The 115,343-nt window shown below is 43.8% G+C and carries 103 protein-coding genes, 1 tRNA gene and 8 pseudogenes (2 of these 112 running past the window's edge); 49 read left to right on the top strand and 63 right to left on the bottom strand.

Annotated elements, in window-relative coordinates; translation table 11 throughout:
• The 7 genes from AAHH42_RS05595 to AAHH42_RS05565 form a co-directional block, all read right to left on the bottom strand.
• Positions 1–533, bottom strand: partial view of a hypothetical protein gene (locus tag AAHH42_RS05595; protein WP_342221836.1) — the 5' portion only. 2,239 nt of this gene lie to the left of the window's left edge; 533 of the gene's 2,772 nt are visible here — the first part of the coding sequence; the start codon lies at positions 531–533; the stop codon falls past the left edge of the window.
• 402 nt (positions 534–935) lie between these two features.
• Complete coding sequence (gene secF / locus AAHH42_RS05590; RefSeq protein ID WP_072550869.1) at positions 936–1,961, bottom strand: protein translocase subunit SecF; 1,026 nt, start codon at positions 1,959–1,961, stop codon at positions 936–938.
• 10 nt (positions 1,962–1,971) lie between these two features.
• The gene (secD, locus tag AAHH42_RS05585) at positions 1,972–3,831 is read right to left on the bottom strand and encodes a protein translocase subunit SecD (protein WP_342221835.1); all 1,860 of its coding nucleotides are present in this window, start codon (positions 3,829–3,831) and stop codon (positions 1,972–1,974) included.
• Positions 3,832–3,858: 27 nt separating this feature from the next.
• Positions 3,859–4,191, bottom strand: a complete 333-nt coding sequence (yajC, locus tag AAHH42_RS05580; protein ID WP_342221834.1) for a preprotein translocase subunit YajC — start codon at positions 4,189–4,191, stop codon at positions 3,859–3,861.
• A gap of 112 nt (positions 4,192–4,303) precedes the next feature.
• On the bottom strand, positions 4,304–5,425 hold the full coding sequence (gene tgt, locus AAHH42_RS05575) for a tRNA guanosine(34) transglycosylase Tgt (RefSeq protein WP_342221833.1): 1,122 nt from the start codon (positions 5,423–5,425) through the stop codon (positions 4,304–4,306).
• A 196-nt stretch (positions 5,426–5,621) separates the two neighbouring features.
• On the bottom strand, positions 5,622–6,776 hold the full coding sequence (gene queA / locus AAHH42_RS05570; RefSeq protein WP_342221832.1) for a tRNA preQ1(34) S-adenosylmethionine ribosyltransferase-isomerase QueA: 1,155 nt from the start codon (positions 6,774–6,776) through the stop codon (positions 5,622–5,624).
• Positions 6,777–6,906: 130 nt separating this feature from the next.
• Complete coding sequence (locus AAHH42_RS05565) at positions 6,907–7,305, bottom strand: hypothetical protein (protein ID WP_119963737.1); 399 nt, start codon at positions 7,303–7,305, stop codon at positions 6,907–6,909.
• Between the two features lie 107 nt (positions 7,306–7,412).
• Here AAHH42_RS05565 and AAHH42_RS05560 point away from each other — a divergent pair, with 107 nt between their 5' ends.
• The gene (locus AAHH42_RS05560) at positions 7,413–8,012 is read left to right on the top strand and encodes a peroxiredoxin C (RefSeq protein ID WP_072550875.1); all 600 of its coding nucleotides are present in this window, start codon (positions 7,413–7,415) and stop codon (positions 8,010–8,012) included.
• Positions 8,013–8,131: 119 nt separating this feature from the next.
• Here the strand turns inward: AAHH42_RS05560 and proY are convergent, their stop codons facing one another.
• Both proY and brnQ read right to left on the bottom strand, forming a co-directional pair.
• The gene (gene proY / locus AAHH42_RS05555; RefSeq protein ID WP_072550876.1) at positions 8,132–9,508 is read right to left on the bottom strand and encodes a proline-specific permease ProY; all 1,377 of its coding nucleotides are present in this window, start codon (positions 9,506–9,508) and stop codon (positions 8,132–8,134) included.
• A gap of 245 nt (positions 9,509–9,753) precedes the next feature.
• Positions 9,754–11,073: a branched-chain amino acid transport system II carrier protein gene (gene brnQ, locus AAHH42_RS05550; protein WP_072550877.1), complete on the bottom strand. Its 1,320-nt coding sequence runs from the start codon at positions 11,071–11,073 to the stop codon at positions 9,754–9,756.
• A 435-nt stretch (positions 11,074–11,508) separates the two neighbouring features.
• Here brnQ and dnaB point away from each other — a divergent pair, with 435 nt between their 5' ends.
• Positions 11,509–12,915: a replicative DNA helicase gene (dnaB, locus tag AAHH42_RS05545; RefSeq protein WP_072550878.1), complete on the top strand. Its 1,407-nt coding sequence runs from the start codon at positions 11,509–11,511 to the stop codon at positions 12,913–12,915.
• A gap of 12 nt (positions 12,916–12,927) precedes the next feature.
• On the opposite strand, the gene uvrA is transcribed toward dnaB, so the two are convergent.
• The gene (gene uvrA / locus AAHH42_RS05540; protein ID WP_342221831.1) at positions 12,928–15,759 is read right to left on the bottom strand and encodes an excinuclease ABC subunit UvrA; all 2,832 of its coding nucleotides are present in this window, start codon (positions 15,757–15,759) and stop codon (positions 12,928–12,930) included.
• Positions 15,760–15,981: 222 nt separating this feature from the next.
• Here uvrA and AAHH42_RS05535 point away from each other — a divergent pair, with 222 nt between their 5' ends.
• The 5 genes from AAHH42_RS05535 to AAHH42_RS14755 all read left to right on the top strand — a co-directional run bounded on the left by AAHH42_RS05535 (position 15,982) and on the right by AAHH42_RS14755 (position 19,378).
• Complete coding sequence (locus AAHH42_RS05535; RefSeq protein WP_072550880.1) at positions 15,982–16,578, top strand: single-stranded DNA-binding protein; 597 nt, start codon at positions 15,982–15,984, stop codon at positions 16,576–16,578.
• A gap of 562 nt (positions 16,579–17,140) precedes the next feature.
• On the top strand, positions 17,141–18,478 hold the full coding sequence (gene ltrA / locus AAHH42_RS05530; protein ID WP_342221829.1) for a group II intron reverse transcriptase/maturase: 1,338 nt from the start codon (positions 17,141–17,143) through the stop codon (positions 18,476–18,478).
• Between the two features lie 77 nt (positions 18,479–18,555).
• Positions 18,556–18,852, top strand: coding sequence for an AMP-binding enzyme (locus AAHH42_RS05525; protein WP_342221828.1), 297 nt, complete (start codon positions 18,556–18,558; stop codon positions 18,850–18,852).
• Entirely contained in the window at positions 18,839–19,129 is a 291-nt protein-coding gene (locus AAHH42_RS05520; protein ID WP_072551006.1) for a hypothetical protein, read from the top strand. Before AAHH42_RS05525 ends, AAHH42_RS05520 begins: the two co-directional genes overlap by 14 nt.
• A gap of 51 nt (positions 19,130–19,180) precedes the next feature.
• A complete protein-coding gene (locus tag AAHH42_RS14755) occupies positions 19,181–19,378 on the top strand; it encodes a hypothetical protein (RefSeq protein WP_425286324.1) in 198 nt (65 codons plus the stop codon).
• Positions 19,379–19,700: 322 nt separating this feature from the next.
• Here the strand turns inward: AAHH42_RS14755 and AAHH42_RS05515 are convergent, their stop codons facing one another.
• The 5 genes and pseudogenes from AAHH42_RS05515 to murI all read right to left on the bottom strand — a co-directional run bounded on the left by AAHH42_RS05515 (position 19,701) and on the right by murI (position 23,028).
• Positions 19,701–19,985 carry a phage holin family protein gene (locus AAHH42_RS05515; protein ID WP_072551005.1) on the bottom strand — a complete coding sequence of 95 codons (285 nt, stop codon included), beginning with the start codon at positions 19,983–19,985 and terminating at the stop codon, positions 19,701–19,703.
• On the bottom strand, positions 19,975–20,352 hold the full coding sequence (locus AAHH42_RS05510; RefSeq protein WP_072551004.1) for a putative holin: 378 nt from the start codon (positions 20,350–20,352) through the stop codon (positions 19,975–19,977). Before AAHH42_RS05510 ends, AAHH42_RS05515 begins: the two co-directional genes overlap by 11 nt.
• Before the next feature lie 110 nt (positions 20,353–20,462).
• A pseudogene (locus tag AAHH42_RS05505) lies at positions 20,463–21,466 on the bottom strand (IS630 family transposase).
• A gap of 466 nt (positions 21,467–21,932) precedes the next feature.
• Positions 21,933–22,008 (bottom strand) — tRNA-Asn (locus AAHH42_RS05500).
• A 153-nt stretch (positions 22,009–22,161) separates the two neighbouring features.
• Positions 22,162–23,028 carry a glutamate racemase gene (murI, locus tag AAHH42_RS05495; protein ID WP_072551088.1) on the bottom strand — a complete coding sequence of 289 codons (867 nt, stop codon included), beginning with the start codon at positions 23,026–23,028 and terminating at the stop codon, positions 22,162–22,164.
• A gap of 126 nt (positions 23,029–23,154) precedes the next feature.
• Between murI and trmA the strand changes: the two genes are divergently transcribed.
• Entirely contained in the window at positions 23,155–24,258 is a 1,104-nt protein-coding gene (gene trmA, locus AAHH42_RS05490) for a tRNA (uridine(54)-C5)-methyltransferase TrmA (protein WP_072551087.1), read from the top strand.
• 64 nt (positions 24,259–24,322) lie between these two features.
• On the opposite strand, the gene fabR is transcribed toward trmA, so the two are convergent.
• Entirely contained in the window at positions 24,323–24,937 is a 615-nt protein-coding gene (gene fabR / locus AAHH42_RS05485) for an HTH-type transcriptional repressor FabR (protein ID WP_072551090.1), read from the bottom strand.
• 337 nt (positions 24,938–25,274) lie between these two features.
• Here fabR and sthA point away from each other — a divergent pair, with 337 nt between their 5' ends.
• A complete protein-coding gene (sthA, locus tag AAHH42_RS05480) occupies positions 25,275–26,678 on the top strand; it encodes a Si-specific NAD(P)(+) transhydrogenase (RefSeq protein WP_342221827.1) in 1,404 nt (467 codons plus the stop codon).
• A 102-nt stretch (positions 26,679–26,780) separates the two neighbouring features.
• Here sthA and hofC read toward each other — a convergent pair.
• From hofC to ppdD, 3 genes and pseudogenes are all read right to left on the bottom strand, one after another.
• Positions 26,781–27,997 (bottom strand): annotated as a pseudogene (gene hofC / locus AAHH42_RS05475) (protein transport protein HofC).
• A complete protein-coding gene (gene gspE, locus AAHH42_RS05470; RefSeq protein WP_342222021.1) occupies positions 27,975–29,531 on the bottom strand; it encodes a type II secretion system protein GspE in 1,557 nt (518 codons plus the stop codon). Before gspE ends, hofC begins: the two are co-directional and overlap by 23 nt.
• A 35-nt stretch (positions 29,532–29,566) precedes the next feature.
• Positions 29,567–30,010 (bottom strand): prepilin peptidase-dependent pilin, encoded by a 444-nt coding sequence (gene ppdD / locus AAHH42_RS05465; protein WP_072551084.1) that lies wholly within the window; start codon positions 30,008–30,010, stop codon positions 29,567–29,569.
• 403 nt (positions 30,011–30,413) lie between these two features.
• Between ppdD and AAHH42_RS05460 the strand changes: the two genes are divergently transcribed.
• A protein-coding gene (locus tag AAHH42_RS05460) for an IS5 family transposase (protein ID WP_240313793.1) occupies positions 30,414–31,237 on the top strand; the annotation gives its coding sequence in 2 pieces (ribosomal slippage) (positions 30,414–30,801 and positions 30,801–31,237; 825 coding nt in all).
• A 25-nt stretch (positions 31,238–31,262) separates the two neighbouring features.
• Here the strand turns inward: AAHH42_RS05460 and AAHH42_RS14750 are convergent.
• Positions 31,263–31,431: pseudogene (locus tag AAHH42_RS14750) on the bottom strand (IS982 family transposase); the annotation flags it as partial.
• Between the two features lie 112 nt (positions 31,432–31,543).
• Between AAHH42_RS14750 and AAHH42_RS05455 the strand changes: the two are divergent.
• A complete protein-coding gene (locus AAHH42_RS05455) occupies positions 31,544–31,792 on the top strand; it encodes a hypothetical protein (RefSeq protein ID WP_342220947.1) in 249 nt (82 codons plus the stop codon).
• 15 nt (positions 31,793–31,807) lie between these two features.
• Positions 31,808–32,989, top strand: a complete 1,182-nt coding sequence (locus tag AAHH42_RS05450; protein ID WP_342221419.1) for an IS91 family transposase — start codon at positions 31,808–31,810, stop codon at positions 32,987–32,989.
• 183 nt (positions 32,990–33,172) lie between these two features.
• Here the strand turns inward: AAHH42_RS05450 and AAHH42_RS14745 are convergent.
• Positions 33,173–33,370, bottom strand: a pseudogene (locus AAHH42_RS14745) (transposase); the annotation flags it as partial.
• 110 nt (positions 33,371–33,480) lie between these two features.
• Here AAHH42_RS14745 and AAHH42_RS05445 point away from each other — a divergent pair.
• From AAHH42_RS05445 to AAHH42_RS05435, 3 genes and pseudogenes are all read left to right on the top strand, one after another.
• Positions 33,481–33,770 (top strand): annotated as a pseudogene (locus AAHH42_RS05445) (IS110 family transposase); the annotation flags it as partial.
• A 57-nt stretch (positions 33,771–33,827) separates the two neighbouring features.
• Positions 33,828–34,850 (top strand): IS630 family transposase, encoded by a 1,023-nt coding sequence (locus tag AAHH42_RS05440; protein WP_342222020.1) that lies wholly within the window; start codon positions 33,828–33,830, stop codon positions 34,848–34,850.
• A 16-nt stretch (positions 34,851–34,866) separates the two neighbouring features.
• Positions 34,867–34,998, top strand: a pseudogene (locus AAHH42_RS05435) (IS110 family transposase); the annotation flags it as partial.
• Between the two features lie 300 nt (positions 34,999–35,298).
• Here the strand turns inward: AAHH42_RS05435 and nadC are convergent.
• Both nadC and AAHH42_RS05425 read right to left on the bottom strand, forming a co-directional pair.
• Positions 35,299–36,225, bottom strand: a complete 927-nt coding sequence (gene nadC / locus AAHH42_RS05430; protein WP_072550753.1) for a carboxylating nicotinate-nucleotide diphosphorylase — start codon at positions 36,223–36,225, stop codon at positions 35,299–35,301.
• A gap of 40 nt (positions 36,226–36,265) precedes the next feature.
• Entirely contained in the window at positions 36,266–37,033 is a 768-nt protein-coding gene (locus AAHH42_RS05425; protein ID WP_072550752.1) for a DedA family protein, read from the bottom strand.
• 495 nt (positions 37,034–37,528) lie between these two features.
• Here AAHH42_RS05425 and ruvB point away from each other — a divergent pair, with 495 nt between their 5' ends.
• On the top strand, positions 37,529–38,533 hold the full coding sequence (ruvB, locus tag AAHH42_RS05420) for a Holliday junction branch migration DNA helicase RuvB (protein WP_072550751.1): 1,005 nt from the start codon (positions 37,529–37,531) through the stop codon (positions 38,531–38,533).
• A gap of 177 nt (positions 38,534–38,710) precedes the next feature.
• On the opposite strand, the gene AAHH42_RS05415 is transcribed toward ruvB, so the two are convergent.
• The 12 genes from AAHH42_RS05415 to kdsD form a co-directional block, all read right to left on the bottom strand.
• Complete coding sequence (locus tag AAHH42_RS05415; protein WP_342221826.1) at positions 38,711–39,103, bottom strand: RidA family protein; 393 nt, start codon at positions 39,101–39,103, stop codon at positions 38,711–38,713.
• Positions 39,104–39,147: 44 nt separating this feature from the next.
• Complete coding sequence (gene pyrB, locus AAHH42_RS05410; protein ID WP_342221825.1) at positions 39,148–40,077, bottom strand: aspartate carbamoyltransferase; 930 nt, start codon at positions 40,075–40,077, stop codon at positions 39,148–39,150.
• A gap of 72 nt (positions 40,078–40,149) precedes the next feature.
• Positions 40,150–40,434, bottom strand: a complete 285-nt coding sequence (npr, locus tag AAHH42_RS05405) for a PTS phosphocarrier protein NPr (RefSeq protein ID WP_072550748.1) — start codon at positions 40,432–40,434, stop codon at positions 40,150–40,152.
• Positions 40,434–41,330 (bottom strand): RNase adapter RapZ, encoded by an 897-nt coding sequence (gene rapZ, locus AAHH42_RS05400; protein WP_072550747.1) that lies wholly within the window; start codon positions 41,328–41,330, stop codon positions 40,434–40,436. The genes npr and rapZ overlap by 1 nt, the downstream gene beginning before the upstream one ends.
• Positions 41,331–41,348: 18 nt before the next feature.
• Positions 41,349–41,837, bottom strand: a complete 489-nt coding sequence (gene ptsN, locus AAHH42_RS05395) for a PTS IIA-like nitrogen regulatory protein PtsN (protein WP_072550755.1) — start codon at positions 41,835–41,837, stop codon at positions 41,349–41,351.
• Positions 41,838–41,970: 133 nt separating this feature from the next.
• Positions 41,971–42,267 (bottom strand): ribosome hibernation promoting factor, encoded by a 297-nt coding sequence (hpf, locus tag AAHH42_RS05390; protein WP_072550746.1) that lies wholly within the window; start codon positions 42,265–42,267, stop codon positions 41,971–41,973.
• A gap of 23 nt (positions 42,268–42,290) precedes the next feature.
• Positions 42,291–43,724 (bottom strand): RNA polymerase factor sigma-54, encoded by a 1,434-nt coding sequence (rpoN, locus tag AAHH42_RS05385; protein ID WP_342221823.1) that lies wholly within the window; start codon positions 43,722–43,724, stop codon positions 42,291–42,293.
• A gap of 89 nt (positions 43,725–43,813) precedes the next feature.
• Entirely contained in the window at positions 43,814–44,539 is a 726-nt protein-coding gene (lptB, locus tag AAHH42_RS05380; protein WP_072550744.1) for an LPS export ABC transporter ATP-binding protein, read from the bottom strand.
• Positions 44,540–44,545: 6 nt separating this feature from the next.
• Positions 44,546–45,106: a lipopolysaccharide ABC transporter substrate-binding protein LptA gene (gene lptA / locus AAHH42_RS05375; protein ID WP_072550743.1), complete on the bottom strand. Its 561-nt coding sequence runs from the start codon at positions 45,104–45,106 to the stop codon at positions 44,546–44,548.
• Positions 45,090–45,710 carry an LPS export ABC transporter periplasmic protein LptC gene (gene lptC / locus AAHH42_RS05370; RefSeq protein ID WP_072550742.1) on the bottom strand — a complete coding sequence of 207 codons (621 nt, stop codon included), beginning with the start codon at positions 45,708–45,710 and terminating at the stop codon, positions 45,090–45,092. Before lptC ends, lptA begins: the two co-directional genes overlap by 17 nt.
• Positions 45,711–45,721: 11 nt before the next feature.
• The gene (gene kdsC / locus AAHH42_RS05365) at positions 45,722–46,264 is read right to left on the bottom strand and encodes a 3-deoxy-manno-octulosonate-8-phosphatase KdsC (RefSeq protein WP_342221821.1); all 543 of its coding nucleotides are present in this window, start codon (positions 46,262–46,264) and stop codon (positions 45,722–45,724) included.
• A 100-nt stretch (positions 46,265–46,364) separates the two neighbouring features.
• Positions 46,365–47,351, bottom strand: coding sequence for an arabinose-5-phosphate isomerase KdsD (gene kdsD / locus AAHH42_RS05360; RefSeq protein ID WP_072550740.1), 987 nt, complete (start codon positions 47,349–47,351; stop codon positions 46,365–46,367).
• A 391-nt stretch (positions 47,352–47,742) separates the two neighbouring features.
• Between kdsD and AAHH42_RS05355 the strand changes: the two genes are divergently transcribed.
• Positions 47,743–48,162, top strand: a complete 420-nt coding sequence (locus AAHH42_RS05355; protein ID WP_162860066.1) for an ester cyclase — start codon at positions 47,743–47,745, stop codon at positions 48,160–48,162.
• Between the two features lie 103 nt (positions 48,163–48,265).
• On the opposite strand, the gene glyS is transcribed toward AAHH42_RS05355, so the two are convergent.
• Positions 48,266–50,347 carry a glycine--tRNA ligase subunit beta gene (glyS, locus tag AAHH42_RS05350; protein ID WP_072550738.1) on the bottom strand — a complete coding sequence of 694 codons (2,082 nt, stop codon included), beginning with the start codon at positions 50,345–50,347 and terminating at the stop codon, positions 48,266–48,268.
• Positions 50,347–51,270 (bottom strand): glycine--tRNA ligase subunit alpha, encoded by a 924-nt coding sequence (gene glyQ / locus AAHH42_RS05345; protein ID WP_342221820.1) that lies wholly within the window; start codon positions 51,268–51,270, stop codon positions 50,347–50,349. The genes glyS and glyQ overlap by 1 nt, the downstream gene beginning before the upstream one ends.
• Positions 51,271–51,729: 459 nt before the next feature.
• On the opposite strand from glyQ, the gene AAHH42_RS05340 reads away from it, so the two are divergent.
• Both AAHH42_RS05340 and AAHH42_RS05335 read left to right on the top strand, forming a co-directional pair.
• Complete coding sequence (locus AAHH42_RS05340; protein ID WP_342221819.1) at positions 51,730–58,863, top strand: hypothetical protein; 7,134 nt, start codon at positions 51,730–51,732, stop codon at positions 58,861–58,863.
• A 332-nt stretch (positions 58,864–59,195) separates the two neighbouring features.
• The gene (locus AAHH42_RS05335; RefSeq protein WP_342221818.1) at positions 59,196–60,971 is read left to right on the top strand and encodes a hypothetical protein; all 1,776 of its coding nucleotides are present in this window, start codon (positions 59,196–59,198) and stop codon (positions 60,969–60,971) included.
• On the opposite strand, the gene AAHH42_RS05330 is transcribed toward AAHH42_RS05335, so the two are convergent.
• Complete coding sequence (locus AAHH42_RS05330; protein WP_072550734.1) at positions 60,918–61,988, bottom strand: 3-deoxy-7-phosphoheptulonate synthase; 1,071 nt, start codon at positions 61,986–61,988, stop codon at positions 60,918–60,920. The genes AAHH42_RS05335 and AAHH42_RS05330 overlap by 54 nt on opposite strands.
• A gap of 505 nt (positions 61,989–62,493) precedes the next feature.
• The gene (locus tag AAHH42_RS05325; protein WP_119797768.1) at positions 62,494–63,030 is read right to left on the bottom strand and encodes a lipoprotein; all 537 of its coding nucleotides are present in this window, start codon (positions 63,028–63,030) and stop codon (positions 62,494–62,496) included.
• A 185-nt stretch (positions 63,031–63,215) separates the two neighbouring features.
• Between AAHH42_RS05325 and murJ the strand changes: the two genes are divergently transcribed.
• The gene (gene murJ / locus AAHH42_RS05320) at positions 63,216–64,754 is read left to right on the top strand and encodes a murein biosynthesis integral membrane protein MurJ (RefSeq protein ID WP_072550733.1); all 1,539 of its coding nucleotides are present in this window, start codon (positions 63,216–63,218) and stop codon (positions 64,752–64,754) included.
• 1 nt (position 64,755) lies between these two features.
• Here the strand turns inward: murJ and argS are convergent, their stop codons facing one another.
• The 3 genes from argS to AAHH42_RS05305 all read right to left on the bottom strand — a co-directional run bounded on the left by argS (position 64,756) and on the right by AAHH42_RS05305 (position 69,575).
• Positions 64,756–66,489 (bottom strand): arginine--tRNA ligase, encoded by a 1,734-nt coding sequence (gene argS, locus AAHH42_RS05315; protein ID WP_342221817.1) that lies wholly within the window; start codon positions 66,487–66,489, stop codon positions 64,756–64,758.
• Between the two features lie 107 nt (positions 66,490–66,596).
• Positions 66,597–68,324, bottom strand: a complete 1,728-nt coding sequence (locus AAHH42_RS05310) for a potassium/proton antiporter (RefSeq protein WP_342221816.1) — start codon at positions 68,322–68,324, stop codon at positions 66,597–66,599.
• Between the two features lie 327 nt (positions 68,325–68,651).
• Positions 68,652–69,575: a Kdo(2)-lipid IV(A) acyltransferase gene (locus AAHH42_RS05305; RefSeq protein ID WP_342221815.1), complete on the bottom strand. Its 924-nt coding sequence runs from the start codon at positions 69,573–69,575 to the stop codon at positions 68,652–68,654.
• Between the two features lie 109 nt (positions 69,576–69,684).
• On the opposite strand from AAHH42_RS05305, the gene AAHH42_RS05300 reads away from it, so the two are divergent.
• Positions 69,685–70,749, top strand: a complete 1,065-nt coding sequence (locus AAHH42_RS05300; protein ID WP_342221814.1) for a rhodanese-related sulfurtransferase — start codon at positions 69,685–69,687, stop codon at positions 70,747–70,749.
• Positions 70,750–70,773: 24 nt separating this feature from the next.
• Here the strand turns inward: AAHH42_RS05300 and bssS are convergent, their stop codons facing one another.
• The 3 genes from bssS to rne form a co-directional block, all read right to left on the bottom strand.
• Complete coding sequence (bssS, locus tag AAHH42_RS05295; RefSeq protein ID WP_072550859.1) at positions 70,774–71,040, bottom strand: biofilm formation regulator BssS; 267 nt, start codon at positions 71,038–71,040, stop codon at positions 70,774–70,776.
• Between the two features lie 119 nt (positions 71,041–71,159).
• Entirely contained in the window at positions 71,160–72,206 is a 1,047-nt protein-coding gene (gene pyrC / locus AAHH42_RS05290) for a dihydroorotase (protein ID WP_072550858.1), read from the bottom strand.
• A gap of 115 nt (positions 72,207–72,321) precedes the next feature.
• Complete coding sequence (rne, locus tag AAHH42_RS05285; RefSeq protein WP_342221813.1) at positions 72,322–75,243, bottom strand: ribonuclease E; 2,922 nt, start codon at positions 75,241–75,243, stop codon at positions 72,322–72,324.
• A 478-nt stretch (positions 75,244–75,721) separates the two neighbouring features.
• Here rne and rluC point away from each other — a divergent pair, with 478 nt between their 5' ends.
• From rluC to fabF, 8 genes and pseudogenes are all read left to right on the top strand, one after another.
• On the top strand, positions 75,722–76,684 hold the full coding sequence (gene rluC, locus AAHH42_RS05280; protein ID WP_072550856.1) for a 23S rRNA pseudouridine(955/2504/2580) synthase RluC: 963 nt from the start codon (positions 75,722–75,724) through the stop codon (positions 76,682–76,684).
• 34 nt (positions 76,685–76,718) lie between these two features.
• Entirely contained in the window at positions 76,719–77,243 is a 525-nt protein-coding gene (gene yceD, locus AAHH42_RS05275) for a 23S rRNA accumulation protein YceD (RefSeq protein ID WP_072550855.1), read from the top strand.
• Between the two features lie 12 nt (positions 77,244–77,255).
• A pseudogene (rpmF, locus tag AAHH42_RS05270) lies at positions 77,256–77,414 on the top strand (50S ribosomal protein L32); the annotation flags it as partial.
• A 307-nt stretch (positions 77,415–77,721) separates the two neighbouring features.
• The gene (locus AAHH42_RS05265; protein ID WP_342221812.1) at positions 77,722–78,684 is read left to right on the top strand and encodes a beta-ketoacyl-ACP synthase III; all 963 of its coding nucleotides are present in this window, start codon (positions 77,722–77,724) and stop codon (positions 78,682–78,684) included.
• Positions 78,685–78,702: 18 nt separating this feature from the next.
• Positions 78,703–79,632 carry an ACP S-malonyltransferase gene (gene fabD, locus AAHH42_RS05260; protein ID WP_072550853.1) on the top strand — a complete coding sequence of 310 codons (930 nt, stop codon included), beginning with the start codon at positions 78,703–78,705 and terminating at the stop codon, positions 79,630–79,632.
• Between the two features lie 14 nt (positions 79,633–79,646).
• A complete protein-coding gene (fabG, locus tag AAHH42_RS05255; RefSeq protein ID WP_342221811.1) occupies positions 79,647–80,390 on the top strand; it encodes a 3-oxoacyl-ACP reductase FabG in 744 nt (247 codons plus the stop codon).
• A gap of 155 nt (positions 80,391–80,545) precedes the next feature.
• On the top strand, positions 80,546–80,785 hold the full coding sequence (acpP, locus tag AAHH42_RS05250; protein ID WP_072550851.1) for an acyl carrier protein: 240 nt from the start codon (positions 80,546–80,548) through the stop codon (positions 80,783–80,785).
• A gap of 90 nt (positions 80,786–80,875) precedes the next feature.
• Positions 80,876–82,123 (top strand): beta-ketoacyl-ACP synthase II, encoded by a 1,248-nt coding sequence (gene fabF, locus AAHH42_RS05245; RefSeq protein WP_342221810.1) that lies wholly within the window; start codon positions 80,876–80,878, stop codon positions 82,121–82,123.
• Between the two features lie 84 nt (positions 82,124–82,207).
• On the opposite strand, the gene mnmE is transcribed toward fabF, so the two are convergent.
• From mnmE to rpmH, 5 genes are read right to left on the bottom strand one after another with little or no spacing between them, the layout of a single operon-like run.
• A complete protein-coding gene (gene mnmE / locus AAHH42_RS05240) occupies positions 82,208–83,578 on the bottom strand; it encodes a tRNA uridine-5-carboxymethylaminomethyl(34) synthesis GTPase MnmE (protein ID WP_342222019.1) in 1,371 nt (456 codons plus the stop codon).
• A 10-nt stretch (positions 83,579–83,588) separates the two neighbouring features.
• Positions 83,589–85,229: a membrane protein insertase YidC gene (gene yidC / locus AAHH42_RS05235; RefSeq protein WP_342221808.1), complete on the bottom strand. Its 1,641-nt coding sequence runs from the start codon at positions 85,227–85,229 to the stop codon at positions 83,589–83,591.
• A gap of 2 nt (positions 85,230–85,231) precedes the next feature.
• Positions 85,232–85,489 carry a membrane protein insertion efficiency factor YidD gene (gene yidD / locus AAHH42_RS05230; protein ID WP_072550848.1) on the bottom strand — a complete coding sequence of 86 codons (258 nt, stop codon included), beginning with the start codon at positions 85,487–85,489 and terminating at the stop codon, positions 85,232–85,234.
• Positions 85,468–85,812 (bottom strand): ribonuclease P protein component, encoded by a 345-nt coding sequence (gene rnpA, locus AAHH42_RS05225; protein WP_072550847.1) that lies wholly within the window; start codon positions 85,810–85,812, stop codon positions 85,468–85,470. The genes yidD and rnpA overlap by 22 nt, the downstream gene beginning before the upstream one ends.
• An 18-nt stretch (positions 85,813–85,830) precedes the next feature.
• Positions 85,831–85,971: a 50S ribosomal protein L34 gene (gene rpmH, locus AAHH42_RS05220; protein ID WP_004871828.1), complete on the bottom strand. Its 141-nt coding sequence runs from the start codon at positions 85,969–85,971 to the stop codon at positions 85,831–85,833.
• A 399-nt stretch (positions 85,972–86,370) separates the two neighbouring features.
• On the opposite strand from rpmH, the gene dnaA reads away from it, so the two are divergent.
• From dnaA to metJ, 6 genes and pseudogenes are all read left to right on the top strand, one after another.
• Positions 86,371–87,759 (top strand): chromosomal replication initiator protein DnaA, encoded by a 1,389-nt coding sequence (dnaA, locus tag AAHH42_RS05215; protein WP_072550846.1) that lies wholly within the window; start codon positions 86,371–86,373, stop codon positions 87,757–87,759.
• Positions 87,760–87,763: 4 nt separating this feature from the next.
• The gene (gene dnaN / locus AAHH42_RS05210) at positions 87,764–88,891 is read left to right on the top strand and encodes a DNA polymerase III subunit beta (protein WP_072550845.1); all 1,128 of its coding nucleotides are present in this window, start codon (positions 87,764–87,766) and stop codon (positions 88,889–88,891) included.
• Positions 88,892–88,933: 42 nt separating this feature from the next.
• On the top strand, positions 88,934–90,019 hold the full coding sequence (recF, locus tag AAHH42_RS05205) for a DNA replication/repair protein RecF (RefSeq protein WP_072550844.1): 1,086 nt from the start codon (positions 88,934–88,936) through the stop codon (positions 90,017–90,019).
• A 19-nt stretch (positions 90,020–90,038) separates the two neighbouring features.
• Complete coding sequence (gyrB, locus tag AAHH42_RS05200) at positions 90,039–92,453, top strand: DNA topoisomerase (ATP-hydrolyzing) subunit B (RefSeq protein WP_072550843.1); 2,415 nt, start codon at positions 90,039–90,041, stop codon at positions 92,451–92,453.
• A 317-nt stretch (positions 92,454–92,770) separates the two neighbouring features.
• Positions 92,771–94,022 (top strand): annotated as a pseudogene (locus AAHH42_RS05195) (dicarboxylate/amino acid:cation symporter).
• 310 nt (positions 94,023–94,332) lie between these two features.
• Positions 94,333–94,650 (top strand): met regulon transcriptional regulator MetJ, encoded by a 318-nt coding sequence (gene metJ, locus AAHH42_RS05190; RefSeq protein ID WP_072550842.1) that lies wholly within the window; start codon positions 94,333–94,335, stop codon positions 94,648–94,650.
• A 118-nt stretch (positions 94,651–94,768) separates the two neighbouring features.
• Here metJ and rpmE read toward each other — a convergent pair whose 3' ends face one another.
• On the bottom strand, positions 94,769–94,984 hold the full coding sequence (rpmE, locus tag AAHH42_RS05185) for a 50S ribosomal protein L31 (protein ID WP_072550841.1): 216 nt from the start codon (positions 94,982–94,984) through the stop codon (positions 94,769–94,771).
• Positions 94,985–95,179: 195 nt separating this feature from the next.
• On the opposite strand from rpmE, the gene priA reads away from it, so the two are divergent.
• Positions 95,180–97,378, top strand: coding sequence for a primosomal protein N' (priA, locus tag AAHH42_RS05180; protein WP_342221807.1), 2,199 nt, complete (start codon positions 95,180–95,182; stop codon positions 97,376–97,378).
• Between the two features lie 60 nt (positions 97,379–97,438).
• Here the strand turns inward: priA and AAHH42_RS05175 are convergent, their stop codons facing one another.
• Positions 97,439–97,960: an IS630 family transposase gene (locus AAHH42_RS05175; protein ID WP_254052014.1), complete on the bottom strand. Its 522-nt coding sequence runs from the start codon at positions 97,958–97,960 to the stop codon at positions 97,439–97,441.
• A complete protein-coding gene (locus tag AAHH42_RS05170; protein ID WP_342221806.1) occupies positions 97,896–98,261 on the bottom strand; it encodes an IS630 transposase-related protein in 366 nt (121 codons plus the stop codon). The genes AAHH42_RS05175 and AAHH42_RS05170 overlap by 65 nt, the downstream gene beginning before the upstream one ends.
• 214 nt (positions 98,262–98,475) lie before the next feature.
• Here AAHH42_RS05170 and coaA point away from each other — a divergent pair, with 214 nt between their 5' ends.
• The gene (gene coaA / locus AAHH42_RS05165; RefSeq protein ID WP_342221805.1) at positions 98,476–99,426 is read left to right on the top strand and encodes a type I pantothenate kinase; all 951 of its coding nucleotides are present in this window, start codon (positions 98,476–98,478) and stop codon (positions 99,424–99,426) included.
• 11 nt (positions 99,427–99,437) lie between these two features.
• Here coaA and amiC read toward each other — a convergent pair whose 3' ends face one another.
• Entirely contained in the window at positions 99,438–100,685 is a 1,248-nt protein-coding gene (amiC, locus tag AAHH42_RS05160) for an N-acetylmuramoyl-L-alanine amidase AmiC (RefSeq protein WP_342221804.1), read from the bottom strand.
• 19 nt (positions 100,686–100,704) lie between these two features.
• A complete protein-coding gene (locus AAHH42_RS05155) occupies positions 100,705–101,253 on the bottom strand; it encodes a chorismate mutase (RefSeq protein ID WP_072551140.1) in 549 nt (182 codons plus the stop codon).
• Between the two features lie 468 nt (positions 101,254–101,721).
• Between AAHH42_RS05155 and AAHH42_RS05150 the strand changes: the two genes are divergently transcribed.
• The 8 genes from AAHH42_RS05150 (at position 101,722) to AAHH42_RS05115 (ending at position 106,096) form a co-directional block, all read left to right on the top strand.
• Positions 101,722–102,105, top strand: coding sequence for an ArsC family reductase (locus AAHH42_RS05150; RefSeq protein WP_072551139.1), 384 nt, complete (start codon positions 101,722–101,724; stop codon positions 102,103–102,105).
• 1 nt (position 102,106) lies between these two features.
• A complete protein-coding gene (gene dapE, locus AAHH42_RS05145) occupies positions 102,107–103,240 on the top strand; it encodes a succinyl-diaminopimelate desuccinylase (RefSeq protein ID WP_342221803.1) in 1,134 nt (377 codons plus the stop codon).
• Between the two features lie 427 nt (positions 103,241–103,667).
• The gene (locus AAHH42_RS05140; RefSeq protein ID WP_342222018.1) at positions 103,668–103,838 is read left to right on the top strand and encodes a YpfN family protein; all 171 of its coding nucleotides are present in this window, start codon (positions 103,668–103,670) and stop codon (positions 103,836–103,838) included.
• A gap of 133 nt (positions 103,839–103,971) precedes the next feature.
• Positions 103,972–104,151 (top strand): IS630 transposase-related protein, encoded by a 180-nt coding sequence (locus tag AAHH42_RS05135; RefSeq protein ID WP_119797570.1) that lies wholly within the window; start codon positions 103,972–103,974, stop codon positions 104,149–104,151.
• Complete coding sequence (locus AAHH42_RS05130) at positions 104,142–104,336, top strand: IS630 transposase-related protein (RefSeq protein ID WP_119797472.1); 195 nt, start codon at positions 104,142–104,144, stop codon at positions 104,334–104,336. The genes AAHH42_RS05135 and AAHH42_RS05130 overlap by 10 nt, the downstream gene beginning before the upstream one ends.
• Positions 104,260–104,727, top strand: a complete 468-nt coding sequence (locus AAHH42_RS05125; RefSeq protein WP_342222017.1) for a transposase — start codon at positions 104,260–104,262, stop codon at positions 104,725–104,727. Before AAHH42_RS05130 ends, AAHH42_RS05125 begins: the two co-directional genes overlap by 77 nt.
• Positions 104,728–105,102 (top strand): IS4/Tn5 family transposase DNA-binding protein, encoded by a 375-nt coding sequence (locus AAHH42_RS05120; protein ID WP_342221802.1) that lies wholly within the window; start codon positions 104,728–104,730, stop codon positions 105,100–105,102.
• Positions 105,092–106,096, top strand: a complete 1,005-nt coding sequence (locus AAHH42_RS05115) for an IS4 family transposase (RefSeq protein WP_342221801.1) — start codon at positions 105,092–105,094, stop codon at positions 106,094–106,096. Before AAHH42_RS05120 ends, AAHH42_RS05115 begins: the two co-directional genes overlap by 11 nt.
• Before the next feature lie 10 nt (positions 106,097–106,106).
• Here AAHH42_RS05115 and AAHH42_RS05110 read toward each other — a convergent pair whose 3' ends face one another.
• The 8 genes from AAHH42_RS05110 to AAHH42_RS05075 form a co-directional block, all read right to left on the bottom strand.
• On the bottom strand, positions 106,107–106,697 hold the full coding sequence (locus AAHH42_RS05110; protein WP_342221800.1) for a transposase: 591 nt from the start codon (positions 106,695–106,697) through the stop codon (positions 106,107–106,109).
• Positions 106,612–106,806 (bottom strand): IS630 transposase-related protein, encoded by a 195-nt coding sequence (locus AAHH42_RS05105; protein WP_119797472.1) that lies wholly within the window; start codon positions 106,804–106,806, stop codon positions 106,612–106,614. Before AAHH42_RS05105 ends, AAHH42_RS05110 begins: the two co-directional genes overlap by 86 nt.
• 10 nt (positions 106,807–106,816) lie before the next feature.
• Positions 106,817–106,978: an IS630 transposase-related protein gene (locus AAHH42_RS05100; RefSeq protein WP_119797572.1), complete on the bottom strand. Its 162-nt coding sequence runs from the start codon at positions 106,976–106,978 to the stop codon at positions 106,817–106,819.
• A 571-nt stretch (positions 106,979–107,549) separates the two neighbouring features.
• On the bottom strand, positions 107,550–110,930 hold the full coding sequence (gene recC, locus AAHH42_RS05095) for an exodeoxyribonuclease V subunit gamma (RefSeq protein ID WP_119797571.1): 3,381 nt from the start codon (positions 110,928–110,930) through the stop codon (positions 107,550–107,552).
• A gap of 65 nt (positions 110,931–110,995) precedes the next feature.
• Complete coding sequence (locus tag AAHH42_RS05090) at positions 110,996–111,421, bottom strand: prepilin-type N-terminal cleavage/methylation domain-containing protein (protein WP_342221799.1); 426 nt, start codon at positions 111,419–111,421, stop codon at positions 110,996–110,998.
• On the bottom strand, positions 111,421–111,960 hold the full coding sequence (locus AAHH42_RS05085; protein WP_072551123.1) for a YgdB family protein: 540 nt from the start codon (positions 111,958–111,960) through the stop codon (positions 111,421–111,423). Before AAHH42_RS05085 ends, AAHH42_RS05090 begins: the two co-directional genes overlap by 1 nt.
• Positions 111,957–112,571, bottom strand: coding sequence for a prepilin peptidase-dependent protein (locus AAHH42_RS05080; RefSeq protein WP_072551124.1), 615 nt, complete (start codon positions 112,569–112,571; stop codon positions 111,957–111,959). Before AAHH42_RS05080 ends, AAHH42_RS05085 begins: the two co-directional genes overlap by 4 nt.
• 448 nt (positions 112,572–113,019) lie before the next feature.
• A complete protein-coding gene (locus AAHH42_RS05075; protein WP_342221798.1) occupies positions 113,020–113,514 on the bottom strand; it encodes a prepilin peptidase-dependent protein in 495 nt (164 codons plus the stop codon).
• Between the two features lie 197 nt (positions 113,515–113,711).
• On the opposite strand from AAHH42_RS05075, the gene AAHH42_RS05070 reads away from it, so the two are divergent.
• The 4 genes in view from AAHH42_RS05070 to AAHH42_RS05055 are tightly spaced (each overlapping or abutting the next) and all read left to right on the top strand, a layout consistent with a single transcriptional unit that may run on beyond the window.
• Positions 113,712–114,077, top strand: coding sequence for an IS630 transposase-related protein (locus AAHH42_RS05070; RefSeq protein ID WP_342221797.1), 366 nt, complete (start codon positions 113,712–113,714; stop codon positions 114,075–114,077).
• The gene (locus AAHH42_RS05065) at positions 114,001–114,468 is read left to right on the top strand and encodes a transposase (RefSeq protein ID WP_342222016.1); all 468 of its coding nucleotides are present in this window, start codon (positions 114,001–114,003) and stop codon (positions 114,466–114,468) included. Before AAHH42_RS05070 ends, AAHH42_RS05065 begins: the two co-directional genes overlap by 77 nt.
• Entirely contained in the window at positions 114,469–114,843 is a 375-nt protein-coding gene (locus tag AAHH42_RS05060; RefSeq protein WP_342220939.1) for an IS4/Tn5 family transposase DNA-binding protein, read from the top strand.
• Positions 114,833–115,343 carry the 5' portion of an IS4 family transposase gene (locus AAHH42_RS05055; RefSeq protein ID WP_342221796.1) on the top strand. 635 nt of this gene lie beyond the right edge of the window, so only the first 511 of its 1,146 coding nucleotides appear in the window; its start codon is at positions 114,833–114,835; the stop codon falls past the right edge of the window. The genes AAHH42_RS05060 and AAHH42_RS05055 overlap by 11 nt, the downstream gene beginning before the upstream one ends.

Genomic DNA, 115,343 nt, shown 5'->3' with positions numbered 1-115,343 from the left:
TCTTCCATATCCGCAGCAAATGGATTGGAGTCCTCAGCAACATCAGATTCTTCCATATCCGCAGCAAATGGATTGGAGTCCTCAGCAACATCAGATTCTTTCATGCCTTTAGTAGACAGATTAGCGGCAAAAGGCTTAGCCGATGGATACCACTTAGCAGGAAATGGTGTTTTATCACCACCCAAAAGAGAATTTGAAGGAATGACTATCACCCCAACATTCTTATCGCCATCATTACCGCTACCATTACAATATAATGATTTTTCTTTCTTTGCTTTTTTTCTCCTAACACTAACACCACATATTTTAAAAAATATATTCCCTTTATTTTTTATTTTATTTTTAGTAACTGATACTTCTTTTTTTGTACAAGTATTGCCTACACGTTGAATATCACTGATAGCCGTAACTTTTCTTTCTTTATTATTACCAAAAGCGGCTGAAATGGCTGAGAACTTCTTTTCACTGGCAGTATTAGTATTATTTTCAGGATTTTCAATAGGATGACTTGTAAGGATCTTTAGTATAGTCATACCTTCTCCTTGAATTATATTTATATAATAGGATCTTAGATATTATTTATTGAAATAAAAAATAAGAGAATAAAATTATGTTTCATATAAATACTACGAGAAGAAAAACAGGATAGATACCAATTATCAACCATATCTTTTAAAAAATAAGCTAATAAAAAAAATATATATATTCATTAAATAAATATATTATCAGAATGAATAATTAAAATAACAATAATATAAGTAATAATAAATTAATTTAATATAAAAAAGTCTTATATTAAACATTAATATAATAAATATTATACTGCTGTGGATGGCTTCACGATTATTTTGATCTGCTATCAGAAGTAAGAAAGTACAAATAGGCCGTTATAAACAAGTCGTTAATAACAGCCATAATGTCAAGATATCGCAATATCAAGGGAAAATCGAAGGCTGATCAGCCCCTTCTTTCTCAACCTTTTGCTGTAGCATATGCTCACGTTTCATCCCCAATTTTAATGCTAATGCAGAAGCCACATAAATAGATGAAATCGTACCGATAGAAACCCCGATTAACATAGCCAAAGAGAATCCTTGTAGCATCGCGCCACCAAAAATATACAGCATCAGCACCACCACTAAAGTCGTCGCTGAAGTCATAATGGTGCGACTTAACGTCTGTGTCAGTGAAATGTTCATTATTTCATACGGTGTGCCACGATTTATCTTACGAAAATTTTCACGAATTCGATCCGAAACGACAATGCTGTCGTTTAATGAGTAACCAATAACCGACATCAAAGAAGCAACTATGGTCAAATCAATCTCAATTTTACATAAGGATAAAATACCCAAGGTTATGGCGACATCATGACCCAAGGCAATAACTGCCCCCAATGCCAGCCGCCACTCAAAACGAAAGCCGACGTAAACCAGAATAGAGAGCAGCGCAACCAGTAGCGCCATACCACCTGCTTGAGCTAACTCACTACCCACACTAGGCCCAACGAATTCAATACGTTTAACCTTCGCATTTTTATCAATTGAATCATTGATAATAGTGATAATTTTATTACCCAGTTCCTGACCCGTATTAACGGCAGTAGAAGAAGTCGTAGTGGAAAATCCTGTAGTAGAAGACGTTGTAGAAGAACCTGCAATCGGCGGCAGACGTATCATGACATCACGTGTACTGCCAAAATTCTGAACAACCGGTGCAGTAAAACCTTTTTCTTGCAGCGTATCACGCAATTTATCGAGATTAACTGGATTTTCTAGGTTAACCTCAATCACAGTGCCACCGGTGAAATCTAACCCCCAGTTAAAACCACGGGTTAACATGACTGCAACCGATGCCACCAGTAATAACAACGAAATACCAAAGGCTATATTATCCCAGCGCATAAAGTCATAAACTTTACGGCCATAGTTTAATTGTTCAACAGTATAATTCTGTGCCACTATTTATTCCTTAAATGGACAACCTGTTAATACGTTTACCACCATAAAGTAGATTAACAATAGCACGCGTCCCCACTATGGCAGTAAACATTGAAGTCACTACACCGATAACAGTGGTAATAGCAAAACCTTTAATCGAGCCAGTACCTACCGCATAAAGAATAATCGCCGTAATCAATGTCGTCACATTCGCATCAACAATACTGGAAAAAGCACCTTTGTAGCCCTCATGTATGGCTTGCTGGATCGATCGACCGTTGCTAATTTCTTCCTTTATTCGTTCATTAATCAGTACATTCGCATCAACAGCTACAGCTAATGTCAACACGATGCCCGCAATACCCGGCATAGTCAACGTCGCCCCAGGCAGCAGCGACATCACACCTACAATGAGCACTAAATTAACGAGTAGAGCGCTACTAGCAATCAAACCAAACTTACGATAGTAGAAAACCACAAAAATAACCGATGCAGCCAAACCCCACAAACAAGCAGCTAGACCTTGAGCAATATTCTGTGCTCCCAAAGTGGGACCAATAGTACGTTCTTCTACAATTTGGATAGGCGCAATCAAAGCACCAGCCCGTAATAATAATGAAAGCTGCCGTGCTTCAACCGGATTAGCAATACCAGTAATACGGAAATTGTTACCCAAACGTGATTGAATGGTCGCTATATTGATCACTTCTTCCTGCTTAACCAAAATCGTACGTCCATTAGCATCCTTCTTACCGCTATCTTTGTATTCCACGAATAAAGTCGCCATCGGCCTGCCAATATTATCTTTAGTAAAATTAGAGATGATCGATCCCCCCTCACTGTCTAACGAAATATTAACCTGTGCCTGATTATATTCGTCAGTCGTGGAAGTCGAGTCAGTAATATGGTCGCCAGTCAAAATCACCCGTTTGTAAAGAACAATTGGCTGTCCTTCACGGGTATTTTTTACTTCTGAATCACCCGGCACACGACCTGCCGCTGCGGCGCTAGCATCAACGTTGGTATTTTGTAAACGAAACTCAAGTGTAGCGGTAGCACCAAGGATCTCTTTGGCACGTGCCGTATCCTGGATACCAGGTAATTCAACGACAATACGGTCAGTACCTTGACGCTGTACCAAGGGTTCTGCAACACCCAGTTGGTTAACCCGATTACGCAGAATGCTAATATTTTGTTGCAGTGCATATCCGCGTGCCTCACGCAGACGCTCATCACTCATCAACGCTTTTAGCCTCTGACTCCCATCGTTACTTATCACTAGATCACGATGACGGGATGAGAGGTAGCTTATCGCTGCGTCCCGTGTATTATCATCAGTAAAGCGGATAGTGACACCATAGCTAGCCTGAAAGCCATCAAGCTTAGACACGGAAGTATAGGGAATATTTTTTTGACGCAGATCAAAACGTAAATTATCTATGTTTTGCTCTTGCAACTTACTTAATGCGGCATCCATGTCCACTTCCATTAGAAAATGAACCCCCCCGCGTAAATCAAGCCCCAATTTCATCGGTTCAGCACCGAGTTTAGCTAACCAGGATGGTGTCGCCGGTGCTAGATTCAATGCAACAACATATTTATCCCCTAGCTCTGCCACTAATGCTTCACGAGCATGCAACTGAACATCAGGATCCCTAAAGCGAGCAAGGATGACACCTTTTTCAAGCGCAATAGATTTGCTCGCTATTTTTTCTTTTCCCAGCAGGTTACGGACTTGATCCAGGGTGGCTTCACTGGCGGCGACACCGCGAGCACCAGTAATCTGTACCGCAGGATCCTCACCATAAAGGTTAGGAAGTGCGTATAGAAAACCGATGAGTATCAGGAAGACCAACACCAGATACTTCCATAAAGGATAACGATTTAACACAGTAGTTCCTTACGGAAAAATCGAAAATTACAGCGCTTTCATGGTACCTTTCGGCAGAACGGCAGCCACAAAATCACGTTTAATCATCACTTCAGTGGTGTCATTGAGCGCAATAACAATATAACCCGTTTCTGCAACTTTTATAACACGACCCAGCAGCCCACCTGTGGTTAAAACTTCATCTCCCTTGGTAATTGAGTCCATCAATTTTTTGTGTTCTTTTGTTCGCTTCTGCTGTGGACGTAAGATCATAAAGTAAAAAATCAGACCAAATACCACCAGCATAATGATCATAGAATACGGACTTCCTTGCGCCGGATCACCAGCAGAAGCAACAGCATTGGAGATGAAAAAACTCATTAACATGACCTCATATTATTATTAACATTAATTATCAATCGGTTAAAAATTTTGCGAGCAATCACAGATTATTAGCCGTTTGATCCTAGCCACAAAACTCATAATTGCAACACTAAACCTCTAAATCAGGTTTCTCAATTCGCTTATAAAATTCTGTAATAACGCGGTCTAATGTACCTTCTTCAATAGCCTGACGTAAAGCCACCATTAAACGTTGATAGTAACGCAAATTATGAATGGTATTGAGCCTGGCACCCAATATTTCTTTACAGCGGTCGAGATGATGCAAATATGCACGGCTATAATGACAACAAGTATAGCAATCGCAATTTTTATCCAGCTTGGATTCATCTCTCTTATATTGGGCATTGCGGATCTTAACAACCCCTTCAGTGACGAACAGATGACCATTGCGCGCATTGCGTGTTGGCATAACGCAATCGAACATATCAATGCCACGACGTACCCCTTCAACCAGATCTTGCGGTTTACCCACCCCCATTAGATAACGCGGTTTATCTTGAGGGATCTGTGGACAAATGTGTTCTAAAATACGGTGCATCTCTTCTTTCGGTTCACCCACTGCCAAACCGCCCACAGCGTAGCCATCAAAACCAATATCCTGCAGCCCATTTAGCGAAATATCACGTAAATCTTGATACACACTCCCTTGAATAATACCAAACAATGCATTTTTGTTATTCAGTTTATCAAAATGTTGGTGATGACTACGTGCAGCCCAACGTAATGACAATTCCATTGAACGCTTAGCATAGTCCCAATCGGCTGGATAGGGTGTGCATTCATCGAAAATCATCACGATATCGGCACCCAGATCCCGTTGGATCTCCATCGATTTCTCTGGGCTAAGGAATACCGTATTCCCATTGATGGGATTACTGAAATGAACGCCCTCTTCTTTTATTTTACGCATTGCTCCCAGACTAAACACTTGAAAGCCACCTGAATCAGTCAGGATCGGACCATGCCACTGCATAAAATCGTGAAGATCGCCATGTGCTTTGATCACTTCTTGGCCTGGACGTAACCAAAGATGAAAGGTGTTACCCAATAAAATTTGTGCACCACTGGCTTTGACCTCTTCTGGTGTCATACTTTTAACCGTGCCATAAGTGCCAACTGGCATAAACGCGGGCGTTTCTACCACCCCACGTTCAAAAACCAAGCGACCACGACGGGCGTACCCATCGGTTTTTTGTAACTCGAACTTCACATCACCCCCCAGAGATCAACGCATCTGATGTTGTTATCGTCTGAACTTCATTAGACGCCTTGCAAAACCTGCTACGTGCTGCAAATTCTGCGTTACGTGGTACTCGCAATCCTCATGTACTGCAACACTACGGTTGCTGCGCGCCAGGCGCCTTGACTTCACAGCACTGGCTTATGGCTATGGCTTTGCAAGAAGTCTATTCACAACGATCTCGAATAGGCTCCAAGATTGAGTGCTTTATTTCTTCCTGTGCTGCCAATGGATTACGACTAATAAACATGGCATCACCATAACTGAAAAAACGATATTTTTCTCCGATCGCCTGTTGATAAGCCTTCATCGTATTTTTATAACCTGCAAAAGCAGAAACCAACATTATCAACGTTGATTCAGGTAAATGAAAATTAGTGATCAGTGCATCGACTAGCCGATAATGGTATCCAGGATAAATAAAAATACGTGTATCACCCAAAAAAGGCACAATCGCTGCATTTTTGCTGTTGTGAACCGCATTTTCCTTCGCATTCCTTGCGGCACTCTCCAATGAGCGCACCGAGGTGGTTCCTACTGCGATAACCCTTTTACCACGAGCCTTGCAGGTTAATACCGCATCAACCACAGCTTGTGGTACCTCGACATATTCAGCGTGCATAACATGTTGTTCGACATTTTCCACACGCACTGGCTGAAAGGTTCCTGCGCCAACATGCAAGGTAACAAACGCCATTTCGATACCTTTAGCACGTAACGCATCAAGCAGTGGCTGATCAAAATGTAGTCCCGCCGTCGGAGCAGCAACGGCACCTGGCCGTTCACTGTAAACCGTTTGGTATAACTCACGATCGACGGCTTCATCAGGGCGGTTAATATAGGGAGGTAAAGGCATGTGACCAATAGTGTGCAAGAGAGTGAAAACATCCCGTTGGTCATCAAAACGTAATTCAAACAGGCTATCATGGCGAGCTAACACAGTTGCTGGAATAACAGTGCCAACAGCAGTCATATCAACAGGCTGGTCATCACCCAATAGTAACGCGGTACCCGGTTTAGGCGCTTTAGAGGCTTTAACATGCGCCAACACCCGATGATCATCCAGTACCCGTTCCACCAAGATTTCTAGCTTGCCACCACTGGCTTTACGACCAAATAAACGCGCAGGAATCACACGTGTATTATTGAATACCAGCAAATCACCTCTCTGTAATGTCTGCAATAAATCGGTGAAAATGCCGTGCGTCACACATCCACTTTGTCCATCCAACGATAGCAAACGACAACCACTGCGTTGAGAATACGGGGAATGGGCAATCAACGACTCTGGCAGTGTAAAAGAAAAATCGGTAACACGCATGGGTTTCACTTCAGTTAGAAAACGTTCACTAAAAAAACAGGCGGCTTAGTCTAGAGCCACCCACAGTGAGCTGCAAGAAATTAATTAAAGAAGTGTTGCTACCCGTTAAAATATGATACGTATAAAATACTCAGTTGCCCGCCGCTTCACACTGACGACCTTCTATTGCAACTCCTGTTGTATTGATGATGTGATAGCCAATGTGGGGTTGAAAATCTATCGACAAGGTTGAAGCACTCTGAACCTTGTGTTCTCTCTCTTGTATTGGGACGTTATCGACGCTCATCCAGCCAAATTGACTTTCCTTGCCACTTACCGCCCTGATAATGAAACTGACTTTTTTAGGACTGAATTCTTTACACATGTATGCCGATCCCCAAGGACTCGGTTGTATGACAACCTGTTCCTGGGCGCCAAAACTCCAGCTAGTCTCTGAAAAACCGGCATGGGCATAATGGGTGGATATCATCAGGATCCCTATTGATAGCCGGAATGATGCTGTGCTAGCGCCACGAAAAATATTTCTCATTGCTATTTATCTCTTTTATCTGTATTTAGTCGTCTGTGTTTGTACTCCGTATTAGGCGGAAAAAAGTACAAAGTACGTCAATTAATATCAACTTATAGGAGTCATTTATGGTTTTAGTCACTCATGAAGCACCTGATTTTACTGCCGCGGCTGTCCTCGGTGACGGCACAATGGTTGACAACTTTAACTTGAAAAAACACTTGGACGGTAAAGCGGCCGTATTATTTTTCTGGCCACTGGATTTCACCTTCGTCTGTCCCTCAGAATTGATTGCTTTCGATCACCGCTACCAGGAATTTCAAAAACGTGGCGTCGAAGTTATCGGCGTTTCCATTGACTCACAATTTACTCATCACGCATGGCGTAATACCTCTGTTGATAAAGGCGGTATTGGTCCAGTGCAATACCCTATGGTAGCTGATATTAAACGTGAAATTGTTCAGGCTTACGGTATTGAACATCCAGCAGGTATTGCATTGCGTGCCTCTTTTCTCATCGACAAAAAAGGTATAATTCGTCACCAGGTGGTTAACGATCTCCCATTAGGCCGTGATATTGATGAAATGCTGCGCATGGTTGATGCCTTACAATTTAACGAAAAATGTGGTGAAGTCTGCCCTGCACAATGGAAAGCGGGTGAAGCAGGTATGGTCGCGTCACCCGATGGTGTGGCAAAATACTTATCTGAAAACGCCACTAAACTGTAATGCACCCTGAACTGATAAGATAATATCATTACCCCATAAACATAAAACCGATCTTTAGCGGTTTTATGTTTTATCTGGATAAAATTCGCTATCCAATAATTTGTTCAAACGACCCTAATTTACTCCGTACCCTTCTTATCCTTCTGATAACACACTTTAACGTAATAGCCAACCAACAGTAATGCTATCCAGGCCAATCCGACAAAAAGCGAGACACGAGTCGTAGGAAAGTAACCGATCAGGCCGATAATAAATAGCAGAAAAATAATGGCCACGACCGAGGTAAAAACACCACCCCGTAGCGGAAAATCCAACGCTTTTACCTGGCTTTGGTTCAGAGAACGACGAAAAGCAATTTGCGAGCATAGGATCATAATCCACACCCAAACCGTGGCAAAGGTCGCGAGGGATGCAATCACTAAAAATACTTTTTCGGGTATGAGGTAATTTAAGTAGACCGCAACCAGCATAGCCAACATCATCATCACCACTGTCACCCAGGGTACGCCACGTTTAGAAATCGCACTGCATACCTTAGGTGCGTGACCCTGTTCGGCCATACCATGCAACATACGTCCAACGCCAAAAACATCACTGTTGATCGCCGACACTGACGCCGTGATAACCACAAAATTTAAAATACTGGCAGCAACAGTGATCCCCAGATGTTGGAAAGTCAATACGAAGGGACTACCGTGGGTTCCCACCTGATCCCACGGGTAAATTGACATAATGATGAATAACGTACCGACGTAAAAAACTAAAATACGCCAAGGAACCGAATTAATCGCTTTAGGGATGGATTTTTTGGGGTCCGCCGCTTCACCTGCAGTAATACCGATAATTTCAATGCCGCCGTAGGCAAACATCACCAATTGCAGTGATAACAACATACCTATCACACCGTGACTGAAGAAACCACCGTTAGTCCACAGGTTATGTATTCCCGTCGGCGAGCTACCACCAATACCCCAAAAAATGATGCCAATACCCGCTAGTATCATTACGATGATAGTCGCCACTTTAAAAAAGGAAAACCAGAATTCCAACTCACCGAATACTTTGACGTTCATCATATTAATAGCGCCTATGATGAGCACGACACTTAATACCCAGATCCAATGTGGCACATCAGGAAACCATACCCCCATATAAATACCAAAGGCGGTAACATCGGCAATGGCGACGATCAAGATCTCAAAACAATAAGTCCAACCGGTAATATACCCTGCCATCGGCCCTAAATAATCCTGAGCATAACGCGAAAAGGAGCTAGATTGTGGATTATTAACCGACATTTCACCAAGAGCGCGCATAATAATAAACGCCACTAAACCACCGATGAAATAAGCCAACAGCACACTGGGGCCAGCCATTTTGATCGCATCTGCCGAACCATAAAATAGACCCGTACCAATCGCTGACCCCAATGCCATAAAACGAATATGCCGGGTGGTTAAACCACGCTTTAGTTTATTTTTGACTGGTAATTCCATAAAAGTCCCGTCTGGCGAAAGCCACGTCTACCAGCACGTGGCCGATGATAGATAACTATGAGTAGACCCCTTGCATAACCTGCAGCGTGGTGAGAGAACCACGGTTTTGCAAGAAGTCTATACCCAATGAATTTCGAGTTACGGCAAGGCGGCAATCAATCGAATCCCAGGAGTGTACAAGTAGTACATGACTGGGATAAGTGCGAGCAGCCAACGCCGCCGTAACTTGAAAAGCGAAGGGTATATTATTGTTTGGCAGCAATCCTACGGTAACAATTGATACGGTCGTAAAGGACGACCAAAACAAGCACCAACACGGACGGCGGCAGCCAAGCCAACCCTTGATCTGCCATTGGCAGATTCTGAGTCCAGGTAGGCAACAAATAGTCAAAGTTTGCCGCTTTTACCGCATCGCGAATACCAAACAATAGACTCACCAAGGTCACAGGGGCAATCACTACTTTCGCATTATGCCACCAGTGTAATGTGAAACTCAGTACTACCAGAACAATACAAGGTGGATAAATTGCCGTCAACACAGGGATAGAGACTTGGATCAGATGACTTAACCCCAGATTGGAGACCAACATTGAGAAAAGACCAAGAATAAATACTAAACTACGGTAAGACAACGGTAAATATTGACTAAAAAATTCAGCACAAGCACAGGTCAAACCCACAGCAGTAACCATACAGGCAATAAAAATCAAGGCTGCCAAAAAGATACTGCCCAAACTACCAAAGGTATGCTGCACGTAGGCATGTAAAATGACAGCACCATTTTGTGCATCTGGTGTCAAAACACCACTGCTTAAACCAAGCTTAAACAAACTGAGATAAAGCAGTGCCAAGCCGACACCAGCAATCACTCCCGCCCAAACGGTATAGCGAGTCAGTAAACCAACCGAAACAACACCACGGGAACGAGCGGCGTTGACAATCACAATACCAAATACTAAAGCTCCCAAGGTATCCATCGTCAAATAGCCATTAACAAAACCGGTGGAGAAAGGTGTTCGTTGATAAGCCTCGATGGCTGGAATAGGTGAACCCGCAGGCCAGAATAACGCGGCGACCCCCAAAACACCAAAAGCGATGATTTTCAACGGCGCTAGAATATGCCCTACAGTGTCTAACAAGCGACGGGGATAAAGCGAAATACCCACCACCAATGAAAAATACATTAGGCTATAGATCAACAATGCCAAACTACTGTCACCGGTCAAAGGAGCGATACCCACTTCAAAAGAAACGGTTGCAGTACGAGGAGTAGCAAACAAAGGGCCTACGGATAGATAACAAACGGTTGCTAATAGCAAGCCGGCACTACGACCAATAGGTGTACTGAGGGCATCAATACCCCCGCCTACCCGTGCCAACGCAACGACAGTCATCACCGGCAAACCCACAGCAGTTATCAGGAAACCAAGGGCGGCTAGCCAAACATGCTCACCTGACTGCAAACCCACAATAGGAGGAAAAATAATGTTACCGGCACCGACGAATAAAGCAAACGTCATAAAACCTAACGCCAAAATGTCTTTAAATGATAAATGATGACCCATAATTATTGCCCAGTTAAATGTTCAAAAAAAAATTGTTGATTTTTCGGTTCTATTAAAATGATAAGCCAACGATGGAGGCTAAGATAAACTTTTATCGTGCAGAAAGGCAAGCCAGTATGATAAAAGCAGAATTATTCTCTTAGATAAAATAAAATAACAGTCAAACACACTAGTGAGCAGCAAATATACATGATAATTTTTTAGGGTACGTGCTGAAAATTATTCTGTATCTATAACAATTAGACTTTTTGCAAAACCGTCGTTCGTTATGCGAAATCAAGGGGTATGGAGCGTAGCGCACATGAGGGGAGCGGGCACCAGGTAATGTAGAATTTGCAGCACGTAGTAGGTTTTGTAAGAAGTTTATTACTCACTGGACATCATCACGTATACTCAGTCGCTATATTTTCTCGTTACAGGTAAAAAGCACGTGTTATGGCCGGAAAAAAATTCACTAACAATCTAGTAGCGCCAAGAGACCACCAGGTAGAAGGGTTGAAACTGCCACCGTATTCGCTAGAAGCAGAGCAATGCGTGTTGGGGGGCTTGATGTTGGATAACGAACGTTGGGACCATGTCTCTGAACATGTAACCAGTAATGATTTTTTCAGTCGGCCGCATCGCCACATTTTTACTGAAATGCAACGTTTGCTGGAAATGGGCAAACCGATTGACCTAATAACCTTGTTTACTTCTTTAGAGCAAAAAGGAGATCTCGAGGCTGTAGGAGGTTTTGCCTATTTGGCTGAGCTGTCTAAAAACACACCTAGTGTCGCGAATATCAGTGCCTATGCCGATATCGTGCGTGAACGTGCAATAGTACGCGAAATGATCTCAGTGGCAAATGAAATTGCTGACGCAGGCTATGATCCCCAAGGACGCAGCAGCGAAGACCTACTAGATTTCGCTGAATCTCGGGTTTTTAAAATTGCCGAAAATCACGTTAATAAAAATGAAGGACCGAAAAGTATCGACAGGATTTTGGAAGATACTATTGCCCGTATTGAAGAACTTCACCGTCGACCTAATGATGACGTCACCGGCGTTACCACCGGTTACCAAGATCTCGATAAGAAAACGGCGGGGTTGCAAAAATCAGATCTGATTATTATCGCCGCACGTCCTTCAATGGGCAAAACCACCTTCGCCATGAATCTGTGTGAAAACGCAGCGCTAACCCAAGATAAACCAGTACTGATTTTCAGCCTGGAAATGCCTGCGGACCAAATTATGATGCGTATGCTGTCGTCGCTTTCTCGTGTCGATCAGACCCGCATTCGTACCGGTCAATTGAACGATGAAGACTGGGCGCGAATCTCCAGCACGATGGGAATATTGTTAGAAAAACGCAACATGTACATCGATGACTCTTCTGGTCTGACACCCACTGAAGTACGCTCACGTGCCAGACGGGTCTTCCGTGAACACGGTGGGTTGAGTCTTATTATGATTGATTATTTGCAATTAATGCGCGTACCGGCATTAATAGATAACCGCACCTTGGAAATTGCAGAAATCTCCCGTTCATTGAAAGCCTTGGCAAAAGAATTACAGGTGCCGGTAGTGGCGTTATCTCAACTAAATCGAGGCTTAGAACAACGCTCGGATAAACGTCCGATAAACTCGGATTTACGTGAATCCGGTTCGATTGAGCAAGATGCTGATCTGATCATGTTTATTTACCGCGATGAGGTCTATCACGAGAACAGTGAAATGAAGGGGATTGCAGAAATTATTCTAGGTAAACACCGTAATGGGCCGATTGGTTCGGTACGCCTGACATTTAATGGCCGTTGGTCACGCTTCGACAATTATGCTGCTCCACAATATCAGGACGGATAACCCAAAATCGGGTTACTGCCCCTCTAATAGCGGTTTCAAAAAGCGTGCGGTATCCGATCTCACGCATTTTGCTACTTCTTCTGGCGTACCGACGATCAGAATTTCTCCCCCCCCATCTCCTCCTTCCAGGCCAAGATCGACAACCCAATCAGCCGTTTTAATCACATCCAAATTGTGCTCAATGACCACAATGGTATTGCTCTGATCTCGCAACTTATGCAATACAGTTAACAATTGCTGAATATCAGCAAAATGCAAACCCGTAGTGGGTTCATCCAAAATATACAATGTCTGACCGGTAGCTCGCTTTGAAAGTTCACGTGCCAATTTTATCCGTTGTGCTTCACCACCAGAAAGGGTGGTCGCAGATTGACCAAGGCGAATATACGCCAATCCGACATCAATCAAGGTTTGAAGTTTACGCGCTAAAGCAGGCACAGCGTCAAAGAAAACATAGGCTTCTTCAATAGTCATATTTAACACTTGGTAAATAGTTTTATTTTTATATTTCACTTCCAAGGTTTCACGATTATAACGCTTGCCTTGACATTGATCACAGGTCACATAAATATCTGGCAAAAAATGCATTTCAACCTTAATCACCCCATCGCCCTGACAGGCTTCACAACGCCCCCCTTTCACGTTAAAGCTGAAACGTCCTACGGTATAACCCCGCATACGGGATTCAGGAACAGCCGCGAACAATTCACGTACCGGAGTAAAAATACCCGTATAGGTCGCCGGATTAGAACGCGGTGTACGCCCAATCGGACTTTGATCAATATCGATCACTTTATCGAACTGTTCTAGCCCTTGAATTTCTTCGTAAGATGCAGGTTCGGCGGTGGTGGCACCATTAAGTTCACGCTGAGCGATACAATAGAGGGTATCATTAATCAGCGTTGATTTACCGGAACCAGAAACACCAGTAATGCAAGTGAACAATCCTACTGGTAGTGTCAAATTAACATTTTTCAGGTTATTGCCTTTAGCACCAATTAACGTCAATACCTTGTCGGCATCATAAGGTACACGCTTTTCCGGAATGACGATCTGGCGTTTGCCGCTAAGAAACTGACCGGTTATCGACCGCGGCACCTGCATAATATCGCTAACAGTGCCTTCAGCCACCACTTCACCACCATGCACACCGGCTCCCGGGCCAATATCAATCACGTGATCAGCAGCACGGATAGCATCCTCATCATGTTCGACTACAATCACGGTATTACCCAAATCGCGCAGATGGATTAATGTTTCCAACAGACGTGCATTATCTCGTTGATGCAAACCGATAGAAGGCTCATCTAGCACATACATCACACCCACCAAACCGGCACCAATCTGACTAGCTAACCGAATACGCTGCGCTTCACCACCAGACAAGCTATCGGCCGAACGGCAAAGTGACAAATAATTCAAACCAACGTTAGCTAAAAACTTCAGCCGATCGCCAATCTCTTTTAATATTTTTTCAGCTATCTGTGCCTGCTGACCCGTTAATTTAATATTTTGGAAAAACGTTAATGCCTCACCAATACTCAACGCAGAAAGCTCGGGTAGCGTTTTTTCTTCGATAAAAACATGACGTGCTTCCTTACGTAACCTTGTACCTCGGCAGCAACTGCATAAACGATTACTGATAAATTTAGCCAACTCCTCACGTACCGCGCTGGATTCCGTTTCTTTATAACGGCGTTCCATATTGTGCAACACACCTTCGAATGGATGATGTTGTACTCTGATATCGCCGCGATCGTTGATATATTTAAATTCAATGACCTTTTTTCCCGAACCATACAACACTGCTTCTTTTATCCTGGAACTCAGCGAATGGAATGGCGCGTCAATATTAAATTTATAATGATCAGCCAACGAACGTAGCATTTGAAAATAATAAAAATTTCGGCGATCCCAACCACGAATAGCACCACCTGCCAAAGACAAATCAGCATTTTGTACCACTCTGTTGGGATCAAAAAATTGTTGTATTCCCAGTCCATCACAAGTCTGGCAAGCACCCGCTGGATTATTAAACGAAAATAAACGAGGTTCCAACTCACTCATGCTGTAACCACAAGTGGGACAGGCAAAATTGGCAGAGAAAAGCAATTCCTCAGCATGTAGATCATCCATATTAGCCACGACAACGGTACCGTTGGATAATTCTAAAGCCGTTTCAAATGATTCGGCCAAGCGCTGACATAAATCTTGCCGTGCTTTAAATCGGTCAACCACCACTTCAATGGTGTGTTTCTTCTGCAGCTCCAGTTTTGGCGGATCAGACAAATCACAGACTTCACCATTGATCCGCGCACGGATATAACCCTGTACTGCCAAATTTTCTAGTGTTTTACTGTGCTCACCTTTACGATCCTTTACCACCGGAGCTAACAACATCAGCCGACAACCTTCTGGCTGATTTAAAACATTATCCACCATCTGGCTCACAGTCTGTGCGGCCAAAGGTAAATCATGATCAGGGCAGCGCGGCTCGCCGATACGAGCGAATAACAAACGTAAATAATCATGAATTTCCGTAATGGTACCGACAGTGGAACGCGGGTTATGTGAGGTCGATTTTTGTTCGATAGAAATAGCGGGGGATAGCCCTTCTATATGATCGACATCGGGTTTTTCCATTAGCGATAAAAATTGACGGGCATAGGCAGAAAGAGATTCAACGTAACGACGTTGACCTTCGGCATACAAAGTATCAAAAGCCAACGAAGACTTGCCTGAACCGGATAGGCCGGTAACAACAATCAGTTTATCTCGCGGAATAATCAAATTGATATTCTTAAGATTATGAGTACGAGCACCCCGAACTTCGATATTATCCATGCCACCCTTTTCCGGTTGTCGAAAAAAAATACAACTAGTACCAAGCGGACGATTATGGCACAAAAAAATTGAATAGACATCCAGATCAGTGTGCAACTTATTCAGGCTATTGCAAGAAAATTGCGGGCCGTTTTGCGGTTATCAACCGCTATGTCGTTCTGCCTATCGCATGTTAAACTCAGTCGTTTATACTAAAAAATATACTGCAGCGGGAGAATCAACATGGCCAGTAGAGGCATAAACAAAGTAATTTTGGTTGGACATTTAGGGCAAGATCCCGAGGTTCGTTACATGCCGAACGGAAGTGCCGTGGTCAACCTCACCTTAGCGACGTCAGAAAGCTGGCGTGATAAACAAACCGGTGAACAGAAAGATAAAACGGAATGGCATCGTGTCGTGTTGTTTAACAAACTGGCAGAGGTGGCAGGTGAATATCTGCGTAAAGGTGCTCAAGTCTACATCGAAGGGGCTTTACAAACGCGCAAATGGCAAGACCAAACCGGTCAAGATCGTTACACTACCGAAATTATCGTTGGCATTAATGGCGTAATGCAAATGCTAGGTGGTGGTGGACGTCAAACGGGTGGTACACCTGCTAGCAACTTGCAAGACGGGGCGAACACGATGATGCCACCAGGTATGCCACTACAGGGTGGTGCGGTGCATGATGGTGCGCCAGGTTATCCGCCTCAGCAGCCATCGAGCAGCAAACCCTTTAACGCCCCTCCTGCGCCACGCCATGATCAATCAAGACCGGCTGTTCGGCCCAACAATAGCAGCGAGCCTGCAGAAGCTTTTGACGATGATATCCCGTTTTGAGCGGTTCGCTAAGCTGCTCAGTTTCTTGCAGGTGCGAGTCCTGCTGCAATAATTGGTTAGTTTGATTGCGTAGCTATGGCGTACATGTGGAAGGCGACTGAAACATGGAAGCAACGCCGGATAAACGTTGCCCCTGACCCAGTCCGTGGGCGCGCGCAAGCACACAGCCCGTAACGAAAGTGAACCTGAACAAGCCTCGTAAATGTCAGCCACACGGCAATGCTGGGAGAGTGTGGTGTAGGGTGGTTCCGCCGAGCCTTTGGAATGGGGGCGAAGGTCATCGAGTTCTAGTGGATTAACTAACCACTTGAAGCTAGAACGGGAACTCGGGGTATTGAGGATGGGATGTGCGCATAGAACTGAGCGGAACGAACGAGACCTCTACCCGTCGTGGTTTAACCCACCGCGTAATTGAAGATATAAGGTAACCGCCGAAGTTCGAATAGACGCGGGATAGAGGAGTCGGAGGAGGCCATAGTACTGTTGATGATGAGGACAACATAACCTCGTCGGAGAGAAGGGCCTCTGCTTCTGTCATGCTATTTTTTGTAGGAGGCATTACGTGATTGCGAAAGCTGAAAACACGTCGCTAGAAAGAGTGCGAGTACTGCAACGAAAGTTATACCTAGCAGCCAAGACGAATCCAACACGGAAATTCGGCGTGCTGTATGACAAGGTGTGTCAGATCGATGTGTTATGGATGGCCTACAAGCAAGTCCGAGCCAACAAAGGTGCCCCAGGCATCGACCAGCAGACTTTTGAAGTCATTGAAAAGGAAGTTGGAGTTGGGTCATTCTTGGCTGAAATCCAAACAAAACTCATGAAAAAGAGGTACACGCCTCTGCCGGTCAAACGGGTGTACATCCCCAAGGCTGACGGAACGCAAAGACCTCTAGGCATTCCCGTTATCGCAGATCGTGTTGTTCAGGCAGCGGTGAAAATTGTTATCGAACCTCTTTTTGAGGCTACCTTCAAGGATTGCTCGTATGGCTTCCGGCCTCGGAAGAATGCACAACAAGCATTGCGGGAAATCTACAAGTGGCTGAATTTTAAGTGCCACTGGGTGGTAGATGCGGATTTGAAGTCGTACTTTGACACAATTCCGCACGATAAATTACTGCTGTCCGTTCGAACCAGAGTCATTGATCGCTCGGTTGTAAAGCTGATCGAGATGTGGCTTAAAGCTGGAGCGATGGAAGAGATGAAAATCCGGAAGGAGACGACCGGTACGCCGCAAGGGGGAGTAATTTCTCCCTTGCTCGCTAATCTCTACCTGCACTGGCTTGATTCGACGTGGGAGAAAAAGGCGTTCGGTAAACGTCCGCATGATGCTCATATCGTGCGATATGCCGACGATTTTGTGATTTTGTGCAGCAAGCGCCCGGAGTTTTATCTGGATCAGGCCAAGAAAGTCTTAGACCGACTTGGGTTGACGCTTAATGCCAAGAAAACGCGGATAGTTAATGCCATGAAAGAGCCGTTTGACTTTCTAGGTCACAGGTTCGCAGTTCAACCATCGAAAGTGACGGGCGAGTTGAAGACCTTTTACTATCCGACTCCCAAGGCTATGAAGTCTGTTAAGCAGAAAATCCGTGATGTTGTCCGAAAAGGGCAGCACTGGGATTGGCCCACATTGGTGAAAGAAAAGGTAAACCCGATTCTTCGCGGATGGGGGAATTACTTCAAGACAGGTAATTCAAGGAAGCATTTCTTGAGCATAGCGAATTACACGATATGGACACTCTGCATCATGTTGCGGAAGAAGCACAAGAAACGGGGTAAGGGGTGGAGGGACCACCCGCCGTCCTGGTTCTACGATTACCACGGGCTGTTTAAGCTGTACAGCCTGTCCGTAACCGGAGATGAAGGGAGTCGGTATGCCCGACCTGTGCCGTCGTAACGCTGTGGAAAGAAGACAGTCGGAAAGCCGTGTGCGGGAAAACTGCAAGCACGGTTTGACGAGAGGTCGCTGGGGAGATGATGTCAAACCAGAGACCTACTCTACGGCACCCCAAAATTGAGTTAGCACAGGTTTTTGGTATACCCGATAAAAAATATGGTGAAGCGGTCTGTGCATGGGTGGTGTTACGCTTGGGTGAACAAGCGACCGCAGAGGAGATTATTATGTTCTGCCAAGAAAAGATCGCCAGCTACAAAATTCCAAAAATCGTACGTTTTGTCGATAAAATGCCAATGACCGTTACAGGAAAAGTGCAAAAATTTATGATGCGAAAACAAATGATTGAAATGCGGCAATACAATGATATCAAATAATCCAAATTGGCCTAAGCCTTTAAAAGAAGGTAGTAAAATTGCAATTTTGTCTCCTGCTGGTGCGGTAAAGGATGAAAATTATTTATTTTTAAATATGGCAATTAATATGATTAAAGGCAAAGGCTATATTGTTAAACTTGGATCTAATACCCTTGATAAATATAATCACTACTATTCTTATGCTGGAACATACATGGACAAGATATTATCAGAGTGCCTGAATCAACTCCGATATCTTATGAAAATATTTTTAAAATATTGGCCGAAAAAAAATTAATTATTCAATTGATAATAATTCACTCAACCAAACAGGCGAATATAAGGGAAAATTGATTGGGGGAATTTAACTGTAGTAGCAGCGCTCGTTGGAACAAAATACAATTTTTCTTATAAAGATGCCATTCTATTTATAGAAGAGGTCGGAGAGGATTTCTATTACAAGATAGACCGATACATGCAAAGATTAGAATTTTCTGGTGCGTTAAGTAAAATACGAGGTATTGTTTTCGGTGGGATGAAAATATAGGTGGAGGTAAATCACAATATAACTAAAGAGCTTATGAAGTTATTGCAGAAAATGTAAAGAAATATACAATTTCTAAGATTTTTTTCCTAATGGACATATTTCAGATATGCGCTTTCTTATCATTGACTCAACGGTCACCATAACAATTAGTGATGAAAGCGCAACATTAGAATATGATATATAGTAACAAGCGATCTGCATTGGTCATTTCTATTTCTTTCATCTCTGCGCCCTCTTTCGACTTTATTATTTTCTTCTAGCCGATTGAAAATATGATGGAGGGCTATTAGGAAACTGGTTTATTGATGTTAATGTAACGTAACTACAGATTATCTTTTGCAGGTCGTGCTAAACGCATGATATTTCCACGCGCAGCGACAACAGCAATACATACTGTGATGTTGATTAAGGTTTCTGACCAGTCAGCAGTCGTGTAATCACCCATTAGAACGCGGATTGTTACAGATCCACTGGCAACAATCAGAATATACGCATAAAATCCAGCCCACGGGCGATAGGCGGCGCCTTGGCGTTGATATGAGAACAAGCGCCCCGCAGTCACCAAACATGCGATTGCATTAACAATAATTACATATTTACTTAACATCTTCACCACCTCGCTTGTCAAAACGGTTTATAAAAAAAGTAAGGTTATTGTTAATCGACATCAAAAAACGGACGGAGATTGTTGAAGCAAGTAGAGCGCCGATAGGCGCTTTAACTTCTATCTGTGTGGGTACAATCGTGGCGAGCATCTCAGAAACAAAACCAGCTGTAACAATACCCGTAAAAAAAGATACCGCAAACAACATGATTCTTTTGAACAATGTAAATTCTATTGCCGATAGAACAAAAATTACTGCTCCTGCTAATGCAGCGATCAGTACATTTGCATCCGCCCGTGATAATACATCAGCAATGGTTACGCTAGTAGTCACGAGAGTAGCCGTACTATTAGAAATCGGCTCCGACATCTTATTGTGCTCCTTATAAACCGCATTCTTTCGCTTGATTTTTCTTTCTTTAACCTTAGCGAGAGATCCTGAATAAATTGTTATATACTCATTCAACTTGAAGGTCTGGATTAGATGGTTTGGAAATTATCGTTAATTCTGCCCCTGAGAAAGGGAGCAATTTTTGCCAATGTATTATCAAAAAATTCGGCTATAGCCCCACGAAACTCTTTGGCTGAAGAGAAAAATCGGTTGTTTCTGACACGCTCGTTCATGACCTTCCATAATCGCTCGATGGGATTAAGATTAGGGCTATAAGGGGGTAAATAATGGAGTACGATAGCCTTCTCTAATGCGGCGTCTTTGACTCGCTGACGGCAATGATAGCCAGAATTATCTAAAATAATGTGTATCTTTTGTGCATCAGGATAAGCAGCTTTGAGCTGCTCAAAAAAAGCGACGGTGGTTTCTGAATTCACCTGCTCAGGACGGGCACTGACCACCTTCATGGTGCTCAATTCAATGGCACCCATGACATTAACCCGTGTTTTTGCCCCTGTTTTGACCAGCGGCTTATCTTTGCCTTTCCTTATCCAACCGCAGACCACTTTAGTAGCCATCGTTGGAGGGGCTGAATCCATAAAAACAATCGGTTCATTCTTAAGAGCACTCTCTAGCAAAGTGAAATAAGACGCGATAAACGCTTCTTGCTGAGCAACATCCACTTTAACCGGCGTCGCTTTGGGCTGCTTATAGCTAAAACAATGCGCTTGCAGCCATTTTGTCATGCCAGATACGGTGTAACAGACGCCAAATTATAAGCACAGATATCGATGACACGGCTATAAGTCGTGCTTTCAATGTGTTTTTCAAGCAATAAAGATTCATGCACGCTCAACTTACTATACGAACCGCCATTTTCAGGCTTTAATTTTTCGTCTGAAAGCCAATCTGTTACATGTTGCCTCACTGTTTCTTCATGAATACCTAATGCGTGGGCAATCGCTTTGTTATTCCAGCCTTCATTTTTCAACAACACGGCTTTGATTCGATCTCGAACACGGCCATCGTGTTCGTAACGATGAAGGCGTTCCAAATCTTGTTTTTGAGAGGCTGTCGGTGAGTTTATTTTCATGACCTTATTTTTAATCTAGTTGAGCAAATTTTCCAGTGGTTTTAATGGCGATGGGTATAGAAGTAACAAATTCTACAAGCCAGTAAAAGACTGTTTTTTATCTAGGGACAGTTAACATATAGCCATCGCCATTAAAAACACTAAATCAGTTGCCTAATAGTTTTCTATTTGTCACTAGCATCAAGCGAATCGGTTGTATGATCTAATTTTACCAATCGTTCTGCCTTACTGCTTTTATCATTGGTCAGGGATTTTATTTGTATTACCATATTAATCACCATTAATAGGACTCTGGAACTACCTATTTGGGGGACTAAAAAATAGAGTCCCAAATCTAGTCCCTAAAAAACAGAATATAGCCATGCCATACTGGAAGAGAACAGGCAATAAAAAACCCGCAAACCTAGTTAGAATGCGGGCTTCTTTATCACTACAGTCAGCCACTAATACCGGCTAATATCGTATTTGGCTCCCCTGACTGGACTCGAACCAGTGACATACGGATTAACAGTCCGGTGTTCTACCAACTGAACTACAGGGGAATGATGTGAACGGTGCGCATCATATCCAGCTGTGATCATACTGTCAACGCTAAATTTCTCAGAAAGACGAGACAGACCAAAATACCACCAGAATGGTACCTAACTGGAAAAGTATTAAGCCAATGCTCTGTTCGTTGTTTATTTATCATGTTGTTAAATGGGTAATGTTTTCACTGTGGTAAAACCATATTGCTGTAAAACAGGTAATAAAAGATCAGTGTCAGTGTTTTTAACGAGGCAATAAGCAATATTTTCCTCAGCGGATACCCTATTGCTCAGGGGTGAAAGCAGTAAAGATGTACGACGTGCTATCGCTGCACCTGAATCTACCATTTGGGTACCTTGTGGTAGAATTTGTGTCAATTCTTCTATTAGCAGAGGAAAATGTGTGCAGCCGAGTACCAGGGTATCAGGTGGTTTTCGCATATTAATCCAAGGGGTTAAAATCTCCTTTAACATATCGATAGATACCCTGGTGCCATGTAATTTTGCTTCTGCCAGTTTAACCAACTCGGAGGACCATAGCTGTTCAATCTGACAACCACTAGCAAAGCGTTTAATCAAATCCTGTGTATAAGAACAAGTGATCGTTGCCCGAGTCGCCAGTAAGCCAATTACCTTGTTATGAGTGAGCCATGCGGCGGGTTTTATGGCAGGAACTACACCGACTATAGGAAAAGAAAAGTGTGTGCGTAGGGTAGGCAGAGAAACGGTACTAGCAGTATTACAGGCGATGACCGCCAGTGCCAATGCATGGCGCTGGTGCACTGCTGTAACAATCTTCAATACGCGTGCCACAATAAATTCTTCTGATTTTTCGCCATAAGGGAAGGCAAAATTATCAAAAGTGTAAATATAATGAAGATCCGGCAGTAATCTTTGGATGTGCTGGTATACTGACAGGCCGCCGACTCCTGAATCAAGAATTAGCACAGTCGGCGGTAGTGGGGGGGCCGGGTTAGCCTTAGAAGTTATAGCTTCCAGTGAAAAAATGTTCGCGTTCTGGAGTGTGGTCGCCATAAACCGTCTCGTAATTTTTATCAAATAGGTGAACGATCCTACCATGGACAGCGAAGCCGTTGTTAGAGGTCGAGCGGTACTTGCCTTTTGAGCGAATAAATATCAATAGCCAGCCGAGGGACCTTGATGATCTTCAATACCTTGCCTAGTGGGAGTTACCTTCATCAATTGGCAGAAAAAGTGGCTTGCCTCAAGAGCATGATGGCCCCGTTCCAAGCACCTGAAGCAGAGATATTTAGCTCCCCAGCAAAATATTACCGCATGAGAGCAGAGTTCCGGGTATGGCATGATGGAGATCAGCTCTATCACATCATGTTTGTGCCAGGAACGAAACAGCATATCCGTATTGAACAATTTCCAGCTGCTAGCCAGTTAATCAACCTCCTGATGCGTGCGTTGATCGCTGCCATCAAAGATAAGCCTGTTTTACGATATAAACTATTTCAGATTGATTATCTGTCGACACGCAGTAATAAAATTATTGCTTCTTTGCTTTATCACCGCCCATTAGATGAAGAATGGCAGCAGCATGCGAGCATTTTGCGTGATCAGCTACGGTCACAGGGATTTGATTTGCACCTTATTGGGCGTGCTGCCAAGACTAAAATTCTTCTGGATCAAGATTATGTTGATGAAATATTACCTGTTGCTGGGCGTGATATTATTTATCGGCAAGTAGAAAACAGTTTTACTCAACCCAATGCGGCAGTAAATATTCATATGTTACAATGGGTTATAGAAATAACAAAAAATGTTCAGGGTGATTTGCTTGAGCTTTATTGTGGTAATGGAAATTTTTCGTTGGCACTGGCGCGTAATTTTGATCGGATATTAGCCACAGAGATAGCAAAACCTTCAGTTGCCGCTGCGCAATTTAATATTGTGGCTAATAATGTCGATAACGTAAAAATTATTCGTATGTCGGCAGAAGAACTTATCCAGGCCTTACAGGGAGTGAGAAAATTTAATCGTTTGCAATCTATTGCTCTAAATAGTTATCGTTGTGAAACCATTTTTGTCGATCCGCCACGTAGTGGATTGGATAATAACATGCTCGATATGGTGCGTGCTTACCCACGTATCCTTTATATTTCATGCAATCCAATCACCTTGTGTGCTAACCTCGGACAGTTAAAATACAGTCATAAAATCAAAAGATTAGCGTTATTTGACCAATTTCCCTATAGCTGCCATATGGAATGTGGAGTTTTACTGGAAAAATATGTTTGATCATTCACTTGTGTACCTTGATTTCACGCCGAATTCACACCGCACAGTAGACTATGAAGGAAGTCTATTTTATTGTCTCACGATGATACCAGTAATAAACCCCTTTGGAGATCATTCGTAATTGTAATACCAAACTTTCTTCTAACTTCTTGCGTTGTGCAATATCAATATCGAGCGCTTCCGCACCGGCACTGAATACAATAGTTACCATTGCTTCGGCCTGTGCATCGGTAAAACTACGTGGCATATTATTTTTTAGTTCTAAATAATCCGCTAATTCAGCAATAAAATGTTGAATTTCGCGTGCTACTGCAGCCCGAAACTCTGCCGATGTACCTGAGCGTTCACGCAGTAACAAACGAAACGCATTTGGATTCTCGCCAATAAATTCCATAAATGTGGTCACAGATGTACGAATAACACTGCCGCCCTTGGCGATGCGCTGGCGTGCCTGACGCATAAGCTGTCGCAGCATTAAACCGCTTTCATCGACCATGGTTAATCCAAGCTCATTAACATCACGGAAATGTCGATAAAAAGAAGTTGGCGCAATGCCTGCTTCACGGGAGACTTCTCTCAAGCTGAGGCTGGAAAAACTGCGTTCAGCTTTCAGTTGATTGAACGCCGCTTCGATAAGAGAACGACGAGTACGTTCTTTTTGTTGTGCCCGAACCCCCATAATCGTATCCAAATATATCCAATTTTTTAATAGATCTCTGATGAAACCGTTGATTGTAGTGTGAATCACCATTATATGGCCAGATCTGTTGTGAAACCTACATTATTGGGGGCTGGTTGCACTTATTGTGTTACTCCAGCAGTACGTCTATAGATAACGCAGAATTTGCAGTACGTAGTAGGTTTTGCAAGAAATCTAATGAACTCTGCGTTGTGCGGTGCTCGTAAGTATACTTCGCAAAAAAGATCATAGTGAAAAAGCCAATAGATAGTTGGGTTATAAATAAGATAGTGTTAGCATCGGGCGGAAATCTTGTCTGAAAATAGGTTTTTGCCACATGCAACAGCATTCCCATTTTGATGCCATCGTTATTGGTTCGGGTCCTGGCGGTGAGAGTGCCGCAATGGGGCTAGCTAAACAAGGCGCTCGTGTCGCCGTTATTGAACGTTACCACAATGTCGGCGGTGGATGTACCCATTGGGGGACCATTCCTTCTAAAGCGTTACGTCACGCGGTTAGCCGTATTATCGAATTCAACCAGAATCCGTTGTACAACGATAATCTACGTACCATCACATCATCCTCCTTCTCTCATATTTTGCGTCATGCTGAACGAGTCATTGAACAACAAGTTCGTATGCGTCAGAGCTTTTATGATCGTAATAGTTGTCAGATTTTCTTTGGTAATGCTAGCTTCATCGATGCAAATACGCTAAGGGTAAGCTCCGAGGGCACTTCTGAAATTCTTTGCGCCAAGAATATTGTGATCGCGACAGGATCGCGACCTTATCATCCCGTAGACGTTGATTTTACGCATTCACGTATTTACGACAGTGATACTATCCTGAAACTTGAGCACAAGCCAAGCAACATCATTATCTACGGTGCTGGGGTGATCGGCTGTGAATATGCTTCTATCTTCCGCGGATTAAATGTCAAAGTAGATTTGATCAACACTCGCAGTCATTTACTCGCTTTTCTCGATCAGGAAGTGTCAAAGGCCCTTTCCTGCCATTTTTCAAGTAATGGTGTGGTAGTGCGTTATAACGAAGAATTTGAAAAAATAGAAGGTACTGCAGATAGCGTGATCGTTCATTTAAAATCCGGCAAAAAAATGAAAGCGGATTGTTTACTCTACGCCAATGGTCGTACTGGGAATACCGATGATCTAGGGTTGGAAAATATCGGTTTAAAAGCGGATAGCCGAGGTTTACTTAAAGTTAACAGTATGTGCCAAACGGCCCTTTCTCATATATGTGCTGTGGGTGATGTGATTGGTTATCCAAGTTTAGCATCGGCGGCTTACGACCAAGGACGTATTGCCGCACAGGTATTGATTTGTGGTGAAGCCAAAGCTCGTTTGATCAAAAACATTCCAACAGGAATTTACACTATTCCTGAAATTAGTTCCGTTGGTCAGACTGAGCAACAGCTTACGGAAGATAAAATACCTTACGAAGTGGGGTGTGCACAGTTTAAGCATCTCGCCAGAGCACAAATTGTCGGTATGGACGTTGGAAGTTTAAAGATATTATTTCATAGAGAGAATAAGCAAATTCTCGGTATTCACTGCTTTGGCGAGCGGGCTGCCGAAATTATTCATATTGGACAGGCTATTATGGAACAAAAAGGAGAAAATAATACTATCGAATATTTCGTTAATACTACTTTCAATTATCCGACTATGGCAGAAGCCTACCGTGTGGCTGCACTCAATGGCCTCAACCGTCTGTTTGAATAATATAATTGAACCCATAAATTCATTGTAGAATTTACAATTAGACCTCTTGTATAACCTGCTGCGTGGTGTGAATTTGACTAGCAAAATACTTCGGTAACAGATTTATTCCATAATATTGCCCAATTGAAATATAGGTAAGTACATAGCAATAACTAACACGCCGACAATGGTACCGACGACTAGCATCAATATTGGCTCCAGCATCTGGGTCAGGCTATCAGCTAATTCTTGAGTTTGTTGTTGGTGCCAATAGGCGAGTTTTTCTAATAGCAAGTCTAAAGAACCCGATTCCTCTCCAACACGGATCAATTGTTGGCATAACGGTGGGAATAATGGACGAGAGGAATATAAATTATATTGGGATAAAGCATGGTGTAGCGGGGTTCCTTGAACGATCTGTTGATAAATCCCGTAGATCGCTTGCTGATAAAAAAATTATTCACCGATAATGCCGCCGCTTGTAGACCTGCGGCCAGTGTTAAACCCGAGATCTGAGTCATAGCCAGTGTCTGAAATATTTGACCTAAGCAGTTACCACGGATCAATGCGGAGAAAAAGGGTAAGCGTAATAAGCAAGCTTGCTCTCGTTGTCGCCAATGTGGGATTTTTCTCAATTTACGGCAGTAGCCCACGCCCATGACGGTCAATAGTAAAATCACATATAACCCGTAACCTATTAGCATGTCGGATAAAAAAAGCAGCCCACGGGTCAGTAAAGGTAAGGGGGCTGCAAATGATTGATAGATTTCTGCGAATTGCGGTAATACTATCACCAGCATAACAATACTGACCAATAAGGTGATAACGCAAACAAATAGAGGATATCTCAATGCTTTAGAGACTTTTTTTTGTAACTGCTGCTGCTGTTCCTGCTGCTCTGCCAATCGTGAGCAACATTGATCTAAATTACCCGTCAGTTCTCCTACAGCGATCAGTTGACAATATAACGCGGGAAAGATTTGTGGGTAATGGCCAATAGCCTCAGAAAATGACAGCCCTTGGATAACTTTTTGACTTATTTCATGTAACAAGCAACGCCAAGCGGGGGCTTCAGCTTCTTTGGCTAAAAGCTGTAGGCTATTTACTAAGGGTAAACTTGATTGCAAAAGGGTGGCTAATTGGCGAGTGATAGTTGTTAGATGCTCTCCTTGCCAATAGCTATCGGCAATACGTTTACCTGATTTTATACTGATGGGTTGTAAACCATGTTTGATGATATGTTCGTAGACAGCCGTTTTTTCTGTCGCTAAAAAGATATCCTCTTGCAAATATCCATTTTTATTAATCGCCTGCCATCTATATAAGCGACGGGAATTCATTTATTGGTCTCCATTGCGGCAAAATATCTACAACACGATTAATTTCCTTAATGGTAGTGATCCCTTGATCAACCAATGTTAATCCTGCTGTTAGTAAAGTGATATTCCCTTGCTGTTGTGCGATTTCTGCTAATTGAGAGGGATCAAATTGTTGAACCAGAGCTTGTCTGATCTCTCGGGTAACAGTTAGCATTTCATACACACCAATACGGCCATAGTAGCCGGCACAACAATGCTCACATCCTATAGCTAGCCAATTATCTAGTGGCGTCGGCCAGATATTGGCAGGGTAATACATTGGCGCTGCCGGTTGTTTGCAACGTAAACAGAGACGGCGTACTAGACGTTGTGCAATGACTAATTTCAGGCAGGATGCAAGCAGATAACCTGGCACATCCATTTGCATGAGCCGTGTCAAAGTATCAGCAGTAGAGTTAGTGTGTAGGGTAGATAATACCAGATGACCCGTTTGAGCCGCTTTTACTGCAATCTCTGCGGTTTCATTGTCACGAATTTCACCAATCATGATGACATCGGGATCCTGACGCAGTAAGGTTCGTAGAATACGTGAAAAATCTAAGCCGATCCTATTATTAGTCTGACTTTGATTTATGCCTTCAACAGGGATCTCAACGGGATCTTCAACGCTACAGATGTTTTTTTGTTCGTGATCAAGTTGTAATAGGCTACTGTACAGGGTAACTGTCTTACCGCTACCTGTTGGTCCCGTTACCAATATGAGTCCTTGAGGCGAAGACAATACCTGTATCAATTTTTCGCGTGCATCATTTGTCATCCCTAGCTGTTCTAAATCAGGTTGCTGTTGGGAGTGAAGAATGCGTAGTACGATTTTTTTACCGTATTGGGTTGGTAATATGGCAATACGCATCGAATAACGCAAATTATCCATTTGTAATGCAAATTGGCCGTCTTGTGGTAGCCGTCTTTCTGCAATATTTAGTTGAGCCATGACTTTCAAACAGGCGCTAATGCGGGGGATTAATTCATCTGTGGGAGAATTTGTCTCTTGCAACACACCATCAATACGCAAACGAACACGATAATGATGCTGATAAGGTTCAAAATGGACATCAGAAGCCCTTTTTTGAATAGCGATACGTAGTGTCTGGTTAATAAACTGAATAACAGGAGTATCACTTTCTTTATTCAGAGAGGTTTCTTCATCGGTAGAAAAATCACGCGGCGATATATGACTTTTCAACACTAATGGTTCGGTCTCTGGTGGTAACTTTTCTGCGGTGTCAGAAAAATAAGTGGCATCAACAGAGGACTCTGAAGCTCTTACTTGACCTCGTGGGAGCCATTGACGAAGAGTTTGCTCAATTTTCGCTTCTGGCCAGTGTTCCACTTTGATTTTACGTCCACAAGCAAAGCGTAGCGCCGTTAACAATTCATCATTGGCGTTATTAGCCATGGCAATAGTTAGCGTTTTTTTGTCAATAGTCAGCGCGATAGCTTTATAACGTTCACAAAGTGAATGTAACTCTGCGCTGATTATCCCGCAGGGAGTCATCAGATAATCTATCACTTTAAAATAGCCTTGTTATTTTAAAGAAAACGGAAAACAGCTTTACAGCTATCCACGATAGATGTACTTGTGCTTGTACAGGTACGAGCCCAGCTTAATCCATCGCTACTATTTTTCGTCGGTGTCATAACGATAGTAAGCCCATCAAGTAATTGCTGGCCCGATAATGTAATAATACCTCGAGTGATTTCTATGGTCTTTACATAACGTGTTGTTTGTGCAGCAGGAATACCGTTAACACCGGTATTACATCCGGCTACCGAATTCTTTTCGAAGAAACAAAGCTCAATAGCCGTTTTATAGGAAATGATTGCTTGTAACATGTCTGTGAGCGCGGCTTTTTGGACATAGCGTTGATAGGATGGGATCCCTATGCTGCTGAGAACAGCAATGATAGCGACAGCAACCATCAGTTCAATAAGAGTAAAGCCACGTTGTTGATAAATCACTGGTTGATAAGTCATTTACATGCACTCCTCTACTGTGCCTTAGAACTCAGGTAGCATGCAGGTTTTTCATCGTTATCGACAGAGACAGGGCATAAATTTGCAAAGTGTATTGCCGAAAATTTTCAGTGTTTACCAAGAATACATTGCTAAGTGTGGTAGGACTCGCAAAACAAAAAAGTCATCATGCAATGGCTAGCCACTGTCAAAAATATTGCGCTATTATTAAGCTGATGGGGGTAAGGAGACTATTAGACCTCTTCGGAAACTATAGCAGGCGCCATGTAACGTGATCACTTTTGTTAATAAATATTAATTAATATCAATATGTTATTTCTAATTTTCATAATCAACTGATACGGCGCCTGCTATAGCATTCATGTAGGAATGTTGGTAAAAATCTCCTGAACAAGGAGCCCCCATGAAATATGAACAAATAAAGGTATTGGAAGAGGAAAAATTTCGGCGCTTAACCGGAGTTAAACGCAGTACATTTGAAAAGATGATAAAGATATTGAATGAAGCAGATAAATGTAAGCAAGGGAAAGGAGGTCGGAAACCCAAGCTGGGTTTAGAAGATCGCTTATTAATGGCCCTTGAGTATCTACGGGAATATCGCACTTATTTTCATGTTAGCCGAAGCGATGGGGTGAGTGAGAGCACCTGCTATGAAACGATTAAATGGATAGAAAATACGCTAATAAAGCATCCTGATTTTGCACTCCCTGGACGCAAAGCTTTATTAAAAAGTGATAGGGAGTATGAGCTCGTTCTTATTGATGCCACAGAAACGCCGATTGAACGTCCCCAAAAAAACAAAAGCAGTTTTACTCAGGAAAAAAGAAACGACCCACCTTAAAAACCCAAGTGATCGTCGATAAAAAAAGCAAAGCAGTCATCTGTACAAGCTTTACTCATGGGAGGCGTCATGATTTTAGGTTGTTCAAAGAGTCTGGCGTGCGAATACATCCTGAAATCAAAACAGTGACAGATACAGGTTACCAAGGGCTTGGCAAGATCCATTCAAACTCGGCGTTGCCTAAGAAAAAGACAAAGAAAAATCCCTTAACAAAAGAAGATAAACGCAACAATCGTGAGTTATCAAGCCAGCGTGTATTAAACGAAAATGTCATTGGTATGATTAAACGATTTAAAATCGTATCAGATCGTTATCGAAACAGGCGAAAACGTTTTGGATTACGATTTAATCTGATTGCAGCAATTTATAACATGGAAATTAGATAAATCAGAGTTTCCGAAGAGGTCTATTTTATAATTCGACGATATTCGAACAGTTCACCGCTAATTTGGGTTTGGATGGAATAAGACAGTAAGCCACAATGCCACCGAGTAAATTGACGAGAAAATTCTGGGGGAACGATGATGAGTATGCTCTATTTGACACATATTTTTAATTGATCAAAAACGGTTTCAACCAATCAAGGCTGCCTCCTAAGGTCGGCGACGTGAAGTAGTCTGTTATCTCTTGATTTTTTTGAAGAAACGGTGTTATCTATTAGCCGGTCCCGTTACTCGTTCAGCTAAGGTGTTATGCCTAAAAATATCTGTCACTCACATCAAACAGCGCATACCAAAATGGTGAAGCAGACCTTGAAAGAGGTTGCTAAAGCCTTAGCCATGCCTTATCAGAAAACGCATCAGGCCTTTACTGGCGGAGATAATCTTTTCATTACAGAGACGTTTTGGGAAATATTCTGGGCTCGCTTTCCCGCAGAGTCTGCAATGAATGCGGTCTATTTTTGCCCGGAGTGTCGGTCGTTTGATCTAGAACACCCGTGATGCTTGAGCTGAAAGATGAACCGTAAACTGCGTCATCCTTTTCAGGTCGGTCATGCGTGGTGGAATTACTATTGTGCTCATGCGGATAAAATACGGCCGGTGGTGGTCGATAATCTGATTAAACTGTTTTCCTGCGGAACATCGGCGCTGGGGTTTGCCAGCTGGCGCTGTCAAAAGGCAGGCTGTACGCACACCAAACGGATTTGCTTTACCTGCCACAGCCGTTCATGCCCTTCCTGTGGTAAGAAAGCCACAGAGCGGTGGGTGGCCAAACAGCGCACGGTGCTTCCCATCACAAAATGGCAACACATTACGTTCACTTTTCCCCGTGAGTTCTGGCCGTTGTTTGAGCTAAATCGTGCGCTGTTAACGCATCTCAGTCGTCTCGCTGCCAAGGTTATTTTAGATTTTTGCCAGCCAAAAAACCTATTGCCTGGCCTATTCACGGCGTTGCATACGCATGGGCGAGCGCTGAATTGGCATCCTCATGTGCATCTTTCGGTGACCTGTGGCGGACTCGATGACAATGCCGAAAAATGGAAAAAAATCACGTTTAGCGGAAAAACGTTGATGAAACAGTGGCGTTATCAGATTATCACACTACTTCGTCAACAGTGGGATACCTTGCAATTACCACCGGAGTTATCACAAACCCTCACGAGGCTGGGTCAACGGGAGCAGTTTCTGGATTTCCATTACCAACGGCATTGGAATATCGACCTGGCAAAGCCGACAGACAATGCCCAGCAAACGCTCAATTATTTAGGCCGTTATTTAAAAAAGCCTCCGGTGTCGTTATCCCGGCTGGAACATTATAACGGCCAGGAAGTGACCTATCGCTACCTCAGTCATAAAACCCGAGAGCAAGAAAAACTTAACCTCAGTATGGACGAGTTTATTCAGCGTTTTATTAGCCACATTCCGGATAAACATTTTAGGATGGTCCGCTATTATGGTTTTTTAGCGCCCCGCCGTCGGACTACACTGCTGCCGATTATAGATGCTTTGTTGGGGCAGGAAAAAGAAAAAACCGTCAACATCACTTATGCGGCAATGTTAAAACGCCTAAGTCGTATTGACCCTCATGAGTGCATCCTGTGTGGCTCTCGTTTGGTGCTAAGCGGTATCACATCAGGCTTGCCGTGGCATCAGTTAATGCTTCACCATGAATCTCTGGCAAAAATGAAGGGGATTTAGCCTCTGCAGGGAAGGGGCGCCTCGCGTTCGAAAATGCTGGTTTTTTAAACGAAAATGACCCTATTATCACCCGGGACTCTCTACGTTAAGGAGAATAACCCTAAAGTTTGAAAATAATATCGTTTATTTTTTGATCCAATTCTGTTTTTGACAATAAAACCAAATTATTAAAATTCCTATCTATGAACGTTGACGTAATAAGGCCGTGTCAAACTCCGTGTGCTCAATGGGTTTCATGTTGCTACGAACGCGAGTGATCAATGCCATCACTTTTTCTTTCAGCTGTTGTAACAGTGTCTTAGAGATATCCCCTTTGTCTGTGTAAAGCTGGCAAAAAAGACCAGAAATGAGGTCGAGTACAGGTTCCCTGTCGTCTACATGAATGTCAGTGCAAGTGGCAAAAAGGATTTGTGAACCCTTACTGGCCTACGGCACCATAGTGCCCACAAATGGAAGCGTTAACGCTTCCGGCAAACGAAAAGGTTCACCCCATGAAATTTACACCGATAAGTGTTGATATTGCAAAATATGTGATGCAGTTGCACTGGGTTGATATTCATACCGACGAAGTGATTGACAAACCCATCAGTCGGGATGCGTTTCTCGAGTACTTTGCCAATCGGAGCCCTGCCTGATTGGCATGGAAGCGTGCGGAGGCGCTCACCACTGGGCACGTGAACTCGGTAAACTGGGGCATAAAGTCAAATTCATGCCGGGCGAATTTGTTAAAGCCTTTGTCATCGGTAACAAAAACGATGTCATGGATGCACGGGCTATCTATACCCGTGATCAATGAAGATGCTTGATTTTGAAGTCGATAAGGATCATGCTCATAGCCATGAAAATAGAGCTGACTGCTGACCAGAAAATTACCCTCGAAGCCCAACATCGTCAAAGCCATGACCGCCGTGTCTGTGACAGGATCCGGTGTGTTTTGTTGTCCGCAGACGGCTGGACTCCCCTTATGATTGCTCACTCACAGCTCATTAATGAAACCACGGTGCGGCGCCACCTTACAGACTATCATAAACTCAACAAGCTCAAGCCTGAAAATGGCGGCTCCGATGGCTATCTCAATGCGGAACAGACCACGTCGCTGGTTGAACATCTCACCCAGCCGCTCTACCACCACAATCACCAAATTGTGGCGTATATCGCTGGACGCTGGAACATCACCTTTACCGTATCAGGTCTGTATAAAGGGTTGAAGCAGCATGGCTTTAGCTATAAAAAGCCGAAAGGTGTTCCGCATAAATTTGCCGTTGAGAAACAGCAGCAATTTATAAAGACCTACAGCGAATTGAAAGACGCCGCGGGTAATGACCCCATACTGTTTATTGATGCCGTTCATCCGACACAAGCCACCAAAATAAGCTACGGCTGGATACGAAAAGGCCAGGATAAAACGATAGAGACCACCGGGAGCAGAACGCGGTTGAATATCATGGGAGCCTTGAACATCCAGAATGTGGCTAACCCCATAATCCGTGATGATGAGACGATTAACAGCGAAAATGTGGTTCACTTCCTGTCTGCCATTCGCGCGCATTATCCCATCACGACAACGGCACATGTGATCCTCGAGGGTGCAGGCTATCACCGTTCACAGCTTGTGCAAGACGCCGCGCTTACGTTGAATATCCAGCTTCATTACCTTCCGCCGTATAGCCCGAATCTAAACCCGATAGAGCGATTGTGGAAGGTGATGAATGAGCAAACACGAAACAATAGATATTACCCATCTAAACAGAGTTTTAAGAACGATATCTTAAACTTCTTTGAAGTGAAGCTACCACAAATGGCAAGTTCTCTGGTATCTCGCTTAAACGATAATTTCCAGGCGCTAAATCCTGCATCTTGATTTCACTTGGGTATAGATGGCGGGGCAACAACCGGGTAAAGAAGTCACGGTGAAATTAGAAAGTCAGCAGTCGATACTAGCATTGCATAAAATGCGTCGCCAGTTGGTGAAATTTCGCACCGCGCAGATTAACTGTTTGCACGGCCTATGATTGGAGTAGGGTGAAACGCTCAGAAAGGGCCATGCAACCCTGGAGCAGGCAATACCTGAGGTATTTGAGTGAAAGGTTGTCGTTATTTCTGGTGTAAAAATTAAACGTTCACCAAAGGACAAGGTGAATGCTGAAAGGTTGCGCAGGCAGCTGGAAGAGATGACAAAGACAGGCCGGACCGAGACGCGCTAAACCTGAATGACGTGATGAGTTTAAAGCTTGTCCACTAAACTGGTATCTTTGACTTCGAGCACTCGCCGTGGTTTTGCAAGAAATCTATTCTATGATGGGGGGGTTTTAGGATGGGTGGGATGTTGAGTGAAAACGCATAGAGAGGTCTAATGCATGAATGTGTTTAGTTAATGCACCGACAGAGATATAGTCAATACCAGTTTGAGCATAGTTTGGCAGATTGGCTAACGTTATGTTGCCAGAGACTTCTAACGGGGTGGATTTATTGAGTGTTTTCTTTATAGAAACCGCTTCACAGATATCCTCGATTTTAAAGTTATCTAGCATAATAATATCGGCTTTGGTAGCCAAGGCTTGCCGTAGCTGAGTCAAAGATTCTACTTCGACTTCAATAGGAACACCAGGTTGTAGCATTATGGCTTTATCAACTGCATCTTGGATTGAATCGGCAGCGATAATGTGATTTTCTTTGATCAGAAAAGCATCGGATAAGCCCAGTCGATGGTTTTTACCACCACCACAGAGTACGGCGTATTTTAGTGCGCTACGTAAACCAGGAATCGTTTTCCGTGTGTCTAGTAATTGAGTGGAGGATTTAACCTTAGTCAATACTTTGACATAACGGCTGACTTCTGTCGCGACACCCGACAGAGTTTGCAAAAAATTTAATGCTGTGCGTTCACCTGTTAGCAGAGTACGAGCAGATCCGTGCAAGTGGCAAAGTGTTTGGTTGGCTATTAATACTTCTCCATCAGCGGTCAACCATTCCACTGTAACCTTGCTATCCAATTGAGTGAATACTTCGTTTAGCCACCGCTGCCCACAAAAAATGCCGGCTTCGCGGGTGATAATGCTAGCAGAAGCCTGTTTATTTGTAGGGAGCAATTGGGCGGTCAGATCCCGCCCAGTATCAATTGTACCACCGAGATCTTCGTGCAGTGCTTGGGTAACAGTAAGGGGAATATCTCGTTGAATTTGTTCTTGGAGCGCGGTACAGCGGTTGTGGGCGAAACGGGCGTTGCGTGTCGGCATAGTAAACTCCGATAGTGACGAATGGATAATTTATCAGATGTCAACTCGTTAACACCTGCCACAAAAGGTGGCGATAAATTGGCATCAGTGGTTGCTGATATAAGCAAACAAAGCTGGCAACAGCCGCGGATGCTACCACGATAGTTAGCCAACGTAAACGGGTGCGTGGCAGCCAGGCGCTAAGGCGATCAACCCGATGTTTACCATGTCGCCGCCAACGCCATCCCAGCCACGCTGCTAACCAGATTAGTAGCACCACGGAAAACAGTAGCCATTTAAATATCAGGCTATGAGTGTTATTGGCGATTTCAAACGCTACACCGGCCAGTATTCCAGGAAAAAGGTAGACCGGAGGCCAAGTGAGACAAGCAATGATATTAGGTGAAGCAAATTTAAGCGGGGGTAGCGCTAACATTCCGGCAATCATGGGTACCAACGGACGGCTTGGCCCAATAAAACGTCCAAGTAGTATTGTCGCCATACTGTGCTGGTATAACGCGTGTTCTGTTTTATCCAATAATGATTGACGCTTTTTCAGGAAAGACCAACGATGCAGAGGTTGTTTAAACACTCGACCAAGTAAATAAGACGCCCAGTCACCAAGTAGGCAACCAATACAACTTGCCACCCAGGCAGGGTAAAATCCTATGTGACCATTGCCGATTAACACACCGATGCTGGTCATCATTACGGTACCCGGTAATAACAGACCAATCAGTGCTAAAGACTCAAGAAAAGTCACAAATACGATGATAAGTAAGGTGAAAGCCAAAGATTGTGTCAATAAATGTTGCAAATAGGCTTCCATAAATTTATCCATTATTGGGTCGTAGGTTAGATCAATAATCTGGGTTGGGCGAAAACGCGCAGTTTATTCTTTGTATACAACAAAGGGAGTCAATGAGCATGTTGAGCTCGTTTTTGACGAATTACTTGACTAAAACACGGCAAGCACAAAAGATGTGTCGAACAGGTTCTTACAACCGGTTTTACAGGTGCTCATTATACTGTACGAGGAGACGCTTTGAAAAAAATTATTCGGCTCGGGGTGACTGTGATTCAGAGCCGCCAGGTAAAAAAGTGTACTACCCAACTTAGTGGTTGTATCATCCAGGGTCGTTCAATAGACTTTTTGCAAAACCTACTACGTGCTGCAAATTCTGCGTTACGCGGTGCTCGCAATCCTCATGTACTCGGGTGTACGCAGCGGTTGCTGCGCTCCAGGTGCCTTGACTTCACATAACGAACGACGGCTTTGCAAGAAGTCTAATCTTGTATGTAACATGAGAAATAAAGGTAAAAAATGATCGAAGCAGATCGCTTGATTTCGGCTAGCGTGGTAAACGATGAAGAAATTGTTGATCGGGCAATCCGCCCTAAACTTTTGACTGAGTATATTGGGCAATCGCATGTCAAAGAGCAAATGGAAATCTTTATTCAGGCAGCAAGACAACGCGGCGATGCTTTAGATCATCTGTTGATATTTGGTCCTCCGGGTTTGGGTAAAACTACACTAGCCAATATTGTCGCTAATGAGATGGGAGTCAATCTTCGTACTACCTCGGGGCCGGTATTGGAAAAAGCAGGTGATTTAGCTGCCATGCTCACTAATCTGGAACCACATGATGTGCTCTTTATTGATGAAATTCATCGTTTATCACCGGTGGTGGAAGAAATTCTCTATCCGGCAATGGAAGATTATCAGTTAGATATTATGATCGGTGAAGGTCCAGCTGCGCGTTCAATCAAACTGGATTTACCTCCATTCACATTAATTGGGGCGACGACCCGAGCAGGTTCGCTCACTTCACCATTGCGTGACCGATTTGGTATTGTGCAACGGCTAGAATTTTATCAAGTCGCCGATTTGGAACGCATTGTTGCCCGTAGTGCCTGTTGTTTAAGATTGGAATTGAGCTTGGAAGGGGCGCATCAGTTGGCACGGCGTTCTAGAGGGACACCACGTATTACCAACCGTTTGTTGCGCCGTGTTCGTGATTTCGCTGAAGTTAAGGCTAACGGTGTTATTGACGGTGATGTGGCGACCAAAGCGTTAGATATGCTTAATGTCGATGTAGAAGGTTTCGACTATATGGATCGAAAGTTGTTGTTAGCGATTATTGATAAGTTTACAGGGGGGCCTGTAGGGCTGGATAATTTAGCAGCGGCGATCGGTGAAGAACGTGAAACCATCGAAGACGTGCTAGAACCCTATCTTATTCAGCAAGGTTTTATCCAACGTACTCCTCGTGGCAGGATAGCTACCCATCATGCTTATCGGCATTTTGGTATTGTGCGTGAAGAATAGCCACAATAGACTTCTTGTAGAACCGTAGTTTGTTATGCGAAGCAAGGTACCTGGAGCGCAGTAACTGCGTGGTACACGCGAGCACATGAGGACTGCGGGCACCAAGTAACGCTGAATTTGCAGCACGTGGTTTTGCGGCAAGGAGTAGGTTTTGTAAGAAGTCTAATGAGTGGATTGTCACGTTCGTACAGCAATGGCTTCAATTTCTATTTTCGCATCTTTAGGCAAGCGTGCAACTTCAACACAGGAACGCGCAGGAAAGGGGGCATGATGCTCGATGAAAAAAGATTCGTAACTGGCATTAACTGCAGAAAAATCATTCAAGTCTTTAACGAATACCGTTGTTTTAACAATATCAGCAACGGTTAGCCCTGCTTCTTCGACAATAGCTTTGACATTTTCGAGCGATTGACGAGTCTGCGCGATTATGTTGTCTGGAATAATCCCGGTGTCAGGATTAATCGGTAGCTGACCGGAGGTAATGACGATATTGCCTAGATCAACGCCTTGGACATAAGGACCAATCGCCTCAGGGGCTTGTTGGGTATTGATGGTGCGTTGTGATGACATGTTGACTCCTAATCGATAAAATGGGGAAAGGGGTAAATTCGTTGTTAAAGTGCTAATTCAGTGTTTAATATCAACGCCAGTAGCGCTTGCCGGGCAAAAATACCGTTACCTGCTTGTTGAAAGTAATAGGCATAAGGGGTTTTATCCACGTCAATACTGATTTCACCGATGCGTGGCAGTGGATGTAATACCTTCAGGTTATGACGTACTGTAGTGAGATCGGATGCTTGCAGCACAAATGGGGTTTCGACGTTGGCATACTCTGATGTGCTTAGGCGTTCTCTCTGCACTCGGGTTATATACAGTATATCTAACTGCGGCAGTATTTCTTCAAGGTGGGCATGTGAGCTATAAGCGATCCCTTTTTCTTCCAACATTTTCAAAATGTGGTCAGGCATTGCCAGCGTCTCTGGAGCAACAAAAAAGAGGCGATTGCCACAGAATTTCGCCAGGGCCTGTGTGAGAGAATGTACTGTACGACCGTATTTTAAGTCCCCCACGATGGCGATATTCAGCTTATCCAGACGCGCTTGTGTTTCTTTAACAGTAAATAAATCTAGCAAGGTTTGGGTCGGATGTTGGTTGGAGCCATCACCTGCATTTATGATGGGTATACCATTAGAACATTCCATCGCCAAATGTGCGCTGCCTTCTTGAGGATGGCGAATCACAACCGCATCAACGTAGGTACAAATAATACGTAGGGTATCAGCGAGTGTTTCTCCTTTATCCAAAGAAGTATTGTTGCTGGAGAAACCTACTACAGAACCTCCCAAACGATGGATGGCGGTTTCAAAGGATAAACGGGTACGGGTGGAGGCTTCAAAAAAACAACTGGCGATGACGTTGTGTTTCAGTAGATCAGGCTGCGGTTTACTCTTCAGTTCTCCTGCAGTATGGATGATCAATTCCAGCTCTGCACGGCTCAGATCCTGTATTGAAATGACATTTTTGCGATACAGCGGATTGGCCATTCTTTATTCTCCTGTATGCTAACCGATGTGCCGGCTACCTAATCTAAAGAGGGTGAGGGAAAAACGTAGCCTCTAATCTTCATCAAAGCCAGAATTAAATAGTTCAATAACCGCTTCTAATGCTTCAATTTCATCTGGGCCACTGACCTCAATCTCAATTTCACCGTCTTTGGCTGAATCTAACATTAATAGTGCTATCACACTATTGGCTTCTGCCTCGATACAGGATTTATCATTACGCATACTCCGCAATATAACTTTGGACTTAAACTTCTGCACCCGGTCGAATAATTTCATTGCAGGTCTGGCGTGCATCCCTAGTTTGTTTTTTATTTTGACTTTTTGTTTTACCGTCATTATTTTCGTTTTTCCAAAGTGCGATGACGCGATTGAACATGTTTTCCTCGGGAACGGAAATAATCCGCCAATTGTTCAGTGATATAGACTGAACGATGTTTACCACCGGTGCAACCAATAGCGATGGTCAAATAACTGCGGTTATTGGCTTCTAGCATTGGCAAACATGTCTCCAGATAGCTACGGGTTTGATAAATAAAATTATGTATCTCAACATGACGTGCCAAAAAAGCGACTACGGGTTTGTCCAGACCGGTCATTGGGCGTAGTTTCGGATCCCAGTGCGGATTGGGTAAGAAGCGCACATCGAAAACATAATCTGCATCGATTGGCAAACCGTGTTTAAAACCAAAGGATTCAAAGACGATGGTAAGTTCACGTTCACGTTTGCCGATCAGGCGAGCGCGTAGTATGTTGGCTAGCTCGTGTACTGACATTTCAGAGGTGTCGATCACCAGATCAGCTCGTGAACGCAAAGACTCCAGTAGCGTACTCTCTTGAGCAATTGCGTTTTCCAGGGATAGATCTTCATCTGCTAGCGAGCGGGTGTGCTCTATTTCCAAGGATGAATTTCTATCTAATAGCGGATGCTGGCGCCGCGTATCGCTGTAACGTCGGATCAGTGTCTTATTATCGGCATCCAAAAACAGCAACTGTGGGGAAAAACATGCAGGCAGTTGTTCCATCACAGATTTAAATACCTCGGGCGATTCAGGCATGTTACGCACGTCAATACTTACCGCAGCAGGCTTCTTCCTTTCGACAAGTATCTCTGCCAACTGCGGTAGCAGCACTACGGGCAAGTTATCGACACAATAAAAGCCCATGTCTTCCAATGCACGTAAGGCGAAAGACTTTCCTGAACCGGAACGGCCACTGATAATCACAAGTACCATGTGGTAATATCCCCATTATCAGGGCTTTTCCTGAGGCGGCTCGGTGATGATTTGATAAAGCTCCTCATCACTTTCAACCGTACGTAAAGCACGACACACGGCCCTATCGGCTAATTTATTGGCGACCAAAGATAACGTGTGTAGGTGGATTTTACATTGATCTGCCGGCACCAGCAAAGCGAATAACAGATCAACGGGTTGGTTATCAGTGGATTCGAAGGCGATGGGCTGCTTAAGGCGAATAAATACACCGACAGCACGTAATGTATCTTCTTTTAATTTTCCATGTGGGATAGCAATACCATTACCAATCCCTGTACTGCCTAAACGTTCACGTGTTAACAGCGCGTCAAAGACAACCTGCGTTTGTAGGCCTAGCTGTTTGGCGGCCAGCTCACTGATAATTTCTAAAGCCCGTTTTTTGCTTGAACACTCTTCGGGGCTTTGGATCTTAGTGCATTCGACATTGAGTACCGAGTGCAGTTGCATTGTATAATCGTCGATCATTTCATCTTTCACTTAAGCGCTGTTCCATCCTGATGTTGTGGCTTCTGTACGGGATTAATCAGACTCTTGCATCCACCAAGAGTCGTGAAATTGACTACTGTAAGCATCGCTCATGGCGATCTCGAACAGGTTCTTAATGTTTTTTTAATTTGTCTTTATGTTTTCTAAGCTGACGGGTCAGTTTATCGATCAGTGTGTCAATTGCTGCATACATATCTTCCTGCTCTGAGGTGGCACGTAGATTCCCACCATGCACATGTACCGTTGCCTCTGCGATCTGTTGCACTTTTTCTACGCTTAGGGTCACGTATATTTGCTGAATATAGTCAGAATATTGTTCAAATTTGGCCAGCTTGTTAAATTTTGTGGTGACAAACTTGCGCAGTGAATCAGTAATCTCTATGTTATGTCCGGTTATATTGAGCTGCATACTGTCTTCCTTCTCAATTTAAATTAAATCAATTGTTTACGTTGATTTGACGGGGGTATGGATAATGATTCTCTATATTTTGCAACAGTGCGCCGAGCCACGATAATACCCTGTTCACATAGCGACAGGGTTAATTTACTGTCACTGAGTGGCTTGGCAGGATCCTCTGCCGCTACCAACTTTTTCACCAACGCTCGAATTGCCGTAGAAGAGGCTTCACCTCCACTTTCGGTATTCACGTGACTGGAGAAGAAGTACTTTAACTCAAAAATACCTCGAGGGCTGTGAAGAAATTTTTGAGTGGTAACACGGGATATCGTTGATTCATGCATATCCACGGTATGGGCGATATCAGCCAGCACCATTGGTTTCATGAATTCTTCACCGTTTTCAAAAAATTCAATCTGTTGATCGACAATACAACGAGCGACTTTCAATAACGTTTCATGGCGGCTTTCTAAACTTTTTATCAACCATCTTGCCTCTTGTAGATTACTACGAATAAACTGATTATCGTTATCGTTAAGTACACTGCCACTCATAGCAGCATAATGCTGATTGATTTTTAAGCGTGGCAAACTATCAGCATTCAACTCCACCGCCCAGCTATTACCCTCTTTACGTACGATAATATCTGGGATCACATACTCAGATGTGCCGCTACTAATCGACTGCCCTGGACGTGGATCCAACGATTGGATCAGGGCGATGGCTTCTTTAAGTACCTGTTCTTTTAGTCGACTTAAACGGATCATGGTACGGAAATCGCGATTACCCAATAAATCGAGATAATTGCTGACGATTAAACGCGCTTCGATCAGATAAGGCGTGTCTTTGGCGTACTGCGAGAGCTGTACGGATAAACACTCACGTAAATCACGTGCCGCAACACCAATAGGATCAAAATGTTGCATCCTTTTTAACACGACTTCCACTTCATCGAGGGTCAGTTCGGGATTTCCGGTACTTTCAAGCACATCCTCCAGTGGTACGGTAAGGTATCCGGTTTCGTCTACCGCATCAACAATAGAGGTGGCGATGGCGGTATCGGTGTCTGAAAAAGGGGTTAAAGCCACCTGCCACATGAGGTAATCTTGCAGGCTTTGAGTGGTTTCCCCTTGATAAACGGGCAAATCATCATCACTGTAGTCATTACGCATGCTCGACGGGGTGTTGGCGGTGTAAATTTCGTCCCAGGTTGTATCTAGCGGCAATTCTTCGGGTATCTCATTTTGTTCTAGCGCTTCGCACGTATCCTGATCGATAGAATCGATAATTTCTTTTGTGTCAATTTCCTGATGAATATCGGTTTGCTCTAGCAGAGGATTGCTTTCCAACATCTGTTGTACTTCTTGTTGCAGTTCAAGCGTCGAAAGCTGCAACAGACGGATTGCCTGTTGGAGTTGTGGGGTCATCGCCAATTGCTGGCCGAGACGGAGTTGCAAACCTTGCTTCATAATGCTGGATCAATGTTCCTCAAATGAATATCGCACCCAAGTGACTCGTTACTCGCTTTAGAGACGGTATAAGTCAAGGGTTGTTTAAATCAGAGGCGAAATTCAGCGCCTAAATAAACCCGTTTAACCTGCTCGTCCGCTAAAATTTTCTGTGGTGTACCGTGCGCGATAAGATGTCCCTGGCTGACGATATAGGCTCGCTTACAGACATCCAGTGTTTCACGTACATTGTGATCGGTAATCAAAACACCCAAACCACTATCACGCAATTGTTTGATAATTTTTTTGATATCAATAACCGAAATAGGATCGACACCGGCGAAGGGTTCATCAAGCAAAATAAACTTAGGATCAGCTGCCAACGCCCGGGCGATTTCGACTCGGCGACGTTCTCCACCAGATAGCGATTGGCCTAGACTATCGCGTAAATGAGAGATGTGGAACTCTTCCATCAACGCTTCCGCTTGCTCTTTACGTTGCTGTGGCGACAGGTCTTTACGAATTTCTAACACCGCCATTAGATTATAGTAAACGCTCAGACGGCGAAAAATAGAGGCTTCCTGTGGCAAATAACCGATACCACGTCGAGCGCGTTCGTGCAAAGGCAGCAAACTGATATCTTCTTCATCTATCAGAATATGTCCGGCATCGAGAGGCACCATGCCGACGACCATATAAAAAGTCGTTGTCTTACCGGCCCCATTGGGACCTAATAGGCCCACAATTTCACCTGAGTTTACTGTCAAACTCACGTCTTTAACGACGCTACGGCCTTTATAAGACTTGGCTACATTTTTTGCGATCAAGCTTGCCATAACGTGTTATTTACCCTTTTTAAGATCTGGTGTTTTAGACCCTTTGTCCTGTAACTGAGCGGGTAATAATACGGTAGTTACACGCTTACCCTTATCACTAAATGCTTCCATTTGCTGTTTATCGACTAAATAAGTAATACGATCAGCTTTAATATCACTATCCAACTGTTTTAGATAAGCATTACCTGTTAACACCAGCAATTGGTTAGCAAGCTCATAACGTAGTTTTTGACCATGACCGCTTACCGCTTTACCGTTATCCTGCATTTGATAAAAAGTGACCGGATCAGCAAAACCTTCAACCACCGTTTTATTTTGGTCTCCACTAGGGTGAGTCACCACAACCTTATCGGCTTTGATCTCAATAGAACCTTGCGTGATGATCACATTATCGGTAAACGTTGAAACATTATTGGGTATATCTAACGATTGTTTATCGGATGTAATATTAATCGGCTGCTCATTGTCGTTGGTTAATGCCAAGGCGGGCGGCAAGTTGACGGCTAAAAGTGAAATTGAAAATAGGCTAGCAAGTAAAATGTTATGGATCTTATTTTTGGATTTCATAATAGGTCTTAACCTTCTCGATCAGTTCTGCGGTCTGACTGCGTAAATTTCCGCGCATTTTCATACCATTGGCAGTAAACCCAATGCCATACAGGGTAACTTCATCATCGGAGGAAACGTCCTGATTGATTAAGTTAATCTGAGCATTATTGGTTTCAATTTTTTGCAGTTGTGAGTTCGCCGTTAAACTATTAACCTCAACATGACCGTACAGATAGAGTATCTTATCATCGGTGAGTTTGGCGCGATCAGCTTTTATCATCCAGCTGCCCACTGCGTTTTCATCAAACAGCGTCATTACTGGCTGGCTAAACCAGGTAACGGGCTGGCTCGTCACGTTTGGTGTTGCGTTACGAGCGTGATTATCAGCATTATCATCGACATAATCATGAGCATAGTTTTGTGCATCTTTCGCCACCAATTTGTAATGTAGTTTACCATCTGGATGATACACAGTAGTAACCGTCTGCTGACTTTGATAAGTGGGTTGATCATTGTCAATATCACTTGGTTTTCGCCGCTGATTAATGCCGGAATTGTAGCCAATCAGCACTAAAACGATAATAGCCAGTAGCAGCGTTACCCCGATCCTTATTTTACTCATATCGACAATTTTTATGCTCCCTCAAGCTTCTCATTAGCCAACAAGATGAGATCGCATAGCTCGCGTACTGCTCCATAACCGCCGGCAAGGTGAGTGACATAGTGTGCGTTAGCCAACAATCTAGGATGCGCATTTGCCACGGCAACGGATAAACCCACTTCTTTCATTACAGGCCAGTCAATCAAATCATCACCAATATAAGCGACTTCTTCAGGTTTGCAGTCAAGTATGGTTAACAGCTCATTATAGGCGACACGCTTATCTTCTTGACCTTGGTAAACGTGAGCAATTTTCAACATTTTTGCTCGATCTTCCACCAGTTGGGTAGAGCCCGCGGTTATAATAGCAACTTCAATACCACAGTTTTTTAAACAACGGATACCATAACCATCATGGACATGAAAAGCTTTCAGTTCTTCACCTTGGTTCCCCATATACAATAAACCATTTGATAGTACACCATCGACATCACAAATCAGTAAACGGATATTGGCAGCACGTTTAACAATCTCTTGTTGTACGTCTCCGTAGTCGGTATGTATAAATTTATTCATTGACCTATGTCCTTAGAATCTATTCCAAGTTATTGTGTTGGCTAACAATTTTGCAAAAAGTCTCTTCACGACGATTTCTAATAGGTGCTTGAACCGGTTGCTATACAACCCCCGCTTTTAGCATGTCATGCATGTGCACTATGCCCAATAAGGTATCACCCTCAGCCACCAATAAACCGGTGATACTGCGTGCCTGCATGAGGTTGAGGGCATCCACCGCCAGTATATTCGCGCCGACACGTATGCCGCCTCGGGTCATAACGTCAGCAATTTTGGCGTCATTGAGATTAATATCCATATCAAATACTCGCCGTAAATCACCATCGGTAAAGATTCCTTCAATTGTCATCAAATTATTACAGATAACGGTTAAACCGAGTTTTTTGCGCGTAATTTCCAGCAATGCGTCACGCAATAATGCATCGGAGTCAACATACGGGATTTGATCGCCAGTATGCATAATATCACTGACACGTAATAGCAGTTTTCGTCCAAGGGTTCCCCCCGGATGAGAACGCGCAAAATCCTCCCGGGTAAAATCACGTGCCTCTAACAATGCTACGGCGAGTGCATCACCCATAACCAGCGTAGCGGTGGTGCTGGTAGTCGGTGCTAGTCCCAGCGGGCAAGCTTCTTCTGCTACTTTAATACACAGATGGATATCTGATACTTTACCAATGCGGCTGTCAGGATTACTGCTCATACAAATAAGGGGGATATGTTGGCGTTTTAGCATTGGGATCAGGGACAGCATTTCATCGGATTCACCAGAATTTGAAATGGCTAGAACAATATCTCCTGAACCTACCATGCCAAGATCACCGTGACCGGCTTCCGTGGGATGGACGAAAAAAGCGGGAGTGCCGGTGCTAGCGAGAGTCGCTGCTATTTTTCTGCCAATGTGGCCTGATTTACCTACTCCCATCACGACAATTTTGCCACGACACTGGAAAATTTTTTCACAGGCACGGGAGAAATCTTCGTTGATATATTGATCGAGCTGTGCCAGCGCGTTGCGCTCAACCTCTAATACTCTTTTCCCGGCTTGTTGGAAATGAGTACCCTGTGGTAATTCAACGTTGGACATACTTGATTCCTACTCGTTTTTAGCGTTTTTAGCACTAAGCTTCGATTTTATAAGCACACAATTCTAAAGAGCAAGAAACAACACTGCAAGGTAAACAATAATTCCACGTAATGATAGAATTTTTGCCACATAACAGATTTTATTTTTTTCACATTTTCGCAAGTTAAACTGGGTGTGAACGGTAGTTTAAAGCAGACCGTCGATTTCGCACGCGGAGTTAACCGTTTTCGTCCATAATAAAGCGGCGATAAATCTGTATAGGAAACTCGGATTTTCGCCAAGAGATATGTCGACATTAACCATGATAATGAGCAAATCTATTCTATGATTAATGCTTGCCTTGGCGTGGTATAAATATGTTTTCAGTGTAAATAGTGAGTATAAAAATATCATGGATAAACAAGATATTGCTGTCGCGGAGAAATGGTTCGAGGAGTTTTGGGAGAAAGGAAATGCTTCAATTGTTGACGAATTGGCTATTGACAAGGTGTTGCTTTGCTACCCGTTGACGGGAAAGCTGTCCGGCAAAGAAGCGTTGAAAGAAAAGATCCTCGCTTTTCATCGTGTTTTTACCCGCAGTCATTTTGAACTGGTTGATAAGTGTGTAGGTGATGACAAAGTGGTTGCTCGCTGGCAAGCCAGTGCTACCTATACGGGGAAGTTTGGTGACTTACCTGAGGCCAAGGATAAAAAAATTAAATTTAGCGGCATTTCCATTTTGCAGATTGTTGACGGTAAGGTTGTTGTAGATAGAGGAGAAGAAGATCGACTGGCGATACTGCAACAGATAGCGTCACAGACAGTGCCGTAACTAGACTTCTTGCATAACCTGCTGCGTGGTGTGAGGAAGTCAGATGAATAAAAATAGCCGAAGGAGGTATTTTTTTCCTCCTTTGGCGGATTAAAAAATTAACTTATTGCAACAGCGAGATATCTGCGATTTGCAAAAACAGGGCACGCAGTTTGCTGAGTAAAGTTAAACGATTCACGCGCACGGTTTTATCTTCAGCCATCACCATCACGTTATCAAAAAATTCATCGACGGTTTCCCGTAATGCGGCCAACTCGACCAAGGCCTCTTGATAACGACCACGAGCCAGCAAGGGTTCCAATTGATCACGTAGCACCACCAAATGTGTTGCCAGTTTGAGCTCAGCCACTTCCTTTAGCACTGCTGCATTGACTTGATCGTTCAGAGTATCCGTGGATTTGGCTAAAATATTAGACACCCGTTTATTGGCTGCCGCCAAAGCCGCTGCCGCGTCCAGCGTACGAAAATAGCTGATGGCTTGCATACGTGCATTGAAGTCGGCGGGTTTGGTTGGACGAGATGCCAGAACTGCTTGAATGGTATCAATACTGTGTCCTTCTTCCTGATACCAGGCTCGGAAGCGATTTAACATAAATTCAACCACATCAGCCACCACATTTTTGTTACTCAATTTGCTAACGTTGTTGCTAACATAGAGATCCGCTGCGTTTTCGCTGAGAGTTTGTAGATCTAACGGCAAATTATGGTGAACAATAATACGCAGCACACCTAAAGCGGCCCGCCGCAGCGCAAAAGGATCTTTATCACCTTTTGGTGGTTGATCGATACCGAAGATCCCTACCAGGGTATCTATCTTATCGGCAATGGCTAACGCACAAGAAACGGGTTGTGTTGGCAATGTATCACCGGCAAAACGTGGTTGATATTGTTCCTTCAATGCTAGTGCCACATCTTCTGTTTCACCGTCGTGGCGAGCATAATGCATCCCCATAAAACCTTGTGTATCGGTAAATTCGAAGACCATATTCGTCATCAAATCACATTTGGATAACAAGCCCGCCCGGGTTGCCTGACTCGCATCGGCACCAATCTGAGCGGCGACCCAGCCTGCTAATGCTGCCACTCGATCGGTTTTATCGCGCAGCGTTCCCAATCGTTGTTGAAAGAGCACCGTTTCCAAACGTGGTAAATGATCTACCAGACGGTTTTTTCGGTCAGTGTTAAAAAAGAATTCGGCATCCGCTAAACGAGGTCGCACCACTTTCTCATTACCCGAGATAATCTGTTGTGGATCGGTTGATGCAATATTGGCCACAAAAATAAAGTGTGGTAACAAGTGACCCTGGGCGTCATACACGGGAAAGTATTTTTGGTCTCCTTTCATGGTATAAACCAAAGCTTCTGCGGGTACGGCCAAGAATTTTTCTTCAAATTTTGCTGTTAACACCACTGGCCACTCAACCAGTGAAGTCACTTCTTCTAGCAAGCTATCACTGAGATCGGCAACACCGCCAATTTTTTGCGCTGCTCGTTGCACATCATGCTTAATTTGTGCTTTACGCTCCTCATAATCAGCGATCACCGCACCGCGCACGCGAAGAATTTGTAGATACTCTTGGGCGTGATGAATACTGAATTGTGCTTCAGCCATAAAGCGATGACCGTAGAGGATACGATTTGAGTCAATTCCTAACACAGTGCCGGTAATTAATTCGCTGCCTAGCAATAGGGTCACCGTATGGACGGGACGTACGAATTGTGTCGCTTTATCACCCCACCGCATTAGCTTGGCGATCGGTAACTTACTCAGCGCACTCTTAACCATCTCTACCAGCAATAACTTGGCTGGTTTGCCTTTAATGTAAGCACGATACGACAGCCACTCGCCTTTCTCTGTTAACAAACGTTCTGCTTGGTTTAGGGTAATGCCACAGCCTCGCGCCCAGCCTTCAGCTGCTTTGGTGGGTTTACCTGCGGCATCGTAGGCTTGAGCGATTGCAGGGCCACGTTTTTCTATTTCCTGATCAGTCTGAAGCGGGCTTAAATTTTCTACCTGTAGTGCCAAACGGCGGGGGGTAGCAAACCAACGCACCTTGCCATGCAGTAAATGGGCATTATCCAGTTCAGCGGTAAAATTGTCGGCAAAAGATTGCGCCAGCGTACGCAGTGCCTTCGGTGGCAACTCTTCGGTGCCGATTTCCACGAGGAAAGTCTGTTGAGTCATCACAGCCTCTTAGTTCTTATTTTTTTACACATAGGAAAGCCCAACGCTTCGCGCGAACTGTAATAAGCTTCAGCGACGGCTTTAGTCAGTGTTCGGATGCGTAGAATATAGCGTTGACGCTCAGTCACTGAAATAGCTTTACGTGCGTCTAGCAAATTAAAGGTATGCCCTGCTTTCAAAATACGCTCATAAGCGGGCAGTGGCAGGGGCTTTTCCAATGCTAACAGTGATTGTGCTTCTTTTTCATATTGCTCAAAACAGGAGAATAAAAAATTCACATCGGCGTATTCGAAATTATAGGTAGATTGTTCTACTTCGTTCTGATGATAGATATCCCCGTAAGTGGTTTTACCCAAGGGGCCATCAGACCACAGCAAATCGTAAACGCTGTCTACACCCTGAATATACATTGCCAGGCGTTCCAGGCCGTAAGTGATTTCACCGGTAACGGGTTTACACTCCAAACCGCCGACTTGCTGAAAATAGGTAAATTGGGTGATTTCCATACCGTCAAGCCATACTTCCCAACCTAAACCCCAGGCACCCAGTGTTGGGTTTTCCCAATTATCTTCAACGAAGCGAATATCATGGAGTTTGGGATCAAGGCCCAACTCGCGTAGCGAATCTAAATAAAGCGTTTGAATATTGTCAGGCGAAGGTTTAATGATGACTTGGAACTGATAATAATGTTGTAACCGGTTCGGGTTTTCGCCATAGCGCCCATCAGTGGGGCGCCGTGAAGGCTGCACATAGGCAGCGGCAATGGGTTCAGGGCCAAGTGCGCGTAGGCAGGTCATGGGATGAGAAGTCCCCGCGCCGACTTCCATATCTAGTGATTGTACAAGGGTACAGCCCTGACGCGCCCAATAGTCCTGTAATGTCAAAATTAAGCGCTGAAAGCTTTGGTTATCAAACTGTTGCATGTTGGATCCGCACAGAATACAAGTGGATGAAAGTGGAATGGAGCAGTATACCGTTTGACGATGAGATATACAGCCCGGCACGGTGTTCATTAGACCTTTTTCCAAACCCTAGCGAGTGATGCGAAGTCAAGGTGCACGGCGCATAGCAACCTTCGTTAACACAGAGTACATGAGGATTGCGCGCCCCGGGCAACGCAGGATTCGAGTCACGCAGCAGGTTTGGAAAGAGGTCTATTGCTGTTATTCCCTGTACAACGAGGCCTATCTTCAGGTATGGATGCGGCTGTTTAAGCGTTTTCTGCAAGCGTGTTACGAGATGAATGTTTAAGATGATTCAAAATATTACTAATTGTTTTAAACAGAAACATAAAATAACAAATATAAAAATTGGAGAAGACCGTGGGCACAGTTTCTTATAATAATACTAAGCAGACAACTCATTCTATTGTAAGAGTCGTAGTGTCTACAGAAACTGGAGCAGCAAAGTGCACTACACCCTTTGCTGTAGAATTTACGGGTGCTTTTCGCTCGCCTTACTTACCTTACCGCTTATCCGTCTCTATATCAGTAAAGTATTCTGCAGGTGCTGCAGAAGGAGAAAAACAGGGTCGTGTTATTCCACATCCAGAAAAGCAAAGTCAGCTGCCGGAGACTCCTCATTTAGCAGCAAGAACGTCTCCAGAACCATCATTCACTGATCAAGGTACTCAGACTGATCTTCCTACAGAACCTCATCAACCTGTTGTACCACCGAAGGCTCATAAATCTCCAGCTGTATCATCGTCTATGTCAGAAAAGAATGTCATAGAGAGCAAACCTTCGGAGGCTTCTGCAAATAAGGAAGAAACACAATCAGCGAAACCAAGCACCGATGATAAATCTACTTTCACGGATCCTGTAGGAGTTGTTGAAAAAAAACAACATAGATTTCTCAGGATGATATGGAGATTCTTTCAGGGAATATTACATAAAAACCCTTCAAAATCCGAACCCATAGTGAGCGAAAAATCTGGAACAGAAGTCGAAGAAATATCAGGCGGTACATCAACGGCAAGGGAAGTAAGCAGTAAATCTGTTCAAACATCGGGTACGGTACCTCAGATGCATCCTACAAATTCTAGGAAGGGAGGGACTCTTCAGACGTCCCGTCAAAATGGTTTAGATTCAGAAATCCATTACCCTAGGAGTCGTAGCAGATCTGTTAGTAAAGAAAAATTAGTCGTTAAGATGCCAGAAGAAAGGAAACAGCCGCAACCTACTGCTCTGAAAAAAAATATAAAAACAAAATCGGTTGGTACATCGACGCTATCAAATAGTAAAGATGCATCTACATCTGTCGATGATTTAGTGCCGGCTAAAGAACATAAATCGGTTGGTACATCGACGCTATCAAATAGTAAAGATGCATCTACATCTGTCGATGATTTAGTGCCGGCTAAAGAACATAAATCGGTTGGTACATCGATGCTATCAAATAGTAAAGATGCATCTACATCTGTCGATGGTTTAGTACCGGCTAAAGAACATAAATCGGTTGGTACATCGACGCTATCAAATAGTAAAGATGCATCTACATCTGTCGATGATTTAGTGTCGGCTAAAGAACATAAATCGGTTGGTACATCGACGCTATCAAATAGTAAAGATGCATCTACATCTGTCGATGATTTAGAGCCGGCTAAAGAACACAAATCAGTTGGTACATCGACGCTATCAAATAGTAAAGATGCATCTACATCTGTCGATGATTTAGAGCCGGCTAAAGAACATAAATCGGTTGGTGCATCGATGCTATCAAATAGTAAAGATGCATCTACATCTGTCGATGATTTAGAGCCGGCTAAAGAACATAAATCGGTTGGTGCATCGATGCTATCAAATAGTAAAGATGCATCTACATCTGTCGATGATTTAGAGCCGGCTAAAGAACATAAATCGGTTGGTGCATCGATGCTATCAAATAGTAAAGATGCATCTACATCTGTCGATGATTTAGAGCCGGCTAAAGAACATAAATCGGTTGGTGCATCAATGCTATCAAATAGTAAAGATGCATCTACATCTGTCGATGGTTTAGTGACAGCTGAAGAAAAGCAAGAAATAGAAACGCCTAAGATTGATGAAAAAACCCTAGTTGAGATGCCTGGAGAACAAAATGGATCTGAGTCATCGGAATCTGTATTAAGCAAAGGAGATAGTGTAAATGGTGCTCCGGTTCTGAGACAAGATCCACAAGACCCAAAACAGCAAGGTGCTGGTTGGATGACGGCAGGTATACGGCCTGAAACTGAAGAGATCACGAGTGTTGTAGCCAAAGCTAGCAAAGCTTCAACTCAAACAGAGAGTACAGTGGCGATATCAGGTGCGAGAACGTTTTCACTCGATTTCAGCGAATTGAATAAGCTATTATCAGCACCATATTCTTACGATCCAACTTCTGAATTAGCTCCAAAGTTACCTATCGAATCAAATGATCACGTATCCGCAGAGGATTCTTTTCTCAAAGATAAAATGGCTGAAATTGTTGCTTCTATTAATAAGCAAGCGGAATTGTTTGACTCTATTAATGATGAAAATAAAAGGCTTGAACTTCAAGACTTGTTTTTTGACACAACAAGGCGTATAGCCACCGAGCAACAGGGGCTAAGAAAAATTGCAGAGCAATACAGTTTAGAAAGTATAGAAGCTGTCATTAAGTCTCTTGCAAAAGAAATATATAAAGACGGATTGTCTCCAAAGAGTCTTTCTCACGGAAATACGCAGTCTAAGTATATAGAGACAGTCTCTAAACCGGCTATTGAAGCGGCGAATCAAGCTCCTTCCCGTGAATCTGAGGAAGTTCCAAAAATTGTGCCAGAAACAACATCAATGTTACCTTTGGCTCCGGAGCAAGCAGATATTGAAACCCAGTCTGAGCTATCATCTGATAAGTTATTCTCTGAGTCAGCGGTTATTTTGGGTGCAGAGAAAAAAACATACGCGGATGGTTTTGTTACACCTAAAAGACATAGAGGAGCTAAAAATACAGCGGCGAGCAGTTTTGCTATGCAACAAGAGTCTACACTGGAAATAAGCAGTAAAGCTAGAGAGCCTTCTGTGCAATTGCAAAAAGGTAAACCATCTGAATTAGAGTCTAAGGATAGATTTGGCGTCTTGGAATCTGAAGAGTTTCAAACAAGGCTTAATCCGTCTGTATCTGGACAAGCAGAACCAAGTGAGGAAACATTGAGCCTGCAGGAAGTAGTGACTCATGGGCAAGAAAAAAGCCTAGCTTCTTCCGAAAGTGGAATGATGCAAGTCATGTTATCTCCTGAGAAAATGAGAGAAATAAAAGAGATTGATGTCGTCGGAAATCCTCATATTTTTACTGCCATCAAGCAAATAGATCCGTTCAACGGGAAAAAACCAGAGGTTTATTTATTAAAAAGCGAAAATGATACTGTTCCTTTTATTATCAAAAAAAGTGAAGAAGGAAAACTATCCCTCGACTTCTATGGTGAGAATGTTGTTACAAGCGTTATAGGTGACAATATTGATGAGCTAAAGAGTAAAGTAAAAGAACTGGCGAAGCATTACGGAATTGGGCAACTCGGAGGGTTTGACATTTACAAAGTGAATGTTCAGGCAGTAACAGGGACGATGTCTAAACCAGCCCTTGAAGCTAATCAACCTTCTAGTGAAACTGTGCAAGAAGAAAAGCCAACGATATTAAGTGTACAACCTAGTCCTGACGCGGCTCGAGTGTCAGACATTCCTTTAGTTTTGCCTCCAAAAACGAATAGCGCTAGTCTTCCGAGCCAACCTATTACATTATCTGTTAGTGATACAGTAGCGGTAACAGAAACACAGCCACTCTCTGGGGAGAATTTGGTAGTCGCTGAAGAAGAGAAATCATCAAATAACGTTCCTGTCGAGGGAATGCCCGTTTCACATTTCTCTGATGCTGGTGAACGAAGAACATTCGCGGAGGTTGTAAAGGAAAATAATGCACCAAAAGAACCGAAGGCCATTTCATCTCAAGCTAACGCTAAACAAAAAACAAATAGAAAGGGAGTGAAACCAAGTTCAAATTTAGCAGTTAGCAGCAAGAGTAAACCTCTTGAAATAGACGAGGAGGGTTTTGTTAAAAAAAGACAGAGAGGAGGACATGGATCATGGAGAGCAGCTATCAAAGGAGATGAACCATTTGAGTTAGTGCTTGGGAATAGATTTACGGATTTGAAATTGGATGACCTAGGTGATTCTGAAAAAGTACCTAATGATGGCCCGATGCACGTTAAAGTAGAGCCAGAAAAACGATCAAAAATGAACCCTGCCCAGAGGCCTGCTAAAAGCTCCTCGGTGCCATTACAGGAAGAACATTCGCCTTTAATCGAGACACCAATCAGTCAGTCAAGCGCCACTGAGCCTCAGCCTGAGAATCCGGTGCGTGAAGCAGGTATGAATACCGACAAAGTCACTGAGCCGACTGTTCAAGCGAGCCCACCTCCTGCAAATCGTGTCACCCTAGCGACTTCTGGGGAGAATTTGGTAGTAGCTGAAGAAAAGAAATCATCATATAACGCTCCTGTTGAGGGAATTGCGGTATTAGGGAAACAAGATTCGTCTTTGTTCGATACATCAACATCAATCAAATTGGACAGTAAGTCTGCTAAGATATTTGCCGCTGAGAGTGAACCTAGGCCTGCAAGTCCAGTGAAAGAGGCCGCTACAATAGTTGAGGCAGCAAAAGCGCCTGTCCCCTTTTCACATTCAGTCGATACTGGTGCACCAACGGAAATAAGCAGTGGAGCTACAGAGCATTCTGTGCAATTGCAAAAAGGTAAACCATCTAAATTAGAGTCTAAGAATGGATTTGGCGTCTTGGGATCTGAAGAGTTGCAAACAAGGCTTAATCCGTCTGTATCTGGACAAGCAGAACCAATCATCCCAAGTGAGGAAACATTAAGCCTGCAGAAAATAGTGACTAATGGACAAGAAAAAAGCCTAGCTTCTTCCGAAAGTGGAATGATGCAAGTCATGTTATCTCCTGAGAAAATGAGAAAAATAAAAGAGATTGATGTCGTCGGAAATCCTCATATTTTTACTGCCATCAAGCAAATAGATCCGTTCAACGGGAAAAAACCAGAGGTTTATTTATTAAAAAGCAAAAATGATACTGTTCCTTTTATTATCAAAAAAAGTGAAGAAGGAAAACTATCCCTCGACTTCTATGGTGAGAATGTTGTTACAAGCGTTATAGGTGACAATATTGATGAGCTAAAGAGTAGAGTAAAAGAACTGGCGAAGCATTACGGAATTGGGCAACTCGGAGGGTTTGACATTTACAAAGTGAATGTTCAGGCAGTAACAGGGACGATGTCTAAACCAGCCCTTGAAGCTAATCAACCTTCTAGTGAAGTTGTGCAAGACGAAACGCCAACGATATTAAGTGTAGGACCTAGTCCTGACGCGGCTCGAGTGTCAGACATTCCTTTAGTTTTGCCTCCAAAAACGAATAGCGCTAGTCCGCAATCTATTCTCAGTCAAGCTGAGAAAATTCCAACAACTGCACCAGAAACAACATCAACGTTAAGCCAGAAAAGCCCTGTATTTCCACTGTGGAATGAGCCTACGGAAAGCGAAAAAACATCTATTGGGGAACGAGGTGTGGAGGGCTTTGAAACCATGCCTATAGCTGTGCCAGAGGAATCAGATGATCAGCTATTAGCTCGCATGCTCGCTCCAGATCCTGACTTAGATCGTATGTTGGCTAATATTCAAATGTCTCAAATGGCGCCTAAATTTTCCAGTTACCTAAAGGATAGAATAACTCGACTGGAGAGATCTATTTTTCAGAAGGAAGGTATTTTATCAAAGGGTTATAATGATTTGGCAAGGCTAAATAATGAAAGCCTCTATAGTCAAACCGTGCAAAAACTCCAATTACATTCACGAGAACTTAAGTACCGATCGGAAGAGCAGGCATTCCAATTGCTTGATAGTGGTTCTGAGACTCTACGCAATGCCATCGAATATTTACAGAAAAATCCTGACAAGGTAGTACCAGCTATAAGTCCTGAAGAGAAACAACAGGCTCAACAGTTTGTGACAGATCCTCGAAGAAATAGCTACGACGCGATACAGTCTATAAAAAATTTCGGGGAAGCGCCTCAAGAAGCAGCTCGGGATGTACGGCTCCTAAAGTATGAGATTAAGCTGATCGAAGAATATAAAACAAAGCTGATTGCGGAATGGAATGAGCTTAATAGCTTGAGGCCGGAAGATGAAATATCTTCGCAGATTGATACGATGAAAGCGGAGTCAGGAGAAAACGCAAGCGCATTAAATCACACTACTGAGGTCACTCAAACTGCTAATACTTCTCTGTCTGATGCTAAGAGTAAAGAGTTAACAAAATTGCTGGAGACCGTGTTTGGTCAATATGAAGAAATGCTATTGACTGCTGATCAAAATCTAGCAGATGTAGAGTTAGAAACTGATAATCCTGCTGACCCGAAATTAGTAATAGAAAATTCGAATAAGCGAGGACATATACAAAAATGGCATAAAGTTAAATTGGAGGTTACAAAAAAGATAGAAGAGTTAAAATCGGATCTTGAAAGAGTTAGCAAGGGTGAATACCCTCTACTTCCGTTCCTTGCATCTGAGCCTGATTTTAAACCTTATTATCAGATTTTGCCTGATAATAGAGAATTCAATAGCGAAATTAAAAAACCGGCTAAAGAAAAAACTGATTGGAATAAGTTATATATTTTGCATGATGAGAAAATAAATGGAATCAATGAACTCTTAATTTTAATTGAGAAAAATAAAGAGTCTTTGTTGGAAAATAAGGAGAAGATAATAAAATTAGAAGGAGAGACAAAGGATAGTCTAATCATAGAAGAAAGACATAAGCTTAAAGAAAAAAATCAGGAAGTGATGGTACTGCAAAAGGAGTATCGAGATGGGAATGAAAGTATAGAGAAATTGAAGCGGGATTTATTATCTACAGATGAGATAGCATTATATTTAGATGAAAAAATAGCAAAATATCAGCCTGTACTTGAAGAAAAAATGGGTACTCTTACAGCTGAAAAACAGTTAAGCACGATAGAGTCTATAAAAGAAATAATAGGTAGTATGGCTGATTATACAGATCATAGTCAGACAAAGATATACAATGGTATATATAATAATATATCTGCGTTACAAGGTGATAAGACAGTAAAAAATATACAGGAAATATTATGCGACAGACTGGAAATAAAAAAATGCAAAATGATACAGGAAAACATAGGTGCACTTGAAGATCAGCGTGCTAATTTAGAAATTAAAATAATAGACATACAAAAAAAGAGGGATTCTCTCGATATTAATATCTCTACGTTAGATGATGAGGAGTTAGCAAGGGAAGCAGAAATAAAGAAATGTCGGGCTACAATTGAAGAAATTAACAATACGATAAAAATTCAAAATATAAAACTTGAAGAACTCAGAGTTTCCAAAGAAGAGCTAGAACAGGAAATCGATAATGCTCAAGAAAAGCTAGGAAACGAAAGTGATCAGCCTAAATCTGAGCCTGTTGGACCGTGGTGGTATCCATCGTAGCCACAATAAGGCAATTATCACGTTAGCTATTTAGTTTTTACTACTTATGTAACTAAGAATATAATTTTTTATTATATAAAAATGGTTAACGTCTACCCTTACTTATCGTTGTTGAAGGCTCTATGCTTAGAGCCTATTCGAAATCTCTTGTGCTCGCTGTTCATGAATGAATTTTCTGTTTTCATTTTATAATTAAATATAATTAATGCCAGGCAATCAAATTTATTCACTAATTTTATAATAAAAAAATATCTATAAATTTATTAGAAGATGACACGGGACGGGAATATATATGGCGTAGATTTATATCGCTTAGTGCAAGGGGGACTTGTATGCTGAAGACTACTACAGAAATAGCCAGCTTAGCCACACCCTGTTTTTTAACCACTGTAGATGGCCTGAAAAATCCGCAAGACGCTGATCGTTTTTTCTCAAAATTAGACTGTAAGACCGCTCTTGACTACATAGAAAAGAACCCAGAGTGGTTTAAACGTTTAGAAAAGCCTTACCTATTAATACCTGTGCTTTCTGGTCTGCCTGACGGTGAGTTGACGGGTATCTCACCTCACTTGTTACACTCGATGACTCTCTCAGATATCGGTAAATTTTTCAGTCATTGGAGAGAGTTAAAGATTACACCTGGGCCTCATCTGTTGGATATCCTGTACACGCAGACATGCCACGCGGCTTCTTATATGACGGGTGCTGTGGGTGATAACACAGATACATACGCTAATATATTGGATCAGTTGTTGAAGCATGCCAGTGACATCGACTATACATCGATGATTGATAGATTACGGGTAGAAAAAAATCCCCATCGCACACTCATTCGTAACGGAGAGGGTAAAAGCGAACAAACCGGGAATGGCTTTGTTGGTGTGATGTCAGTCAGTCAATTCCGTAAAAAGACACAATTATTGCGGCAATTGCGCGCCATTCCCGTTAACATTAAGAATAGCTGGAATATAATCAATATTTTCACCGACAATGAAACGGCAAACTTGCTTAAGCTCACTCGTGCTTCAAGCTCGTCATATCGCGCCATGATCACGTCTCTCGATGCACTTCATCGTACGTCGGGTAGAGAGCAAATTACCGCCGCTTTTACGCTGAAAATGCAACTACGGTCTCAGGATACTGACCGTAAAACAGTTTCGTTACTGGACAAGCAGATTACCCAGGCGCTATTTAATCGTGAGAGGGTAGCACCTTGCCAAGGAAAACTTATCAAGATTGCCGAAAAGAACTTATCGTTTGCGGTTGATTTTTATCAGATATTGTTTAATACAAAGCTATCTTCCCGTTCAGATTTAATCAATTTCCTGCTTGAAGAAGTCAGCGACACCCCTCCAGCGGCGGCTAATGAGATAAAAAAAATTTATGACAGCATTTATTATACTAAGCTGGATGTCGCTCACTGGGATAGCAAGTATGCTGGTACAGCACGGAACAGTTTGAATGAGCGACTTTTTCAGGTGCCTAGTCGATGCTTTCTTGAAGCCGCTGTCTCCCCCGAAGAACATCAACGAATTCAAGATCAGCACGTAAAAACTCAACTGAGGGTTGTGCTGGAGCAGGGCCCCCCAGGCGTACTCTTGGGTTATGACGATAGCAATCCTGCCCAGTACAGGAACAGTCTGAATTTTATTGTCGAGTACATCGACAAACTCAAAGCACATGGCATTAGCACCCTTTGTTTGCCATTAACCACGGAAAGAAGACGATCAGTAGAGGATTACATGGAAAGCGGGATGACGGCAAAGATAGTGCATCTGCCTCTTGCACTGAGAAATTTGTGTTCTACTGCCTATAAAAAAGGGATAAGAGTGGTGACATTGTCCTCGATGGGCAATCCGAATAACATTGTTGAAAGGGCACTATTGGATAGCAAAGCCGTCACCAGGCTAAGCCAATTGTCTTGTCATGAAAAATTTATCGTGGTTTATCAACAAAATCGCTTGCTATCAGAAAAGGTAGGAGATCATTTTTTACCGGGGATCGCCCTCCAGCTTGGGTTGCCTGCAGTAGAGCTTAAGTCACCGTATCAATTGTCATTCCTTGATGAAGTCGCTCAACGTAAAGCGAGCAGTGACCGCATCAGCTAATTTATTTAACAGATCTCGGGTGTCTTCCCAACCGAGACAGGGATCAGTAACGGATTGCCCATATGCCAAGGGTTGTCCAGTGAGCATATTTTGAGTGCCTTCCACAAGGAAACTTTCGACCATGACACCAACGATAGCCGAAGAGCCTGAGCGGATCTGCTGATTAATGCTATCCGCCACATTTAATTGGTTACGGTGCATTTTTTGGCAATTGCCGTGACTGAAATCTACTACGAGATGTGGCGCGAGTTTAAATTTCTGCAAATGTTTGCAAACCGTTGCAATGTCTGCCTGATGATAGTTTGGCTTTTTTCCACCACGCAGAACAATATGGCTATATGGATTGCCATGAGTTTGGTAGATGGTCATTTGACCCTGCTTGTCTGGCGAGAGGAATACATGGCTGGCTTGTGCGGCGCGGACGGCATCGATAGCAATATGAATATTGCCATCAGTACCGTTTTTAAAACCGACAGGGCAGGAAAGAGCGGAAGCCATTTCACGGTGGATCTGGCTTTCGCTGGTGCGAGCGCCAATCGCCGCCCAGCTAATCAGATCAGCAATATACTGTCCAGTCACCATGTCTAAAAATTCTGTCGCGGTTGGCAAACCGAGTTGATTGACAGCCAGCAAAAATTCTCGTGCTCGTTCGATACCTAAATTGACTTGATAACTGCCGTTGAGGAGTGGATCGGAAATCATACCCTTCCAGCCGACGACGGTACGTGGTTTCTCAAAATAGGTACGCATGACGATTTCTAACCGTTTTTGATGTTGTTTCCGTAGCTGATTAAGTTGCTCTGCATAGTCGATAGCAGCGATGGGATCATGAATAGAGCAAGGACCCACCACGACTAACAGGCGACGATCTTCCCCTGTCAGAATATTCTCAATTCGTTTACGTGACAGCTCTACGCTATTTGCGACACTGTCAGAAATCGGCAATTTGTTTGCTAGCTGTTGTGGCGTGATCAAACTGTCGATGCGCGCGGTCCGCAGTTCATCTGTTTTGGGCATGATGGCTCTCTAACAGGTTTTTCTCTATGGTTATGTATCTAAGAGTGATGTGGTGTGGATCACAACAGACTTCTTGCAAAACCTACTGCATGATGTGAATGTGGCGTCACACGGTGCTCGCAGTCCTCATGTATTCTATACACTGAGGTTGCTGTGCGCCGGGGAGCCTTGACTTCACATAACGAACGACGGTTTTGCAAGAAGTCTAGTAAAGCAAAATGAAAGAAAGTACTTAATAACCTGTTCGAAATCTCTTGTGCTCTCCGTTTTTTGATCAAGTCATTCGTCAAAAACATGCTCAAAATGCCCACTTACTCCTTTTCGTTGTATACAAAGAGTCACTGTACTTTCTCGCTCATTTTCTCCTCTTCATGAGCACAGTGAAAAAGATTTGGAACAGGCTCCAAGATAAATCGCCGTTAGTTTACCATCCAACTTGCCTACAAAGTAAGTAGTAGTCATGGTGACTAACGATTTTACTCATCTGACCAGTTTGCAGGCTGACTTAGTCCTTAAATGGGATCACGAGTTGGCCGGGTTTTATTTCCAGTCCTTTAGCCAATTTTTGGGCGAGCATTTCAACGATACTGTTATCTGCATTTAGCACATAAGCGGGGTATTGATTAAAATAGGATTTTAGCGATTGATTGAGATAAGGGGTTAACATCTTCATCACGGCGTCCATTTCTTCCGGTTTGACGGTGTAATCAGTTAGCGCCAAATCTTTGAGAAAAATGGCGCCTTTGTCGCGATCAAATTGAGGTTTAGCTATCAGCGTCAAAGTGATATCCGCATTTTGCAGCCCTAAAAGTGAAGTGATAGCCACTTTGGCATTGCCGGTTAGCTGGATTTTATCTGATACAGTGCGACCGATCTGACTTTGTAGTTGGCTTAGGGTGATTTGCGCATCGACCAGACCCGGAATGCCAATTTTTTTTTCATAATTATTATGCTGTTGCAGGTATTTATTGATTTCCTGCTCACTGATACTGTATTGCATGAGTGGCTTGCACGCGGTGATTGTCCACACCACTGTCAGCATAATGACTACGTAAAGCCATCTGTTTATCATCATCTCAACCCTATTAAAAAATATATCTGGCTAATAATAGCGGCTAGACTGCTGTTTTCGCCATAACATATCCAATTTTTATACAAATGATTTTCATTTTATCACGATTGATTATCTAATAGAGTTGTGATTAATTACACTAAATAGAAGAAAATATGAATTTATTGAAGTCATTGGCAGCCGTTAGTTCTATGACCCTGTTCTCACGTGTATTGGGTTTTGCTCGTGATGCCGTCATAGCGCGGGTATTTGGTGCAGGTATGGCCACGGATGCATTTTTTGTCGCATTTAAATTACCTAATTTATTACGCCGTATTTTCGCCGAAGGTGCCTTTTCGCAGGCTTTTGTGCCTCTCTTGGCTGAATATAAAAACCAGCAAGGAGAGGAGGCAACACGTACTTTTGTGGCTTATGTCGCTGGATTATTAACTTTAGTGTTGGTTGTGGTTACACTGCTGGGTATGTTAGCAGCACCTTGGATTATTTTTATTACTGCCCCTGGGTTTGTCGATACGGCGGATAAATTTGCATTGACCTCTTCGTTGTTACGTATTACTTTTCCTTATATCTTATTGATTTCTCTTTCCTCATTGGTTGCCGCCATTTTAAATACTTGGAACCGTTTTTCTATCCCAGCCTTTGCCCCTAGTTTTTTGAATATCAGTATGATTGGTTTTGCCTTGTTTGCCGCTCCTTATTTTGATCCACCGGTTTTAGTGTTGGCATGGGCAGTAGTATTAGGCGGCGTACTGCAATTAGGCTATCAGTTACCCTATTTGAAAAAAGTGGGGATGTTGGTTTTACCGCGGTTAGATCTACGTAATACCGGTGTTTGGCGGGTAATGAGGCAAATGGTGCCGGCTATCTTCGGTGTTTCTGTTAGCCAGATTTCGTTGATCATCAATACCATTTTTGCTTCTTTTTTGGTTTCTGGCTCGGTTTCTTGGATGTATTACGCTGACCGTTTGATGGAGTTTCCAGCAGGTGTATTAGGTGTAGCATTAGGCACTATTTTGTTGCCTGCGTTAGCTAAAAGTTTTTCTACCGGCAATGATGATGAATATTCCCGTTTGATGGATTGGGGATTACGGCTCTGTTTTTTGCTAGCGCTGCCCAGTGCCCTTGCCTTGGGGATCATCGCTAAACCTCTCACGGTGGCATTATTCCAGTACGGTAACTTTAGCGCGTTTGATGCGTTGATGACCCAACACGCGTTGGTGGCTTATTCTGTGGGTTTGATGGGATTGATTGTAGTAAAGGTACTGGCACCGGGATTTTATTCACGGCAGGATATTAAAACACCGGTCAAAATCGCTGTGATCACCTTGATTATGACGCAGATAATGAATTTGATTTTTATTACACCCTTACAACATGCCGGGTTGTCGTTGTCTATTGGGTTGGGAGCGTGCTTAAATGCCAGCTTATTGTATTGGCAATTACGTAAACAAAAGATTTTTCATCCACAACCTGGTTGGTTGCTATTTCTAGGCAAATTGTTGGTCGCAGTATTGATCATGTGTGCGGTGTTGCTAACAGTATTAGGGTTAATGCCGCCTTGGGATAGCGGCGGCATGGTGTATCGGTTATTGCGTTTGTCCGCAGTGGTGCTAGTGGGCGCGGGATCGTATTTTGCCGTGTTGGGATTGTTAGGCTTTAGGCTGCGTGATTTTATGGGTTCACGGTCTTTCTAAATTACATCCGCTCTACTGTCTGGATCCCTAAGGTATCTAAACCTTGTTTTAGTATTTTAGCCGTGAGTAATGCGAGTTTGAGGCGACTGTGGCGTGTTTGTTCACTGGTGGCATTTAAAATCGGACAGTGTTCATAGAAACTGGAAAATAAAACAGCGAGATCATACAAATAAGCACACATAACATGTGGTGTGCCATCACGTGCCACTGTGGTAATGGTTTCTTCAAATTGTAATAAACGTGTTGCCAGTGTCGCTTCGCGATCTTCACTGATGATGAGGGGCACTGTAAGGCTAGTTTCATCGATTGCGGCACGTTTAAATATGGAAACGACGCGGCTATAAGCATATTGCATATAAGGTGCGGTATTACCATCGAAAGTGAGCATATTATCCCAGTCGAAAATATAGTCAGTAGTGCGGTTTTTAGATAAATCGGCGTATTTCACTGCCCCGATACCGACGGTGTTGACCAGTTGTTTTAATTCTTCGGCGGGCATCTCCGGATTTTTTTCGCGGATCAGGTTATCCGCCCGTTCAATAGCTTCATCCAAGAGATCGGCCAGCTTAACGGTACCGCCAGTGCGGGTTTTAAAGGGTTTTCCGTCTTTACCTAACATCATTCCAAACATATGATGTTCCAGTGACACTGACTCTGGTACATAACCGGCTTTGCGCGCGATGCTCCAGGTTTGTGTCAGATGCTGATGTTGACGGGAGTCAGTGTAATAGAGGATCCGATCAGCACCGAGAGTTTGGCAACGGTATTTAGCACAGGCAATATCAGAGGTGGTATAAAGATAGCCACCGTCTTTTTTCTGGACGATAACGGCCGTCGGTTCACCTGCCTTATTTTTGTATTCGTCGAAAAATACCACGGTCGCGCCTGCACTTTCTACCGCTAGCCCTTGGGCTTTCAAATCCGCGACTATACCCGGTAGCATCGGGTTATACAGGCTCTCGCCCATGATGTCGTCTTTGGTTAGAGTGACATGCAAACGATCATAAGAAATCTGATTTTGTGTCATGGTAATGTCAACCAGCTGACGCCACATTTTACGGCACTGTTCGTCACCCGCCTGTAATTTCACCACATAAGCGCGCGAGCGTTGCGCAAATTCTTCATCTTCGTCGTAGTTTTTTTTTGCGGCGCGGTAAAATGTTTCCAGATCCGATAACGCCATATTACTAGGGTTATCATGCTGCATTTTTTCTAGATAGGCGATCAACATGCCAAACTGAGTACCCCAGTCGCCCACGTGGTTGGCGCGAATGACGTTGTGACCGAGAAAGGTCAAGGTACGGGCGATGGCATCACCGATGATGGTAGAACGTAGATGACCGACGTGCATTTCTTTGGCTACGTTAGGGGCTGAGTAATCGATAACCACGGTTTGGGGTGATACTGGGGTGATACCCAGTTTTTTAGGTGCTATCAATATTTGGTCAATCTGTGTCGCTAACCACTGACGATCAAGAAAAATATTGATAAAACCCGGGCCTGCTATTTCTATTTTGCGGGCGATACCTTTAAGATCTAGAAAATCAACGACTTTTCCCGCTAATTGGCGTGGCGGTATAGCTAACATTTTGGCAACGGACATCACACCATTAGCCTGATAATCGCCAAACTGTGGCTTGGCTGATTGGCGGACCTGAGCATCGCTATCTGTGGGCGCACCCGCCGTGATCAGCGCCTTGCCGATTTTATCTGAGAGAAGAGCCTGAATATTCACCGAGTTACCTTAATCTAAAAGTTTGCACGGCAATACTAACATTTAGCATAGGGTTGCAGAAATAAAACATTTCCCTTATGTAGATTTGAATGTACATCCCTCTGTTGTTATGCTTTGTTAGCAACGATCTTGACCCCCACTTTACTAACACGTTCGGCATCCATTTCAGCAATGGTCCAGGTTAAGCCATCCCATTCAATTTGGTCGCCAATAACGGGTTTGCCGCCTAATAGATGAATCACAAATTGTCCCAAGGTTTGCTGGTTATCCGCGCCTTCTTCCAAATTTAAACCATAAATATTTGAAATGTCTTCAAGTTTAGCATCTGCCTCTAAAATGAAATCGCCGAAAAAGCGTTCATCAAGCTGAATACTCGGTGTTTGGCTAAAAAGTTTACCTAAGGCAGGTAAATCATGTTCGTGACCGATAACGCATAAAATATCGCCCTCTTTTAAACGGGTTTTACCTGTTGGATGTAGCAGATCTTTACCACGGAAAAGTGCCGCAATACGAGTTTTCTTTGGCATTTCCAAATCACGCAGTGCGGCCCCGATGCACCATTTATCGGAACTAAGTTGATAAATGAATTGTTCCCATTGATTGTTAATATCAATGTCAAGGCCGACTCGTGAAACAGGGGCCAAGGGTGGAGGCACTACCAGCTTGGTTTTGCGGGCGGCAAACGATAAGGTAGTGCCTTGTAGCAACAAGGAGACTAGCACCACGAAAAAGGCGACATTAAAAAATAAATGCGCATTGGCTAATCCAGCCATCATAGGAAAGACGGCTAAAATGACGGGTACTGCACCCCGTAATCCAACCCATGAGATAAAGAGACGTTCACGGAGATTAAAACTGCGAAATGGCAATAATCCGACTAAAACTGAAACTGGGCGGGCAAACAGGATCATCCACAGTGAAAGTGCCAAAGCAGGGAGAGTGATGAGGAACAGTTCACTCGGATTAAGAAGTAGACCCAATACTAAAAACATGCCTATTTGACTCAGCCAAGCCAGCCCGTCGAAAGTTTGTAGTATTCCAGAGCGATTGCGTATTGGACGATTACCGAGTGTCAATCCACAAAGATAGACTGCGAGGATCCCGCTGCCATTCATCGCTGTTGTCAAAGCAAAAATTGTAATCCCACCACTGACCGCCAGCAGAGGATAAAGGCCGTTAGCCAGCTGCATACGGTTGATCAGTGATAACAATAAAAAACCGCCGCTAAGCCCTATCAGGATACCTAAACCAAATTGTTGCAATAAATGAACTAAAAACATCCAACTTAAGTGACTATCCCCGGCAGAAATCATGGAGATCAAAGTAATAGTCAGAAAAACAGCCATCGGATCGTTACTGCCGGATTCGATCTCCAGGGTAGCGCTCACCCGTTCATTAAGCCCTTTACCACCTAACAAAGAAAATACTGCTGCTGCATCTGTGGAGCCAATAATAGCGCCAATTAATAACCCTTGAATAATGTCTAAATCGAACAACCAAGCGGCTAACCATCCAGTTAACCCCGCAGTAATTACCACGCCTACGGTGGCCAGTGATAGCGCCGGCCACAATGCGACACGAAATGATGATGCTCTCGTGCGCATACCACCATCAAGCAGGATCACCGCCAATGCAAGATTACTTACCAAATAAGCAAGAGGGTAATTATCGAATGGGATGCCTCCAATACCATCACCGCCTGCCAACATACCGATGGCAAGGAAAATAACCAAAATGGGGATCCCTAAACGGGATGATAATGAGCTGAGTAAAATACTCGCTCCCACTAATGCTGCGCCGATCAAAAAGAGGTTGTTGATAGTGATGGCGTCCAAAGTGGGCGGTCTCCTAATTTGATAGAGGATTACTGAAAGCGGTTACTAGTACACAGCATGAGTTAAGATTATACACGGAAACGTGTAAATAAAGGTTAAAGCAAATACTTAATTCAAGTGTTTCAATTAATATTTGTCATTGATTATATGTATTTATAACCTGTTCCAAATATTTTTCGCTGTGCTTAGAAGAGGAAAAAATGGGCGAAAAAGCGTAGTTACCCTTTGTATGAAACAAAAGAGAGTCAATGAGCATGTTGAGTGCATTTTTGACGAATGACTTGACCAAAACACGGCGAGCACAAGAGATTTCGAACAGGTTCTTAATCAGTTATATAGTGAAGGTTGTCCCTCTGGACGTGTTTTAAAACGCCGATGTAGCCACATATACTGATCGGAAGCACTGGTAATTTCTTTCTCTACCACTTTATTCATAAAGGCTGCCGCTTCGATTTCGTTGTCCAGCGGAAAATTTTCGACCATCGGTTGTATAACAATGTGATAGCCTTTGCCGTTTGCTAGTCGATGGGGGGTAAAGGGGATGACATTCGCTTTACCCATACGTATTAGCAAGTAACTGCCGGTGGTCGTCGCTGTCTGATCAACGGCAAAGAAAGGGACAAATACGCTGCTGCGTGGGCCATAGTCGTGATCGGGAGCGTACCAAATAATTTCTCCTTTTTTCAGGCTGCGAACCATGCCTTTGAGGTCTTTACGATCGAGCATGGCTTTATTGGAACGGGTACGTCCCCAAGTCTGCATCCAGTCTATCGCTTTATTATCATGGGGACGGTAAACACCAATGCCCGGTGTATTGATACCAATAATACGGGCACCTAATTCCAGGGTCAGAAAGTGTAAACCGATAAGTAATACCCCCTGACCCTGTTCCCGTGCCCGTTGGATATGTTCTAAACCGCTAATACGACTCCAGCGTTTAATTCTCCAGTCTGGCCAGAACCATGCCATACCCGTTTCAAACAGCCCCAGACCGACGGATGTGAAATTTTTTGCTACCAGTTGATCACGCTCAGCACGAGACATTTGAGGAAAGCACAGTTCCAGGTTTCGCTGCGCAATCTGTACTCTATGCCGCAAGAAGCGCATCGAAAGACGACCAAGAAAAATACCCAGGCGATAAATAATAGGGTACGGAAGTAGCACTAATAAATAGAGAAGAGCGAATCCACACCAGGTGAGCCAATAACGCGGATGCAGCAGTGAACGATCAAAAGGAGGAGCTTGTATCATCTGTTTTCAATATCATAGTGGGTTACCAAGAGTACGTTAACTTGTTCTCAGGATAGCCATAAATCTGTTAGTATGCCGTTTTTGAACCTGTTCAACAGGAAAGTACGGTATGTCAGCATTATATAATCGAATTTCTAATAAGGAACTTAAAGCACGTATGTTGGCTGAAATTGAACAGCGAACAACAGTTTCTTTTTACAAGTACTTCATTCTGCCAGATGCGCAAGCATTTCGCGATAGCCTTTATCGTCAGTTTGTTAAATTGGGCGTGTTTGGGCGGGTTTATATTGCCAAAGAAGGGATCAATGCTCAAATTAGTGTGCCGGTTGATCGTTATGACGCGTTTAAACAGGTGTTGTTTAGCGCTCATCCGGCATTAGATCAAATACGTTTGAATGTCGCTCTTGAAGACGACGGTAAATCATTCTGGGTGCTGCGTATGAAAGTTCGCCAACGTATTGTTGCCGATGGCATTGACGATGAAAGTTTCAACCCAGCGAATACCGGTCACTATTTGCAAGCCGATCAAGTTAATAGAATGATTGATGATCCAGATACACTCTTTGTAGATATGCGTAATCATTATGAATATGAAGTGGGTCACTTTGAAAACGCAGTAGAAGTGCCATCCGATACGTTTCGCGAGCAATTGCCGATGGTTGTTGACATGCTACAAAATGATAAACAGAAAAATATTGTTATGTATTGTACGGGGGGCATTCGTTGTGAAAAAGCCAGTGCTTATATGCGTCATAGTGGTTTTGAAAATGTTTATCATGTCGAGGGAGGTATTATTGAATATGTCCGTAAAGCCAAAGAGCAAGGTTTGGCGCTAAAATTTGTGGGTAAAAATTTTGTTTTTGACGAACGTATGGGAGAACGGATTTCTGATGATGTGATCGCCCATTGTCATCAGTGTAGTATACCCTGTGATGCACATACTAATTGTAAAAATGAGGGATGCCATCTGTTATTTATTCAATGCCAAAATTGTATGCAGAAATTTGCGGGATGTTGTAGCCAAATTTGTCAGGATGAATTGCAATTACCGAGCGAAGAACAACGTGCACGTCGTGTGGGGCGGGTAAATGGCATGAAAATTTTCAACAAATCTAAAGGGTTATTACAAGTTAGTGTGCCTATACCGCCAAAGGCATCAAAGAATATCCCCTGATGCCTGGTTTTTATTTTTTTAAAACTAATGTTTACGATGGTAAAAATCGATGTAGTCCGATGATTCAATTTTAGCGATGCCTGCTTCTAAAATATAAATCAATTGACGTGCAACATCGGTAGTTAACCAAAGTGTTCTATCGACTAATACTTGTTCTGATGGCTTGTCTCTATCAGCGCCTTCTTTAGACAAATAGTGAAGGCGTATCATCATTGCGTCATACACATCTACTGTACTGATATCCCAACCTACTAATGGGTGAGTCTGTATAATTTTGTCGTTTATATCCATAAAGCCCCCTTATCTTTTAGTAGTCATTGACGCTAGCAATCAGTAAGGATCCATGAGACTCATTAACCCTCTTGTAAAAGAGGTTCAACTCCATAGGATAGGAGGTCTTTCCATTATATTCAATTTTTAACTGACCAATTAATAGACTGGCCTGCTAAAAAAGGAATAATTGAGCTTTGGTCTACATTAATTTCCTCCGCCTGGATAAAAGGGGTCCGTATCAATTCAATGAAACCTTCATTTTTGGGTAGGTCGTAAAAATTTGCGCCATTTTCGGAACAGAATGCTTCTAAGTACTTCAGTGCATTCAACTCTTCGAATATAGCGGCGTAAACGGGTAGTGCTCCTGGTGCATTAAATACCCCGGCACAGCCGCAAGCCGATTCTTTACGGTCTTTGGTATGGGGTGCCGAGTCGGTGCCAAGAAAAAAACGGTTGCAGCCCCCGGAGACGGCCGCACGCAGCGCCTGTTGGTGATGACTACGTTTTAATACCGGTAAACAGAATAGATGGGGGTGGATACCACCAACCAACATATGATTACGGTTAAACATTAAATGTTGTGGCGTGATAGTAGCAGCAAGAAACTCATTGCCACCTAACACGTACTCAACCGCTTCTTTAGTAGTGATATGTTCAAATACGATTTTCAATTCAGAAAAATGCTGACGAATAGGCGTTAATATTTGGTCAATAAATCGCGCTTCACGATCAAAGATATCTATCGCCATATCTGCTACTTCACCGTGGATAAGTAATGGCATACCCAGTTTTTGCATTTGTTCAAATAACGGATAGATAGCAGTAATATTAGCCACGCCCTGATCAGAATTAGTGGTCGCGTTAGCAGGATACAGCTTGGCTGCGGTGAAGACTTTTTCGTCAAAACCTTGTTTCAGTTCGGCGGCTGACAGTGTTTCCGTTAGATAACACGTCATTAATGGAGTGAATGTATGCCCGTTAGGTATTGCCTCTATAATTTCTTTCCGATAATTCTTAGCGGCGGCAACCGTAGTAATAGGTGTTGCCAAATTGGGCATGACGATAGCGCGGCGAAAAGTTCCACTGGTATAGGGCAATACGGTTTTGAGTATTTTGCCCTCCCGTAAATGAACATGCCAATCATCTGGGCAGCGGATTGTGAGGGTTTGTGGTTTTGCGGTCATTAATCGGGCTCCACTGAGTATGATAAAACGAGGATTATTCGCACCAGGCAGTAGACTTCTTGCATCAAGCCAAAAAAACCCGCCCAAAGGCGGGTTGTCGTTATTTAATAAAAAGTTATTTGACAGGTTGTGGCTTGGCCACCGGAGCACATGCCTGGTTAACGGCGGCATGACCACCGGCGGATCCTTTACCCGTAAAATCAAATGAAGATCGCTGCCAATCGCTACGTGCTGGAATTTGTGCGATATAGTCCGGTGCAGGTGCTTTAGTCATGGGTGCGCTGGCATGATGCTTAAATAATATCCTCAATGGATAAGCTTCCACAGATTTAGACTGTACTGCCTTGTTTTCCTGTGGGTGAACAGGTGTTGCAATGGAATGATTCTTATCAGGTATAGCAGCGACAGTTACCTCATCAACAAGGTTATTAATTGTATTATTAACGGCATTATCAACGATGTTACAGTGAATTTTATGGTCATTTTTATCGATAATGTCATTACTGATAATGACCGGTGCTTGCGTTGAGGTGGTATTTTGCTCCGCCGGTACAGCAGGTTCTGAGCTGGTCTGTGTTGTCTGCTCTGGTCGATCTGTTTGTTCTATCCGTTTTGCTAATGGATAACTGATCCATACTTTACCTGAAGCCATTTCCGGTGATGCAAAAGCACCTGCTAATGGCATAGCGGATTGAACTGGGTAACGTTCATCACGATAGCGACGTCGGCGTTGACCACTGACACGCAGATGACGTGGTGATCGGCGTGAGCGGCGTGAGCGGCGTGGCATACTGTTTTCATCACTAATTACATTTTCGTTATTGACTGAATAATCACTGTTATCCTCGCCGGTTTCTGCAACGGTTGTTGATGGCAGTGTGTGTGGTGTGGCGCTATCGTCAGCCGTCTGGAAGCGTATTTTTCCGGACAGTGGACGACGTTGCCGACGGGGCGTAACAACCTGTGGCACTTCTTCTTGCTCAGGTTGAACTTCTCGTCTTGTTGCGGTGATATCCGTTATCTTTGGTTCCACTGACGCTTGACGTTTATCATTTTGTTGATGATGTTGCTGGTTTTTTTGCGGTGCTTTGTCTAAATCGATAGGGGTATCAATCAACGAATTGGATGATGGGGTACGTTTGTTACGTTTTTGTTCTTCACGGCTTTCACGTGCGTTACGTTCCCCTCGATCTCTGCGCCCATTGCTTTGACGACGCGACTGACGACGATCTGGCTGACGATTCTCAGCGGTGTTTGATCTTATTTTGGCGATGGGTTGAACAGATTCAACCGAAGGGCTGAAGAGACCCTTTAGACTGGTTAACAGGCGCTGAAACAGGCCGGTTACCGTGGTCACTTTAGTTGATGGTGGTAACGCCGATGGGGTCACAGTAACAGGTTCAGCAACGGATGCTGTTTCTGACGGTGATAATGTCGATAGTGGGGGCGACAGTGCTGGCTGTTCCGGACGTTTACGCTCATTGAGCGTTTCTTCTTGTGACGTCGCCGTCTCTGGATCATATCGTTGTGCTAGCAGATAACTTAGTGTGGGTGCTTCTTCACCTTTGCGCACTCGTGATACCGAATAATGAGGTGTTTGCATCTTGTCTTTAGGGACTATTACGGCACGCACCCCGCCTTGCCGTTTTTCAATTGCATTAATGGAGTCACGTTTTTCGTTGAGCAAATAAGATGCGATCTGTACGGGCACGATAGCATGAACTTCATGAGTATTTTCTTTCAATGCTTCTTCTTCAATTAAACGCAGGATTGAAAGTGACAAGGATTCATTATCGCGAATGGTACCGGTACCGCTACAACGTGGACAGACGTGATGACTGGATTCCCCTAGTGATGGGTTAAGACGCTGGCGCGACATTTCCAACAGACCGAAGCGAGAAATACGACCGATCTGAATACGGGCGCGATCTTGACGTACTGCATCACGCAGACGGTTTTCTACTTCACGTTGATGGCGTATTGGTGTCATGTCAATAAAATCGATCACGATCAGCCCACCGAGATCACGCAAACGGAGTTGGCGCGCAATCTCATCAGCAGCTTCGAGATTGGTGTTAAACGCCGTTTCTTCGATATCACCCCCCCGGGTCGCGCGTGCAGAGTTAATATCAATAGCAGTTAATGCTTCGGTCGTATCAACAACGATGGAGCCACCGGATGGCAGACGTACTTCACGTTGAAAAGCTGATTCAATTTGTGACTCAATCTGATAATGGCTGAATAAGGGAACCTCACCACTATACAGCTTAACTTTATCGTTAAAATCAGGCCTCCCCAGGGCAGTGATATGTTCTTTGGCGAGATCGAGAACCTTAGGATTATCGATCAGTATTTCACCGATGTCTTGGCGTAAATAGTCACGAAAAGCACGAACGATAACGTTACTTTCCTGATGGATTAAAAAGGGAGCGGCGCGACCTTCGGCCGCTTTTTTGATGGCTTCCCAGTGTTTTAAGCGGAATGATAGATCCCATTGTAACGCTTCGGCATTTTTACCGACACCAGCAGTACGAACGATAAGCCCCATACCATCAGGCAATTGTAGTCCAGATAAGGCTTCTTTCAGATCGGTACGATCCTCCCCTTCGATACGACGAGAGATACCTCCGGCACGAGGGTTATTTGGCATTAAAACTAAATAGCTGCCTGCTAGGCTAATGAAAGTCGTTAATGCAGCGCCTTTATTGCCGCGTTCTTCTTTATCTACCTGAATAATGACTTCCTGGCCTTCACGTAGAACTTCTTTGATATTGACACGGTTGTGGGAAGAAGAATTGCTGGGAAAGTACTCGCGGGAGATTTCTTTTAATGGCAGAAAACCATGTCTTTCTGCACCATAATCAACAAAAGCGGCCTCCAGACTCGGCTCAATCCGGGTGATCTTACCCTTATAAATATTTGCTTTTTTTTGCTCATGGCCTGGGCTTTCTATATCCAGATCGTAAAGCTGTTGTCCATCTACAAGAGCAACACGCAACTCTTCCTGCTGAGTTGCATTAATCAACATTCTTCTCATCTTGACTTACTCGTTATCTTTCTACATTGGCATTAAAACTGCGAGTAAAATAACCTCATAGCACTTTAGTATGAGGACGGCTTCTATAACGCCGAGTCTCCAGCTAAGCTAGTCACCCGCAGCCCGCTAACTGCTTGATTTCACATTACGTCTTATGCCATTGCTGCGTTTTTGTATGACCAAACAAACTTTATCATTCCACAGGCTAACGAAAATCAACGCGGAATCGGCTGCATTATTCCATTGCTGATACTGATATAGCAAGGTGACTTTACTTCTCGAGTAAAGATTATGCTAGCTTCATCTTGCCGATGATCATGAGTTGTTAAATTGAGCAAGTTATTCGTTAAGTTGAATAAATCCAATCGTTAAATCAGATACACATAACTTGTAAACGTTGCTTTCAACCATTAGCTTAACAGTTAAGCACAGAAAAAGAGGTGGCGCTAATTTCTCGCTGTATTTAGAATGACAGGTTATGAAAATAAAGGATCCGTCAGTACAATTAATCAGCATCTCTGCCGATGAAGCCGGTCAGCGGCTCGATAATTTTTTGCTTGCTAGGTTAAAAGGCGTGCCGAAAAGTCTGATTTATCGCATTGTGCGTAAAGGTGAGGTTCGCGTTAATAAAGGGCGTGTTAAACCTGAATATAAACTGGTTGCTGCCGATATCGTGCGTTTGCCACCGGTGCGGGTGGCGGAACGTGAAACGATGCAACTATCGACGAAGTTGGATAAGGTTGCGCTACTGGCTGACTGTATTTTATTTGAAGATGAGTACCTGTTGGTGCTGAATAAACCCTCTGGTATTGCAGTGCATGGCGGCAGTGGACTGGATTTTGGTATCATAGAGGCGTTGCGCGCTCTGCGGCCGGAAGCGCGTTTTTTAGAGTTAGTTCACAGACTGGACCGTGATACATCGGGCGTGTTATTGATTGCCAAGAAGCGTTCTGTTTTACGTTTGTTACATCAACAGTTACGTCTAAAAAATATGCAGAAAGATTATCTGGCACTGGTGCGCGGTCAGTGGCCATCTCACTGTAAAGCGATACAGGCTCCCTTATTAAAAAATATTTTGCAAGGTGGTGAAAGAGTAGTGAAGGTGAACAGTGTCGGTAAACCATCAGAGACGCGTTTTAAAGTCGAAGAGCGTTTTGCACAAGCGACTTTAGTGAAAGCGAGTCCGATAACGGGCAGAACACACCAAATCCGTGTTCATACTTTACATATGGGACATCCGATTGCCGGCGATAACCGTTACGGTGATCGGGAGTTTGATCTCGAATTACAGGGCAGTGGATTGCGTCGTTTATTTTTGCATGCAAGCGCACTTTGTTTCGAACACCCTCATCTGGGCACAAGTATGCGTGTAGAAGCACCGTTGGATGATCAATTACGGTATTGTTTGCAAATTTTACGCAAGACATCCCTTTTTCTTTGACTCTACGTCATTACAAAGTTAGTATGCGCGGCTTATGCAAAAGGTAAAATTGCCCCTAACCATTGATGTGCTTCGTAGTGCTCAAAAACGCTTGGACTATTCTGGTGTCTACCCTGCTGAGCAGGTAACGCGTGTTGCTGACTCGGTAGTCAGCGTGAATAGTGATGTTGCGGCTTGGTTATCATTTAATCTTGATAATCGGCGCCTGGCGGTTATTACAGGTCATGCAGATGTTGATGTAACATTGATGTGCCAGCGCTGCGGTAACAATTTCTCCTATCATATTCACGCCACATATTGTTTTAGCCCAGTGGCTAATGATGAGCAGACTGAGGCACTACCTGCGGCGTATGAGCCAGTTGACGTTGACGAATTTGGCGAAATTGATCTGCTGGCAATGATTGAAGACGAAATTATTCTCTCGGTGCCTATTATTCCGCTGCATGAATCTGAATACTGTGAAGTGTCCGAAGCGGATATGGTGTGTGGTCAGCTCCCTGAAGAAGCGGAGAAACCCAATCCATTTGCCGCATTAGCAAATTTGAAAAAAAGCAATTAAGGAGTAAGGTCAATGGCCGTACAACAAAACAAGCCCACTCGTTCTAAGCGTGGTATGCGTCGCTCTCACGATGCGCTGACTACTTCCCTTCTTTCTAAAGATGAAACCTCCGGTGAAACTCATTTGCGCCATCATGTGACCGCTGACGGTTACTACCGTGGTCGTCAGGTTTCTGAAGAGCAAGAAGCTATCAAATTAAGAGCACAAGAAAAACCCGGAGCTGTTAGTCAGGCTAGGAAAGAGAAAAGACAAGCCGGTAAGGAAGCCAGGGAAGCTAATAAATAGTTCTGTTAATATCCTACCCACAATCTGAATTTACAGGATACATGAGTTTCCTGTGGAACTGTACCATGAAATAGTTATGCTATTGATTGATAAATTTTTGTTACAGGATATTTATTAAAAGTCATATAGATGCTAGATGAGATGGGGCAGCGTTGAGGTTTTCTGAGCGTGCTATTACCTAAGATGACAGGACATGTACACTAAGATATTCGGTACGGGAAGTTATCTGCCCGAACACAGGCGCAGCAATGCGGATTTGGCAAAAATGGTGGATACCTCCGACGAGTGGATCCAAACTCGTACCGGTATCAAAGAAAGGCGTATTGCCTCGGACGATGATACAGTAGCTAGAATGGGCTGGTATGCTGCGGAGAAAGCGTTAGAAATGACGCGAGAAGCAACAAGAGAATTCGATAAAAATGATATTGGTTTGATTATCGTTGCAACCACTTCTTCGACTCATGCTTTCCCAAGTTCGGCTTGTCAAATCCAGCAAATGCTAGAGATTACGGATGCCATTTCCTTTGATTTGGCTGCCGCTTGCACGGGGTTTCTCTATGCGCTGGGTGTTGCTGATCAATTTATTAAAAACGGTACCGTAAAAAATGCGTTAGTGATTGGTTCTGATACTCTCAGCCGTGTGCTTGATCCACAAGATCGCAAAACACTTGTTTTATTTGGTGATGGTGCAGGAGCGGTGGTGTTAGGCGCGTCAAAAGAGCCGGGGATTCTCTCAACGCATTTACATGCCGATGGTTGCTTTGGCAATTTATTGACATTGCCTTATCGGTATTCTCAGAATCAGCCTGCTTATATCACCATGACAGGGAACGAGGTATTTAAAATTGCAGTGACTAAGTTGGCTCAGATTGTCGATAAAACGTTAGAGGCGAATAATCTACGGCGTGAAGCATTGGATTGGTTGGTACCTCATCAGGCTAATTTACGTATCATTAAAGCAACAGCTCAAAAATTAAAAATGGATATGCAGAAAGTGGTGGTCACTTTAGATCGGCATGGTAACACTTCTGCGGCGTCGGTAGCTTCTGCACTGGATGAGGCGGTACGCGATGGGCGAATTCAACGTGGGCACTTGGTGTTGCTGGAAGCCTTTGGTGGCGGTTTTACTTGGGGTTCAGCTCTGATCCGATTTTGATTTGACAGGGAAATAAAAATGGCAAAATTTGCAATGGTATTCCCAGGGCAAGGCTCTCAGGCTATTGGTATGTTGACGGATTTAGCTGCCAAATTTCCACTTGTTGAAGAGGTATTTAGACAGGCATCGTCAGTATTAGGCTACGATCTATGGCAGTTAGTGCAACAAGGAGCGGCGACAGAGCTAAATAAAACCTGGCAAACTCAGCCGGCATTACTGACGGCTTCAGTAGCCATTTGGCGTGTCTGGGAGCAACAGCGTGGTACATTACCGTCGATGATGGCGGGTCACAGTTTAGGTGAATATTCTGCTTTGGTTTGTGCGGATGTATTGAATTTTGAACAAGCGGTTCGACTGGTTGAACTGCGTGGAAAATGGATGCAGCAAGCGGCGCCGCCTGGTGTGGGCGCGATGGAAGTGGTTATTGGCCTCGATAACAATATCATCGCCAAAGCTTGTGCGGAGTCGGCACAAGGGCAGGTTGTTTCATTGGTTAATTTTAATTCACCAAATCAGGCAGTGATTGCAGGTAATAAGGAGGCTGTGAAAAGGGCGGTGGTTGCTTGTAAAATGGCAGGAGCAAAACGTGTGTTACCGTTACCCGTTAGTGTGCCTTCACATTGTGTGCTGATGAAACCCGCTGCGGAAAAAATGGCTATCGCATTGGAAAAAATGATTTTTAACCCGCCGAGGTGTCCAATTCTGAATAACGTTGATGTAAAGATAGAAAGCTCCCCTGAAGCCATTCGTAGTGCCTTGGTACGTCAAATCTATAGTCCGGTTCGTTGGGTTGAGTCTGTCGAATATATGGCGACGCAGGGCATTGAACGGCTGTTAGAAATAGGGCCTGGCAAAGTTTTAACTGGCCTGAACAAGCGTATTGTCGATACACTGACTGTGGCATCGATCAATGATGTTGCCTCGTTGTGCTCTGCGCTTGAACAATAACGAAAGAGGATGACATGAGCGTTGAAGGAAAAATTGCGCTGGTAACGGGTGCTAGCCGTGGTATTGGCCGTGCGGTCGCGCAGTTGTTAGCTGAACGCGGTGCTAGAGTGTTTGGTACTGCGACCAGTAAAAAGGGTGTTGAAGATATTGATGGCTACCTGGGTGAAAAAGGCAAGGGTTTTGTGTTGAACGTTGCTGATCCTGTGTCGATCGACAAGCTGATGGAAGGCATTAAAGACATTTATGGTGAATGTGGCGTAATTGATATTTTAGTGAATAATGCCGGTATCACAGCTGATAACTTACTAATTCGTATGAAAAACGAGCAGTGGCAGAATGTTTTGGATACTAATTTGACCTCGATATTTCATCTGTCAAGAGCGGTATTGAAAGCTATGATGAAAAAACGTTTTGGTCGTATCATTACCATTGGTTCGGTGGTTGGCACCACGGGTAATGCAGGGCAGGTTAACTATGCCGCCACTAAGGCAGGTGTTGTTGGTTTCAGCAAATCGTTGGCACGTGAAGTTGCTACACGTGGCATTACTGTTAATGTTGTAGCACCGGGTTTTATCGAGACGGATATGACGGAGGTATTGACAGAAGAGCAACGTGAAGGCATTTTAACACAAATCCCCGCCAATAGACTTGGCAGTGCCAAAGAAGTTGCCAGTGCTGTTGCATTTTTGGCTTCAGCTGAAGCCAGTTATATTTCTGGTGAAACGTTACATGTCAATGGTGGCATGTGTATGATTTAAGAAACTGTGAAAATTATTTGCGTTATTTGCCGTGAAAATCGCATAATGGCGTAAAATAGTGGTTTGACCAGCCGAGATTTAGTTGCATCTTTTTCAACATTTTATAAACTACGAGAACCATCGCGTAAGCGAGTTTTGATAGGAAATTTAAGAACATGAGCACTATCGAAGAACGTGTTAAGAAGATCATCGTTGAACAACTGAGTGTTACAGAAAAAGAGGTTACTTTAGCGTCTTCTTTTGTGGATGATCTTGGCGCGGATTCCCTGGATACCGTCGAATTGGTAATGGCTCTGGAAGAAGAATTTGATACTGAGATTCCAGACGAAGAAGCGGAGAAGATTACAACGGTTCAGGCAGCTGTTGACTATATCACAGCACATCAGGGCACATAACTTTAGCAGCAAACGGACATATCTGGGCGGTCATTCGATCGCCTGAGTTTTTTGGATAACTTCTTTAATTTCCCTCCTTGGAGGACGGCTGTGTCTAAGCGTCGAGTTGTGGTCACGGGGCTGGGCATGTTGTCTCCCGTCGGTAATACAGTTGAGAGTACATGGGAAGCGGTGCTTGCTGGTAAGAGTGGTATCTGCTCGATCGAGCATTTCGATACTAGCGCCTATACAACACGATTTGCTGGCTTAGTAAAAGATTTTGAGTGTCAAGATCTTATTTTACCGAAAGATGCCAAAAAAATGGATACCTTTATACAATATGGGGTAGTTGCTGGGATACAGGCCATGGAGGACTGTGGCCTTGTAGTGACTGAGGAGAATGCTTCGCGTATTGGTGCGGCCATTGGTTCAGGTATTGGTGGTTTGGGTTTGATCGAAGAAAATCACGGGCACCTGATTAAATGTGGCCCACGGAGAATCAGCCCATTTTTTGTTCCTTCCACTATTATCAATATGATCGCTGGTCATCTAAGTATTAGATATGGTCTACGTGGTCCGAGTATATCTATCACTACTGCTTGTACTTCCGGTGTGCATAATATTGGTCATGCTGCGCGTATCATTGCTTACGATGACGCTGATGTGATGATTACGGGTGGTGCAGAAAAGGCCAGTACTCCACTGGGGGTCGGTGGATTTGGTGCCGCGCGTGCATTGTCAACTCGAAATGACAATCCGCAAGCGGCTAGCCGCCCTTGGGATAGAGACCGTGATGGTTTTGTTTTGGGCGATGGTGCCGGTATCGTGATATTGGAAGAATATGAACATGCGAAAAAACGTGGCGCAAAAATTTATGCAGAAGTGGTGGGTTTTGGTATGAGCAGTGATGCCCATCATATGACTTCGCCGCCGGATGACGGTGCGGGTGCCGCGTCAGCGATGAAAAATGCGTTGCGTGATGCATGCGTGGGGCCTAAGGATATTGGTTATATCAATGCGCATGGCACTTCCACGCTTGCTGGTGATAAAGCGGAAACGGCAGCAGTGAGATCGGTCTTTGTTGGCGATGCTCGTAAGGTGATGATCAGTTCAACCAAATCGATGACGGGACATCTCTTAGGTGCGGCGGGTGCGATAGAGTCTATTTTTTCTATATTGGCGTTGCGTGACCGAGCCATTCCGCCAACGATTAATTTGGATAATCAGAACGAAGGTTGTGATTTAGATTTTGTCCCACATGAAGCCCGTGATAAAAAAAATATAGAATACAGCTTATGCAATTCTTTTGGCTTTGGTGGTACGAATGGTTCTTTAGTTTTTCGTAAAATCACCGGTTGACAGCGCAATAGACTTTTTGCAAAACCGTCGTTCGTTATGTGAAGTCAAGGCCCGGTTTTCCCGGGTATGTGCTTTTTCTAGTGCCTACTTGCCAATGCAGAAGCTGGAAAAAATCTGCCCTAGTAAGTCATCCGATCCGAATGCACCCGTTATCTCACTCAAAGCCTGTTGTGCTAAACGTAGTTCTTCGGCTAATAATTCACCCGCTTGCACGTTCACTAACTGTTGGTGTCCGTTTATCAAGTGCTGAGCCGCCGTTTCTAATGCTTGTAAGTGACGACGACGAGCCAGAAACCCCCCTTCTGTGTTACTGGTAAAACCCATACTTTGTTTAAGATGTGTGCGCAATAGATCAACACCTTCGCCAGTACGAGCTGATAAACGAATCAGTGAGTGCCCTTTCATTTGGGTTAAACCAATTTGTTCACCGGTAATATCCGCTTTATTACGTACCACCGTGATGGGCAAGGTCGTGGGTAACCGTTCGACAAATTCTGGCCAGATATCGGTAGGCTCTGTGGCTAGGGTAGTGGTACTATCAACGATGAATAACAGGTTATCGGCCTGTTCGATCTCATTCCAGGCACGTTCGATACCTATTTTTTCTATTTCATCGCTGGTTTCGCGCAGCCCCGCAGTATCAGTAATATGTAGTGGCATACCATCGATGTGAATATGCTCGCGCAATAGGTCACGTGTTGTACCGGCTATGTGGGTGACTATTGCTGCTTCACGCCCAGCTAATGCATTGAGTAGGCTAGATTTACCTGCATTGGGACGACCCGCAATCACCACTTTCGTTCCTTCACGCAATAAGCTGCCTTGGCGAGCTTCGGTTTGTACTGCTTTTAAATCGTCTAATACCCTGTTAAGCCGTACTTCAATTTTTCCATCGGATAGAAAATCTATTTCTTCAGCTGGAAAATCTATCGCTGCTTCGACATAGACCCGTAGATGCGTGAGTGTCTTTACTAATCGATTAATGTGATTTGAAAAAGCGCCTTGTAACGAATTGACGGCTGAACGCGCCGCTTGTTCCGAATTAGCATCAATCAAATCAGCAATGGCTTCCGCCTGAGCCAAGTCGAGTTTGTCGTTGAGAAAAGCCCGTTCTAAAAATTCGCCAGGTTGCGCGATACGCAAACCAGGTAGCATCAAAATACGTTTTAGTAATAAATCTAAAATAACCGCACCACCGTGCCCCTGCAACTCAAGCACATCTTCTCCAGTAAAAGAATGAGGAGAGGGGAAGTAAATAGCAATTCCCTGATCGAGTATACTGCCGTCAGTATCATGAAATGGCAGGTAGTTGGCATAGCGTGGACGAGGTAACTTCCCCAATATTGCTTGTGCTACTTCCTTGGTCGCACGGCCAGAAACTCGCAAAATACCAATACCCCCTCGTCCTGGAGGTGTGGCTTGCGCGACTATCGTATCGCTGTGTTCATCGGTTATCTCAAAAAGTCTATCCACGACTGTGTAAGCCACGTTTTTCTAAACCATGATAAATCAGCTGCTGCTGCAGAATGGTGACCAGGTTACTGACGATATAGTAGAGCACTAGGCCTGCAGGAAACCAGAGGAAGAACACCGTGAAGATAACAGGCATAAATGTCATGATTTTCTGCTGTAGGGGGTCGGTGACAGTGGTCGGCGACATTTTTTGGATAAAATACATGGTGATACCCATCAAGATCGGCAAAATATAGTATGGATCTTGCGCTGATAGGTCGTGTATCCACAGTATAAAGGGCGCATGACGCAATTCAACAGAACTCATCAACATGTAGTACAGTGCCAGGAAGATTGGCATCTGAATGATTAATGGCAAACAGCCACCCAGTGGATTGACCTTTTCAGCTTTGTACAACGCCATCATTTTTTGACTCATGCGCTGTTTGTCATCACCGATACGTTCACGCATGGCAGTCAGCTTAGGCTGAAGCATTCGCATTTTCGCCATTGAAGTGTATTGTGCTTTAGTCAGTGGATACATAATCCCACGAACGATAAAGGTGATCACGATGATGGAAAAACCCCAGTTACCGATAAAGCCCTGGATAAATTGCAACAATTTAAACAGTGGCTGCGAGATAAACCATAACCAGCCATAATCTACGGTTAAATCAAGGTGAGGGGCAATGGCTGCCATTTGGTTTTGAATTTCTGGGCCAATCCATAACGTGGCAGCGAGTTGTTTTTGCTCACCAGGTTGTACAACCACGGGCGCACTTTTGAAACCGATAGCCGCCAACCCATTGTCTAGCTTACGGGAATAAAAAGTATTAGTGACGTTCGCGCCAGGGATCCAGGCTGTTGCGAAGTATTGCTGTAACATTGCAACCCAGCCACCTTGGGTCATCACTTCTAAATTAGCATCTTCGATTTTACTGAAGTTATATGTCTGATATTTAGTGTCATCAGAAGAGTAAGCCGCACCACGATAAGTATGCAAAGCAAAATTACTGCTGCCGGTATCACGGTGTTTAGGTAAATTGATGCTTTGTTTCAATTGACCAAACAGGGTTAATTCCAACGGAGTCGCAGAGACGTTTTTCACCTGATAATCAACGCTAATCGCATAATTATTGCGTTGTAGCACAAAGGTTTTCGTAAAGACGGAGCCGTCTTTGCTAGTGAAAGTCAGTGGGATGCGCAACTCATCCTGACCATCTACCAGGACAAAATCTAGCTGAGTAGCATGAAAAAGTGGACGGTCACCGTTAGCCGGATTATCTGGACCATTTTTACCCGTCAAGCCACTTTGTGCCTGGTAAATAAAAGCGGGTGTGGTTTCTAATAACTCAAAAGTTTTATTGGAACCCAGTGTATCAGGATAAGCTAAGAGGTTAGCCTGTTCAATGTCGCCACCACGTGTATTGATGGTCAACGACAGTACATCAGTTTTTACCTTAATAAGTTGTCCTTGACCACCGGTAGGTATTGTTTGGTTTTCACTACGGGTAGTATCACCACTGATTGCGCTCGTGCTCTGTTGCGTAATCTGCATGGCAGGTTGCGGATTGTTATCCACTTGCCAGGTTTGCCAGATCATGAAAGACACGAACAAAAAAGCGATAAGAAGAAGATTGCGTTGCGAATCCATCGTTAGTGTTCTCTGTTATCTTCGGACTTGGGTGGCACGGGATCATAGCCACCGGAGTTTAAAGGGTGGCATTTTAATACGCGTTTCAGTGTTAACCAACTGCCTTTTATCACGCCGAACTTGCCCAGGGCTTCAAGGGCGTAATCAGAACACGTGGGATGAAAGCGACAACGTGGCCCGAACAGTGGACTGACAACACGCTGATAACCTCTGATCAGCCCGATTAGGGCGCGGCAGCCTAGCGACAATAACGACGCCATAATTTTTCCAACATTTGCGTCAAATCAGGATTACTCAGGTCAGCTACACCTTTTTTAACTAGGATCACAAAATCCATAGAAGGCAACTGGTGCTGATGTAAACGGAAGCTTTCCCGGGTTAAGCGCTTAATCCGGTTACGCTCATGGGCGCGTTTGACATGCTTTTTAGCGACAGCAAGCCCGAGACGGGGATACCCCAGTTCGCTTAGGCGCCCGAGCGCAGTGAGCTGCGGCGTGCTGGCACGTTGTGGCTTCTGAAAAACGAAGGTGAAATCAGAAGGAGTTAACAAACGTAACTCCCTGGAAAATGCTAGCTTAACCACGTGAGACGGTGAGCTTTGTTACTTGGAAACAGTCAGACGAGCACGGCTTTTTGCTCGACGGCGAGCCAGAACTTGACGACCATTTTTAGTAGCCATACGAGCACGGAAACCATGGCTACGGTTACGCTTCAGTACGGAGGGTTGGAAGGTGCGTTTCATAACGATTTTACCTAAATAAGGATGGATGATTGTAGATTATTAAACAGTTGCCACCCAAGCTGGCATTAATCCGCTGTCGTGGGGCAGAGGCGGCGATTATACTGACTCCCACTAAAATCGCAAGGATCGTGTCGGCGTGATTTTTTCTGGTCTGTAGATGAAAAATTAGACTGCTTACAAAGCCGTAGCGAATTGTATGACTTCAAAGAGAGTGCCGCAACCGTGGCGTATCTGACAGCCTGTGGATAAAAAGTATTTAATCTGTCAGGAAGGGGAGGATCTATTGCTTCGTTTGCGCTATTATCTCCTGCCATGTGGTTAATTTTGTATTTTGGGATTGGACAGTGTCTGGTTTCTTTTTTCTTCTTTTTTGTTGATTTTGTTAGAGTGGAGTTCGCCGTGTCACTTTCGCTTTGGCAGCAATGTCTTGCCCGATTGCAGGATGAGTTACCTGCCACAGAATTTAGTATGTGGATCCGCCCGTTACAGGCGGAACTGAGTGACAACACGCTAGCGCTTTACGCCCCAAATCGCTTTGTTCTAGATTGGGTTTGTGATAAATATTTAAATAATATCAATGGTTTGCTTAATGATTTTTGCGGAGCAGATGTGCCCTTGTTGCGTTTTGAAGTGGGTAGCAAGTCTATTACTTCAACGATTAGCCAACCGGGGGTGGCGAGTGTTGATGTGCTTGCTGAGCCAGTGATCCGCAGTGCCCCTGCTCATCCAAGTTGGGACAGTTCTCCTGCTCAACCTGAACATGCCTATCGTTCGAATGTTAATCCAAAACATTCCTTTGATAATTTTGTTGAAGGTAAATCTAACCAATTGGCACGTGCAGCAGCCCGTCAGGTTGCTGATAATCCGGGTGCCGCGTATAACCCCTTATTTCTATATGGTGGTACTGGTTTAGGTAAAACTCATCTTCTGCATGCGGTGGGTAACGGTATTATCGCTCACAAGGCCAATGCGAAAGTGGTGTATATGCATTCTGAACGCTTTGTGCAGGATATGGTTAAAGCACTGCAGAATAATGCGATTGAAGAATTTAAACGTTATTATCGTTCAGTTGATGCGTTACTCATCGATGATATTCAATTTTTTGCTAACAAAGAACGTTCTCAGGAAGAGTTTTTTCATACTTTTAACGCTTTGTTGGAGGGTAATCAGCAGATTATTTTGACTTCGGATCGCTACCCGAAGGAAATTAATGGGGTAGAAGATCGCTTGAAGTCGCGTTTTGGCTGGGGGTTGACGGTCGCTATTGAGCCGCCAGAACTGGAAACCCGCGTTGCTATCTTGATGAGAAAAGCAGATGAAAACGATATTCGTCTGCCAGCGGAAGTGGCATTTTTTATTGCGAAACGCTTGCGTTCTAATGTGCGTGAACTGGAAGGCGCGTTGAATCGAGTGATTGCTAACGCTAATTTTACCGGTCGGGCGATCACCATTGATTTTGTACGCGAAGCGTTGCGTGATCTACTGGCACTGCAAGACAAGCTTGTCACTATTGATAATATTCAAAAAACAGTGGCTGAATATTATAAAATAAAAGTTGCCGATCTGCTCTCTAAACGACGTTCTCGATCGGTGGCTCGTCCACGACAAATGGCGATGGCAATGGCCAAAGAGCTTACCAACCATAGCTTACCTGAAATCGGTGATGCCTTTGGTGGCCGTGACCATACCACCGTGTTGCATGGTTGTCGAAAAATCCATCAATTACGCGAAGAAGATCACGACATCAAAGAAGATTTTTTAAATTTAATTAGAACCTTATCCTCCTAACGTTATGAAATTCATCGTTAAACGTGAAGATTTGCTGAAGCCGCTACAACAGGTCAGTAGCCCATTATCTGGACGCCCCGTGTTTCCTATTCTTAGCAATGTATTGCTGCAAGTGACCGCAGGCACTTTGCAACTGACTGGCACTGATTTGGAAATAGAAATGGTAGCCAAGGTACCCTTATCACAGGCTCATGAGCCTGGGACGACGACTGTGCCTGCGCGAAAATTTCTTGATATCTGGCGTGGTTTGCCGGAAGGGGCAACAATCACGGTGGAGCTGGATGGTGAGCGTTTGTTGCTGCGTTCGGGGCGTAGCCGTTTTTCACTCACGACGCTACCGGCTAGCGATTTCCCTAATAGAGAGAGTTGGGAGAGCAAGGTAAAGTTCACATTGCCTCAGGCGACGCTGAAGCGGTTGATCGAGTCTACTCAATTCTCGATGGCGCATCAAGATGTACGTTATTACCTCAATGGGATGTTGTTCGAAACCGAAAATGAAATGTTACGTACGGTAGCGACTGACGGTCATCGTTTGGCTGTCTGTTCGATGCCTATTAATAAGGTTATTTGTTCGACACTTGTTGGTGAGTCTTCGTATCCGGTGATAGTGCCCCGTAAAGGGGTCATGGAGTTAGTACGTTTATTAGATGGTGGAGACACCAGATTAGATCTAGAAATTGGCAGAGATTATATTCGTGCTCATGTAGGTGATTTCATTTTTACTTGTAAATTGGTTGATGGTCGTTTCCCTGACTATCGGCTTGTATTACCAAAGAACCCCAATAAAACCGTTGAGGCGGACTGTGGTTTACTGAAACAGGCATTTTCGCGTGCGGCGATTTTATCCAGTGAAAAGTGTCGCGGTGTTCGACTCCAGATTGCACATAATCAGCTCAATATCACGGCAAATAATCCAGAGCAAGAAGAAGCCGAAGAAATCCTCGATGTCAGTTATGAAGGAGATAAGTTAGAAATCTGTTTTAATGTGAGTTATATACTTGATGTACTCAATGCCCTGAAATGTGAAAAAGTACATCTGTTACTGACGAATCCTGAATCTAGTGTACAAATTAAAGATGGGGCTAGCTTGGCACAGTCCGCAGATTACGTTGTTATGCCAATGCGTCTTTAATTTTGAATAATACATTTTTAATCTATAAGTTGATCCAACTCAATGGCATTAACCCGTTTGTTTATCCACAATTTTCGTAATATCGGATCGGCAGATCTGTTATTAGCTGGGGGATTTAATTTTCTGATCGGCGCGAATGGCAGCGGTAAAACCAGTGTGCTGGAAGCCATTTATGCCCTTGGTCATGGTAGAGCCTTTCGCAGTTTGCAAGCAGGGCGTGTGATCCGTAATCATTGCGCAGAATTTATACTTCATGGTCGAATGGAAAACGGTGAATGCAAACAATCGGTGGGTCTGAGTAAAGATCGTCAAGGTAATACCAAGGTGCGAATTGATGGCACTGATGGGCATCGAGTGGCTGAGTTGGCGCAATTACTGCCGATGCAATTAATCAGCCCAGAAGGATTTACCTTATTAAACGGGGGACCAAAATATCGGCGTGCTTTTCTGGATTGGGGTTGTTTTCATAATGATGCAAATTTTTTTACTACCTGGAATAATCTAAAAAGATTATTTAAACAACGCAACGCGGCCCTACGGCAGGCGAGTCACTATGCGCAGATTCGTATTTGGGATCGGGAAATTATTCCACTGGCTGAACGTATTAGCGACTGGAGAGCGGCGTATTGTAATGCCATTGCAGCCGATATTACCGCGACCTGCGCCTTATTCTTGCCAGAGTTTACGCTGAATATTTCTTTTCAACGTGGCTGGGATAAAGAAAGTGACTACGGTGAATTACTGGAGCGCCAGTTTGAGCGTGACCGAATGTTAACTTATACCCTGTCAGGGCCACATAAAGCAGATTTACGCATTCGGATCAATGATACGCCAGTCGAAGATTTGCTATCACGTGGTCAGCTTAAATTACTGCTTTACGCATTGCGATTAGCACAGGGTGAGTTTTTCACCCAACAGAGCGGGCGACCTTGCCTGTATCTGCTTGATGATTTTGCTTCCGAACTGGATACTGATAGTCGGCGTTTATTGGCCGAACGTCTGCAAGCCACCCAAGCACAGGTATTTGTTAGTGCGCTTAGCGCCGAACACATTGCCGATATGCTTGGTAATAAGGACAAGATGTTCCGTGTGGAACATGGCAAAATTGAGATTCAACCACAGAATTAAAAATAAGTGAGAAACGTTGATGTCAAATACTTATGATTCTTCAAGTATCAAGGTATTAAAAGGTTTGGATGCGGTTCGTAAGCGTCCGGGCATGTATATCGGTGATACTGACGACGGCAGCGGTCTGCACCATATGGTATTCGAAGTTGTCGATAATGCGATTGACGAAGCTCTCGCTGGTCATTGTAAAGAGATTATGGTGATCATTCATGCGGATAACTCGGTATCGGTACAGGATGATGGTCGTGGTATTCCAACCGGTTTGCACGAAGAAGAAGGCGTGTCTGCGGCACAGGTCATTATGACGGTGCTCCATGCGGGTGGTAAATTTGACGATAACGCCTACAAAGTCTCTGGTGGTTTGCACGGTGTTGGCGTATCGGTAGTGAATGCGTTGTCAGAAAAACTAGAATTGGTTATCCATCGTGAAGGGAAAGTACACGAACAGACTTACATGATGGGAGAACCACAGACTTCCCTTAAAATTGTTGGTGAAACACAACAAACGGGTACTAAGGTACGTTTCTGGCCAAGTTTGCAGACCTTCACCAATAACACAGAGTTTCAATATGAAACGCTGGCCAGACGCTTGCGGGAGTTATCTTTTCTTAATTCCGGTATCTCCATTAAGCTACAGGACAAACGTAGCGATAAAGAAGATCATTTCCACTATGAGGGGGGTATCCGGGCGTTTGTCGAATATCTGAATAAAAACAAAAACCCAATCCATCCGAAAGTATTTTACTTTTCTACCATCAAAGATGATATCGGTGTGGAGGTAGCATTACAGTGGAACGATGGTTTTCAAGAAAACATCTACTGTTTTACCAATAATATCCCACAACGTGACGGGGGTACCCATTTAGTGGGCTTTCGCACCGCAATGACCCGCACGCTGAATAGCTATATGGATAAAGAAGGTTACAGCAAAAAAGCAAAAATCAGCGCTACGGGTGATGATGCCCGCGAAGGTCTGATTGCGGTGGTTTCCGTGAAAGTGCCGGATCCTAAATTCTCTTCACAAACCAAAGATAGGCTGGTTTCCTCCGAAGTAAAAACCGCGGTTGAAACCCTGATGAACGAGAAGCTAGTAGAATATTTACTGGAAAATCCGGCTGACGCTAAAATTGTAGTGAACAAAATTATTGATGCGGCCCGCGCCCGCGAGGCCGCACGTAAAGCCCGTGAATTGACGCGTCGTAAAGGTGCTTTAGATCTGGCCGGTTTACCGGGTAAGCTGGCCGATTGTCAGGAGCGTGATCCCGCGTTATCGGAACTTTATCTTGTAGAGGGGGATTCTGCGGGTGGATCGGCTAAACAGGGTCGCAATCGCAAAAATCAGGCAATTTTGCCGTTGAAAGGTAAAATTCTAAACGTAGAAAAAGCCCGTTTCGATAAAATGCTCTCTTCGCAGGAAGTGGCGACACTGATAACTGCTCTGGGCTGTGGTATCGGGCGTGATGAATATAATGTAGAGAAATTGCGTTATCACAGCATCATTATTATGACCGATGCCGATGTCGATGGTTCACATATCCGCACTTTGTTATTGACCTTTTTCTATCGCCAAATGCCAGAACTTATTGAGCGTGGTCATATATTTATCGCGCAGCCACCCTTGTATAAAGTCAAAAAAGGCAAACAAGAGCAATACATCAAAGATGATGAAGCAATGGAGCAGTATCAGCTGTCTTTGGCTCTTGACGGTGCGGCGTTACACACCAATGCCTATGCACCGGCATTGGCTGGCGAGCCATTAGAAAAATTGATTGCAGAACATTATAGCGTACAGAAGACCATTAACCGTATGGAGCGGCGCTACCCACGTGCTCTGTTGAATAGTCTGATTTATCAGCCAAGCTTAAAAGAAAAGGGGTTGACCGATAAAGAAACCGTTCAACAATGGATAGATTCTTTGGTAACGTTATTGAATGCAAAAGAACAACAGGGTAGTAGTTATAGTTCCATAGTGCATGAGGATCGTGAACGCTCGCTGTTTGAACCGGTGCTGCGTATTCGTACCCACGGGGTCGATACTGATTACAATCTGGATTTTGATTTTGTCCACGGAGGTGAGTACCGAAAAATTTGCCAGTTGGGTGAAAAACTACGTGGTTTATTAGAAGAGGGCGCGTTTGTTGAGCGGGGTGAGCGTCGTATAGCTGTGGATAGTTTTGAAGAGGCTCTGGATTGGCTGGTGAAAGAATCCCGTCGCGGCCTGACGATCCAACGCTATAAAGGTTTGGGAGAGATGAACGCTGATCAATTATGGGAAACCACAATGGATCCCGCAGGTCGTCGTATGCTGCGTGTCATGATAAAGGATGCCATTGCTGCTGATCAACTGTTCACTACTCTTATGGGCGATGCGGTGGAGCCCCGCCGTGCTTTTATTGAAGAAAATGCGTTGAGAGCCGCCAATATCGATATTTAATGGTTTTGCTGATGATCAAAATCCAGAGTAGGGTATCTATCTCTGGATTTTTTTGGGATGAAATGAGCACATTAAATTAATAGATTTAATATATAACATAAGCCGTATAAATTGATTGTAAAGTTTACATTCATATATTGATATTAAATAATATTTTTTATCAAGCCAACCCTATTATATGGCCCCTGCTATATCAATTGTTTGTTACATATTAGTTTTTACATATTATTATGTGAGTGCTAATTTTTGTGTTAGCGCGTCCGTGATATAGATGAAAAAATCCGGATGAGAAACACGTCGTTACTCTCAAGGATAATATGCAAACTTCAATATTTAACAGGTTATATCTTCAAGTAATAATCGCGATCATATTAGGTGTCCTGTTAGCTTATTTCTACCCTAGCTTGGGTATCCAAATGAAAGCACTCGGTGATGGTTTGTAAAACTTATCAAAATGATTATTCCATCAATTCTTTTTTGTGCCGTGGTAACGGTGCCGGTATGGAAAATCTGAAAGCAGTTGGGCGTACCGGTGCCATTGCGCTACTTGATTTCGAAGCTGTCAGCACCTTGGCGCTAATTATCGGTTTGGTTGTTGTTAACATTGTGCAACCTGGCGTGGGCATGAATGTTGATCCCACATCACTCGATGTTAAAGCTGTTGCTACCTATGCTGAGCAAGCTTCGCAGCAAGGGATTGCCCCTTTCCTGTTGGATATGATCCCCAATAGTTTTGCTAGTGCTTTTGTCGGTGGGAATATTCTACAAATATTGCTGTTGGCGATATTGTTTGGTTTCACACTGCATCGTTTAGGTGAAAAAGGCCGATTGATTTTCAATGTTGTTGAAAGTTTTTCGCAAGTTATTTTCGGCATCACCAATATGATCATGCGATTGGCCCCATTGGGCGCATTTGGAGCAATGGCGTTTACTGTCGGTAAATACGGTATTGGCTCATTGCTACAATTAGGTCAGTTGATTACCTGTTTTTATACAACCTGTGTCATGTTTGTGGTTGTGATATTAGGTATGATTGCTAGAGCCAACGGTTTCAGTATCTTCGCCTTTATTCGTTATATCAAAGAAGAGCTACTGATTGTGTTGGGTACTTGTTCCACTGAATCTGTGTTTCAGCGGATGTTGGAAAAAATGGAAAAAATCGGCTGTGAAAAATCAGTGGTTGGGTTAGTACTACCAACCGGTTACTCTTTTAATCTGGATGGTACTGCGATCTATTTAACTATGGCGGCGGTGTTTATTGCACAAGCTACCAACACACCTATGGATCTTATGCATCAGTTAACCTTACTGGTGGTACTGCTGATCTCATCGAAAGGCGCAGTAGGGGTAACGGGTAGTGGTTTTATTGTGCTAGCAGCGACTATATCAACAGTGGGCCATTTACCATTGGCGGGTCTTGCATTGATTTTGGGTATTGACCGCTTTATGTCGGAAGGCAGAGCACTGACGAATTTGGTGGGTAATGGTGTGGCAACTATTGTTGTCGCAAAATGTTGTAATCAACTGGATAATGAGCAGTTGCAAAGGACACTTTCAAGTAAACACTAGATTCTTGCAAAACCCACTGCGTGGTGCTGTGTGTTGTAAATTCTGCGTTACGTGGTGCTCGTGATCCCCATGTGTCCGTATGTGCCGTGCAGTTGTGTGCCAGGTGCTTTGACTTCGTATAACGAACTACGGCTTTGCAAGAAGTCCAGTACATCTTGATGTGTAGATTGAGAAAAACAATAATAACAGCTAACATTACGGTCTTTCTGGCTGAAAAAAGCATCCTCAATAGCGTGGCGTCGAACAAACCGTGATGACGGCCTGAGCCGGTTTTCATAATATAGTATTTTCGATAAATTTAAGGTATCTCATGGCGAAGTGGAACGGCGAGTATGTTAGCCCTTACGTTGAACACGGCAAAAAAAGTGAACAGGTCAAAAAAATTACGGTTTCCATTCCGCTCAACGTATTGAAAATACTCACTGATGAGCGAACCCGGCGCCAAGTCAATAACCTACGCCATGCCACTAATAGTGAATTGTTATGCGAAGCGTTTTTGCATGCATTTACCAGCCAACCTCTGCCGAATGATGCCGATTTGCGTAAAGAACGTAGCGATGAGATCCCTGAAGCCGCAAAAATATATATGCGTGAACTGGGACTTAATCCTGATACCTGGGAATACTAACAGGCCCACTACACACGGGCCTATTCATCGAGGCATGGCTGATATACGGACGGCAGTTAAAACAAACGCAAATCAAAAACGCCCTACGGCGTTTTTTCTTTCTATCTAGTGTGTAAAGTTATCGTGTTATGCCCGGTATATTGAAACGTTTGCTGAAACGCTCGGCACGACCACCAGTAGCAGCGTCACGCTGTTTGCCCGTGTAGAATGGGTGGCATGCACCACAAACGTCTAAGTTCAGGTTACAAGCAAGGGTAGAGCTGATCTTCATACTATTACCACAAGAGCAAGTTGCAGTAATGGTGTGGCATTCAGGGTGGATATCTTTTTTCATGGCAAACCTCTAATGAAGGCCGTGTCGCTATCGGGCCTTGTTCCGCCAGACACTACACGTAGTTGGCAATAGTAATGACGATATTATGCTGTTGATACCGTTCTGTCGTCGATACTGGATTGTATCAAAGGCGTCGGATCATACAAGAAGTTAACTCTGTGCGCAATCGGTGCTACAGATTGTAAGGATGATGTCATGCTCGTTTTTCAAATTGCATTACCGGTACCACTGGCTCGGACTTTCGACTATCGATTAGACAGTGTTGTGATATCCCCTGCTGTGGGTGCCCGTGTGAGGATCCCCTTTGGTAAACGTAAGGCCATTGGCATAGTGACCGGGATCAGTACAACCAGTACATTGCCTTACGAAAAACTCAAAGCTATTGAGGCTATTCTGGATAGTCAGAGTCTATTCCCTGTTAGCCTGTGGCACATTCTTTGTTGGGCTGCTGATTATTATCATTATCCCATCGGGGAGGTATTATTCCATGCGCTGCCTATCTTGTTGCGTCAAGGAAAGCCCGCTCAATTTACGCCATTATGTCAGTGGGTTGTTACTGAACAAGGGCGAGCAACGCCGCTAGAAAGCCTGAAATCTGCTCCAAGGCAACAGCGGGTACTCGCTGCCTTGTTACAACAACCGCTTTATCGCCATCAAACGAATGAAATGGGATTAACCCCTGCTGCCTTGAAAAGCTTGAGTGATAAAGGGTTGATCACAGTATGCGAGCAAGAGAGGATAAGCACTGACTGGCGTTGCCAATTTTCGTGCATGGGTGAGCGTCTACAGCTTAATAGTGAGCAAGTGGCAGCAGTGGAAGCCATAGGTCGCGAGGATCAACATTTTGTTGCCTGGTTACTGGCTGGCGTGACAGGTTCAGGCAAAACCGAAGTCTATTTGAGTATATTAGAGAATATTCTTTCTCAAGGGCGACAAGCGCTGATTTTAGTGCCTGAAATTGGTTTGACACCACAGACTATTGCACGTTTCCGTGAGCGCTTTAACGCGCCCGTTGTGGTACTACATTCAGCGTTAAACGACAGTGAACGGTTATCGGTATGGCTACGAGCGCGCAGTGGCGAAGCAGCTATCGTCATAGGTACCCGATCCGCATTGTTCACTCCTTTTTTGCAGCTCGGTGGGATAATTATCGATGAAGAACACGATAATTCATACAAACAACAGGAAGGTTGGCGTTATCATGCGCGCGATCTCGCCATATTTCGGGCGCGGGAAGAAAATATTCCTATCGTCATGGGATCAGCAACACCGGCGTTGGAAACATTACATAATGTACAGCTAGGAAAATATCGACAGCTTACGTTATCCAAACGTGCCGGTAACGCCACAGCTGCTAACCATCATCTAATTGATATAAAAGGATTGCATCTTAAGGTTGGACTTTCTCAACCCTTGCTAGAACGGATGCGAGATCATCTGAAAGCCAAGAATCAGGTTATGTTATTTCTTAACCGTCGTGGTTACGCGCCTGCTTTACTTTGTCATGAATGCGGCTGGATCGCTGAATGTCAGCGCTGTGACCACTATTATACTCTGCACCAAAATCAGCGGCATTTACGTTGTCACCATTGTGACAGTCAACGATCGATAACGATACAGTGCCCAGAGTGTGGCTCTACTCATTTACTCTCTGTGGGTGTGGGCACTGAACAATTAGAAAATGATTTGCGCCCTTTGTTCCCTGATACGCCTATCACACGGATCGATCGTGATACCACTAGCCGTAAAGGATCACTGGAAAAATATTTGGATGATGTTCACCAAGGGGGTGCGCGTATTCTGATTGGTACACAAATGTTGGCTAAGGGACATCACTTTCCAGACGTTACCCTAGTAGCTCTGTTAGATGTAGATGGTGCGTTATTTTCGGCTGATTTTCGTTCATCTGAAAGTTTTGCTCAACTTTATATTCAAGTTTCAGGTCGAGCAGGGCGAGCGGGAAAGCAAGGAGAAGTCTTTTTGCAAACACATCACCCTGAGCATCCTTTGCTGCAAATTTTGTTGCAACAGGGCTATTCAGCTTTTGCTGAACAAACGTTAATAGAGCGGAAGAACGCATTTTTACCGCCTTATACTCGCCATATCATCGTGCGTAGCGAGGATCACGATAATCAGCAATCGATGTTATTTTTACAACAATTGCGTCATTTACTGGAATCGAGTTCTTTGAAAGATGATGCACTCTGGATCATGGGGCCGGTAACGGCTTTACAGGCAAAACGGAATGGGCGTTTTCGTTGGCAATTGTTACTCCAGCATCCTTCACGCTGCCGATTGCAGCAACTAATGAGCCATTTTCGACCATTAATCACCGAGTTGCCACTGGCTAAAAAGGTCAAGTGGGCGTTGGATGTTGATCCTATAGACAGTTAATTGCTTTCATGAAATTTCGTATCCACAATAGGCCTATATGGCTGAACGACATAATAATGATTATGCACTATATTGAGAGAATAAGGCGTCAAGGCTGCAATTTAAGTCCCTTCTTTTGCTTTTGGCTTGTGCCCATTTATGTTCAATGGGATTGAGAGCAGGTGAGTAGGGAGTGAGATATTCAATCCGATGCCCGGCTTTACTGATAGCCTGCTGAATGTCGAGACGTTTGTGGAAACTGGCGTTATCCATCACGATGACACAATGAGGAGGAAGAGTAGGCAAAAGGCGCTGGGTAACCCAGGCGTAAAAAACATCACTGTTAATGGAACAAAAAAATAATCCGACCGCCATCAGGACGGTTCCCAGTAACGCGCCAATGACATTTGTCCGGCCCTTAGCCTGCCCATCCTGGGTACCCCAACAGCGTTGACCTCGTGCAGCATAACCGTGGGTTCGTGGCCTATCGTGTGCGAAACCGCTTTCATCCAGATAAACGACCGGTTTTCCCTGCTTTTTATAGCAGGCTATCGTGTCCTGGAAGGCACGCCGTGTCTCTTCGTCTGCCTTGGGATGACGCAGGTTTTTTTTTATAGGTGACGCCCAGGTTTTTCAGTGCCTGCCAAATGGCTTTCTGGCACACCTGAAAGCGCGCCGCCCGTTCCCGTTGGTAAGCATCGGGATAACGTGCAACATCTTCAGCTAACGCCACTTTATCAAGCTTACGCCGACGGGGGGAAGAAGCTTTAACCTCGATACGACTGAGCCAGCGGGTAACGGAAGCTGAACCAATGTGGAAGCGTTTAGCGGTCTCTCTGATACTCAAGTTTTCTTGCTCTCGAATACCCAGAACTTTACGGCGAAAATCGACAGAGTGGCTCATCGCTAACTCCCTGTTAAATAATTTAGCTATACATTGTAATCAAAATTAATACGTTACGCTATAACCTGCTACGTGAATTAAAAGATAATAATGCTCAGAGGATAAAAAATATCTACGCTAAAAACTTAGCTCCCTATAATATGCAGCCTGGTTTTTATCCAGGGTCGATATATAACGCCTTTCTTACATTGTACTAACAGATAGAATTTGGTTTATGATAAAAAAAGATCGATCGTTGACAATGTCTTACTTAGAATTCAATCGGACTCAGTGGGCAGCCTTGCGTAATTCGGTTCCACTCACATTAACAGAAGAAGAACTTATTAATCTTCAAGGGATTAATGAAGATTTATCATTAGAAGAAGTTGCACAAATTTACCTTCCTCTATCACGTTTGCTTAATTTTTATATCAGCTCTAACTTACGTCGTCAGGCGGTGCTGGAACAATTTTTGGGTAGTGATGGGCAGAAAATTCCTTATGTTATTGGCATCGCTGGCAGTGTTGCTGTCGGTAAAAGTACTACGGCGCGTCTATTACAAGCATTGCTGAGTCGTTGGCCGGAGCATCGGTGTGTTGAACTTGTTACTACCGACGGTTTTCTTCATCCCAATAACGTGTTGCATGAACGTGGTTTAATGAAAAAAAAAGGTTTTCCTCAGTCCTATGATATGCATAATTTAGTCAATTTTATTGCTGAAATTAAATCAGGATCCTGTCAGGTAAGGGCTCCGGTTTATTCACATCTAATGTATGACGTAGTGCCCGATGGTAATAAACTCGTTAAACAGCCCGATATTCTTATATTAGAAGGATTGAATGTGCTACAAAGTGGGATGGATTATGCTCATGATCCCCACCATGTATTTGTTTCTGATTTTGTTGATTTTTCAATCTATGTCGATGCACCTGAAAATTTATTAAAAAACTGGTATATCAATCGGTTCCTTAAATTCAGACAGGGTGCGTTTGCTAATCCAGATTCTTATTTTCACCACTACGCTCGGTTGTCAGAAGAGGAGGCAATTAAGATAGCCACCCAATTATGGGATGAGATAAATGGATTGAACCTAAAACAAAATATTCTACCCACCCGTGAACGGGCTAGCCTGATCATGAAGAAAAGTGCTAATCATGCGGTGGAAAGTGTGCGGCTCAGGAAGTAACGGTTATTTTATTACAGCCGGGCTGCTGCCCCACCATTAGCAAAATAAGCCTTAATACCCGCAAATACGGATTCAGCTATCTGTTGCTGGAAGTGGCTAGTACGTAATTTTCGTTCTTCCTCAAGATTACTGATAAATGCGGTTTCTACGAGGATAGATGGGATATCCGGTGCTTTTAATACCGCAAATCCTGCCTGTTCAACACGGGTTTTATGTAATTTATTGATCTTGTCCATGCGTTTGAGCACTTCTTTACCAAATTTCACACTATCCTTGATAGTCGCGGTTTGTAGCAAATCAATCATCGTGTGATCCAGGTAGTGATCACCACTCTTGCTGACTCCACCTATCTGATCTGCTTCGTTTTGTGTTTGTGCTAAAAAACGTGCCGCAGTACTGGTCGCACCTTTGGTTGAAAGCGCAAATACCGATGATCCTTTAGCTGCGCGATTGGTGAAAGCATCTGCATGCAAAGAAACAAAGAGGTCAGCACGTAGCTTGCGTGCTTTAGCGACACGGACGGTTAAGGGAATAAAAACATCTTCATTACGAGTCATATAAACTTGCATATTGGGTTCTCGCTGTATCAGCGTCCGCAACCGCCGGGCTATCTGTAGCACAACATCTTTCTCGCGGGTCTTATTTTTGCCGATGGCACCAGGATCTTCTCCACCGTGCCCAGGATCAAGCATAATGACAATCGGTCGATCGCGACCCGCCTTACCTGCTGATGGTGATTTATCCGGCAGGGTGCGTTCTAAATTACCTCTATTGTAATCTTCCAACAAAGCTAATAGTGGATCGTCTTCTGTTGTCACGCCAGCGACAGGATAAAGATCAACTACCAAACGATGGTGAAATTTCGCAATAGATTTCAAGGTAAAAAGCTGTGGACTGATACCTTGTTTAAGTTCGAGCACCAAACGCAATGTATTTTTATTAAACTGACCTACTCGTATCCGCTTGAGATAGGGATCGGCTGATCGAACCTGGCTATTGATCTCCTTAAGCACTCCGTTTAAATGTAAACCTTCAATATCAATGACAATCCGATCCGGTTTAGACAACAGGAATTGCCGGTATCTGAGAGGGATATTCGATTCTAATGTAACCCGCGTATAGGTTGATGAAGGCCAAATCCGTACCGCAATAATCTGTGCAGGGGCGGCGAACCCAATTTTGCTGACACTCAGCATCCAACTTGCTGCTATAGCCTGTAACAGACGGCGACGCTCAGGATTATAAATTGAATTTGCCATGATACTCCCAAGGTCATTATTACGTCAGTTTTGCTGCTTTTAGCTTTACTGTTTGCAGTGCGGTGAAAATTCGTTCTTTGTCGGCATCACTTAGCTTAGGCTCATCGACGATTTGCATGAGTCTGTCACGGGAGACTTGATCGAAGCCGATATTAGCAGATAATCTTCGCCGTAATTCTTTAATTAATAAATCACTTGATAGCGCAATATCTGCGCGTATTTCTTCCAATTTTCTTGGCTGCCAGTCTATTTGTGGTGTTGTCAACCAATCTGCACGGTAACGATATTGAATGACTTTAGCAGTCTCCATCAATGCAGTAAAAAGTGGCTTAACGGAATCCGCATCCAAATGGTTCGCCTCCGCTGTTCTCATTGCTTTCTGTAGCACTTTTTGTTCTTGCCTGAGATCCTCAACCGCTAGATGCTTGATAGCTTTATCAGCTGCCACTTCTTTCATATAGGATAATCGTTGATCAATTAGCGAAAATACTTTATCCATTTCACTGGCATTGACCGAAAAAATTGTCATACAACTCACCAACATCCAAATTTTCAAAATTCTTGGCATTATTTTTCCTCATTAATAGACTTCTTGCATAACCGGCTGCGTGGTGTGAATTCGGCGTTACGTGGTGCTCGCAATCCTCATGTATTCGTATGTTAACGAAGGTCTCTGCACGCTTTGACTTCATATAACGAATGACGGTTTCCGCAGGAAGTCTAATATAGCCAATAGAAATTATCAGCCCCCGTAATGCAAGTTTATCTCATGTCAGTTAGCTGTGGGTAAGGAAAATCAAAGATAGCCTGCTAGATTTGTCTATCATTTTCCCGCATTATAGGCTACTGGTTTCGCGTGTTCTTTTGAGAGCCTGTTCGAGATCTACTGCATTCGCTGATACTTCGTCAGAAATGGGTTCGGAATGCTTATTTGCTTCCTCGGTATCGTATATAAAAAGTGACTGCGTTTTTTCGCCTATTTTCTTGTCTGAGCATTGCTCATGACGATTTCGAATAGGCTCTAGAGGATATTTCCATGTTTAATACCACGGCAAAAATTCGGTACCGTCTTTATGGCATCAGAAATTGCGCTACCATTCAAAAAGCACGCGCCTGGTTGGACGATCATGCTATTGCTTATAAATTCCACGATTATCGTGTTGATGGGTTAACAGCGGAACGTCTGCAAGATTTTATTGATACTCTGGGATGGGAATCTCTGCTAAATACCCGCGGTACTACCTGGCGTAAATTAAGTGAGGCAGAGCGTGCGGTGGTGATTGACGCCAGCGCAGCCAAAGCTTTGATGCTGGCACAGCCTGCGCTGATTAAACGACCTTTGTTGGAAGAATATTCCGGTAGAGTACTGCTTGGTTTTGATCCTGCTAGCTATCAACAGTTTTTTTCCGAGGCGTCATGATATGAGTTGTCCGGTCATTGAGCTCGCCAGACAATTAATTAAACGTCCATCGCTTAGCCCAGCAGATGAAGGTTGCCAGACGTTACTCATGGAACGCCTGGAGCAGATTGGTTTTAACATCGAACCGATGGATTTTGCTGATACTAAGAATTTTTGGGCATGGCATGGTCATAGTAGTGAGGAGACATTAGCTTTTGCTGGGCATACCGACGTTGTACCGACCGGTGATGAACGTCAGTGGATCAATCCACCGTTTGAACCTACGATCCGCGATGGGATGCTTTACGGTCGTGGTGCTGCCGATATGAAAGGTTCACTGGCTGCGATGGTGGTTGCTGCTGAGCGTTTTGTCGCTGCAAGGCGTAATCATGGTGGTCGCCTGGCGTTTTTGATTACCTCAGATGAAGAAGCCAAGGCGACCAACGGCACGGTCAAAGTGGTCCATGCGTTAATGGAGCGCAACGAACGACTGGATTATTGTTTGGTTGGCGAACCTTCTAGTATGCAGTGTGTTGGCGATGTAGTTAAAAATGGTCGGCGTGGATCCATCAGTGCCAATTTGCTGATCCGTGGCGTACAAGGACATGTTGCTTATGCTCATCTGGCGGATAATCCGATTCATCGTGCACTACCTGCTTTACAAGCACTGGTGGCGACGGAGTGGGATCGAGGCTATCAATCTTTTCCTGCTACCAGTATGCAAATCACGAATATACAAGCCGGTAATGGCAGCAGCAATGTTATCCCCAGTGAACTATTGGTGCAGTTTAATTTTCGTTTCAGCCCAGCACTGACCGATACACTGATCAAAGAACAGGTAGAAGCGTTACTGACTAAGCATCAGTTAACTTACGACATTGATTGGGTGCTTTCTGGTCAGCCATTTCTGACGAACGAAGGAAAGTTGCTCGAGACAGTGATCAAGGCTGTGGAGTATTACAGTGAAATCACACCACAGTTGCTCACCACGGGGGGTACATCCGACGGTCGTTTTATTGCTTTAATGGGTGCACAGGTGGTAGAGCTTGGACCCGTTAATGCCACCATCCATAAAGTGAATGAATGTGTTAAGGCTGCTGATTTACAATTACTGAGCCGTATTTATCAACGGATTATGGAGAAAATTCTTAAATAGACCTCTTGCATAAACTGCTGTGTGGTGTGAATTCGGCGTTACGCGGTGCTCGCAATCCTCATGTACTTGTATGTAGCGCGCAGTGACTGCACGCCAGGTACTTTGACTTCATACCGCACGTGATGGTTTTTCAAGAAATCTAATGCTAGACCATCTGAGCTATCGACCTTTAGAGCCTATTCGAAATTTCTTATGTTCGCTGATATTTTATCAAAAAGTGAGTTCAAAATGCTCATTGACTCCCTTTTGTTGTGTACAAAGAGTAGACTGCGTTTTTTCGCCCATTTTTTCCTCGTCTGAGCACAGCGAAAAAGATTTGGAACAGGCTTTTAGCCGTTCAAACGGGGTCTTTGCTGACGCCAGCTGTCCTGCTGTCGTGGAAAAAGCCATGTTAAAAAAGGGTAAAGATATGGGTTTCTTAGGAGATCTGCTCTGGTTGAAAGATTATTGGTGGGTGATATTGATTTTGCTGGTGGGCGTTATTTTAAATGCTATCAAAGCATTATACCGGCTTGATTACAAAAGTTATCTGAAAAATAAACCGCAATTACCTCCTCATCGTGATAATAATGCCGAGTGGGACGACGATAAAGATTAAGAATTGAATGACATCAATAGACTTTTTTCCTAATAGTGGCTCGGTGCCTATTGAGCAACAATGGGTGCCATATAGCGTAACGTATTAATTTTGATTACAATGTATAGCTAAATTATTTAACAGGGAGTTAGCGATGAGCCACTCTGTCGATTTTCGCCGTAAAGTTCTGGGTATTCGAGAGCAAGAAAACTTGAGTATCAGAGAGACCGCTAAACGCTTCCACATTGGTTCAGCTTCCGTTACCCGCTGGCTCAGTCGTATCGAGGTTAAACCTTCTTCCCCCGTCGGCGTAAGCTTGATAAAGTGGCGTTAGCTGAAGATGTTGCACTTTATCCCGATGCTTACCAACGGGAACGGGCGGCGCGCTTTCAGGTGTGCCAGAAAGCCATTTGGCAGGCACTGAAAAACCTGGGCGTCACCTATAAAAAAAACCCTGCGTCATCCCAAGGCAGACGAAGAGACACGGCGCGCCTTCCAGGACACGATAGCCTGCTATAAAAAGCAGGGAAAACCGGTCGTTTATCTGGATGAAAGCGGTTTCGCACACGATATGCCACGAACCCACGGTTATGCTGCACGAGGTCAACGCTGTTGGGGTACCCAGGATGGGCAGGCCAAGGGCCGAACAAATGTCATTGGCGCGTTACTGGGAACCGTCCTGATGGCGGTCGGATTATTTTTTTGTTCCATTAACAGTGATGTTTTTTACGCCTGGGTTACCCAGCGCCTTTTGCCTACTCTTCCTCCTCATTGTGTCATCGTGATGGATAACGCCAGTTTCCACAAACGTCTCGACATTCAGCAGGCTATCAGTAAAGCCGGGCATCGGATTGAATATCTCCCTCTCTACTCACCTGATCTCAATCCTCACTTTTACCCACAACGTTGAATGAAAAATGATTCAGGTGAAATTGGATTATTGGTAGAGTCAATAGTTAAATCAGGAAACAGGCACATGAAAACAGTAACGGGTAATGGGAATGAGTGGATCCGGGAAGAATTTCATCAAATTGATTTCGGAGATAAACGCCTTAAAGAGCGTTTTTTTGAAACAGCGGGCTTCTTATCATCAAAAGCGTCAGGTTCAATTTACCCAAGCTGTCATGGCTCCTGGTCACAGGCCACAGGAGCTTATCGATTTTTTAGCAATGAGAGAGTGAGCGAGAGCGCGCTATTCCGTACACATTGTGTGCAAACACAAAAACGTCTGGAGGGGCATTCACTGGTTTTTTTCTCTTCAGGACAGATCAGAGTTGGACTTTGACACACATAAAAAGACAGAGGGGTTGGGAAGTATATCTAAAGCCTATCACAAACATAAAATGGGGTTGATGCTTCATGCAAGTTTGATGGTAACTCAGGAGGGCTTGCCGCTTGGGTTATCCTCGCTTAAATGCTGGTCACGTGTTTCCCGAGAGGAACCCCCTCAGGAAAAACAGCGGCGGCTTTATCAATCGACAATGAAAGAGAAAGAAAGTATTAAGTGGATAGAGACCCTCTACGAGACAGCGGCGCTGATACCCAAAGATACCTGCTTAATCACGCTGGGAGACAGAGAAGCGGATATTTTCGAACTTTTTCGGGTTGCAAGCTCACTAAAAACATTTTTTATTATCCGCAACCGGAAAGACAGAAAATTTATCGATGAAAAGGGGAAAAAAACAACGGTGCAAACCGCCTTGTCAAAGACGCCGATTTTAAAAACCATAGCACTCACCCTGCCCAAAAATCAGCAAAGGGTAGCAAGAACGGCTTATGTGGATATTCGCTCCATTTCAGGCTGGCTCCCCATTAGAAATAATCTAGTTTATGGGCCTACCAATAAAGACGCTTCACGGCATATCCATGAAAAGGTTCACGTATCTGCCATCAGTGTTAAAGAACAGCCTCCTCCAGAAGGAGTAGCGCCTGTCGAATGGGTATTATTGACCCATTTGACGGCCACTGACGCCTTTGAAGCAGAAGAGAAAGTGAATTGGTATAGACTGAGATGGAAGATAGAAGAGTTCTTCAAAACACTGAAATCAGGATGTTGTGTTGAACAATGTCGTTTAAATACGGCAACCAAACTAACGAAAATGATCACCCTCAAAAGCATTATCGCCTTCAAACTGATGTATATGACCAAAATGGCAGCGTTGTGTCCTGAGGCTACCTGCACCGATGTGTTGTCAAAGATAGAATGGCAAAGCTGTATTGCAGAATACAGACAACAAGCCGCCTTCCCGAGCATCCCCCCACAGTGCTTCAGGCAATAACATGGCTGGGTCAATTGGGAGGATTTCTTAACCGACGTGCCGAGGGTTTACCGGGAATAATGTCGCTTTGGCGAGGGTATGAGATCCTGCAAGAAAATGTGAGATTGTTCATTATTCTTAATAACAAAAATTGTGGGTAAAAGTGAGGATTGAGAGCAGGTGAGTAGGGAGTGAGATATTCAATCCGATGCCCGGCTTTACTGATAGCCTGCTGAATGTCGAGACGTTTGTGGAAACTGGCGTTATCCATCACGATGACACAATGAGGAGGAAGAGTAGGCAAAAGGCGCTGGGTAACCCAGGCGTAAAAAACATCACTGTTAATGGAACAAAAAAATAATCCGACCGCCATCAGGACGGTTCCCAGTAACGCGCCAATGACATTTGTTCGGCCCTTAGGCTGCCAATCCTGGGTACCCCAACAGCGTTGACCTTGTGTAGCATAACCGTGGGTTCGTGGCCTATCGTGTGCGAAACCGCTTTCATCCAGATAAACGACCGGTTTTCCCTGCTTTTTATAGCAGGCTATCGTGTCCTGGAAGGCGCGCCGTGTCTCTTCGTCTGCCTTGGGATGACGCAGGGTTTTTTTTATAGGTGACACCCAGGTTTTTCAGTGCCTGCCAAATGGCTTTCTGGCACACCTGAAAGCGCGCCGCCCGTTCCCGTTGGTAAGCATCGGGATAAAGTGCAACATCTTCAGCTAACGCCACTTTATCAAGCTTACGCCGACGGGGGGGAAGAAGCTTTAACCTCGATACGACTGAGCCAGCGGGTAACGGAAGCTGAACCAATGTGGAAGCGTTTAGCGGTCTCTCTGATACTCAAGTTTTCTTGCTCTCGAATACCCAGAACTTTACGGCGAAAATCGACAGAGTGGCTCATCGCTAACTCCCTGTTAAATAATTTAGCTATGCATTGTAATCAAAATTAATACGTTACGCTATATGATTGACCGCGCAATGCAGGCACGTTGGTCATGGAACCCCTCTCGGAAACCAAAGCGGACCCACATTCTCATGGGTTTCGAGCAGGAAGAGCTACAGCAGACGCCATAGCTGCACGATTTAATTTTGATTGCCTAACGGATACATTGAGGAATAAATATACGGAGTGGCTCATATTTTGTGTGCTAATCAAAACTACCGACCTCAGCAAGCATTCATTTCATGTCTACGGCCAAGATAAATCTGGAAAACCATAGATTTTCATTAGGCAACAAATCTAATAAAATAATTTTAAAAATTTATTTGAAATTTCTTGTGCTTCAGTCTGATATTTTGTCAAAAACGAGCTCAAGATGCTCATTTACTCCCTTTTGTTATACAAAAAGAGTAAACTGCGCTTTTTCGCTCATTTTTTCCTCGTCTGAATGTTGTTCAAGAAGATTTCAAACAGGTTTTGATAAATTTAAAAGACGAGTGTACTGTGTCCAGGGTGGATTTGATGAAAATAACTAGCGTCGAATTAGGTTATGGCGAGCTATTGGCAATAAATAGCGTTCGGTTTCCTGCAAGATAATTTGTAGATATTCGTCATCCATCACCCGTAAAATACGCTGGATATAAGGATCTTTTCTTTCCCCTGTGTCCTGTTGTAGATTGCCTTGCCACGTTTGTAGTAATTTTTCTTTGGCTTTAGTTTGTGTTTTTTCATCCCAACAAATTTGTCCGGTTTCTGCATCAAAACAGTGTGTTAGCCATGTCCAACCACTTTTGTATAATAGCAATAGTGGTTGGCTCATTCCTCGCTGATATCCAGTATATAAAAGTTGCAAGTAACGTTGTGCGTCAGATTGCAATAAAGGCTCAAACCGCCAAATGGTTCCCTTACAACCATACATCCGACTTTCAGCATTACCTCCAGCTAGGCAATAAACGAGGTGTTCCAACCAAAGTAATAATCCATCCACAGCCGTTAATTTTGTTGGTCGCCAGCGGAGTAATCCATCAGCTTGCACTCGATGTAGCCAGCCAACTAATCTGGTTTCTCCCATATCAATATCCAGTTCCAAACTGTGATATCCACCACGCTCACTGCGGATTTGTTCCGCAAGCGGTGCTATTTCTTTTTGCTGACTCTGCCAGTATATTTCTCCAAAAGAACCATAAGGCAAAGTACCTGAGGCCTTGGATCGGGCAAAGAATTTGCCAATGTCTTCCTGTTCTATCAAGGTATTCAAAAATAGAGTATTAAATTGATAACGCGCTAAATCATCCAGGGTGAAAGGTTCCTCAGCAGATAATTCCGTTTCTTCAATCGTAAAGTTTACGCCAAGGCGTAATTGGAAGAAAGTACGTACTGGATGGCGGTAAAAACGCATCAAATCATCCAAAGTTAACTCAGTTAGTGGCTCCATCACTAGGGGGCGATTAAAATCAGGATATGCTTGACCACAGGTTTGTGCTGCCGGTAACCATTCTGCCGCATAACTTTGTTGTTCACTGCCAATGATAAAATTGTCCGCGGCAAAGGGATCTCGTGTATGCCACCTGATGATATGCTGAGCCACACGTTGAGCACTGTCATCAGCATTGAGGTCTTCGTCTCCCGGTAGATGATAACTTTGTGTTAGATAGTCAAGGAGTTCACTGACCAGGACTGAGGGATAACGTTCACTGTTATCCTGAATAGAGTTGCCAATATAACTAATATAGAACTGCTGTTGCGCGGATACTAATGCTTCAAGAAAAAGGTAACGATCATCATCCCGACGGCTGCGATCACCTCTTTGTGTTTGCTGTGCCATTAAATCAAAGCCCAGTGGTGGTACTGTCCTGGGGTAGATCCCATCGTTCATACCTAATAAACAGACAATTTTAAAAGGAATTGAACGCATTGGCATTAGTGTACAAAAATTAATTGATCCCGCCAAAAAGCGCTGACTTATCCTTTCGTTATCAAAGTGTGCTATCAAATCGTCTCGCAATAAGGTGATAGATATATTGTCAGGATATTGCGCTGCCGTACCATAGTTGATAATTTTTTGCCATTGCTGTTCTATTAATACCAGAATCTCTTCATTATCTTCAGAACGTTCGAAGAAGGTATCGAGCAACTGTTGGCATAGAGGCAACCATGCCACTAGAGTACGCGCGCTGGCTAGCTGTTGGCGCCATGAACTGAGTTGCATGAGCATTTCTGCTAGCTGCCCAACCAGTTCAGCGGCCAAACCACTCGATTCATCATAAGGTAATATTCCTTGCCAATCACCGGCGTTACTCTCCATAGCATAGCCTAAAAGCATACGGGTTAATCCAAACTTCCAGGTATGCTGACCCGTTGGTGGCAGAGAAAGTTGCCGCACATTATCATCATCCAACCCCCAACGTATCCCCGCTTCCTCTACCCATTGGCGTAAGTGACGTAATTCACCTTCATCGATACCAAATTTTTTTGCCAAACTATCAACTTCCAATAGCACTAATACTTGTTCTGAAGTGAAGCGACTTTGTGGTAAATCAAGCAGTGTAATAAATGCCTGCAACACAGGATGAACTTGACTAGATTTGCGATCTGAGATAGCAAAGGATAAGTAGCGCTCAGTAGTCGCGTTACCAAATACGGCCTGGATATAAGGGGTATAATTATCAATATCGGCCACCATCACAATGATGTCACGTGTTGTCAATTGTGGATCCGCTGCCAATAATCCCAGTAGCTGATCCTGTAAAACTTCTACCTCCCGCTGTGGGCTATGGCAGACATGTATGCTGATTGAGTGATCTTGTGGATCTAATAACCGTTTTTGATCACTACGAGTGAGGGTTTCCACAGTAACACCAATGATGGCATGATCTTCCAGCTCTAGAATATCGTGCTGCATTGTATGCAACAGGTTATCGGGTTCAACATCTACAAAGGCATGAACCTCTTGAATATCGTCAAGTTGTGACAATAAATACATATGGTCTCGACCTAATCGTCCCCAAGAGGCAAGCAAGGGATTACTGAGGTTTTGTTGACCTTCAGCATTAAATAATTCAGTCGCCGACTGTGGATTACGAAATAAATTGGGTGATAAAGATCCTTGAAAATGGCGTCGTTTGCGGCTTTCTAGCTTAGCAAGAAGAGTATAATCCTGGATATCACCCCAAAAATAGCGACAAGGATTGGTAAACATCAAATGAATTTCAATATGCTTACCTAAGGCTTGTAAAGCTTGCAAATAGATAGGAGGTAGTGCAGAAATGCCACAGATAAACACTCGCTTAGGTAAACCCGGGGGATACATATCGTTTTCATGTAATCTGCAGATAAAACGCTGATAAAGATTAGCTCGATGCCATTCGGGTTGTTTAAGCTGACGCGTATATTGCGTCAATTCCGCCCACAAAGGTGCCTGCCATTGTTGCACATCACTGAGCCCATCAATCAGCTGTCCACCTTCCCATTTTTTCAACCATTCAGGACGATAGACCAAATATTGATCAAAAAGATCGGCTACCCGTGTTGCCAATTGATGAATTTTTCGCTTTTCACTGTCATCACTGAGATAACGTTGCATTGCAGCAAAAGCGGGTCTCTCAAGTAGAGTAGGCAGTAACCACATTAATTTCCATGTCATTGCCTTTTTGCTAAAAGCACTCTCTTTAGGAATACCAGGCAGTACCTTGGTAAACATATCCCAAATAAAGGTTGCAGGCAGAGGAAACTGAATATTCGCCGCGATACCGAATTGTTGTGCTAACTGAATCTGTAGCCATTGTGCCATACCTGGGCTTTGTACCAGTATCACCTCTTGCTGAAAGGGATCCTTCAAGGGTTCGTGTTCTATCAGTACGGCAGTCAGCTCTTTTAATATATCTAGTTGATTAGAATAGTAAACCGTGAACATTACAGCTCCCATAAGGTGAGGTGAATACCACGTGTCGCACAGTTGATTTCAAACAGGCTCTTGAATTATTCCTGCGTGTCACAGAGCCAACGGTTCAATTCAACCTGTTGCTTTTGTGGTGTGATCACTTTGACATTTAATTTTACGCAACTTTCATTAATACGATCTGCATTATGAGTATATTGCCAACCCAAGGCTGGTTTTGGTAGTCTGGACTCGGAAAATGGGAAATCACCGTTTGCCAGAATCTCGATGTTTTGCTGAGCAAGTGACCACGCTTGCTTGAGCTGCCGTTGACGATGGAAACCCTGTAACAATGTCTGCTGGTATTGTAATAGCCCCAACAAAGATACCGAGAATAACAAAGCCGCAATAACGATTTCGGGTAGACTGAAGCCCTTTTGGTATTTGGCGGGTATTTGTTTTATCTCTAGCCGAGGCTGCGGATGTTTTACTCGCAACCGCCACTCACGATTATAAAAAGTTACCACTAATCGACACAAAATTCTTCATCCTTTTCGGGACAAAAATCTAACCACCGGTTTGTAACCTTCATAACCCGTTGCTCATTCATTTTTGGCATATTTCTCTTCCGGATATCCATAACGGCAGAGTGCGTGGTTTCATAAATGACTTGCTGGTACAAAACAATTTTCCGAGGTTTATGACCTGTCAGTGACCCTTCCCCTTTTAGCAGTGCACTTTCTCCTTTTAGCCAGAATGTTCCAGAAGTGATCATTGCTTTGATACAAGCTTTCAACCCGTGGGGTTGCTGTATTGCACAATGCCATTTTCCGCGCTGTCCAGTGCTGCTATGTTGTAGCAATCTCAACGGCCAACTGTGGCTGAGCCCCCAGTTTAGCGATGAAGCCGCTTGATTATAAGCTCGGAGATAGAACTGTTGGTCTTGAGTGATACGCATAGCACGATTCAATTGGTGATGTAGTCCCATTAGCAAAAATAAACTCAGCGTAAAAAATACCGCTACTGCCAATAGCGTACTACTACCCTGTTGATAAACTGATCTCATAAATTTTTACCATGAATTACGCTGTTTATCTCAAGCTGGACTGCCGGATCTCTTATTGAGTTCGCTGCAAGTTGCAATTTAAATAGATTCCCTGATGTGAGATCGCCTACAGGTGTTACGGTAAAATGGGTCACTTTTATTTCTTGTGGATCAAATAGTTTTTCCCAACCATTGCCAAAACAGTTTCTCTCTCCACGCTGTGCCTCTAAAGCTCCATGACGCAATCGGTAACCAAAATATTCAGACTTCGTATGTCCTTCGTCCTCCCAATGACCATTGCGATTAAGGTCATAAGCAACGATCATACAGGAGTTTTTCATTTCGCCTCGATCTTGACTAAAGGCTATTGCAGACCCAGAACACTGTTGATGACAGAAACCAGCCCGCCGTACATCTTTTTCGATAGTAAGCATAACTTGTCGCATTGCCTGCTCAAGACGGTAGTGCTGATATACGGTTGCAACTTGTTTGTGAAACTGTGGATAAATCTTGGCGGCGCTCAATACAATCAAACTGCCAAAACTCAACGCTAGCATGACCTCCGGTAAGGTAAACCCCATAGGGGGGTGATAGTGATGAATTTGTATGCAATCTGATTTTTTCTCTATCATGATAAATTAGCTCCTTTTCTAGGCTAGTTACAGCTTCCTCAGTTTCATCTTCGCGGCCACCGCTTTTCGTGCCTGTGGTGTTGTAAATAGACTTCTTGCAAAACCTACTACCTGCATGGTGAATTTTACGTTACGCGGTGCTCGCAATCCTCATGTATTCGTATGCATAGCTGCACGATTTAATTTTGATTGCCTAACGGATACATTGAGGAGTAAATCTACGGAGTAGCTCATATTTTGTGTGCTAATCAAAATTAAATTGCGCAGTTATATATTCATCACTACTCAACACACTGGAAAAATTAGATTATTTAATAGTACGCAACATTATGATTTTTATTAAAAATTGATAATATTCTTCTAAACACAAAAACCAGTATCTTCAGGTACAAATGGACGTACACAGTGACTATTGTGCGCCATAACGAACAACGGCTATGTAAGAAGTCTAATGACATCGTCCGATACCTGCTATCGATTTATCTTCACTGCACAACCTCATCCTGCCTCGGTTTGATATGACCAACCGGATACGCCCGGCTGAATTGACGAGAGTAAAATGACCCGGTTGCGCCGTGTTACGCCGACCATAAAACCCCATCTCATTTTGCGCAGTCGCACTCAATGAAATATTTCCAGATGGAATAAAGACGTTATCCGTTCTTCCTTCACAGGCCGCTGCTAATATTTCTCTACTGCCAAGACACCCACGACCAGAATGTTGCACCCATAACAAAATAGTATGATTATGCCAGTCAGCATCAGCTTTAATCCGGGTCAGGAAAGCTAACAGTTGCTGGGCGTTAGTCACCAACTGTTCTCGTTGTTGATGACGATACCAACCCTGCCTTCCCCACGTCACCATTAAACCCACCAGAAACATGACGAGAAGTAATTCGATCAGGCTGACGCCCTGTTGTTTTATTGCAATGGGAGATTTCATAGTTCGAGTTTAGATCGTATACATTTCAACGCTAGTGCTGAAAATGAAGGTGTGGAAACCACTCGCAAATTATTCAGTGAGTTTTCAATAGTAGATTACCTATTTGCGAGTGGAGTCACACTATCGGCAGCACTTATAGCGTAACGTATTAATTTTGATTACAATGTATAGCTAAATTATTTAACAGGGAGTTAGCGATGAGCCACTCTGTCGATTTTCGCCGTAAAGTTCTGGGTATTCGAGAGAAAGAAAACTTGAGTATCAGAGAGACCGCTAAACGCTTCCACATTGGTTCAGCTTCCGTTACCCGCTGGCTCAGTCGTATCGAGGTTAAACCTTCTTCCCCCCGTCGGCGTAAGCTTGATAAAGTGGCGTTAGCTGAAGATGTTGCACTTTATCCCGATGCTTACCAACGGGAACGGGCGGCGCGCTTTCAGGTGTGCCAGAAAGCCATTTGGCAGGCACTGAAAAACCTGGGCGTCACCTATAAAAAAAACCCTGCGTCATCCCAAGGCAGACGAAGAGACACGGCGCACCTTCCAGGACACGATAGCCTGCTATAAAAAGCAGGGAAAACCGGTCGTTTATCTGGATGAAAGCGGTTTCGCACACGATAGGCCACGAACCCACGGTTATGCTGCACGAGGTCAACGCTGTTGGGGTACCCAGGATGGGCAGCCTAAGGGCCGAACAAATGTCATTGGCGCGTTACTGGGAACCGTCCTGATGGCGGTCGGATTATTTTTTTGTTCCATTAACAGTGATGTTTTTTACTCCTGGGTTACCCAGCGCCTTTTGCCTACTCTTCCTCCTCATTGTGTCATCGTGATGGATAACGCCAGTTTCCACAAACGTCTCGACATTCAGCAGGCTATCAGTAAAGCCGGGCATCGGATTGAATATCTCACTCCCTACTCACCTGCTCTCAATCCTCACTTTTACCCACAACGTTGAATGAAAAATGATTCAGGTGAAATTGGATTATTGGTAGAGTCAATAGTTAAATCAGGAAACAGGCACATGAAAACAGTAACGGGTAATGGGAATGAGTGGATCCGGGAAGAATTTCATCAAATTGATTTCGGAGATAAACGCCTTAAAGAGCGTTTTTTTGAAACAGCGGGCTTATTATCATCAAAAGCGTCAGGTTCAATTTACCCAAGCTGTCATGGCTCCTGGTCACAGGCCAAAGGAGCTTATCGATTTTTTAGCAATGAGAGAGTGAGCGAGAGCGCGCTATTCCGTACACATTGTGTGCAAACACAAAAACGTCTGGAGGGGCATTCACTGGTTTTTTTCTCTTCAGGACAGATCAGAGTTGGACTTTGACACACATAAAAAGACAGAGGGGTTGGGAAGTATATCTAAAGCCTATCACAAACATAAAATGGGGTTGATGCTTCATGCAAGTTTGATGGTAACTCAGGAGGGCTTGCCGCTTGGGTTATCCTCGCTTAAATGCTGGTCACGTGTTTCCCGAGAGGAACCCCCTCAGGAAAAACAGCGGCGGCTTTATCAATCGACAATGAAAGAGAAAGAAAGTATTAAGTGGATAGAGACCCTCTACGAGACAGCGGCGCTGATACCCAAAGATACCTGCTTAATCACGCTGGGAGACAGAGAAGCGGATATTTTCGAACTTTTTCGGGTTGCAAGCTCACTAAAAACATTTTTTATTATCCGCAACCGGAAAGACAGAAAATTTATCGATGAAAAGGGGAAAAAAACAACGGTGCAAACCGCCTTGTCAAAGACGCCGATTTTAAAAACCATAGCACTCACCCTGCCCAAAAATCAGCAAAGGGTAGCAAGAACGGCTTATGTGGATA

The sequence above is a fragment of the Candidatus Fukatsuia endosymbiont of Tuberolachnus salignus genome (assembly GCF_964030845.1).
GTDB classification, from domain to species: domain Bacteria; phylum Pseudomonadota; class Gammaproteobacteria; order Enterobacterales; family Enterobacteriaceae; genus Fukatsuia; species Fukatsuia symbiotica.
This window is presented reverse-complemented; position numbering and strand designations above follow the sequence as displayed.

Coding starts and splice junctions, on each gene's coding strand:
- AAHH42_RS05510 (WP_072551004.1), bottom strand. CDS start 20,352: ATGTCGGAGCCGATTTCTAATAGTACGGCTACTCTCGTGACTACTAGC.
- sthA (WP_342221827.1), top strand. CDS start 25,275: ATGCAACAGCATTCCCATTTTGATGCCATCGTTATTGGTTCGGGTCCT.
- queA (WP_342221832.1), bottom strand. CDS start 6,776: ATGCGTGTTACCGATTTTTCTTTTACACTGCCAGAGTCGTTGATTGCC.
- AAHH42_RS05080 (WP_072551124.1), bottom strand. CDS start 112,571: ATGATAGAGAAAAAATCAGATTGCATACAAATTCATCACTATCACCCC.
- AAHH42_RS05305 (WP_342221815.1), bottom strand. CDS start 69,575: ATGATACAAGCTCCTCCTTTTGATCGTTCACTGCTGCATCCGCGTTAT.
- ruvB (WP_072550751.1), top strand. CDS start 37,529: ATGATCGAAGCAGATCGCTTGATTTCGGCTAGCGTGGTAAACGATGAA.
- AAHH42_RS05170 (WP_342221806.1), bottom strand. CDS start 98,261: ATGAGCCACTCTGTCGATTTTCGCCGTAAAGTTCTGGGTATTCGAGAG.
- recF (WP_072550844.1), top strand. CDS start 88,934: ATGGCATTAACCCGTTTGTTTATCCACAATTTTCGTAATATCGGATCG.
- AAHH42_RS05535 (WP_072550880.1), top strand. CDS start 15,982: ATGGCCAGTAGAGGCATAAACAAAGTAATTTTGGTTGGACATTTAGGG.
- AAHH42_RS05515 (WP_072551005.1), bottom strand. CDS start 19,985: ATGTTAAGTAAATATGTAATTATTGTTAATGCAATCGCATGTTTGGTG.
- murJ (WP_072550733.1), top strand. CDS start 63,216: ATGAATTTATTGAAGTCATTGGCAGCCGTTAGTTCTATGACCCTGTTC.
- uvrA (WP_342221831.1), bottom strand. CDS start 15,759: ATGGATAATATCGAAGTTCGGGGTGCTCGTACTCATAATCTTAAGAAT.
- AAHH42_RS05085 (WP_072551123.1), bottom strand. CDS start 111,960: ATGAGATCAGTTTATCAACAGGGTAGTAGTACGCTATTGGCAGTAGCG.
- coaA (WP_342221805.1), top strand. CDS start 98,476: ATGATAAAAAAAGATCGATCGTTGACAATGTCTTACTTAGAATTCAAT.
- rne (WP_342221813.1), bottom strand. CDS start 75,243: ATGAGAAGAATGTTGATTAATGCAACTCAGCAGGAAGAGTTGCGTGTT.
- rluC (WP_072550856.1), top strand. CDS start 75,722: ATGAAAATAAAGGATCCGTCAGTACAATTAATCAGCATCTCTGCCGAT.
- fabD (WP_072550853.1), top strand. CDS start 78,703: ATGGCAAAATTTGCAATGGTATTCCCAGGGCAAGGCTCTCAGGCTATT.
- AAHH42_RS05070 (WP_342221797.1), top strand. CDS start 113,712: ATGAGCCACTCTGTCGATTTTCGCCGTAAAGTTCTGGGTATTCGAGAG.
- glyS (WP_072550738.1), bottom strand. CDS start 50,347: ATGACTCAACAGACTTTCCTCGTGGAAATCGGCACCGAAGAGTTGCCA.
- pyrB (WP_342221825.1), bottom strand. CDS start 40,077: ATGGCCAATCCGCTGTATCGCAAAAATGTCATTTCAATACAGGATCTG.
- AAHH42_RS05155 (WP_072551140.1), bottom strand. CDS start 101,253: ATGCCAAGAATTTTGAAAATTTGGATGTTGGTGAGTTGTATGACAATT.
- AAHH42_RS05560 (WP_072550875.1), top strand. CDS start 7,413: ATGGTTTTAGTCACTCATGAAGCACCTGATTTTACTGCCGCGGCTGTC.
- lptB (WP_072550744.1), bottom strand. CDS start 44,539: ATGGCAAGCTTGATCGCAAAAAATGTAGCCAAGTCTTATAAAGGCCGT.
- priA (WP_342221807.1), top strand. CDS start 95,180: ATGCTCGTTTTTCAAATTGCATTACCGGTACCACTGGCTCGGACTTTC.
- AAHH42_RS05150 (WP_072551139.1), top strand. CDS start 101,722: ATGTTTAATACCACGGCAAAAATTCGGTACCGTCTTTATGGCATCAGA.
- kdsD (WP_072550740.1), bottom strand. CDS start 47,351: ATGTCCAACGTTGAATTACCACAGGGTACTCATTTCCAACAAGCCGGG.
- rpoN (WP_342221823.1), bottom strand. CDS start 43,724: ATGAAGCAAGGTTTGCAACTCCGTCTCGGCCAGCAATTGGCGATGACC.
- yidD (WP_072550848.1), bottom strand. CDS start 85,489: ATGGCGTCGTTATTGTCGCTAGGCTGCCGCGCCCTAATCGGGCTGATC.
- kdsC (WP_342221821.1), bottom strand. CDS start 46,264: ATGAATAAATTTATACATACCGACTACGGAGACGTACAACAAGAGATT.
- AAHH42_RS05265 (WP_342221812.1), top strand. CDS start 77,722: ATGTACACTAAGATATTCGGTACGGGAAGTTATCTGCCCGAACACAGG.
- AAHH42_RS05135 (WP_119797570.1), top strand. CDS start 103,972: ATGAGCCACTCTGTCGATTTTCGCCGTAAAGTTCTGGGTATTCGAGAG.
- brnQ (WP_072550877.1), bottom strand. CDS start 11,073: ATGGGTCATCATTTATCATTTAAAGACATTTTGGCGTTAGGTTTTATG.
- AAHH42_RS05440 (WP_342222020.1), top strand. CDS start 33,828: ATGAAAATAGAGCTGACTGCTGACCAGAAAATTACCCTCGAAGCCCAA.
- AAHH42_RS05425 (WP_072550752.1), bottom strand. CDS start 37,033: ATGGAAGCCTATTTGCAACATTTATTGACACAATCTTTGGCTTTCACC.
- dnaB (WP_072550878.1), top strand. CDS start 11,509: ATGGCCGGAAAAAAATTCACTAACAATCTAGTAGCGCCAAGAGACCAC.
- yceD (WP_072550855.1), top strand. CDS start 76,719: ATGCAAAAGGTAAAATTGCCCCTAACCATTGATGTGCTTCGTAGTGCT.
- ptsN (WP_072550755.1), bottom strand. CDS start 41,837: ATGATCGACGATTATACAATGCAACTGCACTCGGTACTCAATGTCGAA.
- hpf (WP_072550746.1), bottom strand. CDS start 42,267: ATGCAGCTCAATATAACCGGACATAACATAGAGATTACTGATTCACTG.
- nadC (WP_072550753.1), bottom strand. CDS start 36,225: ATGCCGACACGCAACGCCCGTTTCGCCCACAACCGCTGTACCGCGCTC.
- AAHH42_RS05415 (WP_342221826.1), bottom strand. CDS start 39,103: ATGTCATCACAACGCACCATCAATACCCAACAAGCCCCTGAGGCGATT.
- npr (WP_072550748.1), bottom strand. CDS start 40,434: ATGACGGTAAAACAAAAAGTCAAAATAAAAAACAAACTAGGGATGCAC.
- trmA (WP_072551087.1), top strand. CDS start 23,155: ATGATCTTCAATACCTTGCCTAGTGGGAGTTACCTTCATCAATTGGCA.
- dnaN (WP_072550845.1), top strand. CDS start 87,764: ATGAAATTCATCGTTAAACGTGAAGATTTGCTGAAGCCGCTACAACAG.
- yidC (WP_342221808.1), bottom strand. CDS start 85,229: ATGGATTCGCAACGCAATCTTCTTCTTATCGCTTTTTTGTTCGTGTCT.
- fabR (WP_072551090.1), bottom strand. CDS start 24,937: ATGGGGGTTCGGGCACAACAAAAAGAACGTACTCGTCGTTCTCTTATC.
- rpmH (WP_004871828.1), bottom strand. CDS start 85,971: ATGAAACGCACCTTCCAACCCTCCGTACTGAAGCGTAACCGTAGCCAT.
- murI (WP_072551088.1), bottom strand. CDS start 23,028: ATGGCGACCACACTCCAGAACGCGAACATTTTTTCACTGGAAGCTATA.
- glyQ (WP_342221820.1), bottom strand. CDS start 51,270: ATGCAACAGTTTGATAACCAAAGCTTTCAGCGCTTAATTTTGACATTA.
- AAHH42_RS05355 (WP_162860066.1), top strand. CDS start 47,743: ATGGATAAACAAGATATTGCTGTCGCGGAGAAATGGTTCGAGGAGTTT.
- AAHH42_RS05335 (WP_342221818.1), top strand. CDS start 59,196: ATGCTGAAGACTACTACAGAAATAGCCAGCTTAGCCACACCCTGTTTT.
- lptC (WP_072550742.1), bottom strand. CDS start 45,710: ATGAGTAAAATAAGGATCGGGGTAACGCTGCTACTGGCTATTATCGTT.
- rpmE (WP_072550841.1), bottom strand. CDS start 94,984: ATGAAAAAAGATATCCACCCTGAATGCCACACCATTACTGCAACTTGC.
- AAHH42_RS05450 (WP_342221419.1), top strand. CDS start 31,808: ATGAACCGTAAACTGCGTCATCCTTTTCAGGTCGGTCATGCGTGGTGG.
- ppdD (WP_072551084.1), bottom strand. CDS start 30,010: ATGACTTATCAACCAGTGATTTATCAACAACGTGGCTTTACTCTTATT.
- AAHH42_RS05060 (WP_342220939.1), top strand. CDS start 114,469: ATGAAAAATGATTCAGGTGAAATTGGATTATTGGTAGAGTCAATAGTT.
- AAHH42_RS05455 (WP_342220947.1), top strand. CDS start 31,544: ATGCCTAAAAATATCTGTCACTCACATCAAACAGCGCATACCAAAATG.
- AAHH42_RS05075 (WP_342221798.1), bottom strand. CDS start 113,514: ATGAAATCTCCCATTGCAATAAAACAACAGGGCGTCAGCCTGATCGAA.
- AAHH42_RS05565 (WP_119963737.1), bottom strand. CDS start 7,305: ATGAGAAATATTTTTCGTGGCGCTAGCACAGCATCATTCCGGCTATCA.
- pyrC (WP_072550858.1), bottom strand. CDS start 72,206: ATGACCGCAAAACCACAAACCCTCACAATCCGCTGCCCAGATGATTGG.
- amiC (WP_342221804.1), bottom strand. CDS start 100,685: ATGGCAAATTCAATTTATAATCCTGAGCGTCGCCGTCTGTTACAGGCT.
- rapZ (WP_072550747.1), bottom strand. CDS start 41,330: ATGGTACTTGTGATTATCAGTGGCCGTTCCGGTTCAGGAAAGTCTTTC.
- bssS (WP_072550859.1), bottom strand. CDS start 71,040: ATGGATATAAACGACAAAATTATACAGACTCACCCATTAGTAGGTTGG.
- AAHH42_RS05100 (WP_119797572.1), bottom strand. CDS start 106,978: ATGAGCCACTCTGTCGATTTTCGCCGTAAAGTTCTGGGTATTCGAGAG.
- AAHH42_RS05300 (WP_342221814.1), top strand. CDS start 69,685: ATGTCAGCATTATATAATCGAATTTCTAATAAGGAACTTAAAGCACGT.
- recC (WP_119797571.1), bottom strand. CDS start 110,930: ATGTTCACGGTTTACTATTCTAATCAACTAGATATATTAAAAGAGCTG.
- proY (WP_072550876.1), bottom strand. CDS start 9,508: ATGGAATTACCAGTCAAAAATAAACTAAAGCGTGGTTTAACCACCCGG.
- gspE (WP_342222021.1), bottom strand. CDS start 29,531: ATGACTCCCTGCGGGATAATCAGCGCAGAGTTACATTCACTTTGTGAA.
- AAHH42_RS05525 (WP_342221828.1), top strand. CDS start 18,556: ATGATGTCAAACCAGAGACCTACTCTACGGCACCCCAAAATTGAGTTA.
- AAHH42_RS05520 (WP_072551006.1), top strand. CDS start 18,839: ATGATATCAAATAATCCAAATTGGCCTAAGCCTTTAAAAGAAGGTAGT.
- AAHH42_RS05330 (WP_072550734.1), bottom strand. CDS start 61,988: ATGCCCAAAACAGATGAACTGCGGACCGCGCGCATCGACAGTTTGATC.
- dapE (WP_342221803.1), top strand. CDS start 102,107: ATGAGTTGTCCGGTCATTGAGCTCGCCAGACAATTAATTAAACGTCCA.
- yajC (WP_342221834.1), bottom strand. CDS start 4,191: ATGAGTTTTTTCATCTCCAATGCTGTTGCTTCTGCTGGTGATCCGGCG.
- gyrB (WP_072550843.1), top strand. CDS start 90,039: ATGTCAAATACTTATGATTCTTCAAGTATCAAGGTATTAAAAGGTTTG.
- acpP (WP_072550851.1), top strand. CDS start 80,546: ATGAGCACTATCGAAGAACGTGTTAAGAAGATCATCGTTGAACAACTG.
- lptA (WP_072550743.1), bottom strand. CDS start 45,106: ATGAAATCCAAAAATAAGATCCATAACATTTTACTTGCTAGCCTATTT.
- fabG (WP_342221811.1), top strand. CDS start 79,647: ATGAGCGTTGAAGGAAAAATTGCGCTGGTAACGGGTGCTAGCCGTGGT.
- AAHH42_RS05120 (WP_342221802.1), top strand. CDS start 104,728: ATGAAAAATGATTCAGGTGAAATTGGATTATTGGTAGAGTCAATAGTT.
- metJ (WP_072550842.1), top strand. CDS start 94,333: ATGGCGAAGTGGAACGGCGAGTATGTTAGCCCTTACGTTGAACACGGC.
- AAHH42_RS05325 (WP_119797768.1), bottom strand. CDS start 63,030: ATGCTGACAGTGGTGTGGACAATCACCGCGTGCAAGCCACTCATGCAA.